The 115343-nt window shown below is 46.2% G+C and carries 107 protein-coding genes, 3 pseudogenes, 7 riboswitches and 1 other annotated feature (2 of these 118 cut by a window edge); of the genes and pseudogenes, 35 read left to right on the top strand and 75 right to left on the bottom strand.

From position 1 onward, the window contains the following. Positions 1 to 1084: pseudogene (locus ACW5MY_RS07690) on the top strand (aminotransferase A); it begins 130 nt to the left of the window's first position. On the opposite strand, the gene ACW5MY_RS07685 reads toward ACW5MY_RS07690, so the two are convergent. Together ACW5MY_RS07685 and ACW5MY_RS07680 are read right to left on the bottom strand one after the other, a co-directional pair. Further along, on the bottom strand, positions 1065 to 2885 hold the full coding sequence (locus ACW5MY_RS07685) for a PAS domain-containing protein (RefSeq protein WP_014470460.1): 1821 nt from the start codon (positions 2883 to 2885) through the stop codon (positions 1065 to 1067). The pseudogene ACW5MY_RS07690 and the gene ACW5MY_RS07685 overlap by 20 nt on opposite strands. Before the next feature lie 177 nt (positions 2886 to 3062). Further along, positions 3063 to 5195 (bottom strand): peptidoglycan D,D-transpeptidase FtsI family protein, encoded by a 2133-nt coding sequence (locus ACW5MY_RS07680; protein WP_462061812.1) that lies wholly within the window; start codon positions 5193 to 5195, stop codon positions 3063 to 3065. 337 nt (positions 5196 to 5532) lie between these two features. Here ACW5MY_RS07680 and ACW5MY_RS07675 point away from each other — a divergent pair, with 337 nt between their 5' ends. Together ACW5MY_RS07675 and ACW5MY_RS07670 are read left to right on the top strand one after the other, a co-directional pair. Further along, positions 5533 to 6309 (top strand): CAP domain-containing protein, encoded by a 777-nt coding sequence (locus tag ACW5MY_RS07675; protein WP_013352061.1) that lies wholly within the window; start codon positions 5533 to 5535, stop codon positions 6307 to 6309. Between the two features lie 268 nt (positions 6310 to 6577). Next, positions 6578 to 6967, top strand: coding sequence for a hypothetical protein (locus tag ACW5MY_RS07670; RefSeq protein WP_014470461.1), 390 nt, complete (start codon positions 6578 to 6580; stop codon positions 6965 to 6967). A gap of 569 nt (positions 6968 to 7536) precedes the next feature. Here ACW5MY_RS07670 and ACW5MY_RS07665 read toward each other — a convergent pair. The 9 genes from ACW5MY_RS07665 to ACW5MY_RS07625 form a co-directional block, all read right to left on the bottom strand. Then, a complete protein-coding gene (locus ACW5MY_RS07665) occupies positions 7537 to 8403 on the bottom strand; it encodes an NAD(P)-dependent oxidoreductase (protein ID WP_013352060.1) in 867 nt (288 codons plus the stop codon). Positions 8404 to 8490: 87 nt separating this feature from the next. Continuing rightward, complete coding sequence (locus tag ACW5MY_RS07660) at positions 8491 to 10458, bottom strand: methyl-accepting chemotaxis protein (RefSeq protein ID WP_014470462.1); 1968 nt, start codon at positions 10456 to 10458, stop codon at positions 8491 to 8493. A 126-nt stretch (positions 10459 to 10584) separates the two neighbouring features. Next, the gene (gene splB / locus ACW5MY_RS07655) at positions 10585 to 11613 is read right to left on the bottom strand and encodes a spore photoproduct lyase (protein ID WP_013352058.1); all 1029 of its coding nucleotides are present in this window, start codon (positions 11611 to 11613) and stop codon (positions 10585 to 10587) included. Positions 11614 to 11697: 84 nt separating this feature from the next. After that, on the bottom strand, positions 11698 to 11937 hold the full coding sequence (gene splA, locus ACW5MY_RS07650) for a splAB operon transcriptional regulator SplA (protein ID WP_013352057.1): 240 nt from the start codon (positions 11935 to 11937) through the stop codon (positions 11698 to 11700). An 87-nt stretch (positions 11938 to 12024) separates the two neighbouring features. Then, the gene (gene ptsP, locus ACW5MY_RS07645) at positions 12025 to 13740 is read right to left on the bottom strand and encodes a phosphoenolpyruvate--protein phosphotransferase (protein ID WP_013352056.1); all 1716 of its coding nucleotides are present in this window, start codon (positions 13738 to 13740) and stop codon (positions 12025 to 12027) included. After that, entirely contained in the window at positions 13740 to 14006 is a 267-nt protein-coding gene (locus tag ACW5MY_RS07640; RefSeq protein WP_003154654.1) for a phosphocarrier protein HPr, read from the bottom strand. Before ACW5MY_RS07640 ends, ptsP begins: the two co-directional genes overlap by 1 nt. Before the next feature lie 96 nt (positions 14007 to 14102). Next, on the bottom strand, positions 14103 to 16199 hold the full coding sequence (ptsG, locus tag ACW5MY_RS07635) for a glucose-specific PTS transporter subunit IIBC (RefSeq protein ID WP_013352055.1): 2097 nt from the start codon (positions 16197 to 16199) through the stop codon (positions 14103 to 14105). Positions 16200 to 16431: 232 nt separating this feature from the next. Beyond that, positions 16432 to 17298, bottom strand: coding sequence for a glucose PTS transporter transcription antiterminator GlcT (gene glcT, locus ACW5MY_RS07630; protein WP_088030502.1), 867 nt, complete (start codon positions 17296 to 17298; stop codon positions 16432 to 16434). Between the two features lie 50 nt (positions 17299 to 17348). Continuing rightward, positions 17349 to 18314: a LacI family DNA-binding transcriptional regulator gene (locus ACW5MY_RS07625; RefSeq protein ID WP_013352053.1), complete on the bottom strand. Its 966-nt coding sequence runs from the start codon at positions 18312 to 18314 to the stop codon at positions 17349 to 17351. A gap of 97 nt (positions 18315 to 18411) precedes the next feature. On the opposite strand from ACW5MY_RS07625, the gene ACW5MY_RS07620 reads away from it, so the two are divergent. Next, positions 18412 to 18537, top strand: coding sequence for a hypothetical protein (locus ACW5MY_RS07620; RefSeq protein ID WP_014470464.1), 126 nt, complete (start codon positions 18412 to 18414; stop codon positions 18535 to 18537). A gap of 57 nt (positions 18538 to 18594) precedes the next feature. Here the strand turns inward: ACW5MY_RS07620 and ACW5MY_RS07615 are convergent, their stop codons facing one another. The 6 genes from ACW5MY_RS07615 to ACW5MY_RS07590 all read right to left on the bottom strand — a co-directional run bounded on the left by ACW5MY_RS07615 (position 18595) and on the right by ACW5MY_RS07590 (position 25036). Continuing rightward, a complete protein-coding gene (locus ACW5MY_RS07615; RefSeq protein ID WP_013352052.1) occupies positions 18595 to 19689 on the bottom strand; it encodes a M24 family metallopeptidase in 1095 nt (364 codons plus the stop codon). Positions 19690 to 19801: 112 nt separating this feature from the next. Beyond that, positions 19802 to 21715 (bottom strand): heavy metal translocating P-type ATPase, encoded by a 1914-nt coding sequence (locus ACW5MY_RS07610; RefSeq protein ID WP_014470466.1) that lies wholly within the window; start codon positions 21713 to 21715, stop codon positions 19802 to 19804. A gap of 227 nt (positions 21716 to 21942) precedes the next feature. After that, positions 21943 to 22437: an endospore biogenesis thiol-disulfide oxidoreductase StoA gene (stoA, locus tag ACW5MY_RS07605; protein ID WP_013352050.1), complete on the bottom strand. Its 495-nt coding sequence runs from the start codon at positions 22435 to 22437 to the stop codon at positions 21943 to 21945. Between the two features lie 53 nt (positions 22438 to 22490). After that, positions 22491 to 23831, bottom strand: coding sequence for a polysaccharide biosynthesis protein (locus ACW5MY_RS07600; RefSeq protein WP_013352049.1), 1341 nt, complete (start codon positions 23829 to 23831; stop codon positions 22491 to 22493). Positions 23832 to 23944: 113 nt separating this feature from the next. Further along, positions 23945 to 24568 carry a cell wall hydrolase gene (locus ACW5MY_RS07595; protein ID WP_014470468.1) on the bottom strand — a complete coding sequence of 208 codons (624 nt, stop codon included), beginning with the start codon at positions 24566 to 24568 and terminating at the stop codon, positions 23945 to 23947. Between the two features lie 273 nt (positions 24569 to 24841). Next, the gene (locus tag ACW5MY_RS07590; protein ID WP_013352047.1) at positions 24842 to 25036 is read right to left on the bottom strand and encodes a hypothetical protein; all 195 of its coding nucleotides are present in this window, start codon (positions 25034 to 25036) and stop codon (positions 24842 to 24844) included. A 163-nt stretch (positions 25037 to 25199) separates the two neighbouring features. Between ACW5MY_RS07590 and ACW5MY_RS07585 the strand changes: the two genes are divergently transcribed. Continuing rightward, positions 25200 to 25385, top strand: coding sequence for a YkvS family protein (locus ACW5MY_RS07585; RefSeq protein WP_013352046.1), 186 nt, complete (start codon positions 25200 to 25202; stop codon positions 25383 to 25385). 73 nt (positions 25386 to 25458) lie between these two features. Here ACW5MY_RS07585 and ACW5MY_RS07580 read toward each other — a convergent pair whose 3' ends face one another. From ACW5MY_RS07580 to ACW5MY_RS07550, 7 genes and pseudogenes are all read right to left on the bottom strand, one after another. After that, a complete protein-coding gene (locus ACW5MY_RS07580; RefSeq protein ID WP_013352045.1) occupies positions 25459 to 25734 on the bottom strand; it encodes a DUF3219 family protein in 276 nt (91 codons plus the stop codon). Positions 25735 to 26041: 307 nt separating this feature from the next. Further along, positions 26042 to 26536, bottom strand: a complete 495-nt coding sequence (queF, locus tag ACW5MY_RS07575; RefSeq protein ID WP_003154673.1) for a preQ(1) synthase — start codon at positions 26534 to 26536, stop codon at positions 26042 to 26044. A gap of 18 nt (positions 26537 to 26554) precedes the next feature. After that, the gene (queE, locus tag ACW5MY_RS07570) at positions 26555 to 27286 is read right to left on the bottom strand and encodes a 7-carboxy-7-deazaguanine synthase QueE (protein ID WP_013352044.1); all 732 of its coding nucleotides are present in this window, start codon (positions 27284 to 27286) and stop codon (positions 26555 to 26557) included. Then, positions 27279 to 27719, bottom strand: a complete 441-nt coding sequence (gene queD, locus ACW5MY_RS07565; RefSeq protein WP_013352043.1) for a 6-carboxytetrahydropterin synthase QueD — start codon at positions 27717 to 27719, stop codon at positions 27279 to 27281. Before queD ends, queE begins: the two co-directional genes overlap by 8 nt. Continuing rightward, positions 27720 to 28379, bottom strand: a complete 660-nt coding sequence (gene queC / locus ACW5MY_RS07560; RefSeq protein ID WP_003154679.1) for a 7-cyano-7-deazaguanine synthase QueC — start codon at positions 28377 to 28379, stop codon at positions 27720 to 27722. A 97-nt stretch (positions 28380 to 28476) separates the two neighbouring features. After that, positions 28477 to 28521, bottom strand: a riboswitch (PreQ1 riboswitch). Between the two features lie 109 nt (positions 28522 to 28630). Next, a pseudogene (locus ACW5MY_RS07555) lies at positions 28631 to 29753 on the bottom strand (hypothetical protein). Positions 29754 to 29851: 98 nt separating this feature from the next. After that, entirely contained in the window at positions 29852 to 30889 is a 1038-nt protein-coding gene (locus ACW5MY_RS07550; protein ID WP_013352041.1) for a YkvI family membrane protein, read from the bottom strand. A gap of 397 nt (positions 30890 to 31286) precedes the next feature. Between ACW5MY_RS07550 and clpE the strand changes: the two genes are divergently transcribed. The 3 genes from clpE (at position 31287) to motB (ending at position 35146) form a co-directional block, all read left to right on the top strand. Beyond that, on the top strand, positions 31287 to 33383 hold the full coding sequence (gene clpE / locus ACW5MY_RS07545; RefSeq protein ID WP_013352040.1) for an ATP-dependent protease ATP-binding subunit ClpE: 2097 nt from the start codon (positions 31287 to 31289) through the stop codon (positions 33381 to 33383). A gap of 166 nt (positions 33384 to 33549) precedes the next feature. Continuing rightward, positions 33550 to 34365, top strand: coding sequence for a flagellar motor stator protein MotA (gene motA, locus ACW5MY_RS07540; protein ID WP_013352039.1), 816 nt, complete (start codon positions 33550 to 33552; stop codon positions 34363 to 34365). Next, the gene (motB, locus tag ACW5MY_RS07535) at positions 34337 to 35146 is read left to right on the top strand and encodes a flagellar motor protein MotB (protein ID WP_327861319.1); all 810 of its coding nucleotides are present in this window, start codon (positions 34337 to 34339) and stop codon (positions 35144 to 35146) included. Before motA ends, motB begins: the two co-directional genes overlap by 29 nt. Positions 35147 to 35181: 35 nt before the next feature. Here the strand turns inward: motB and ACW5MY_RS07530 are convergent, their stop codons facing one another. Then, entirely contained in the window at positions 35182 to 35628 is a 447-nt protein-coding gene (locus ACW5MY_RS07530; RefSeq protein ID WP_013352037.1) for a MarR family winged helix-turn-helix transcriptional regulator, read from the bottom strand. Between the two features lie 217 nt (positions 35629 to 35845). On the opposite strand from ACW5MY_RS07530, the gene ACW5MY_RS07525 reads away from it, so the two are divergent. Next, positions 35846 to 37345: an ATP-binding protein gene (locus tag ACW5MY_RS07525; protein WP_013352036.1), complete on the top strand. Its 1500-nt coding sequence runs from the start codon at positions 35846 to 35848 to the stop codon at positions 37343 to 37345. Between the two features lie 208 nt (positions 37346 to 37553). On the opposite strand, the gene ACW5MY_RS07520 is transcribed toward ACW5MY_RS07525, so the two are convergent. From ACW5MY_RS07520 to ACW5MY_RS07495, 6 genes are all read right to left on the bottom strand, one after another. After that, on the bottom strand, positions 37554 to 37814 hold the full coding sequence (locus ACW5MY_RS07520) for an aspartyl-phosphate phosphatase Spo0E family protein (protein ID WP_013352035.1): 261 nt from the start codon (positions 37812 to 37814) through the stop codon (positions 37554 to 37556). A 281-nt stretch (positions 37815 to 38095) separates the two neighbouring features. Then, a complete protein-coding gene (locus tag ACW5MY_RS07515) occupies positions 38096 to 38632 on the bottom strand; it encodes a 1,2-dihydroxy-3-keto-5-methylthiopentene dioxygenase (protein ID WP_013352034.1) in 537 nt (178 codons plus the stop codon). A 15-nt stretch (positions 38633 to 38647) separates the two neighbouring features. Further along, a complete protein-coding gene (locus ACW5MY_RS07510; RefSeq protein WP_013352033.1) occupies positions 38648 to 39277 on the bottom strand; it encodes a methylthioribulose 1-phosphate dehydratase in 630 nt (209 codons plus the stop codon). Further along, the gene (gene mtnX, locus ACW5MY_RS07505) at positions 39235 to 39939 is read right to left on the bottom strand and encodes a 2-hydroxy-3-keto-5-methylthiopentenyl-1-phosphate phosphatase (RefSeq protein WP_014470473.1); all 705 of its coding nucleotides are present in this window, start codon (positions 39937 to 39939) and stop codon (positions 39235 to 39237) included. Before mtnX ends, ACW5MY_RS07510 begins: the two co-directional genes overlap by 43 nt. After that, entirely contained in the window at positions 39936 to 41150 is a 1215-nt protein-coding gene (gene mtnW / locus ACW5MY_RS07500) for a 2,3-diketo-5-methylthiopentyl-1-phosphate enolase (protein WP_013352032.1), read from the bottom strand. The genes mtnX and mtnW overlap by 4 nt, the downstream gene beginning before the upstream one ends. Positions 41151 to 41231: 81 nt before the next feature. Continuing rightward, positions 41232 to 41331, bottom strand: a riboswitch (SAM riboswitch). Positions 41332 to 41367: 36 nt separating this feature from the next. After that, positions 41368 to 42564, bottom strand: a complete 1197-nt coding sequence (locus tag ACW5MY_RS07495) for a pyridoxal phosphate-dependent aminotransferase (protein WP_013352031.1) — start codon at positions 42562 to 42564, stop codon at positions 41368 to 41370. Positions 42565 to 42656: 92 nt separating this feature from the next. On the opposite strand from ACW5MY_RS07495, the gene ACW5MY_RS07490 reads away from it, so the two are divergent. The 3 genes from ACW5MY_RS07490 (at position 42657) to mtnA (ending at position 46045) form a co-directional block, all read left to right on the top strand. Further along, complete coding sequence (locus ACW5MY_RS07490; RefSeq protein ID WP_013352030.1) at positions 42657 to 43436, top strand: carbon-nitrogen family hydrolase; 780 nt, start codon at positions 42657 to 42659, stop codon at positions 43434 to 43436. Between the two features lie 92 nt (positions 43437 to 43528). Further along, positions 43529 to 43683, top strand: a riboswitch (SAM riboswitch). A gap of 109 nt (positions 43684 to 43792) precedes the next feature. Next, the gene (mtnK, locus tag ACW5MY_RS07485) at positions 43793 to 44977 is read left to right on the top strand and encodes an S-methyl-5-thioribose kinase (protein ID WP_013352029.1); all 1185 of its coding nucleotides are present in this window, start codon (positions 43793 to 43795) and stop codon (positions 44975 to 44977) included. Between the two features lie 6 nt (positions 44978 to 44983). After that, a complete protein-coding gene (gene mtnA / locus ACW5MY_RS07480; protein ID WP_013352028.1) occupies positions 44984 to 46045 on the top strand; it encodes an S-methyl-5-thioribose-1-phosphate isomerase in 1062 nt (353 codons plus the stop codon). Positions 46046 to 46286: 241 nt separating this feature from the next. On the opposite strand, the gene ACW5MY_RS07475 is transcribed toward mtnA, so the two are convergent. Both ACW5MY_RS07475 and ACW5MY_RS07470 read right to left on the bottom strand, forming a co-directional pair. Further along, positions 46287 to 46784: a methylated-DNA--[protein]-cysteine S-methyltransferase gene (locus ACW5MY_RS07475; protein ID WP_013352027.1), complete on the bottom strand. Its 498-nt coding sequence runs from the start codon at positions 46782 to 46784 to the stop codon at positions 46287 to 46289. Next, positions 46781 to 48994, bottom strand: a complete 2214-nt coding sequence (locus ACW5MY_RS07470; protein WP_462061807.1) for a PAS domain S-box protein — start codon at positions 48992 to 48994, stop codon at positions 46781 to 46783. The genes ACW5MY_RS07475 and ACW5MY_RS07470 overlap by 4 nt, the downstream gene beginning before the upstream one ends. 256 nt (positions 48995 to 49250) lie before the next feature. Between ACW5MY_RS07470 and ACW5MY_RS07465 the strand changes: the two genes are divergently transcribed. Beyond that, positions 49251 to 50273: an acyltransferase family protein gene (locus ACW5MY_RS07465; protein WP_013352025.1), complete on the top strand. Its 1023-nt coding sequence runs from the start codon at positions 49251 to 49253 to the stop codon at positions 50271 to 50273. A gap of 41 nt (positions 50274 to 50314) precedes the next feature. Here the strand turns inward: ACW5MY_RS07465 and ACW5MY_RS07460 are convergent, their stop codons facing one another. The 4 genes from ACW5MY_RS07460 to htpX form a co-directional block, all read right to left on the bottom strand. Further along, positions 50315 to 50485, bottom strand: coding sequence for a hypothetical protein (locus ACW5MY_RS07460; protein ID WP_013352024.1), 171 nt, complete (start codon positions 50483 to 50485; stop codon positions 50315 to 50317). Between the two features lies 1 nt (position 50486). Beyond that, positions 50487 to 51161: a DUF421 domain-containing protein gene (locus ACW5MY_RS07455; protein WP_013352023.1), complete on the bottom strand. Its 675-nt coding sequence runs from the start codon at positions 51159 to 51161 to the stop codon at positions 50487 to 50489. Between the two features lie 94 nt (positions 51162 to 51255). After that, on the bottom strand, positions 51256 to 52608 hold the full coding sequence (locus tag ACW5MY_RS07450; RefSeq protein WP_013352022.1) for a TrkH family potassium uptake protein: 1353 nt from the start codon (positions 52606 to 52608) through the stop codon (positions 51256 to 51258). A 157-nt stretch (positions 52609 to 52765) separates the two neighbouring features. Then, positions 52766 to 53659 (bottom strand): protease HtpX, encoded by an 894-nt coding sequence (gene htpX, locus ACW5MY_RS07445; protein ID WP_013352021.1) that lies wholly within the window; start codon positions 53657 to 53659, stop codon positions 52766 to 52768. 148 nt (positions 53660 to 53807) lie between these two features. Here htpX and ACW5MY_RS07440 point away from each other — a divergent pair, with 148 nt between their 5' ends. Both ACW5MY_RS07440 and ACW5MY_RS07435 read left to right on the top strand, forming a co-directional pair. Next, complete coding sequence (locus tag ACW5MY_RS07440; RefSeq protein WP_013352020.1) at positions 53808 to 54509, top strand: DUF1836 domain-containing protein; 702 nt, start codon at positions 53808 to 53810, stop codon at positions 54507 to 54509. 135 nt (positions 54510 to 54644) lie between these two features. Next, on the top strand, positions 54645 to 54839 hold the full coding sequence (locus ACW5MY_RS07435; protein WP_013352019.1) for an alpha/beta-type small acid-soluble spore protein: 195 nt from the start codon (positions 54645 to 54647) through the stop codon (positions 54837 to 54839). Between the two features lie 6 nt (positions 54840 to 54845). Here ACW5MY_RS07435 and ACW5MY_RS07430 read toward each other — a convergent pair whose 3' ends face one another. From ACW5MY_RS07430 to ACW5MY_RS07415, 4 genes are all read right to left on the bottom strand, one after another. Next, positions 54846 to 56024 (bottom strand): anti-sigma-I factor RsgI family protein, encoded by a 1179-nt coding sequence (locus ACW5MY_RS07430; RefSeq protein ID WP_013352018.1) that lies wholly within the window; start codon positions 56022 to 56024, stop codon positions 54846 to 54848. Beyond that, a complete protein-coding gene (sigI, locus tag ACW5MY_RS07425) occupies positions 56021 to 56776 on the bottom strand; it encodes an RNA polymerase sigma factor SigI (RefSeq protein ID WP_289394307.1) in 756 nt (251 codons plus the stop codon). The genes ACW5MY_RS07430 and sigI overlap by 4 nt, the downstream gene beginning before the upstream one ends. Before the next feature lie 276 nt (positions 56777 to 57052). Further along, positions 57053 to 57835, bottom strand: coding sequence for a TerC family protein (locus tag ACW5MY_RS07420; protein WP_013352017.1), 783 nt, complete (start codon positions 57833 to 57835; stop codon positions 57053 to 57055). 244 nt (positions 57836 to 58079) lie between these two features. Next, a complete protein-coding gene (locus tag ACW5MY_RS07415; RefSeq protein WP_373419139.1) occupies positions 58080 to 58715 on the bottom strand; it encodes a DedA family protein in 636 nt (211 codons plus the stop codon). Between the two features lie 133 nt (positions 58716 to 58848). Between ACW5MY_RS07415 and ACW5MY_RS07410 the strand changes: the two are divergent. The 3 genes and pseudogenes from ACW5MY_RS07410 (at position 58849) to ACW5MY_RS07400 (ending at position 64033) form a co-directional block, all read left to right on the top strand. Further along, positions 58849 to 61253: pseudogene (locus tag ACW5MY_RS07410) on the top strand (bifunctional diguanylate cyclase/phosphodiesterase). 60 nt (positions 61254 to 61313) lie between these two features. Beyond that, positions 61314 to 62195: a non-homologous end joining protein Ku gene (gene ku, locus ACW5MY_RS07405; protein WP_013352014.1), complete on the top strand. Its 882-nt coding sequence runs from the start codon at positions 61314 to 61316 to the stop codon at positions 62193 to 62195. A 2-nt stretch (positions 62196 to 62197) separates the two neighbouring features. Further along, positions 62198 to 64033 carry a DNA ligase D gene (locus tag ACW5MY_RS07400; protein WP_013352013.1) on the top strand — a complete coding sequence of 612 codons (1836 nt, stop codon included), beginning with the start codon at positions 62198 to 62200 and terminating at the stop codon, positions 64031 to 64033. Between the two features lie 9 nt (positions 64034 to 64042). Here ACW5MY_RS07400 and ACW5MY_RS07395 read toward each other — a convergent pair whose 3' ends face one another. The 4 genes from ACW5MY_RS07395 to ACW5MY_RS07380 all read right to left on the bottom strand — a co-directional run bounded on the left by ACW5MY_RS07395 (position 64043) and on the right by ACW5MY_RS07380 (position 65808). Next, on the bottom strand, positions 64043 to 64597 hold the full coding sequence (locus ACW5MY_RS07395; RefSeq protein ID WP_013352012.1) for a YkoP family protein: 555 nt from the start codon (positions 64595 to 64597) through the stop codon (positions 64043 to 64045). A 176-nt stretch (positions 64598 to 64773) separates the two neighbouring features. Then, positions 64774 to 65238, bottom strand: coding sequence for a MarR family winged helix-turn-helix transcriptional regulator (locus tag ACW5MY_RS07390; protein WP_013352011.1), 465 nt, complete (start codon positions 65236 to 65238; stop codon positions 64774 to 64776). 142 nt (positions 65239 to 65380) lie between these two features. Then, positions 65381 to 65563 carry a Fur-regulated basic protein FbpA gene (gene fbpA / locus ACW5MY_RS07385; RefSeq protein WP_013352010.1) on the bottom strand — a complete coding sequence of 61 codons (183 nt, stop codon included), beginning with the start codon at positions 65561 to 65563 and terminating at the stop codon, positions 65381 to 65383. Between the two features lie 89 nt (positions 65564 to 65652). Continuing rightward, the gene (locus tag ACW5MY_RS07380; protein ID WP_013352009.1) at positions 65653 to 65808 is read right to left on the bottom strand and encodes a hypothetical protein; all 156 of its coding nucleotides are present in this window, start codon (positions 65806 to 65808) and stop codon (positions 65653 to 65655) included. A 191-nt stretch (positions 65809 to 65999) separates the two neighbouring features. Here ACW5MY_RS07380 and ACW5MY_RS07375 point away from each other — a divergent pair, with 191 nt between their 5' ends. Continuing rightward, on the top strand, positions 66000 to 66332 hold the full coding sequence (locus ACW5MY_RS07375) for a MerR family transcriptional regulator (protein ID WP_013352008.1): 333 nt from the start codon (positions 66000 to 66002) through the stop codon (positions 66330 to 66332). 36 nt (positions 66333 to 66368) lie between these two features. Here ACW5MY_RS07375 and mgtE read toward each other — a convergent pair whose 3' ends face one another. The 3 genes from mgtE to ACW5MY_RS07360 all read right to left on the bottom strand — a co-directional run bounded on the left by mgtE (position 66369) and on the right by ACW5MY_RS07360 (position 69721). Next, complete coding sequence (gene mgtE / locus ACW5MY_RS07370) at positions 66369 to 67724, bottom strand: magnesium transporter (RefSeq protein WP_013352007.1); 1356 nt, start codon at positions 67722 to 67724, stop codon at positions 66369 to 66371. 234 nt (positions 67725 to 67958) lie between these two features. Further along, a riboswitch (M-box (ykoK) riboswitch) is annotated at positions 67959 to 68124 on the bottom strand. A gap of 106 nt (positions 68125 to 68230) precedes the next feature. Then, entirely contained in the window at positions 68231 to 68368 is a 138-nt protein-coding gene (locus ACW5MY_RS07365) for a transcriptional regulator SplA domain-containing protein (protein WP_003154740.1), read from the bottom strand. 90 nt (positions 68369 to 68458) lie between these two features. Next, positions 68459 to 69721 carry a glycosyl hydrolase family 18 protein gene (locus tag ACW5MY_RS07360; RefSeq protein ID WP_289394305.1) on the bottom strand — a complete coding sequence of 421 codons (1263 nt, stop codon included), beginning with the start codon at positions 69719 to 69721 and terminating at the stop codon, positions 68459 to 68461. Between the two features lie 160 nt (positions 69722 to 69881). Next, a riboswitch (TPP riboswitch) is annotated at positions 69882 to 69995 on the top strand. 181 nt (positions 69996 to 70176) lie between these two features. On the opposite strand from ACW5MY_RS07360, the gene ACW5MY_RS07355 reads away from it, so the two are divergent. The 3 genes from ACW5MY_RS07355 to ACW5MY_RS07345 are packed head-to-tail and all read left to right on the top strand — an operon-like array spanning position 70177 to position 73136. Then, on the top strand, positions 70177 to 70776 hold the full coding sequence (locus tag ACW5MY_RS07355; RefSeq protein ID WP_013352005.1) for an ECF transporter S component: 600 nt from the start codon (positions 70177 to 70179) through the stop codon (positions 70774 to 70776). After that, the gene (locus ACW5MY_RS07350) at positions 70763 to 72400 is read left to right on the top strand and encodes an ABC transporter ATP-binding protein (RefSeq protein ID WP_289394304.1); all 1638 of its coding nucleotides are present in this window, start codon (positions 70763 to 70765) and stop codon (positions 72398 to 72400) included. Before ACW5MY_RS07355 ends, ACW5MY_RS07350 begins: the two co-directional genes overlap by 14 nt. Continuing rightward, positions 72375 to 73136, top strand: coding sequence for an energy-coupling factor transporter transmembrane component T family protein (locus tag ACW5MY_RS07345; RefSeq protein WP_013352003.1), 762 nt, complete (start codon positions 72375 to 72377; stop codon positions 73134 to 73136). Before ACW5MY_RS07350 ends, ACW5MY_RS07345 begins: the two co-directional genes overlap by 26 nt. A gap of 45 nt (positions 73137 to 73181) precedes the next feature. Here the strand turns inward: ACW5MY_RS07345 and ACW5MY_RS07340 are convergent, their stop codons facing one another. Further along, complete coding sequence (locus ACW5MY_RS07340) at positions 73182 to 74015, bottom strand: STAS domain-containing protein (protein ID WP_013352002.1); 834 nt, start codon at positions 74013 to 74015, stop codon at positions 73182 to 73184. Positions 74016 to 74235: 220 nt separating this feature from the next. On the opposite strand from ACW5MY_RS07340, the gene ACW5MY_RS07335 reads away from it, so the two are divergent. Both ACW5MY_RS07335 and metE read left to right on the top strand, forming a co-directional pair. Further along, on the top strand, positions 74236 to 75195 hold the full coding sequence (locus tag ACW5MY_RS07335) for a S8 family peptidase (protein ID WP_289394303.1): 960 nt from the start codon (positions 74236 to 74238) through the stop codon (positions 75193 to 75195). 140 nt (positions 75196 to 75335) lie between these two features. After that, a riboswitch (SAM riboswitch) is annotated at positions 75336 to 75490 on the top strand. An 83-nt stretch (positions 75491 to 75573) separates the two neighbouring features. Next, positions 75574 to 77862, top strand: a complete 2289-nt coding sequence (gene metE / locus ACW5MY_RS07330) for a 5-methyltetrahydropteroyltriglutamate--homocysteine S-methyltransferase (protein WP_014470481.1) — start codon at positions 75574 to 75576, stop codon at positions 77860 to 77862. Positions 77863 to 77910: 48 nt separating this feature from the next. Here metE and yeiL read toward each other — a convergent pair whose 3' ends face one another. Then, complete coding sequence (gene yeiL, locus ACW5MY_RS07325) at positions 77911 to 78582, bottom strand: transcriptional regulator YeiL (RefSeq protein ID WP_013351999.1); 672 nt, start codon at positions 78580 to 78582, stop codon at positions 77911 to 77913. A gap of 81 nt (positions 78583 to 78663) precedes the next feature. On the opposite strand from yeiL, the gene ACW5MY_RS07320 reads away from it, so the two are divergent. Continuing rightward, a complete protein-coding gene (locus tag ACW5MY_RS07320) occupies positions 78664 to 79848 on the top strand; it encodes an MFS transporter (RefSeq protein ID WP_289394302.1) in 1185 nt (394 codons plus the stop codon). 403 nt (positions 79849 to 80251) lie between these two features. Further along, the gene (locus ACW5MY_RS07315; RefSeq protein ID WP_013351997.1) at positions 80252 to 82120 is read left to right on the top strand and encodes a BclA C-terminal domain-containing protein; all 1869 of its coding nucleotides are present in this window, start codon (positions 80252 to 80254) and stop codon (positions 82118 to 82120) included. Positions 82121 to 82140: 20 nt separating this feature from the next. Here ACW5MY_RS07315 and ACW5MY_RS07310 read toward each other — a convergent pair whose 3' ends face one another. The 4 genes from ACW5MY_RS07310 to ACW5MY_RS07295 all read right to left on the bottom strand — a co-directional run bounded on the left by ACW5MY_RS07310 (position 82141) and on the right by ACW5MY_RS07295 (position 84863). Then, the gene (locus ACW5MY_RS07310) at positions 82141 to 83268 is read right to left on the bottom strand and encodes a glycosyltransferase (RefSeq protein ID WP_013351996.1); all 1128 of its coding nucleotides are present in this window, start codon (positions 83266 to 83268) and stop codon (positions 82141 to 82143) included. A 4-nt stretch (positions 83269 to 83272) separates the two neighbouring features. Next, a complete protein-coding gene (locus ACW5MY_RS07305) occupies positions 83273 to 83746 on the bottom strand; it encodes a hypothetical protein (protein ID WP_013351995.1) in 474 nt (157 codons plus the stop codon). A gap of 21 nt (positions 83747 to 83767) precedes the next feature. Next, positions 83768 to 84313: a hypothetical protein gene (locus ACW5MY_RS07300; RefSeq protein ID WP_013351994.1), complete on the bottom strand. Its 546-nt coding sequence runs from the start codon at positions 84311 to 84313 to the stop codon at positions 83768 to 83770. Between the two features lie 139 nt (positions 84314 to 84452). Next, the gene (locus tag ACW5MY_RS07295; protein WP_013351993.1) at positions 84453 to 84863 is read right to left on the bottom strand and encodes an organic hydroperoxide resistance protein; all 411 of its coding nucleotides are present in this window, start codon (positions 84861 to 84863) and stop codon (positions 84453 to 84455) included. A 75-nt stretch (positions 84864 to 84938) separates the two neighbouring features. Between ACW5MY_RS07295 and ACW5MY_RS07290 the strand changes: the two genes are divergently transcribed. Then, a complete protein-coding gene (locus ACW5MY_RS07290; RefSeq protein WP_013351992.1) occupies positions 84939 to 85448 on the top strand; it encodes a MarR family winged helix-turn-helix transcriptional regulator in 510 nt (169 codons plus the stop codon). Positions 85449 to 85475: 27 nt separating this feature from the next. Here the strand turns inward: ACW5MY_RS07290 and ACW5MY_RS07285 are convergent, their stop codons facing one another. The 8 genes from ACW5MY_RS07285 to ACW5MY_RS07250 all read right to left on the bottom strand — a co-directional run bounded on the left by ACW5MY_RS07285 (position 85476) and on the right by ACW5MY_RS07250 (position 91721). Further along, positions 85476 to 85901 carry an organic hydroperoxide resistance protein gene (locus ACW5MY_RS07285; protein WP_013351991.1) on the bottom strand — a complete coding sequence of 142 codons (426 nt, stop codon included), beginning with the start codon at positions 85899 to 85901 and terminating at the stop codon, positions 85476 to 85478. A gap of 114 nt (positions 85902 to 86015) precedes the next feature. Next, the gene (gene proA / locus ACW5MY_RS07280; RefSeq protein ID WP_013351990.1) at positions 86016 to 87263 is read right to left on the bottom strand and encodes a glutamate-5-semialdehyde dehydrogenase; all 1248 of its coding nucleotides are present in this window, start codon (positions 87261 to 87263) and stop codon (positions 86016 to 86018) included. Beyond that, a complete protein-coding gene (proB, locus tag ACW5MY_RS07275) occupies positions 87260 to 88372 on the bottom strand; it encodes a glutamate 5-kinase (protein WP_462061802.1) in 1113 nt (370 codons plus the stop codon). The genes proA and proB overlap by 4 nt, the downstream gene beginning before the upstream one ends. Before the next feature lie 67 nt (positions 88373 to 88439). Next, positions 88440 to 88653 (bottom strand) — a binding site (T-box leader). Positions 88654 to 88739: 86 nt separating this feature from the next. Further along, a complete protein-coding gene (purU, locus tag ACW5MY_RS07270; RefSeq protein WP_289394301.1) occupies positions 88740 to 89642 on the bottom strand; it encodes a formyltetrahydrofolate deformylase in 903 nt (300 codons plus the stop codon). A 73-nt stretch (positions 89643 to 89715) separates the two neighbouring features. Next, positions 89716 to 90030 carry a DMT family transporter gene (locus tag ACW5MY_RS07265; protein ID WP_003154765.1) on the bottom strand — a complete coding sequence of 105 codons (315 nt, stop codon included), beginning with the start codon at positions 90028 to 90030 and terminating at the stop codon, positions 89716 to 89718. Beyond that, on the bottom strand, positions 90030 to 90368 hold the full coding sequence (locus ACW5MY_RS07260; RefSeq protein WP_014472577.1) for a DMT family transporter: 339 nt from the start codon (positions 90366 to 90368) through the stop codon (positions 90030 to 90032). Before ACW5MY_RS07260 ends, ACW5MY_RS07265 begins: the two co-directional genes overlap by 1 nt. Before the next feature lie 66 nt (positions 90369 to 90434). Continuing rightward, positions 90435 to 90544, bottom strand: a riboswitch (guanidine-I (ykkC/yxkD leader). A 12-nt stretch (positions 90545 to 90556) separates the two neighbouring features. Beyond that, positions 90557 to 91102 (bottom strand): GNAT family N-acetyltransferase, encoded by a 546-nt coding sequence (locus ACW5MY_RS07255; RefSeq protein ID WP_013351986.1) that lies wholly within the window; start codon positions 91100 to 91102, stop codon positions 90557 to 90559. 100 nt (positions 91103 to 91202) lie between these two features. Then, complete coding sequence (locus tag ACW5MY_RS07250; RefSeq protein WP_003154772.1) at positions 91203 to 91721, bottom strand: acyl-CoA thioesterase; 519 nt, start codon at positions 91719 to 91721, stop codon at positions 91203 to 91205. Positions 91722 to 91911: 190 nt separating this feature from the next. Here ACW5MY_RS07250 and ACW5MY_RS07245 point away from each other — a divergent pair, with 190 nt between their 5' ends. Together ACW5MY_RS07245 and ACW5MY_RS07240 are read left to right on the top strand one after the other, a co-directional pair. Further along, the gene (locus ACW5MY_RS07245; RefSeq protein ID WP_013351985.1) at positions 91912 to 92772 is read left to right on the top strand and encodes a dimethylarginine dimethylaminohydrolase family protein; all 861 of its coding nucleotides are present in this window, start codon (positions 91912 to 91914) and stop codon (positions 92770 to 92772) included. A 69-nt stretch (positions 92773 to 92841) separates the two neighbouring features. Further along, a complete protein-coding gene (locus ACW5MY_RS07240; protein WP_013351984.1) occupies positions 92842 to 93891 on the top strand; it encodes a lactonase family protein in 1050 nt (349 codons plus the stop codon). 26 nt (positions 93892 to 93917) lie between these two features. On the opposite strand, the gene ACW5MY_RS07235 is transcribed toward ACW5MY_RS07240, so the two are convergent. The 10 genes from ACW5MY_RS07235 to ACW5MY_RS07190 all read right to left on the bottom strand — a co-directional run bounded on the left by ACW5MY_RS07235 (position 93918) and on the right by ACW5MY_RS07190 (position 104999). Further along, positions 93918 to 94889 carry an ABC transporter ATP-binding protein gene (locus ACW5MY_RS07235; RefSeq protein WP_013351983.1) on the bottom strand — a complete coding sequence of 324 codons (972 nt, stop codon included), beginning with the start codon at positions 94887 to 94889 and terminating at the stop codon, positions 93918 to 93920. 2 nt (positions 94890 to 94891) lie between these two features. Further along, on the bottom strand, positions 94892 to 95791 hold the full coding sequence (locus ACW5MY_RS07230) for a C40 family peptidase (RefSeq protein ID WP_013351982.1): 900 nt from the start codon (positions 95789 to 95791) through the stop codon (positions 94892 to 94894). Next, complete coding sequence (locus ACW5MY_RS07225) at positions 95788 to 96885, bottom strand: mandelate racemase/muconate lactonizing enzyme family protein (protein WP_013351981.1); 1098 nt, start codon at positions 96883 to 96885, stop codon at positions 95788 to 95790. The genes ACW5MY_RS07230 and ACW5MY_RS07225 overlap by 4 nt, the downstream gene beginning before the upstream one ends. A gap of 6 nt (positions 96886 to 96891) precedes the next feature. Next, positions 96892 to 97851, bottom strand: a complete 960-nt coding sequence (locus tag ACW5MY_RS07220) for a S66 peptidase family protein (RefSeq protein ID WP_462061797.1) — start codon at positions 97849 to 97851, stop codon at positions 96892 to 96894. A 67-nt stretch (positions 97852 to 97918) separates the two neighbouring features. Next, positions 97919 to 99538 carry a peptide ABC transporter substrate-binding protein gene (locus ACW5MY_RS07215; RefSeq protein ID WP_013351979.1) on the bottom strand — a complete coding sequence of 540 codons (1620 nt, stop codon included), beginning with the start codon at positions 99536 to 99538 and terminating at the stop codon, positions 97919 to 97921. Beyond that, positions 99535 to 100566, bottom strand: a complete 1032-nt coding sequence (locus ACW5MY_RS07210) for an ABC transporter ATP-binding protein (RefSeq protein WP_013351978.1) — start codon at positions 100564 to 100566, stop codon at positions 99535 to 99537. The genes ACW5MY_RS07215 and ACW5MY_RS07210 overlap by 4 nt, the downstream gene beginning before the upstream one ends. 5 nt (positions 100567 to 100571) lie before the next feature. Then, positions 100572 to 101519, bottom strand: a complete 948-nt coding sequence (locus ACW5MY_RS07205; RefSeq protein WP_013351977.1) for an ABC transporter permease — start codon at positions 101517 to 101519, stop codon at positions 100572 to 100574. A gap of 5 nt (positions 101520 to 101524) precedes the next feature. Next, a complete protein-coding gene (locus ACW5MY_RS07200) occupies positions 101525 to 102451 on the bottom strand; it encodes an ABC transporter permease (RefSeq protein ID WP_013351976.1) in 927 nt (308 codons plus the stop codon). A gap of 14 nt (positions 102452 to 102465) precedes the next feature. Further along, positions 102466 to 103290, bottom strand: coding sequence for a M55 family metallopeptidase (locus tag ACW5MY_RS07195; RefSeq protein ID WP_013351975.1), 825 nt, complete (start codon positions 103288 to 103290; stop codon positions 102466 to 102468). 155 nt (positions 103291 to 103445) lie between these two features. Further along, positions 103446 to 104999 (bottom strand): MFS transporter, encoded by a 1554-nt coding sequence (locus ACW5MY_RS07190; protein WP_013351974.1) that lies wholly within the window; start codon positions 104997 to 104999, stop codon positions 103446 to 103448. A gap of 284 nt (positions 105000 to 105283) precedes the next feature. Here ACW5MY_RS07190 and htrA point away from each other — a divergent pair, with 284 nt between their 5' ends. Both htrA and ACW5MY_RS07180 read left to right on the top strand, forming a co-directional pair. After that, positions 105284 to 106627 (top strand): serine protease HtrA, encoded by a 1344-nt coding sequence (htrA, locus tag ACW5MY_RS07185; protein WP_462061793.1) that lies wholly within the window; start codon positions 105284 to 105286, stop codon positions 106625 to 106627. Positions 106628 to 106722: 95 nt separating this feature from the next. Continuing rightward, on the top strand, positions 106723 to 106899 hold the full coding sequence (locus tag ACW5MY_RS07180) for a hypothetical protein (RefSeq protein ID WP_014470490.1): 177 nt from the start codon (positions 106723 to 106725) through the stop codon (positions 106897 to 106899). Between the two features lie 90 nt (positions 106900 to 106989). On the opposite strand, the gene ACW5MY_RS07175 is transcribed toward ACW5MY_RS07180, so the two are convergent. The 3 genes from ACW5MY_RS07175 to ACW5MY_RS07165 form a co-directional block, all read right to left on the bottom strand. Beyond that, positions 106990 to 107961, bottom strand: coding sequence for a glycosyltransferase family 2 protein (locus ACW5MY_RS07175; RefSeq protein ID WP_013351972.1), 972 nt, complete (start codon positions 107959 to 107961; stop codon positions 106990 to 106992). Positions 107962 to 107973: 12 nt separating this feature from the next. Beyond that, on the bottom strand, positions 107974 to 110121 hold the full coding sequence (locus ACW5MY_RS07170; RefSeq protein ID WP_013351971.1) for a glycosyltransferase family 39 protein: 2148 nt from the start codon (positions 110119 to 110121) through the stop codon (positions 107974 to 107976). A 184-nt stretch (positions 110122 to 110305) separates the two neighbouring features. After that, positions 110306 to 111256: a ring-cleaving dioxygenase gene (locus ACW5MY_RS07165; protein WP_013351970.1), complete on the bottom strand. Its 951-nt coding sequence runs from the start codon at positions 111254 to 111256 to the stop codon at positions 110306 to 110308. A gap of 323 nt (positions 111257 to 111579) precedes the next feature. Here ACW5MY_RS07165 and ACW5MY_RS07160 point away from each other — a divergent pair, with 323 nt between their 5' ends. The 4 genes from ACW5MY_RS07160 to ACW5MY_RS07145 form a co-directional block, all read left to right on the top strand. Then, positions 111580 to 112896: an APC family permease gene (locus ACW5MY_RS07160; RefSeq protein ID WP_013351969.1), complete on the top strand. Its 1317-nt coding sequence runs from the start codon at positions 111580 to 111582 to the stop codon at positions 112894 to 112896. Between the two features lie 284 nt (positions 112897 to 113180). Continuing rightward, positions 113181 to 113798 (top strand): DUF47 domain-containing protein, encoded by a 618-nt coding sequence (locus tag ACW5MY_RS07155; RefSeq protein WP_003154804.1) that lies wholly within the window; start codon positions 113181 to 113183, stop codon positions 113796 to 113798. A gap of 12 nt (positions 113799 to 113810) precedes the next feature. After that, positions 113811 to 114809, top strand: a complete 999-nt coding sequence (locus ACW5MY_RS07150; RefSeq protein ID WP_013351968.1) for an inorganic phosphate transporter — start codon at positions 113811 to 113813, stop codon at positions 114807 to 114809. Between the two features lie 107 nt (positions 114810 to 114916). Beyond that, positions 114917 to 115343, top strand: the 5' portion of a protein-coding gene (locus ACW5MY_RS07145; protein ID WP_013351967.1) for a type II toxin-antitoxin system SpoIISA family toxin. Its footprint extends 320 nt past the window's final position; only the first 427 of its 747 coding nucleotides appear in the window; the start codon lies at positions 114917 to 114919; its stop codon lies beyond the right edge, outside the window.

Raw genomic sequence — 115343 nt, 5'->3', positions numbered from 1 at the left:
ACCATGTCAAAGCGGCCGCAAAAAAAGCAATCGACGAGAACGCAACGGCATATACTCCGAATGCGGGCGGCCTTGAGCTGAGACAGGCCGTACAGCTTTATATGAAGAAAAAAGCTGATTTAAATTATGAAGCCGAAACTGAAATCATCGTTACGACCGGAGCAAGCCAGGCGATTGACGCGTCTTTGCGGACGATTTTATCTCCAGGCGATGAAGTCATTCTCCCCGGACCGATTTATCCCGGCTATGAACCGATCATCCGCATGTCGGGCGCCGTTCCCGTCCATGTTGATACGACGACACACGGATTTAAGCTGACGGCGCGGCTCATAGAAGAAGCACTGACGCCGAAAACAAAATGCGTCATTCTTCCTTATCCGTCAAATCCGACCGGAGTGACCTTGTCAGAGGAAGAGCTGAAAAACATTGCAGCCGTACTGAAGGGCAGAAATGTTTTTGTGCTGTCTGATGAGATTTACAGCGAATTAACCTATGACAGACCGCATTATTCGATCGCGTCTTTTTTGAAGGACCAGACAATCGTAATCAACGGCCTGTCAAAATCACACAGCATGACGGGCTGGAGAATCGGTTTCATTTTCGCACCGAAAGAAATTGCCAAGCACATCTTAAAAGTTCACCAATACAGTGTGACATGCGCGTCCTCTATCTCCCAGAAAGCGGCGCTTGAAGCTGTGACAAACGGCGTTGATGATGCGCTTATTATGAGAGAACAGTATAAAAAGCGGCTTGACTATGTATATGACCGTCTTGTTTCAATGGGGCTTGACGTTGTAAAGCCGTCAGGCGCATTTTATATCTTCCCTTCCATTAAGTCATTCGGAATGTCATCGTTTGATTTTAGTATGGCTCTTTTAGAGGATGCAGGTGTGGCTCTTGTGCCCGGCAGCTCGTTTTCAAAATTGGGTGAAGGGTATGTGAGGCTGTCATTCGCATATTCACTGGATACATTGAGAGAAGGCTTGGACCGGCTGGAAGCATTTATTTTAAAAACGAGAGAATCCATGCAGACTATTTAAACAACGGCATAACGCCGTTGTTTTTTATTGTTTCGGGAATGTAATGTGAAAAGCCGTGCCTTTATCCGGTTTGCTGTCTACTTGAATGGCTCCCTGATGGTTTTTAATGAGATTGAATGTGACCATCAGCCCCAGGCCGGTTCCTTTTTCTTTCGTTGTCAGAAACGGTTCGCCTATCCGTTTCAGCACGTTTTCCGGTATCCCGTCACCCTCGTCTTTCACCGTCACATTAACGGAATACTCATCTTCTGTCATGAGAATATGGACTGTTCCCCCATCCGGCATCGACTCAACGGCATTTTTAATCAGATTGATAAACACCTGCTTCAGCTGATTTTGATCACCGTTAATAAACATGCTGTCCCGTTCGTAATCTGTTTTGATAAATATTCCTTTAAGATTTGCCTGCGTCTCTAACAGAGCGGTTACTTCACTTATAATTTTCTTTAAGTTGACACGCTCTTTCACGGCATTGTGCTGAGGTTTGGCAAGCATTAAAAGCTCACTTAAAATTAATTCGATTCTGCTCAGTTCAGAAAACACAATTTCAAAATAATGTTCGTTTTCCTCCATCGTCGGCTTCATGAGCTGTAAAAATCCTTTGATCGCCGTCAGCGGATTACGGATTTCGTGAGCGATTCCCGCCGCCAGCTGACCTGCGATAGACAGCTTTTCCGACTTCAGCATTAATTCCTCCGTCTGCTTCCGCTCAGAAATGTCACGCAGAATGACCTGCACGGCCATTTCTCCGAAAAACGTCGTCGGAATGCAGACCATTTCCGTGTAGATCAGCCGGTTTTTAAAGGTAAACCATGATTGCTTAATGATTTCTGACTCGGTCTTTCGGTCGATAATATTTCGGATCCGCTGTTTCACGCCATCATGATCGCAGGGATGAAGCTGATCATAGACGTTTTTCCCGATTAAATCTTCATAGGTTTCGGCCTCAAACAGAGAAATACCCGACTCATTCATGAATACCCATTTGTCATTGTGAATCACGGCGATCGTATCAATTGAGTTCTGAATGAGGAGCTGATACCGCTCTCTGCTTTTTTGCAAAATCGTTTGGAATTTTTTCCGTGAAGAAATATCAATCAGCAGCAGCAATTCCGCCCGCTGGTTTTTATATGTCGTCGGTGCCGCCTTCACTTCTAAATGAACGGGCGTGCCGTCAAGCCTTCTCCACGTCTGTTCAATCATTCCGACTTCCATCCCTTTTTGCATCCGCACAATTCGGTTTTTCACAATGTCGTGATACTCTTCTTCGATAAACTCATAAGATTGCCTGCCGATTACCGCGTCTTTGCTATCGGCTCCCAGCATGGCAAGCATCGCGTTATTGGCGTACGCGATTGTACCGTTGATGCTGACATATAAAGGATTCGGCAGCATTTCGACAAGACGCTCAAATTCGCCGTTTCCAGCCGCCTCTGCGGACTGTTGTTCTGCCTTTCGCTTCTTTTCTTCATGCATATAAGGCCTCGGGGGTGTCTTCTCCTTAAGCACCTTGATTTTAAGGATGATTTCCCGATCTGTCCCCTCCATTTGCGGTGTGACAATTTCCACACCCGCTTCAAGCCATACGATGGTATGATCTTTTTTAATAAGACGAAAGGTGCAAGGCATTAAATGATGCTCATTGTAGAAGTAACTTTCAACCAAAAATTGATCTTCTTCATGCAGGAACGTTTTGAGAAACGATCCGATCATCTCTTCCTGGGAATAGCTGAAATATGATTTGCAGTTTGCAGAAATATACATAATACGCCCGTTAGACGTCAATACGGCATGAAGATCGTTTTTCGATTGAAGCTGTTTTACATGCTGAGTATCCTGTTCCACAGAATCCCTCCTTTGCAATATACTCGCACTGCAGGCTGGTCACGGACTGATATAAAAAGAATTTCCACTAGATTGATTCGCTAAAAAATGAGCATTCTCCTTCTATTCTTATTGTGAACGTCAATTTTCCTGAATGAAAGAAAGGGCGCACGATATATTCGGCGGCCCTTTCATTTGTTATTTTTTATTGTATTTCTTTTCAAGTTCTTTGTAAGCGTCAATTGCTCCCTTGGCAATGTTCTTGCTGACATGGTCTTTATCATCTCGAACAGACGGAACGACGACGCTGAATGCCACTCTTGGATGTTCTGACGGATAATAGCCGACAAAGGTCAGGTTATACGTATCTTTTCCCCACCAGTTTCTGTTCGTTCCGTAATAGAACGTCTGTGCCGTTCCCGTTTTACCGGAAACATCAGCGCCGGAACCTTGGAACGTTGAATAAGCCGTTCCTTGAGGTGAGCTTGTAACCAATTTCATCCCTTTATGAACTTGGTCAAAATCGCTCGGGCTGTTATTTACTTTGTTCAAAACTTTAATATCGCGCTGTTCAATCGCTTTTCCGATCTTATTTTTGCTGTCCGGTTCATGAATGCTTGTGACAATTCGCGGCTGGACGCGATACCCGCCATTTGCGATGGCTGAAATATATTGGGCCATTTGAAGCGGCGTATATGTATCAAATTGTCCGATCGCAAAATCCAGCAGCAATCCCCCGACCAATTGCGGATTTGACTGCATTCCCGCTGATTCCTGAGGAAGGTCAATCCCGGTTTTCACACCCAAGCCGAATTGGGCGTAGTAGTTGCGCATTTTTTTAATATCGTCTAATCCGGCCGGCAGCGTGCCGCCCGGGGTGTAGGTAATACCCGCGATATGCATGGCTACATGAAACATATATACGTTTGAACTTCTTTGCAGCGCGGTCAGCTCAGTAATGGGTCCCATTTGTGTCCACGATTGTTTTGTCGTTTTGTCTTTAAAACTAAGCGGTGCATCGACAAACGTTTTATAATGCGGGAGGCCGCTTTGGTAACCCGCGAGAACAGTCGCTCCTTTAACAGAAGAGCCCATCTCATATTGGGTCGTAAATGCTCCGATCGCAAAATCCTGAATTTTATTTGTTTCGAGATCGATGCGTTTCCCCGCCATTGAGAGAATATCCCCATTGTTCGGGTCCATCATGACGGCAAATCCTCTGTCAACCATATAGTTGCCTGCGGCGCGGCTTCTTCTCAGCTCTTTTTCAATGACCTTTTCGACTTTCGACTGCAGTTCCATATCGAGCGAGAGCTGCAGGTCGTAGCCTCTGCTGCCTTCATCGACGGGCTTTTGGCTGACAACTTCACCTTTGCTGTTTTCCACATACTCTACTTTTTCTTTATGTGCGTTTAAATAGTCTTCATATTGATATTCAATGTAGCTTTTACCCACTCGGTCATTCAGTGAGTAGCCTCTTGTGACATAGTAATCTTTCCGTTCGCCCAACAATCCCTGTTCCGGTGTCGTCACGCCGCCGAACAGAGAGTACAGCGTTTTGTCGTACGGATATTTCCGCGTCCAGTCATTGATTACGTCAATGCCGGGGAGCTCTTTCAGGTGCTCGGATACGACGGAAACTTCTTCATATGTCAGGTCGCTTTTCGGTTTTTGCTTATTATTTTCATGCTCGTCAAGCAGTGAACCGCTGTTTCCGTTGCCGTTCAGCTTATTCGGGTTCATTGATTTAACGACTTGCGGCTGATAGGCGTTGCCGCTTGAAAAACGCGTATAAATCGCCGCGATTTGCAGCTCTTTTTTATCTTTTTTGATCGCATCAATCTCCTGCTTAGGGACTCGTTCAATCTGGCGTTTGTATACTTCTTGCGATTTCAGGTTGTTTTCTGAATCCTTCATAAGCTTTTCTGCCTTCTTCGGATGTGCCGCAAGCCAGTAATCAATGATATTTCGATCCTTCATAAATTCAGTATCAATATGGATCAGTGCGGCGAGATTTTTTGCCGTTTTCAATTTGTCCTTTGCCGAGGTTTTTGAGGTGGATACGTATACAATTTCAGGCACGGCCTGGTTATCTACCGCCACCCTGTTCTGCCTGTCATACATCTTTCCCCTCGGTGTCGGATAATAGGCGGTTTTTGCGTTTGCCTTCTCCGCATCCTGACGGTGTTTATCACCTTCGACAATCTGGACGACGCCGAGTTTAAAAATCAGTGCCGTAAAGAGAAGGAAAACAATCAAAAAATAGAGATTCATTCTCAGCGCTCTGTAACGTTTCGTTTTTTTCTTTGGGTCGCGCGCGACTTCAGCCACTTTCTATTACACCTCTCACATCATACAATATATTTACATAAACAGATTTTAATTGTAACATTTTTGTAAAAGTTGTTACAGCGAAAACGGGTAAAAAAAACTGTCAAGATCAAATTATCTTAAAATATATCTAACACTTCAAATAACTTGAAGTGATGTAACGGATTTTAAAAAATAAATACAGATCGTTTATCCTGATATAAAGCCATTTTTCTGTGCTCAATTACAATTATGACAAAAGTTTGTTGTCAAAGGAAATGGCTGGCTGCATTATGACAAAAAAGCTGTGATAAGATTTTTCATGTAGAAAAAAACTTCTCTGGGAGGCTATGAACTTATGAAGAAAGCATTTATCTTATCTGCCGCAGCGGCAGTCAGTTTGATTACATTCGGAGGCATCCAGCAGGCATCTGCCAAAGAGCTGTCATGCCAGCACGTCGTTACTGTGAAAAAAGGAAACACGGTACAGCATCTGACTCTTCAAGAGGCTGTTGAAAAACTACATATGAAAACAAGCGTAAAAAAGCTGAACGTTAAAAATGAGAAAGAACTGACACAGCTTCTGCAAAAACACGCAAAGCATTCTGATATGACAGTTAAAGACGTTCAAAAAGAAACACCGGTAAAAACGGCTCCGGCAGCTGCTGAAAAACCGAAAGCCGGTCAAAACCAGACTGCTGACAATGCAAAGCAGACAGATAACACAAACAACAGCAGCGAGAAAACTCCTTCATCTGTCAGTGCGTACGAAAAGAAAGTCGTTGAATTGACAAATGCAGAGAGACAAAAGCAAGGCTTAAAACCTTTACAGATTGATGAAAAACTAAGCAAATCAGCTCACGCAAAATCACAGGATATGAAAGACAAAAACTATTTCGATCACCAAAGCCCTACTTACGGCTCACCTTTTGATATGATGAAATCTTTCGGCATCACTTATAAAACTGCCGGTGAAAATATCGCCAAAGGGCAGCCGACTCCGGAAGCCGTCGTCAAAGCTTGGATGAACAGTGAAGGCCACAGAAAGAACATCCTGAACCCCGAGTTCACTCAAATCGGTGTCGGTTATGTAGAATCAGGTAACATCTGGACACAGCAATTCATCGGAAAATAAATAAAAAAAGATTGCCCCGACGGGCAATCTTTTTCCTGCACTTTATAAATTTATAAACTTTTGAAGCTCCCGGCAGAGAGGTGTCGGGAGCTTTTTTGTAAAATCTCAAACGTGATGATTATATTGATTTTGCTCAGCCTTTCACTTCTTTAGTAATACTTTTTTATAATAAAAAGTAGAATTTACCTATTTTTCCGTTGAATACTTTTCCAAAATTTATTAGTATAGGTAAATGGGTTTCTAAATAAATGGAGAAAGGAAGTTTCAATTGAAAAAAATTGTAATGACACTATTCGCAGCTGCTCTTTTGACATTCGGGATTTTCTCAAACAGTTCAGAAGCGTTTGCCATGACTTCAAAAGGAGCAATTAAATTCCAAACAGATGCTAATACTTACTCAAAACACGCTACTTCTATTGTCGTAACAGGTACTATGTCTAATCATGAGCTAAACGAGGGTGTTGTAGTTGATCTTTTAAATAAAAAAGGAGATTCAGTCAAATATACAATTGTTAATGGCCGTAATATTCGCAGTTTTAAAGTAAGCTTTTCAACAAAAAATATTCCAGCAGGCAAGTATGATGTAATGGTGGCAACGACTTGGGGAAATCAAACCCATAGAGGAGTACTGAAACACTATATTACTGTACAACATTAAAATTCATATTATTAACAAATGGGTTTAACGTTGATTTCATCTGGAATTCTCAAAAAACAGTGTAATGATGAAATCTCTGAATCGAGGATGTTTTCGTAAATCTCTTGGATTTATCTCTTGGATTTATTACGATACATCCTTTTTTATTTTTCAGTTTTGCTAGAAGGCTAATCTGTAGAGTTTCAATTTCGGATGCAAATTATTAGGTTTTAATTGTGGGAACACAAACTCGATTTATCGCTATGTACATTTGGGTTACTCGAATTCATAGTTTGAATCAAACATGATACATCCTACTGTTGGAAAGTTGTATTAATCCTTATAATTATTCGGAAATCCCCCTTTTGATTTATAATAGACAGTCTGCATCAAACAAACGAGGGGGATTTTCCAAACTATTCACAGTAGAACATTATAAATGGATACACGTTAATACATTCCCCTGCCAAGTTCCTGTCTTCATTAAAGGCTCTAAGAATACAAGGTTTGCAGATCGTTGTTTACAAAACACCATCGTAAGCCTTCGCTTCCTCGGCATCCATAAAATATCGCATTCGGGCAATCTTTTTTTATTTCACCCAAAGCTTATAAATGCTTTGAGTCCCGCTATTTTCTTCACCTTGCGCGGAAAGCTTGTCGTATAATGATTTGGCAAGCGCCAATCCGGGCATCTCTTCTCCCATGAGCTCCGCTTCTTCAAGAGCGATTCCCATGTCTTTTATAAAGTGTTTCACGTAAAATCCGGGTGCAAAATCGCCTTTCAGCATGCGGGGAGCGAGATTGGACAAAGACCAGCTTCCGGCCGCTCCGGTTGTAATGCTTTTCAGCACTTGTTCCGGGTTCAGACCGGATTTTTCAGCGTAAGCCATCGCTTCAGCCACTCCGACCATTCCTGCTGCAATCGCGATCTGATTGCACATTTTCGTATGCTGGCCGCTCCCTGCCGGCCCTTGATACTGAATGTTCTCCCCCATAACGGAGAAAAGCGGCAGACATGCTTCAAATGCTTCTTTTTCTCCGCCGGCCATAATGGCAAGCGTTCCGTTCCGGGCGCCGATGTCACCGCCGGAAACGGGTGCGTCCAAGGCGTGAATTGACTTCTCTTTGGCCTTCTCCGCTATCTTTTTCGCCAAAGACGGTTTTGATGTCGTCATGTCAATGACAAACGCCCCTTCTTTCGCATGCCGGAGAATACCGTTTTCGCCGAGATAGATTTCCTCGACATCGCTCGGATAGCCGACCATAGTAATAATGATGTCTGCTTTCTCTGAAAGGTCTTTGACTGTCTCCTGCCAGACCGCTCCCTTATTCAGGATCTCCTCCGCTTTTTGTTTCGTCCGCGTGTAGACTAAAACAGGATAACCCGCTTCTAAAATGTGCGCTGCCATACTGTTTCCCATGACGCCTAAACCGATAAATCCGACCGTTTTGTTCACTGCGCTTTCCTCCCCTGATGCGATTCATATATCACTCTTTCATGTCTAGATTACCATATTACAGACTAGAGTGAAAAAGAGTCCGCGCTACAAGGTGAATTTAGAAATGGCGCTGATCAGATCTTCACTCGCGCTCTTTAACATGTCAGTTGATTGCTTCACTTTTTCAAGCGTAACGAGCTGTTCATCAGTTGAAGCATTCACTTCTTCCGCCGCTGCCGCAGATTCTTGAGAAATAGCGGAAATGCTTTGAATCGCTTCTTGTATCGCCGCTTGTTCTTCACTCATTTTTTGAATGTCATTGTAAATATGATCTATGCCTTGAACGAGAGACTGCATTTCTGTCGTAATCAGATTGAGCACTTCACCCGTTTCATGAATGGCGCTGTTTTGTTCATCATTCATTCTGCTTGCCTCGATCATTGCGTGTGACGCATCTTTTGTCTCTGATTGAATCAGTCGGACCGTCTCACTGATATGGCCGGAAGAAAGAGCTGATTGTTCAGCAAGCTTGCGGACTTCTTCAGCGACGACGGCAAAGCCCCGGCCGCTTTCTCCCGCTCTTGCGGCCTCAATACTCGCATTCAGCGCCAAGAGATTCGTCTGGTCTGAAATCGCTGATATTGCCGTCACGACTTCTTCTATGTTTTTCGTTTGTTTTTCCAGATCAGTCAGCATTGCCTCTACTTTTTTCGTTTCTGAATTGGCTTCATTTGACTTCATAAGCAGCTGGCCGAGCGCATCCAGTCCTTTGTAGCTGGCATCCTCTGAAGATTTTGAGAGTTGTTTTATGCTGCCCGCGCGATCCGCGATTCCTTTTATTTTAACTGAGAGATTTTCTGATCTTTCATTGATTGTCTCAACCTCTGACGCTTGTTCTGTCGCTCCGGCGGCAACTTCCTCTATCGCTTTTGCGATTTGTCCGCTCGTTTCATTTGTTTCCTGTGAGATGACGGTTAATTGGTCAGACGTGTCGGACACTTTTTCTGAAGAGGTCTTGACCTGTTCGACCATCTCTTTCATATTTTCAACCATTTGGTTAAAGTCTTTTGTTAACACGCCTACTTCATCTTTTGATTTTGTCTGGGCGCGGACGGTTAAATCTCCCGCTGAGACCGAATTTGTTTTGGCGATCAGCTGCTGAATCGGACCGGTTATCGATTTCGCGAGGAAATAGCTGAGTCCGATCGTAATCACAAGGGCGATCAGTGACATGAAAATGCTCACAGTATTCATTTTGTCAGCTACTCCCATCAGCTGATCTTTTTCAAACTGCGTTCCGACTTTCCACCCTGTTTCTTTTATCGTTTGATAGACAACCATGTTGCCCTCGCGCTCTTTGACGCCTTCTTTGTCTGAGCTGATTTCTTTTAACGTTTGATCTTCCGAAATGTTTTTCCCCTGTTTTGACGGATGCGCCAGAAGAGAACCGTTTTCATCCGTTAAAAATGCAAACCCCTTATATGGAACCTTTTGATCATTGACCATGCTCTGAATGGAGGACAGCTTCAGGTCTAAGCTCGCCACTCCGATGACGGTTCCATTGTTTTGTATGGCTTTTGCCGCTGTCACGATCATGTCTCCCGTCACAACATCTTTATAAGGCTCAGTCCAGACCACCTTATCCGGTTTTTCGACCGCCATCTTATACCACGTTCTATTTGTCGGATCGTAGTCTTTGGCAAAATCAGCCTTTGGATATGTAAACATTTGTTTGTTCGCGGTTCCGACGTATGCAAGCGCGACATATTTGTCATTCTGTCCGATCTGCTTTAACTCATCATTAAAGAGCTGTGCGGTTTCTTTCTTCCCATCTGTTAAAAACGTCCGGGACAATTCACCGCCTGCTAATCTCAATAATACAGTCTCATCATTTTTCAGCTGAAGCTCAATGTTCTGACCGAGTGAATTGGTGACATTCTCTGTCGTACGTTTTGCTTCCTCCGTCATCATGGGCTTTAATGTCAAATATGAAGAAACCGTTAAAAAAACAACCGTTACGAAAAGCATTGCTGAGACAAATACAGCAATTTTGATATGCATTTTTTTAAACATAACCATCCCCTCCTGAATGTTATATCGGTCTTTCGGCCAAGAAAATGAATAAACCTTGAAATAAATATCAAAAATTTCCGCCATTTGGCGCAGCAAAAAAAGAGCCGTCATGCCGACAGCTCCGCCTTACGTAAAATATTCGATTTTCGCTTTCGGAAAATAAGTTTCGATATAAGTCTCGAGCGTTTCCCTTAAGGCATGTTCTTCGTCCTTTTGATATATATACTTGCCGATTCCGTAGCGTCCCCATTTGTACCTTCGCTTTTCTTCATCCAGCTCAAGCTTTGTTTTCGGATAGTTCTTCTCGATCACCCGTTTGGCCGGTTTTGTGAATCGGTGCTGAATCAGTTCGAATGTAATGTCATGCCGAACATCTTCAGCAAGTGCCGCGTCAAGCTTCTCAAACAGTTCCTTATAGCCCTCTTCCCAGCCATCATGAATATAAATCGGCGCCACGATGAAACCGAGCGGATAGCCCGCTTTAGCGACTTTGACGGCGGCTTCAATCCGTTTGTCGAGCGGAGATGTTCCCGGTTCAAAATTTTTAATGACATAATCCGCATTGATGCTGAATCTGAACCTTGTCTTTCCGTTATGCTTCGCATCAAGCAAATGATCGACATGGTGAAATTTGGTCACAAATCTAAGCTTTCCCAATTCACTTTGTCCGAAGTGTTCAATGGCCCTTTTTAATGTGTGTGTCAGATGATCGATTCCTACGATGTCAGACGTACAAGAGGCTTCAAATCTTGTAAATTCCGGAGCCCGTTCTTTCATATACTCATCAGCCTGATCCAGAATCTCTTCCACATTGACATACGTACGGATGTAAGGCTTTGATCCCATCGTTGTCTGCAGGTAGCAATAGTGGCAATGCCCCATACAGCCCGTCGCAAATGGAATGGCGTATTCAGCGGACGGCTTTGAAGAATCGAATTTCAATGTTTTCCGGACGCCGATCACCAATGTTGATTTTGCGTTCCGATATTGCTGCAAATGGTTTTTTCCCGGAATATTCCGGACTTGATTATGCGATGTCGTTTCTCTGATTTCAAGTCCCATGTTTTCAAACTTACTTTTCAGCTCTTGCCCTAACGGGTATTCGAGCGCTCGCGGTTCTATATAAACAAGCTGGGGGACAAACGGTTTCAGCATGGACTGACACTCCCTTTACATATTCTCATGTTGTTACTTTCCGTCCAAAAGAGAGTGAATATGCGTTGTAAACATTTCCTTTGATCAGTGATACCGGTCTTCGTCAAAAAGTTCGCTGTAAAGCGCTTCTGCTTCCTCATATGTCGAAAAGACCGCATCATCTTCGGCCAGCGGATGATAGGTTTCGTATAAAAACAGAGACAGTTCTCCCTCATGATACGGATGATGAACGATCTCTGCTTCTTTAATATGGGCAACATTGGCGGCATGCGGATTGCGGTAAATCACATAGACCGTATCCCCCGCCCCAAACGGTTTTGTCATGATAATCCCTCCTGTTGAAAGTTATTGTTCCCCGCTTTTTTCCGAATATGAAAAAAACCAGACGGCTTACACCGTCTGGCTGTTGTATTACTTATTGAATGTTTCTTTAACGAATGCGACAACCTCTTCTGTCGTGCTCATAGACAAGATTGTTTCTTTGAATGATTCAGCTTCTTTTTTAGAAAGCTTGCTGATCTGCGTTCTTGCCGGAAGGATGGATGTAGCGCTCATTGAGAACTCATCTAAGCCTAAGCCGAGAAGAATCGGAATCGCAATTTCGTCTCCTGCCATTTCTCCGCACATGCCGACCCATTTGCCCTCTTTGTGAGCGGCTTCAATGACAAGGGTGATAAGACGGAGAATCGCCGGGTTGTATGGCTGATACAGATAAGCCACACGCTCGTTCATACGGTCAGCAGCCATCGTGTATTGGATCAAGTCATTTGTTCCGATACTGAAGAAGTCAACTTCTGTGGCAAACTGATCTGCGATAACGGCTGTAGACGGAATCTCTACCATCATACCGACTTCAATATCGTCAGAAACCGTTACGCCGGCTTTGACGAGTTTTTCTTTTTCTTCAAGAAGAATCGCTTTCGCCTGTTTAAACTCGTTTACTGTCGCAATCATCGGGAACATGATTTTTAAGTTTCCGTATGTACTTGCACGAAGCAGCGCACGCAGCTGAGTTCTGAAGATTTCTTGCTCTTCAAGGCAAAGGCGGATGGCTCTGTAGCCCAAGAACGGGTTCATTTCTTTAGGAAGCTGAAGGTAAGGAAGCTCTTTGTCGCCGCCGATATCCAATGTCCGGACGACAACTGATTTTCCTTCCATACGCTCAAGAACCGTTTTATAAGCGTCAAATTGCTCGTCTTCTGTCGGAAGCTGGTCGCGTCCCATGTATAGGAATTCCGTACGGTAAAGCCCTACAGCTTCTCCACCGTTTTCAAGAACGCCTTTTACATCATCAGGGGTGCCGATGTTTGCGGCAAGCTCTACATGATGGCCGTCTTTTGAAACAGTCGGTTCATTGACAAGCTTTGCCCACTCAGCTTTTTGCGCCAGATAAGCACTGTGTTTTTCTTCATATTTCTTTAACGTTTCACTGGAAGGATCGATGATAACATCACCATCGATGCCGTCTACGATTACCGTAACACCGTTTTCAATTGTGCCTGTAGCCGCTTTTGTGCCGACAACAGCCGGAATTTCAAGCGAACGGGCCATGATTGCGGAGTGTGAAGTACGTCCGCCGATATCGGTTGTGAAACCTTTTACAAATTGACGGTTTAATTGCGCCGTATCAGACGGTGTCAAATCTTCAGCCACGATGACAACCTCTTCTGAGATCATGCTCGGGTTCGGGATTTCCACGCCCAGCAGGTGCCCCGTCACACGTTTTGTTACGTCACGGATATCCGCCGCACGCTCTTTCATGTATTCGTTATCCATTGATTCAAACATGGTAACGAACATGGAAGCTGTTTCCTTCAAAGCGAATTCAGCATTGACTGAATCTGTGCTGATTTTCTCCTTTACCGGATTTAGCAGCTCAGGATCACTCAGAACTAAAAGGTGCGCGGAGAAAATGTCAGCTTTGTCTTGTCCCAGTTCTTTTAAAGCATGCTCTTTAATTTTCTCAAGCTCTTCTTTAGAACGTACAATCGCTTCATCAAAACGGCTTACTTCAGCCGCAGCATCAGCAATGTTTTTCTTTTCAACCGTTAAGTCCGGCTCTTCAAGCCGATATGCTTTTGCAATCGCAATTCCGGCTGAAGCGCCTATTCCTTTTAATTCTTGCATTACTCGCCGAGTCCTTCGCTTTTCATTGTTTCTTCTAAAGCGTTAAGAGCATCGTTTTCGTCAGCGCCTGAAGCGGAAATTGTGATTTCAGCGCCTTTAGCGATACCTAGAGACATAACGCCCATGATAGACTTAAGGTTTACTGTTTTACCGTTATATTCTAAGTTTACGTCAGCATCATATTTGCTTGCAGTCTGTACAAGAACTGTCGCAGGACGAGCGTGGATTCCGGAATCTGCTGTTACTTTAAATGTTTTTTGTGCCATGATTATCATTCTCCTTTAAATTAAAGCTATATTACTACACAATATTATATCATACAGCCGTACTTGTCATCTGACAAGCACGGCGTATTTATATGCTTATTTTCCGATTTTCACAATATCTTTTTGTTCCCGTTTTACAGTACCTTCGGCTGAAAGGGAAATCGTTTCGCCCTCGGCAAGGTTTGTAAAGACAATCGGTGTCATTAATGAAGGAACATGAGGTTTAACCGCTTCAAGATCAACTTCAAGCAGCTTTTGACCCGGTTCAACCCGGTCACCTTCAGAAACAAATGAAGTGAATCCTTCACCTTTCAGGCTGACTGTGTCGATACCGAAATGAATCAGGATCTCTCTTCCGCCGTCAGACTGAAGGCCGATCGCATGTTTTGTCGGGAAAACATTCAACACTTTTCCGCGGACTGGCGATACGACAATTCCTTCTTCAGGAAGAATCGCAAAACCGTCACCCATCATTTTTCCTGAGAACACTTGGTCAGGCACATCCGTAATCGGATGGATTTCGCCGGTGATCGGAGAAGCGAACACTTCTTCACCCTGCTCATTTCGGAGCGGCTCCGCGATAACCTCTTCAACCTGCTGGCTGACTTCTTCTTGTGCGGATACTTTCGGTTCCGGGCGCGGCGTGCGTCCCGCGATAATATCCTGCATCTGAGTTTTTAAACCGTCAGAGCGCGGGCCGAAAATGGCTTGAATATTGTTTCCGACTTCAAGAACGCCTGATGCGCCAAGCTGTTTCAGTCGGGCCTTATCCACTTTCTTCTGGTCGTTGACCGTGACGCGAAGTCTCGTGATACAAGCGTCAAGGTGCTTAATATTTTCCTGATCACCCATTGCCTGCAGGATTTCATAAGGAAGGTCGCCGGCTTCGCCTGATACGCCTGCCCCTTCATCCTCAGCCTCTTCTTCACGGCCCGGCGTTTTCAGATTGAACTTTCTGATCGCAAACCTGAAACCGAAGTAGTAAATGAGGGCAAATCCTAAGCCGACTGGAATGACCAGCCACCAAGCCGTACGGTTAGGCAGAATTCCGAACAGGAAGTAGTCAATCAAACCGCCTGAGAAAGTCATACCGATTTTTACATGCAATAGCTGCATAACCATAAAGGAAAGTCCAGCAAATACGCAGTGAATCGCAAACAGGATAGGAGCCACAAACAAGAATGAGAATTCAAGCGGCTCGGTAATCCCCGTTAAGAAACTTGTCAGAGCGGCAGAACCCATGATTCCGGCTACAAGTTTTTTCTTTTCAGGCTTCGCTTCATGATAGATTGCAAGCGCTGCCGCCGGAAGGCCGAACATCATAAACGGATATTTCCCCGTCATAAATGTACCTGCCGTCAGCTGTACGCCGTCTTTGATCTGAGCCATGAAAATCCGCTGATCTCCGCGGATGATGTCTCCAGCCGCATCTTTATAGCTGAAAAATTCATACCAGAACGGCGAGTAGAAAATGTGATGAAGGCCGAACGGAATTAATGACCGTTCAATCATTCCGAAAATAAAGGCTGCCAAGGTTGGATTCGCTTCCACAAGTCCCGTTGAGAAGGAATTCAGACCGTGCTGGATTGGAGGCCAGATCACTAACATAATAAGACCGAGAATTAATGCGGAAATTGATGTGATAATCGGGACAAACCGCTTACCCGCAAAAAACCCGAGATACTGCGGAAGTTCAATTTTATAAAACTTGTTGAACAATAACGCGGCCAGAACCCCGACGATAATACCGCCGAACACGCCCGTCGCCAAAGTCGGTATCCCCAGCATGTTAATATAGGCCGGATGATTTTCCGCAAAAAACTTTGCCCGTTCAATTTTGTCAGACGGAATACTGCCGTTTGCCATCAGCACGGCGCTCATGGATACGTTCATGACCAAGTATCCGATAATAGCCGCGATTCCGGCAACGCCGTCTCCATTCGCAAGACCGATCGCTACCCCTACTGCAAATAGAAGCGGCAGGTTGTCAAATACGATTTGGCCGGCGCTTTCCATGACGTTCGCCACAAGCTGCACGTTATCATTGCTCAAGAAATGCATCACTTGAATCATATCTTTGTTCTGCATGGCATTTCCTAACGCAAGCAAGATCCCCGCTGCCGGTAAAATCGCAACCGGAAGCATAAGAGCACGGCCGATTTTCTGGAGAACGCCGAATAATGCTTTAAACATAAAAGATGTACCTCCTCTGTTAGCTAGTGTGACCTTACAGCGAAAATTCATGACAACGAATTCATAGGCGCAAGTCTTCAGTTTAACCGTTTACATTTGCCCTTTTACACAACAAAAAAGGCATGAGTAAAAAAGGGTGTGCAAAATAACGGGACCGTTCTTCCCGTTTTTTACCCTCAATCACTCATGCCTGATCGAATCAGTGACACGTTTTTAAAGGTTTCAACTGAAATTATGAAATTTTATTGGTTAATCGGTACAGATGAAGCGTGAGATAAACCGCTTCCGCCTCATGAACTGGTTTTTTCAGCATTTGCTGCAAGATTTTTATCAGTTTCCAAGCAGTATTGTAGCATAGCGGGTATTCATTTTTCAATAATAACATTAACTTTTCTGGTTCTTTTGTCTGCTCTTCCCGCTTAATCCTGTCTATGGTAAATCTGATATGCCGGATCAGCCGCAAATAGTGGACGCTTTCTTTATTCACTTCCATTTGGAAAGATTCCTCTATCACCTGAACGAGCCGGGACATCAGCTGTGAATGCTGGTTGACCTCTGAAAGGGGCCGATTCGTAAGAGCGGAATGGATATGAAGAGCAATAAAGCCGATCTCTCCTTCCGGAAAGCAGATTCCCGTCTTTTCATTAATCATGCCGACGACTTCACGGGCAATTTGAAATTCTTCCGGATAAAGTGTTTCGGTTTCCATAAGAAACGGGTTTTTAATGTCAAAGCCCTGCTGCAGCCGCTTTACCGCGAAGGCGATATGATCCGTCAGCGCAATATGGATATGTTCATTCAACGGCTGGCTTGTCCGCTTCTTGATATGATAAATGACGTCATTGGAGATGTCGACAAGTGTCTCGTCCACATAACCGAGGAGCTTTTTAAATTGTTTTTGTTCTTTTTCATCCTTTAAGATGAACATCTTGTCATATCCTTTATCTTCAATGACATCCGCTTGTTTTTTTCCAAAGCCGATCCCTTTCCCGATTAAGACGACCTCACTGTATCTATCATGTGTTGCGATGAGCACATTGTTATTTAATACCTTCTCAACTGTAAAGGACCCCTTCATGATCCTCAGCTCCTTTGTCATTCAATACCTCATATCGTACAAAACGAACGGAAAGCGCGTCAATTCTTTTTTTAGACGGATGATCGTTCAATAAGCCGGTAATCAAGAACCTTCCTTGACGGGGGCTCTCCGCTGATCCGATTCTCAAGCATGTGAAAAGCCTGCTTTCCCATTTCTTTCGTTTGTATATCTATTGTGGAAATACCCAGCATCCTGCTGATATCATGATTGTCGATGCTCAAAATCGCAAGCTCTTCCGGAATTCTTGTCCCGTTTGCTTTGGCTTCAAGGTAAAGACCGGCGGACACTTGATCATTCGCCGCAAACAGCGCAGTCGGTTTGTCATCCCAGCTCTGCCATCTATGAAAAAGAGCTTTTCCGTCAAGCAGCGTCAGCGCCTTTTCCACAACCAGCTCTTCCCTGTAAGGCTGCCCGATCTTCTTCAGCGCCTCTTTATATGCGGCAATGCGGACTTGACTGTTTTTCCCCTTTTTTCTCGCCAGGCTGATCGCTATTTTCCGGTGTCCCTTTTCTATCAGATAATCCAGACCGTGCCGAAATGCTTCCCGGTGCGGATTACTGATTGAGGAAAGCCCCGCCGTATCAGTATGCTGGCAGAGGATGAGCGGTTCTTGCACGGAAAGCAGATGCTCATCAGGAATTGCTTTGGAGCAGATAATCAGGCCGTCCACTTGGCGCTCCTGTAATTGTGATAAGGCAAAGCGTTCTTTTTGCTGCTGATAATCTGTCTGGTATAAAGAAAGATGCACGCCTGACGCTTCGGCAGCCTCAGCAATACCTGCGACAAGGTCTGCAAAATACGGAAGATTCACCGACGGAAGCACAACGCCGATCATATCGGAAAAACCTTTGGATAAATGCACAGCATGAATGTTGCGCCTGTATCCGAGCGATTGCATCGCTTTTTTCACTCTTTCTCTTTTGTCTTCACTTACATACGGATGATTGTTTAATACTCTTGATACGGTTGTAACGGAGACCCCGGCAGCGCCGGCAATGTCTCTGATCGTGGCCATGGCGTCCCCCCTTCTTTTTTCCCTTGATCTGGAATGCGTTTCATACAGTAAGCTAAAAACAGATACAGCCTATTCGTTTGAAAGGAGAATAACAGTGATGGGGATTCTTTGCTTAATCGGTTTGTGTCTGGCCATACTCGGCGGCAGTTATCTTGCTGTGCGGCCGCTGCGGGAAAAGCATGATATCAAACCATTTCAGCATTTTGATGATTTTTTCATTTAAAAGGTGATAAAAAAGGACGCTGCCTTCCAGAACCGTCCTTTTTTATCACAAAGCTTTCTATTTCAGGATCGTTAATTCTTTCGGATACTGCGTTAATGTTTCGGCGCCGTCTTTTGTGACAAACACGTCGTCTTCAATGCGCACGCCGCCTACATCAGGCACGTAAATCCCGGGTTCTATTGTGTATACCATTCCTTCTTGAAGGAGTGTGTCGTTCGCACTGCTCATTGATGGATATTCGTGCACTGAAATTCCGAGTCCGTGGCCGAGACGGTGCGGGAAATAGTCCCCGTATCCGGCTTTTTCAATAATGCCGCGGGCTTTTAAATCAAGATCGCCGATTCTGACGCCGGGTTTGCTTAATTGAAGCGCCGCCTGTTCAGCTTTAAGCACCGTTTCGTAAATCTCTTCCTGCTTCGGGCTGATTGATTGGTATGCGAATGTTCTCGTTATGTCTGAGCAGTAGCCGTCAAGAATAACGCCCAGATCAAACAGAACGAAATCACCTTTTTTCAACCGGTCTGTACCCGGATTTCCATGAGGCTGGCCTGATTTTTCTCCGAACAGCACCATTGTTGAAAATGACATGCCCTGCACGCCTTTTTTCTTCAGCTCAAACTCAATCTGCGCCAGTACTTCTGTTTCACTCACACCCTCTTTAAGCGCCGCGACACCGACTTCAACTCCGTAATCCGCGAGTTTTGCCGCTTCCCTCAGAATGCTGATTTCTTTCTCATCTTTGACGAGACGGAATTGGTTGAGTGTTTCTTCTGCCGATGCAAATGCGGCGCCACCTGAAGCGTGCTTAAGTTGTTCTGAGCGGGAAAGTGAGATCGAATCCTTTTCAACCGCGATGGAATCAAGCCGCATATTTCGTCTTGCAAGCTCGGCTTTTATCAGCTCCCACGGATCTTCGTGATCACCGTATCCGATAATATCATGCTCCCACCCGGCGCTGCGGGCTTGTCCGGCTTCCATTCCGGGGCAAACGAAAAACGGCTCCTGTTCCTGGAACAGGAATAATCCCATTAACCGCTCATGCGGGTCTGTATAAAAATCAGTCAAATAAAATACGTTTTCCTTTGTATGTATAAACGCCGCGTCATGCCCTTCTTTTTTCAGCCAAGATGAAACACGTTCTAATCTGTTCATTTTTGTTTTTCCTCCTTACCAATGTGACTCTTTTTTCATTCTATCAGTTTTCCGGCGTTTATGCTGTGAACGAACATTAAAAAAACAGCCGCCCGGTGTGCGGCTGTTCTGCTTATTTTAATAATCTCAGTCCGTTCAGTATGACCAGAATCGTGCTTCCTTCATGACCGATCACACCAAACGGCAGTTCCATCACCTGCAGAAAGTTGGCGCAGATCAGCAGGCAGATGACCGAAAGCGAGAAAACAATATTCTGCTTAATAATCCGGTTCATTTTCCGTGAGAGTCTGCACATTTTCACAAGCTTATAAAGGTCATTTTTCATGAGGACCAAGTCAGCGGTTTCTAAAGCCACGTCCGTCCCTCCGCCCATCGCAATACCGACGTCAGCGGTTTTCAGAGCGGGCGCGTCATTAATGCCGTCCCCCACCATGGCGATTGTACCGTACGTTTCTTTCAGCTTCTTCACTTCTTCCGCCTTTTGGTCGGGCAGACAATCTGCAACAACCGTCGTCATGCCCGCTTCTTTTGCAATGGCAGCCGCTGTTTCAGGCTGATCGCCTGTGAGCATGGCGGTTTTAATGCCCAGTGATTTAAGTTCAGCCATCACCGCTTTGGCTTCAGGGCGGATTTGATCCTTTAAAGCAAAGCAGCCTGCTATCCGGTCATCTTTCTTAACGAAAACAAGCGTAAAGCCTTTCCCTTTTAACTCTTTTCCCGATGTTTTCAAAAAAGCGTCTGCCGCCTCTTCGCCTGCAAATCCCGCTTTTCCGATCATCCATTTAACTCCTTCTATATCAGCCTGAACACCGAATCCGGACGTCTCGTCAATTAAAGTATGGCCTGCGGGCGCGGCGCCTCGGCTTTCGGCAAATTCAGCTATCGCTTTTGCAAGCGGGTGGCTTGATTGCTTTTCAATCGCATACACCGCTTGCATGATCTCATCTTCATTCACATGTTCTGCCGCTTGGAAAACCGCGACTGCCGGCTGTCCTTTCGTTACCGTGCCGGTTTTGTCAAACGCAATCATCCGAACGCTTCCCAGCTGCTCTAAAAATACACTTCCTTTGACCAATAATCCGTTGCGGGCCCCATTTGAAATAAGGGAAAGCGCAGCGGGCATGATGGAAGCGACAAGTGCGCACGGCGAGGCGACCACCATAAACACCATCGCCCGGTAAAAGGTTTCACTCCAGCTCCATCCTAATGCAAAATGAGGAACAAATAAAAGCAAAGCCACGGCTAAAAGCACGCCTTTGACATAGACACTTTCGAATCGCTCAATAAACGCCTGGGCCGGTGACACACTGTTTTGAGCCGATTCCACCAGTCTGATAATTTTTCTGAATAAGGACTGTTCATTTGTTTTCGTAACACGGACTGTTAAGGAGCCGTTTCCGTTTACCGTTCCTGTAAACACAGAATCTCCGGGTGTTTTTTCCGCCGGCATCGCTTCACCCGTCAGCGCCGATTCATCAAGGCTCGTCACGCCTGACTCAATAATCCCGTCGGCCGCTACCCGTTCGCCCGGCTTAATGACGATCATGTCTCCGATCTTCAGTTCAGCGGCCGGCACCCGCTTTTCCTGTCCATCCGCAATCAAGGTCGCTTCCTCCGGCTCCAGTTTCATCAGGGAGGTTAAATCACGGCTGCTCTTATTCATCGTATATGTTTCGAGCGCGCCGCTTAACGAAAAAATAAAAATAAGGACGGCGCCCTCCGCCCAATAACCGATAAGGGCAGAACCGACAGCGGCAAAAATCATCAGCAGTTCAACATTTAACGTCTTCGTTTCCAGTGTATCCTCGATGCCCTCTTTCGCTTTTGCAAATCCGCCGATCAGGAAGGCAAGGATATACAAAGTGACGGACAGGCCTTTTGTTTCGGTGAAAAACCAGGCCGCAAGAATGAGGGCGCCGGATACGAGAGCCGCGATGAGCTCCGCATGCTGGAGCCACTTTTTTCCGGACCGTTCTTCTTGTATCTGCTGTTGTGAATGGGCTTGAGACATCACTTGTTCATTCATTATGAATTCTCCTCTCTAATTGAGAACGCAAATCATCTTCAATTCCCCGATAAAAGACAGGCAGCATTTTCACAGTAATATCGCGGTGTTTTCTTTATTATAGCATGCCGGCGGAAGATTTCAATTATAATTGTTTTAATTTCTTTTTGATAATAATTATCATTAGCACTCCTTCAGCTGTTCATTATATGCAAAAAAAGGCCGGGAGGAAATCCTCCCGCGCCTTTTTATTTCTCAGACCATTCTTTTAATTGTGATGCGGTCATCGGACCGACGATCTTTTTTTCGATTTCCCCTTTTTCATTCAACAGAAATGACGTGGGAATCGTCATCACATTGTATTCCTTCATGAGCTCGCCTTTAGAGTCAAGAACAATCGGGAATGTGAGATGGTGCTGATTGACAAAGTTTTGAACGGTATCTTTGTTTCGCTCGGCATTCATCAGATTTACCGTTACAAGTCTTACATCATCGGACTGACTCTGTTCATAGTACGTTTGGAACTGAGGCAGTTCTTTTTTGCAAGACGGACACCACGATGTCCAAAAATGCAAAATTGTTTTCTGCCCTTTATCCGGGATCGATATCTCGTCTCCTTCAATCGTCTTCATCAAAAACACAGCGGGAATTGCCCGTTTTTCTGATGAGGCTTTCGCTTCAGGCATCCAGACGGCTGCAGCTATCAAAAGGACTGCACATACAATAAGGCGGGTTTTATGCATACGATCTTCCTTTCATGCGTTTCGGATAGCTTGCCCTTCCTTATCGAAATGTATCAGCCTTCAATCCGGGGCGCTGTTCTTCCGCCTCCCGTCAGAAACACGGAGACACCGAGGTCTTTGCAGATTGTCGCGTAATGTAAACTTGTCAGAAGAATCATGCCGGTATTCATGCCGAGTATAATGCCGAGCATTTGCAATTCCGGCATAGAACCGAGCACATACATCATCGAAAGCGCCACGATATGGCTCCATACATTATGATAAAACGCCGTCTTTACATGGCCGATGCCGATCAGACAGGCCTGAAGCGGCATCACGAACAGATGAAAAAGAAAATACGGCCACAAAAGCTGCAAATAATACTGCGCTTCCGGAGACTGAAAAAACAAATGGGTCAGCGGGGCCGCGAACTGAAACATAATCCAGACAGCCGGAATGCCGTAGCCGAATGTAATAAAAATCGATTGTCTCAGGCGTTTCAGTACAATATCATATTGAGACAGCGCGTACGCTTCTGAAATGCTCGGAATCATAACAACCATCAGCGAATGAGCGATAAATGCGGGAAACGAACCGATCGTCACCGCTACACCGGCAAGCATGCCGTATTGATCAATCGCAGCGGTCCCGGCTGCCCCCGACGCCAGCAGCGCTCCTTTTACTAAGAAGGGTTCAATGGCGTTTGTCACCGCGTGAAAAATACGAAGTCCCGTTGTCGGAATGGATACGGCCAGAAGGCGTTTCCTCACATCCTTGCCGCGCAGGTGAATATGCTGATGGCCGGAAAGCGTCCTCCGCGCTAAAATAAACTGCGTATACAAGTAAACGAACACCACGACATCGCTTGCGACCAGCACAAATAATGAAATGAGCACGGCCATATCAATTTCAAACGAGTACCATTGAAAAAAGATAAACAGACAAAGCACTTGAATGATTTTTTTCAATACATTCGCAACCGCGATTTTCCCCATTTGCTGCACACCCATAAAATAGCCTCTGGCGATGGATGTAAAAGCGACGACGGGGATCAGTCCGATGACAATCCCTTTGATAAAAGGGTGATACGTATCGAATACAGGAATGAACGGCAGCGCGATGCTTGCGGCCGCGGTTGAAAACGCGGTAAATACGGCGGTCATTCTGAAGGCATGCCGCAGCATGCTTTCATGCAGCTTCTGATTGGATTCCGCGATGAATTTTGAAATGGAGATCGGAAGCTCCAGACTGGCGATCACGATAATTAAAAAAATGGTGGGCAGAATGCTCATGTAAAGCCCCATCCCATGCTCGCCAAGCTCCCGCGCCAGTATCATATTCACGACAAATTCCAGACATTCAGCGAAAAAGGCGGCAATGGATAAAAGAATGATCCCTTTCACAAATCGATTCATGGTGTCTCTCCTTGTCTCTCGTTCTTCCATCATCATATGAGACAAGTTCTGAAAATATTTTCGATTTCTTAAAATTGAAAAAAGCATAGCCGGGATATTTGATCCCGCTATGCTTACATAGCAAATACGTGTCTGCCGATCCGTTCGATAATTTTTCGGGAACGGATCCAGTTGTCAGACGCCGTTTTCGGATTGTAGAAAAACAATGCGCTCGTTTCTCTGCCCGGATGGTCAAGCGCCTCATTTGCGGCGGCAATGGAATCCTTATCCGGCTTTTGATTAATGCTTCCGTTTGCTACCGGCTCAAATGCATTCCTTTGATAGATCACACCCCGAATGGTATCCGGGAAGCCGTTCTTTTCAGTCCGGTTCAGCACTACGCTGGCTACCGCAACCTTCCCTTTATAAGACTCACCTTTCGCTTCCGCGTGAACGAGACGTGACAGAAGTTCTCTGTCAGCACGGGAATACGTCTTTTTCGGGGGCTGATAAGCCGTCTCCTCCGGTTTGGCTTTCTTCTCCAGATGAGATGACAGCTTTATCGGATGGATAGAATGCTTCTGATCAGTTTTTGAAAGCTTCGGAACCGAACCTTTTCTATTTAAATCAGCAACCAGTGTGCTGGATTCTTGCTTTGGCTTCTTCGCTAAAGTAAACAGAGCTTCTGTATGTTCAATTTTTGTTGCAGGCATAAAACAAAGAAAAAAGACAGCCAAGGCAGCAAATTTTGTCGTCATACGATTTCCTCCTTAAATACTTCACTACCTTAACAAGAGCTGTACGCAAATTCACGGTTAAAGATTTTCCAGCGCTCCCAATCAGCTTTTATGATGGAAGAAGTTCGTTAACATCCTTGTTATTGGAAGGAAAACGGCCGTCATTCTCACAACATTAACCAAATAGCAGTAAAAGTATCCATCGGAGGGATTTTACATTTTGTTTACATCTGTTACAGCAGGATGAAATGAAACACCGAAATCAAAAAAAGACTCCTCATGTGCGAGGAGCCGTCAGCTTCTTGGCTGTTCTAAATACTGGAAAACAACATCTCCGCCCTGCTGGGCAATACCGCGGAAATGCTTAAAATCTTCCTGCTTCGACAAAACCGCTCGAAATGCAAGAAAATGTTCTTTCTGCACCCTGAATTCTTTGACTTCACCGGTGCGTATTTGGTTGATACGTTCTGATATTTCCTCAGGCAGCAACAAACACACCCCCCTTTTCTCGGCTTTTTCCCGAAAATCAATATACCATCTTTCCCCCGCCGGGACAATGATTGAGCGGGCTGATACCCATATCGCTTTACTTCTTAAAGAAAATACTGCAAAATATTTTCAAACAGGATTTATGATAAAGGAGAGGAAGCTCGTGAAAATTGCTAAGGTTGGAAACGTCATTGAATTTAAAAACGGATTAACCGGTATCGTTGAAAAGGTAAATGAAAACTCCGTCATCGTTGATGTAACCATCATGGATAATTATCGTGATCTTGAATTAGATTCCCTCACTGTCGTCAACCATAAGAATTACAAAATCATCAAAGACTCCTATTAAGCCCCACCAAACCATCCGAACCATTTACATATCCCGTACAAAAGCTGCCGCCCGGCAGCTTTTTCAAATGAATTCAGATCTCAGTCATTTCAACAAAAAAATCTCCGGTCTCGTCTTTATTGTAAAGATTTGTGACGGATGTATAGTAGTTGGTTATTTTGCCGCGGAAATCAAGCCCCCGCTTTGGCACCTTGATTTCAAAAGTTTTTTCATACAAAAGGACGGCAATATCATGATACGTTTCAGAGGTCACCTTCAATATAAATGAGATAACGCGGCCGTTTTTGCCCGCACTTTCTTTACAGTCATACATCTTAAGCCTTACACCGTTCAACTCTAACAGCTCCATGAAAAACACTCCTTCTTTTTACAGGACATGCTATCATTCTGATCATTTATTCACAATTGATCCGCTCCGCATGGAAAAAAACGGCGCAGGCCTTTACAAACGTATGTTCCCTATTTTATGATAAAACAGACGAGCTGCCATCCAGCACCCGTCACGTAATGAAGCGGCGAGTACACTCCCCCCGGGTTTACTCGTCTTTTTTCTTCCCTTCAGACTTTTCCCGTAACGTTTTGCAGACAAAAAAATACCCCCGCCCTAAAAGGCGGGGGTTTTAGGTTACGCCCCGAGTCCGTATCCGTCTCGTAAATTAACGGTTATCAATCGTCTCCGGGTACATATCATGATTCATCATCCGATGTTCGGCCATTTTTTCATATTTTGTTCCCGGTCTGCCGTAGTTTGTATACGGATCAATGGAGATTCCGCCTCTTGGCGTGAATTTGCCCCACACTTCAATGTAACGGGGGTCCATTAATTCGATCAAGTCATTCATGATGATGTTCATGCAGTCCTCGTGGAAATCTCCGTGGTTGCGGAAGCTGAAAAGATACAGCTTTAACGATTTGCTTTCCACCATTTTTTCGTCAGGAATATAGCTGATATAGATGGTTGCAAAGTCCGGCTGTCCCGTTTTCGGGCAAAGCGACGTAAATTCCGGACAGTTGAATTTAACGAAATAATCACGGTTCACATGTTTATTCGGAAATGATTCCAAAACCTCCGGCGCATATTCAAATAAATAGTTTGTCCCTTGATTCCCCAGGAGCGTAACTCCTTCTAATTCTGATTCTTTTCTGGTCATGTAAATTCTCCCTTTCTATTAAACTCCCCGTTTATTGCCCCAGAGCAGTGTGTGCAGCTGAGGCAGGACTCTGACGAGATTCAGATCGGCATCGGCAGAAACCTTATCAACGAGTTTTTCATACTTTCCGAGCAGATGCGCAATTAATGCCTGATCGTCCGTCGTATGGACGTTATCGTTACCGACCTGAAGATAAAACGGGATATTCGGATACCGCTTATGCACGGTTTTCGCGAATTGCAGATCTTCATCATTAAAAATAACGACTTTTAAGCTGACCGCGCTGAGCCTTTCTGCCGCATCAAGCGAAGACACAATATGATCAAGCTTTGCAAAATCGGTTGTCATTCCCGAGCTTGGCGGCTTCGGTGAAATGGTCAGATCGTTAATCATGGTAAACCAATCCTGATAGACCGTTCCCTGCGTTTCTAAAGCGGCGCGCACACCGTGGTCTTTCAACAGCAGAATCAGCGCGTCAAGCTGCTTTAACAGCGCCGGGTTTCCTCCTGAGATGGTGACATGGGAAAAGGCGTCTCCGCCGATTTCTCTCAGCTCGCGGTAAATGTCTTCCGCCGTCATCCAGCGGATATCTTTTTTGGCTGAGCCGTCCCATGTAAAAGCAGAGTCGCACCAGCTGCAGGAGTAGTCGCAGCCAGCCGTGCGGACGAACATGGTTTTCTGGCCGATGACCATGCCCTCCCCCTGTATCGTCGGTCCGAAAATTTCTAATACCGGGATTCCTTTAGCCATTCATATCACCTTTTTTCGGGCGGTATACGCAATAGCTCGTCGGGGTTTCCCTGACAAAAATCTGGACGCAGACCGGCTGATTCTCCAGTGTTTCAAGGTAGGACTGAACCTTATCGTAAATCGTTTTGGCCACGACTTCAGTTGTCGGAAGCGAGTATCTGTCATCATCAGAAAATTCATCATGGTCATTCATCAATGTGTGGTCATAAGCGCCGTGCACCAATTTCTTCAGCACGCTGAAATTCACGAGAAAGCCTGAATCATCCAGTTCATCACCTGCGACGGTAATATTTACGGTATATGTGTGCCCGTGGACTCTGCTGCACGCTCCGGCGCTTTCACGGGGAATAAAGTGCGCGGCTGAAATGTGCATGTCCTTATTCAACTCAAACGAATAAGGATGCTGAACCTGCGGGTAAATTTGAGAAAGCAATTAATTCCGCTCTCCTTTCATTTTCATATATTCATCATATCCTTTATTGCGGAGCAGACATGCCGGGCATTCGCCGCATCCGTCCGCAATGATGCCGTTATAGCAAGTCAGTGTGTTATTCTTTACAAAATCAAGCGCGCCGAGCTCATCAGCAAGCTTCCAAGTTTCCGCTTTGTTCAGCCACATAAGCGGCGTATGAATGACAAACGGCTTTTCCATCGCCAAGTTGACGGTGACATTGCAGGACTTGACAAACTCGTCACGGCAGTCCGGGTAGCCGCTGAAATCAGTCTCGCAAACACCGGTAATGATGTGGCGCGCGCCGATTTGATACGCAAGAATGGAAGCAAACGATAAGAAAACGAGGTTGCGTCCCGGCACAAACGTTGTCGGCAATTCCCCGTCCTTCGCTTCAATTTCGATATCATCCCGTGTCAGCGCGTTTGGCGCAAGCTGATTTAAAAGAGACATATCAAGCAGATGATTTTTGACACCGAGTTTTTCGGCAATCGATTTTGCCACATCAATTTCTTCTTGATGACGCTGATTGTAATGGAATGTAACGGTTTCTACTTCTTCAAAGTTTTGCAAAGCCCATAATAAACAAGTCGTGCTGTCTTGGCCTCCGCTGAACACCACAACCGCTTTTTCTTTTTTCATTTCATTCTCTCCCTTATCTATCATTCCATAAAAAAAGCGCCTTTCTCGGAGAAGGCGCCCTAAAAAACATAAAAAAAACCGTATCCAAGGATACAGCTCGTCCTTAGTTTTTTATAGAGGGTGTAGCTAGAACCTCTCCCGCATAGATACGGATTTTCTTCTTTTTTCACTTTTGCTATCATACCATAATGTTGTTTCCCATGACAATAAAAAAACAGCCTGAAAACCTGTGTCAGGCTGCAAAAGCCGGTTTAAGCCCCGCGCTTCTTCTTCGGAAACGCCATCAGCGCAATACCGATCAGAACAAATAAAGCAGGCCAGAAAACAGAAACCGGAACGATCGGATGATACGTCATCATAAAGCAAAGTGCTGTCAAAGTCAGCACCGCAATCGGGATGAGCAGCGCCTTTTGTTTCCCGCCGAACAGCCACAGCTCAAATAAACCGAATGCCGCCGCCAGCAGGTAAACAGGCCACGTCACACCGGAATAGGACCAATTTGTTGCCGTTTCAAAGACAAACAGGAGCCCCGTAATCAATAAAATTCCGCCCGGTACGAGAAGCCCCGCGTTTTTTACCGGTTTCGGGCCGAAAATCGGAATATGAAAAGCGGCGGCAAGCAAAAGAATGAGAGCGGGCCAGCCGCGTTCGCTGATGACTTCATTTGCATTCGTGAATATGCCGAAAATCCCTATAGCACACAGAACCGCCGCAGAAGCCAAAAGCCCTCTTTGCTTTCTGCCGAACATCCAAGCCTCAAACAGGCCGAACGCTACGGCAAAGAGATAGACAGGCCAGCTCACATTTGCGTATGTCCAATCCGTCAGCGTTTCAAACCATAATAAACCGCCCGTCACAAGCATAATGCCGCCCGGAATGAGAAGGCCCGTTCTTTTTTTCGGCTGCATGAAGGCAGCGGCATGAAACACAAGCGCGGCAGCAATGATCAAAAGCGGCCACAGCCCTGTCATCAGCATACCGGCAAAACATAGAGCGCCCGCCGCTGTCAGGATCAAAGCGGGAATCAATGCCCCTGTCTTTCTCCCGCCGAAATACCACAGCTCAAACAGACCGAGAGCAGGCGCCCAAATATAAACAGGCCACGTCATGGCTGAATACGCCCATCCCGTTGCCGTCTCAAACCAAAATAAGCAGCCCAGCACCAGAAACATACCGCCGGGAACGAGCAGTCCCGCTTGTTCAGGCGCTTTTTTCACAAAAATAAATCCAGCGTGGAACCCTGCGGACATTATAATGAAAAGAAACGGCCACGCCGAACCACCGGATATATGTATAACTCCCGCCTTCTGTAAAAAAAAACGCAATGCCGATACAAATAAAAATAAATCCCAATAACACACGTCGATCTTTCATCTCTTACTCCTCCCCATCATTTCCCAATTCATTATACAGAAATGACAGGAAAAAAGAAGGGGAATTCCCAAAAAATACAGACATTTTCCTTATATCCGTTATTTTTCTCTCGGGATTTTTTTGCAAACCAATGCGCCGATAAAGGCCAGGCTCACATATCCAAACACCGGGTAAACAGTGGAAATCAGCTGTCCGTAGCCGATTTGGCTGACAATAAAAGCAAACACCAAAATGCCGCCGTAAATATATGTACTTTTTATATGAAGAAAACTGTTTAATTGTTTTTCCAATCCGTATAAATTGCCGATGACCGACGTAAACACTTCCCCGAAAATAATAATCAAATAAATGAGATGAAGCGATCGTGAATAGAAATAGACAACTTGAGCCATCGGAATGTCAAACTCCAGTACATCCGGCAGCACCGATAATGATAAGAAACTCGCGGCAAGCACCAGTGTCAAAAGAGCGCCGCCTAAGTAAGCTCCCCTTCTGATCACCTTCTCTGATGACATTTCGTTCGCAAGCGGCACAAGGACAGCTTGGGCGAGCGATAAATTTAACGCGCCGTAAGAGACGGCTGACAAAAGCCAATTCCACTTGTCAGGCCATACCCATTCTTCCGCATTTCTCGTGCTTGTAAATACAAAAGAATCAGCGGCAACGATAAAAGAGAAGGAAATTAAAAGCGGCACAACCAATACATTGACGCCGAACACACCTTTAACACCGCTTGTCATGACGGCAAAACTCAATACGATCGTCAAAAGTATTCCCGCTTGTGCGGGCCAGCCAAGCTGTTCATGAAACAGCGCTCCCGCTCCGGACAGCATGACAGAAGTCACTCCCAGCAATATAAACATCATAAACATGTTAACGGCGCGTCCGATAGACCGGCCGAATAAATACGTGTTCAATTCCTGGTAAGATGCTGCATGAATCCGTTTGGAAATGATCATGATTTTGGCGCCTAAATATATAAACATCAGACCGCTTACCATGATACCGAACAGACCGATCCAGCCAAACCTGAGGAAAAATTCAACGATTTCCCGTCCCGTGGCAAAACCGGCTCCTACAACCGTTCCTACGTATACGAATGCAAGCTGACTTGCAGAACCTTTTGTTTGTCCCATTTCACCCTCCGGCTAAGCGCAAATTTGTCCAGGCCTTTTTATATGCTTATGAGACAAGTCGCCTGAAAAGAAGAACAAATCGTCCTCCCCGGGAAAAAACAGATTCAGCTCTCTTCTAAGCAAAAATATTGAAAGAAAAAAAGCGCCGGCGTATACTCTTCATCAAGAAAGGTCAAAGCATTTCATTTCCTTTCTGATCATATTGGTCAATAATAATCAAACATCACAAATAACACTTAACACGCTGTAAACTTTGATTTTTCGGGGTTTAAAACAAAACACTTGAAAGTCAAAGAAGGTCAGAGTATACTATTAATCAAAGAAGGTCAAAGTTAAGACCTTATTTTCTAATCCATTTGGTCAAAGATGATCAAACATTTCAAGGAGGTTTTGGCAAATGCGTTGTCAACATTGTCAGAAAAACGAGGCGACGATTCGCCTGAACATGCAAGTCAATTCCATTCAAAAACAATTCGTTTTATGTGAAACATGTTATACAGAATTAACCCGAAAACCGTCTATGAGCATGGGACCGCAATCTTTCGGATTCCCGTTTGAGCAAGGTTTCGCTCCGGATCAACATAAACAGCAGGCCGGCCGTAAAAAAGGCCTGCTCGACGAGCTCGCCCAAAACGTCACAAACGGCGCAAAAGCAGGTCTGATTGATCCTGTGATCGGCCGCGATGAAGAAGTGGCGCGCGTCATTGAAATTTTGAACCGCCGGAATAAAAACAATCCGGTGCTTATCGGTGAACCGGGTGTCGGTAAAACGGCTATTGCAGAAGGCTTAGCGCTTAAAATCGCTGAAGGCGATGTGCCGAATAAATTGAAAAACAAAGAGCTTTATCTGCTTGATGTCGCTTCCCTCGTCGCCAATACAGGAATCAGAGGCCAGTTTGAAGAAAGAATGAAACAATTAATGAACGAATTAAAAGAGCGGAAAAACGTCATTTTGTTCATTGATGAGATTCACCTTCTTGTAGGCGCCGGCTCTGCCGAGGGATCAATGGATGCCGGGAACATCCTGAAACCTGCGCTTGCCAGAGGCGAACTGCAGGTCATCGGGGCGACGACATTGAAAGAGTACCGCCAGATTGAAAAAGATGCGGCGCTTGAAAGACGCTTCCAGCCTGTCATGGTTCACGAGCCTTCTATAGAACAAGCCATCAGCATTCTTGAAGGCATTAAAGATAAATATGAGAAATACCACAGCGTCACATTCAGCGATGAAGCGATCAAGGCGTGTGTTACGCTTTCTTCCCGCTACATTCAGGACCGCCACCTGCCGGATAAAGCGATCGACTTGTTAGATGAAGCCGGCTCCAAAGCAAATCTGGAGCTTGATACCGTAAATGAAGAAGAAGCGGCTGAGCGACTCAAAGCAATTGACGCGGAGAAAACAAAAGCGCTTCAGGAAGAAAATTATGAGCTTGCCGCGAAACTGCGTGATGAAGAAGTGGCATTGGAAAAGCAGCTGGCACAAGAATCACCGGTCTCTTCTTCAGAAATCGGGGCGGAGCATATTCAAGCCATCATTGAACAGAAAACAGGCATTCCGGTCGGAAAACTGCAGGCTGATGAACAAGTCAAAATGAAAGAACTTGAAGAACGCCTTCATCAGCGCGTCATCGGTCAGGAAAAAGCCGTGAAAAAAGTGGCGAAAGCGGTAAGACGAAGCCGCGCCGGCTTAAAATCCAAAAACAGACCTGTCGGCTCCTTCCTCTTTGTCGGACCGACCGGGGTCGGAAAAACCGAGTTATCAAAAACACTCGCGGATGAACTTTTCGGCACAAAAGATTCCATCATTCGGCTCGATATGAGTGAATACATGGAAAAACACGCCGTTTCAAAAATTATCGGTTCACCGCCGGGATATGTCGGACACGATGAAGCCGGTCAATTAACGGAAAAAGTACGGCGCAATCCGTACAGCATCGTGCTCCTTGATGAGATTGAAAAAGCGCACCCTGACGTCCAGCATATGTTCCTGCAGATTATGGAGGACGGACGTCTGACAGACAGCCAGGGCAGAACGGTCAGCTTTAAAGATACCGTTTTGATCATGACAAGCAATGCGGGAACCGGCGAAAAACAGACGAAAGTCGGGTTCCAATCTGAAGAAAGCGTTATGGAAGAACAAACGCTGATTGATTCACTGAGCTCGTTCTTTAAACCTGAATTTTTAAACCGGTTTGACAGCATCATTGAATTCCAATCTCTGAAAAAAGAACATCTCGTAAAAATCGTCAGTCTGCTTCTCGCAGAACTTGAAGACACATTAAAAGAGCGCGGCATCAGTCTCTGCGTCACAGACGATGCGAAAGAAAAAATCGCTGAAATCGGCTACCACCCTGCTTTCGGTGCACGCCCGCTCAGAAGAACGATCCAAGAATTGATCGAGGACGAAATGACAGACCTCTTATTGGATGACAATGAAATAAAAGCCTTCCATGTTGTAATGGAAGAGGATGACATCAAAGTCCGTGCACAATAAAAAAAAGCGGTTCCCTGTCGTGGAGCCGCTTTTTTGTTTCTTTTACTCTGCCAAAAGGGCAGAAACTGTGAAGAATTCGGGAACAATTTCTCAATCACTCTAAAGTTCCATGCACTGCCACCGATATTAACCATAGAAAGCTAGTATAAAGGATTTGGTGAAAACTATGGATAAAACATCGATTATCGGTATCATCCTCGCCTTGATTGCTTTAAGCGTGGGCATGGTGCTGAAAGGGGTCAGCTTAAGCGCACTCGCTAACCCGGCAGCTATTCTGATTATTTTGTTCGGTACGATTTCTGCGGTGATCATCGCATTCCCCGGAAAAGAAATCAAAAAAGTGCCTGCCCTTTTTAAAGTGCTGTTCAAAGAAAACAAACAGCTGACCATTGCGCAATTAATTCCTATGTTCTCTCAATGGGCGCAAATCGCAAGACGTGAAGGGCTGCTCGCATTGGAAGCAAGCATCGAAGACGTGGATGACGCGTTTTTGAAAAACGGCCTGAGCATGGCGGTTGACGGACAAAGCGCAGAATTTATCAGAGATATTATGACTGAGGAAGTTGAAGCGATGGAGGACAGACACCAGGCCGGTGCAGCTATCTTTACCCAAGCCGGCACATATGCGCCGACGCTCGGCGTTTTGGGTGCGGTTATCGGCCTCATTGCGGCCCTTTCCAACATGAACAATACCGAGGCGCTCGGACATGCCATCAGTGCGGCGTTTGTCGCCACCCTTCTCGGGATTTTTACCGGATATGTACTATGGCATCCCTTTGCCAACAAACTGAAACGCAAATCAAAACAGGAAGTCAAACTGCGTGAAATCATGATTGAAGGCGTTCTGTCAGTGCTTGAAGGACAGGCCCCGAAAGTGATCGAACAAAAACTTCTCATGTATCTTCCTGCGAATGAACGCGCAAAAGTCATTGAACAAGAAGGAGAGGCAAACAATGGCGAGAAAAAAGAAGAAGAAGCATGATGACGAGCATGTGGATGAGTCTTGGCTGATCCCGTACGCGGACCTTCTCACCCTTCTTTTGGCTCTGTTCATTGTATTGTTCGCCATGAGCTCGGTCGACGCGGCAAAATTCCAAATGCTGTCTAAATCATTTAACGCCGTTTTTACAGGAGGCACGGGTGTCCTTGAATATTCAAGCGTCACCCCTCCCGAAAACGAAAAAGACGGCATTGATCAGTTAAAAAAAGACAAGGACAAGGAAAAAGAAAAAGAAAAAGAAAAAGATAAAGAACAGAAAAAGAAAGAAAGAGAAGCAGCCGACCGCCAAGAGCTTGAAGGTGTGCAAAAGCAAGTCAATCAATTTATAAAAAACAAAAAGCTTGAACATCAGCTGGAAACAAAGCTGACAAAAGAAGGCCTCTTAATTACCATTAAAGACAGTATCTTTTTTGACTCGGGACAGGCAGTTATCCGCCAGGAAGATATCCCGCTTGCAAAGGAAATCTCGAATCTCCTTGTGCTGAATCCGCCAAGGAACATTATCATCAGCGGGCATACCGACAATGTGCCGATTAAAAACTCACAATTTCAATCAAACTGGCATTTAAGCGTCATGCGGGCCGTCAACTTCATGGCTATTCTCACGGAAAACCCTAAACTTGACGCAAAAGTATTCAGCGCCAAAGGGTTCGGCGAGTATAAACCAGCTGCGTCGAACAAAACCGCAGAAGGGCGCAGCAAAAACAGGCGCGTCGAAGTATTGATACAGCCGAGAAACGCCGCCACTGACGAAAATCAGTAATATAAAAAAGGAAGCCTTTCAAAAGGCTTCCTTTTTTATTTCTGATGAAAATGTTTAGCGTTTAATCCCACTCTTTTCAGCATTTCCGTACACAATTCTATCTCTTCATCACTCAGCACACTGATCATTTCTTTAATCTCGTCTGCATGATCAGGGAAAATATCGTCCAAAAGACGGATTCCCTTTTCAGAAATCTGTGCGAAAGTCACTCTTCTGTCAGTCGGTGAAGCTTTTCTGATGAGAAGTTCTTTTTTCTCTAATTTGTCAACAACGTATGTAATACTTCCGCTCGCTAATAAAATTTTGTCGCCGATCTGCTGCAGCGGCTGATTGCCTTTGTGATACAGCAGCTCCAGCACAGCAAATTCCGTCGGGTTCAGGCCGTGCTTATGAATATGTTTATTCATATGGTCGTTAATGGACCGGTACGCCCGCGACAGTACAATAAATAATTTCAATGAGTTTTCTGTTTTATCCGTCATACATTCAATCATCCTTTTGCAAAAGAAACCGTTACAGAGAAACATTAATAAACAAAATGAAAAATGTCAACAAAAATGTTTCCAAAATTTCTCTTCTTTTTGACAAACCTTAATAAAATAATTTGTTTTTATATCATTTTGGTTATTTTTTCTTATTAAAGAAGTATAAACAATGATATAATACCTCTATTCAAGTGTAATGTTGGAGCGATGCAGAGTGAATACATTCAAAGGTGCCCGGGGAAAGATCAAGCTTTATCTCATATTGGTGATCATCCCGGCACTTATTATCAGCTTTTTCATTTATGAAAAAGAAAAACAGAAAATAGCCGATAAACACATACAGGAAGCCAGTATGATGCTCAACCTTCACCGCAACAAGCTCAATTATTTAACCGGTGAAACAAAAGCCCGGATGACAACACTTGCGATCGCTGTCGATAAGCCTGTCAATGAAGAAAAGATAAATGAAATTCTCGATCAGGCTTTTGAGGATGAACCCAGATTCAGCGGACTGTATATGCTGAATGCCAAAGGTGACGTCATCGCAAGCACGACCGATCTGAAATCAAAGGTGAATTTGGCCGACAGACCGTATTTTACGAAGGCAAGAAAGACGAAGAAAACGGTCATCACAAATGACTACCCCAGCAGAATTACAGGCCAGCGCATCTTTACGATCTGCGTGCCCGTGTTAGATGCAAACCGGGAGGTCACCGATTATTTAGTGGCCGCCATACAAGTCGATTATTTGAGAAATATGATCAATATGCTGAGCCCTGACGTTTATGTCAAGGCAACCCATCAGGATAAAGTGATATTTGCCAGCGGACGCGCTGATCAATCAGAAGGCGTGCAGCCGGTCAGCGGCTATCTGGATGATATTAACTGGAATATCAATGTTTTTCCGAAACCGGTTGAGCTGAACGAGCTGACCAAAAGCGTGCTGCTGCCGATGTCCAGTATCGCCGTGCTGCTGAATATTCTGTTCATCCTCGTTCAATATTATCTGCTTAAGCGCAAGACCCAGCTGGAGCGCGCTCAAAACGAGGCGCAGAAATTGGAGCTGATCGGAACGCTTGCCGCAAGCACCGCCCATGAAATCCGCAACCCGCTTACAGGGATCAGCGGCTTCATTCAGCTTTTGCAGAAAAAATATAAAACAGAGGAAGATCAGCTGTATTTCTCAATTATTGAGCAGGAAATTAAACGGATTAATCAGATTGTCAGTGAGTTTTTAGTGCTCGGCAAACCGACCGCGGAACGACTGGAAGTGAACTCGCTGCAGGATATCCTTGATGAGATTATGCCGATTATTTATTCGGAAGGGAACCTTTATAATGTGGAAGTAAATGTGGAGATTCTCGTCAATCGGCCGCTCAAGGTCAATTGCACGAAAGACCATATTAAACAGGTCATCTTAAATGTCGCGAAAAACGCGCTTGAGTCAATGCAGGAAGGCGGCCGGCTGTCCATCTATTTAGAAGCCCGCGACCATAAAGCAGTCATTAAGGTTGCTGACAACGGAATGGGTATTTCTGAAGATATGCTTGAGCACATTTTTCTTCCGTTTGTAACGTCAAAGGAAAAAGGAACCGGTCTCGGCCTTGTCGTGTGTAAACGAATCGTGCTGATGTACGGCGGTTCGATTGACATTCAAAGCGAAGTCGATAAAGGCACAGAGGTCACCATTACCCTCCCTGCCGCTTCACGATGAAAAAACACCCTGTAACAGGGTGTTTTTTAGATAAAGAAGAATATGTGTAAGAGGATATACCGGGGAACGGCATCATAGCCGGCAGATAGATACGAGGCGCTTCGTGAGCTGTGCCGGCGGAAAAACCCGCTGACTGTACGCGGTCATCTTTCGGATGCGACGCTTGATCAGGAAGCGCATTCAGTCTTCGTTATCTGTTTATCATTAATCATTTGTTTGCTTCATATGCAGGCATGATATCACCGCGGGAGAACAAGCCTATTTTCTTCACAAGGCCCTGTATTCCTTGGTGATGTGTGCGTTCACGGTTTATCAGCTGCTGATATGCGTTCATCAGACAGTCCAGTTCCTGGCTGTGCCTGATCGTGTCATACCCTGTAAACCCCTGCCTGTTAGCCGCATCTATCATCATTTTTCTCTTTTCATCAATAGATACAAGCAATTTTTCTTGTTCAGAATAACTGCCCATTCACTTCACCCCTCACCGCTAAAAGAATAGGAAACAAGTTTGATTGGGTTATTGAGCATTATTACAGATTATACTTTATTTGTAAACATTTTTTTACTAAATAACTTAATTTTTCATTTCATATTGGAATCTTTAGCATGATTACGAGAATAATACCCATTCAGGTAATGATATAAACAGAATACGGCATATTTCAACGCACAAAAAACAGAGACAGCTGATTTTATATTATAATAAAAAACCTCTCATGCCGCTGGCTGCATGAGAGGTTCGCAAGTCTATCAGTTTTGCACACTTTCATTTTCGTAAATCGGCACCCAGCCTTCAGTCGTCACGAAGATTCGGATTGCGACGACCCTGCGGTCTTCCTGAAGCGTAAAGTAGTGGCGGATGTTCTCCGGAACCGAAATCAAATCCCCCGGATTTAAACGGACGTCAAAAAAAGTGCCGTCTTTGCCTTGAATGACGAAGATGCCATGCCCGCTGACAATAAAGCGGACTTCATCATCCGTGTGGTGATGTTCTCTTTGGAAATTTTTCAATAATTCATCTAGATTCGGCGTTGAGTCTGATAAAGAAATGACATCCTGAGACTGATAGCCGCGCCGGGCTGAAATATCCTGAATCTCCTTGTCAAATGCCGCGAGAATCCGATCTTTTTCAGCTTCGGTTACATCATATTTCTCCGAAAGCTCAGGCGGAAGTTTTTCAATGTCCCACTGCTCATAGATTACCTCTTGTTCGTCTAAAAAGCGCGCTACTTCTTCCTGATTTTCAATGATCGTATTCTTTTCATCATGAATTCTGATTGTCGCCATTTTGCATTCCTCCTTTTATTTTACGAGCTGCGGCCGAAGTGACAGAAGCTTGATGTGACAGCCGAATAAAAATTCATAGGCTTCCAGCACCCTTTTCGCCTCAAACGCGGTCCGCCCCCATGCCGTAATGCCGTGATTGCGGATTAATACCGCGCCTGATTCGGTGTCTGCATGGCGCACGAAACTTTCGGCCAATGCCGGGATGTGCGCCGGATTGTCAATGATCGGAACGGTCACCGACGCGTTTTCCTCCCACAATCCGAGCGCCTTAATAATCTCCTGCCCCTGAAAGGTGATTTGTTTTTCATCTCCGTAGAGCTCTGAAATGACATTATTATTAACGGTATGGACATGCAGACAGCAGCCCGCGTCTGTCTTTTTGTATAAGTAAGTATGGAGAAGCGTTTCTGCCGAGGGTTTTAAGGAATGGCCGGTCTCAGCGGGCCTCCCGTTCTCATCGACTAAGAGAAAATCTTCGTCTGTTTCTTTTCGTTTGTCTTTGCCGCTTGCCGTAACGAGAAAAGTCAGCGGCCCGTCGGATACTTTAATGGAAAGATTTCCGCTCGTTGCCGGAAACCAGTCTCTTTCAGCCAGCTCGCGCTTTACCTCGGCAAGTTCGCGCCAGCGTTCTTCTTTTGCAGCCATGCCTGCACCTCCCCGATGTTTTCGATGCCTGTTTTCACCTCATGAAAATCTTGAAAAGGCAGATGCCGAAGACCGAGTTCTTCGCATTCAGTCAAAAGATAATCCCTTGCAAAGCACATATCGGATAATTTTGCAGCCTCGAGGTCCGTGACCGAATCACCGATCATAATGAGAAAATTCTGCTGATCGGACAGCTTTCGGATCACTGACGGTTTGCAGCAGCCGCATTGATTCGTGCAGCCGCCGTCACAGGCGTGCGGCCAATTGATATGAATATATTCATTGTCAAAGGATGCATGATTACAGAAAATCCGCTCCTTTTCTACGATGCCTTCCAAAAGCGGATGCACAAAAAAGTCCATTCCCCCGCTTACGATATAAAACGGGAGATCGTTTGACCGGACAAACGAGACAAAATCCAAAAAGCCGTCCCTTAATTTCGCATCCTTCAGGATAAAATCAGTCAGCTCTTCTTTTAAGCTACTCGGCAGCAGCCCGAACATCCGGCCGACTCCTTCCTGAATTGATAGGCTTTTAGACAGAACACCGTCTTTTAATTCAAGCCACTCAGGAGGCGCGAATTCTTTCATCATACTGACAATGTTGTCGTTCATGGTAACCGTTCCGTCGAAATCACAAATAATCAGCGGTGTGCGGGTCATACGGCTTCCACCCTTCCCCATTTGTCTAATGCGAGCTGAAGATCTTTGCACGACGCGGCTTTTTCTTCAATCGGCTGGGCTTCAAGCACCGCATCAATGATAGCGCGGAACGCTTTGCCGCCGCCCTCTGCTCCGTTCGGATGGCCGTGAACGCCTCCGCCCGCATTTATGATGTGATCAATGCCGAAATCACGCATCAAAAACGGCACCATGCCGGGATGAATGCCTGCTGACGGGACGGCAAACGAGGGATGAAAGACATCGTCTTTTACACATTCATCGTGAATCGCAAGCGCCGACTCCTTCGGCAGTGCAACAGATCCGTAAGGTGACGGAAATAAACTGAAATCAGCGCCGCAATAGCGGTTCAGCTTGCCGAGCAAAAGCGCATGCGATAAACCGTAAACGGGAGATGATGTGAATGCGCCGCTGACTGCCGGATGCGCCATAATCGGAAGCGGGATTTCACCGTCTTCCGCAAGGCTTTGCATCACATCCAAACCGTAGGCGAACACATTCAGCAAGAGGGCGTCCGCCCCGAGCTCCGCCGCGCGTCTCGCTTTATCCCGCAATTCAGCAGTTCTCCCCGTCAGGTTCACGGCATACAGCGTTTTATGCCCCGTCTCCTCCCGGGTTTCCTTCAGGACTTGTTTTCCTTCAATAATGCGGGTTTCAAACGGAGCCAGCTCATTTTCAAAGAAAATTTCGTCGTCTTTAATAAGATCCACGCCGCCGAGCGCCTGCTGTCTGAGCTGTTCTTTAATGTCACGGAGATCCCGTCCGATCACCCCTTTAAATATGCTCATCAAAAGCGGTCTTTCAAATTCGCCCAGCAGTTTGCGGATGCCGTATATGCCGAACTTCGGCCCGGGAAGAGAGCGTTTAAACCCTTCGGAAAACTCAAGATCAGTCAATTTTATTTTTCCGTCCAGTGACAGCTTTCCGAATACAGTCGTCAGGACGGCGGGTATGTCTCTTGAGAAGTTCGCCTCAGGATAGGCGATGGTGATGACGGCCTGTTTTTCGTTTTCCGGGGTTCCTTCTTTCTCCTCAACTTTTACGACCCGGCCTTTATGCTTTCTGAGCTGTTCCTGCTTCACAAGGGGCAGATCTGTCCAGGAACCTACCGTCAGCCCCGCTGCAATCTGTTCCGCCCGCTTTTCACTATCTGTTGTGTCCGTCAGAAGATATGTTGCCAATACTTCGCTCATGCGTGAACGCCTCTCTTTCTTTCGAAAAACATAAAAAAACCTCTTCCGTATGAGCAGAAAGAGGCTTCGTGTTATGTCCGAATCTTATCTCTCAGCTCCTGCTGCAAGAATTAGCACCGTGCTTTAACAGTCGGTTGCCGGGCTTCATCGGGCTCGTCCCTCTGCCTGCTCTTGATAAGAATAATGATTTTATAAAGTATTTTGAATTATCGCATTGTTATTTTGATATGTCAATGCTTTTTCGGGTGAAAAGATTGAGTTTCCCGATCCGTTCCGCAGCCTCTTTAAGTCTTTCTTCACTTGTCAGAAGACCGACTCTGATATAGCCCTCCCCCCATTTTCCGAACCCGTTTCCGGCTGCGACCGCGACATTTGCTTTTTCCAGCAGCAGATCTGAAAACGACTGTGATGTATAACCGTCCGGCACCGGGAGCCATGCAAAAAAAGAGCCCGCGGGAGCCGTGACATCCCAGCCGATATCGCGGCATGCTGCAATCCATGCATTTCGTCTCGACTCATATCTGTCATTTTGCGCTGCGACGCACGCCTGATCAGCTAAAAGAGCTGCTGCCGCCGCCTGCTGCGCGGCGGGAAACAGGCTGACAAACATATGATCCTGATAAAGGTTGATCGCTTCGATAACAGACGCGTTTCCGGCGGCAAATCCGACACGCCAGCCCGCCATGTTATAAGTTTTTGACAAGGTATAGATTTCAATTCCTGTCTCTTTTGCACCTTCCGTCTGCAAAAAGCTCAGCGGTTTATGCCCGTCGTAGCCGACTGCTCCGTATGCGAAATCATGTACGACACAAATGCCGTTTTGTTTTGCAAAGCTGACCGTTTCCTCAAAAAACGCCTCTGTCGCCACAGCACCGGTCGGATTATTCGGATAATTGAGATACAGCAGCTTCGCCTCATTCTGCACCTTTTCAGGAATTGCGCTGTAATCAGGGAGAAACCCTCTATCTTCCGTCAGCGGCATCATTTCCATTTTCGCTTTCGCAAGGGCGACACCCGACCAGTAATCAGGATATCCGGGATCAGGCACAAGAATTGTATCTCCCGGGTTCAAAAGACATTGCGGAAGCTCTACAAGTCCCGCCTTGCCTCCGAACAGCACGGCCACTTCCGTTTCCGGATCAAGCGTAACCCCGTACTCCCTTTCATAAAATTCAGCGGCTGCTTTTTTGAAGCTGTAAGCGCCCCGGAAGGATGAGTATTTATGATTTTCCGGCCTTTCGACGGCGCGCTTCATTTCCTCAACGATATGCTGAGGCGTCGGTTGATCGGGGTTCCCCTGTCCCAAATTGATGACGTCTTTGCCTTCTTTCAGCTTTTGATTCACTTTTTGCACCAATGATGCGAAAAATTGTTCCGGCAGCTGTTTGAGTACATCAGAGATTTCAAAGTTCATATTTTCACCTTCTAAAAATTTCTTGAAATGATAGTCCATCATCATATATGGTTAAATAAAAAAAGTAAAGAGAAACTTGGGGTGTTGAAAAAATGAAATGGACCGTTTCTTGTTTGCAATTTGATATTTCATACGGAAATCCTTCAGAAAACTTCAAAAAAGCAGAATCTTTGATTGAGCAAGAAAGCCGCCGCGCTGATGTCATCGTGCTTCCTGAGTTATGGACGACCGGCTATGACCTCACACGGCTTGACCAGCTGGCGGATGAAAACGGCGAAACCTCGGTACAATGGCTTAAAAAAACGGCCAAAAGATACAATGTACACCTCGTTGCCGGATCTGTCGCGGTCAAAGAAGGAGAAAATGTCTATAACACCATGTACATCGCCGATAACAGCGGACAGATCGTGAAGCAGTATCAGAAAGCCCATCTGTTTCAGCTGATGGATGAACATCTATATCTGTCAGCAGGAAACAGCGACGGTTCCTTTGAGCTTGACGGTGTCAAGTGTGCCGGGCTGATCTGCTATGATATCCGTTTCCCCGAATGGATCAGAAAGCATACGTCCAAGGGAGCAAATGTACTCTTTATCTCTGCGGAATGGCCGTTGCCCCGCCTCGATCATTGGCGAAGCCTGCTTATCGCCAGAGCAATTGAAAACCAATGTTTTGTCGCCGCCTGCAACTGCACGGGATCCAATCCCGATAATGAATTTGCCGGCCATAGCCTGATAATTGACCCATGGGGCCGGATTTTGGCCGAAGGAGACCGGACGGAAGGCGCAGTCCCAGCGGAAATCGATGTTTCAGAAAGTGAGGCCGTGCGCGGCACCATACCGGTTTTCCAAGATTTGCGGCGTGATTTATATTAATTTTCAAAAAAACGTTGACAAGAATATTCCGCACCTGCTAATATTTTCATCAACTGATTAATCCGAATTGTGATACAAATCAATATATTTTTCTCTTATCGAGAGTTGGGCGAGGGAATCGGCCTTTTGACCCCAACAGCAACCGACCGTAATTCCATTGTGAAATGGGGCGCGTACATTTTGCGCCGAGACATTGTCTCATAAGGCACGGTGCTAATTCCATCAGATGTTATCTGAGAGATAAGAGGCGGACTGCACTGTTTCAGCCTCCTTCTCTTTCAGAGAAGGAGGCTTTTTTTCGGGCGTATTCTCCGTCACGATCTCTTACAGCCACTACATAATAGGAGGGTAAATCCATGTCTGCAACTAAAACAAGTCTTTATGAACAATTAACAGAAAGCTCCGCCGCCGCGCTAGCCGTGAAGCTCGGCTTGTTCCAAAGCAAAAGCACCCTGACATGCCGTGAAATCGGCGACGGCAATTTGAATTACGTCTTTCATGTGTACGATAAAGAAAACAAAAAGGGACTGATTATCAAGCAGGCGATTCCTTACGCCAAAGTCGTCGGTGAAAGCTGGCCGCTTACGATCGATCGGGCGAGAATCGAAAGCAGCGCCCTCATCCGCCAGGGCGAGCATGTGCCGCACCTCGTTCCGGCCGTTTACTATTCCGATACTGAAATGGCCGTCACGGTAATGGAAGACCTCTCGCATTTAAAGATCTCAAGAAAAGGGCTGCTGGAAGGAAAACATTATCCGAACTTATCGGCCCATATCGGTGAATTTTTAGGAAAAACGCTGTTTTACTCATCCGCTTATGCGCTTGATGCGAAAGTAAAGCAGCAGCTCGCAAAGCAGTTTACAAATCCTGAGCTTTGCAATATCACAGAAAGACTTGTGTTTACAGAACCGTTTCTCGATCATGAAACAAATGATTTCGAAGAGGAGCTGCGCCCATACGCAGAAAAAATTTGGAACAATTCCCGGCTGAAAGAAGGCGCCGATGAATTGAAAGCCATCTTTCTGAATTCAGCGGAAACATTGATTCACGGCGATCTGCACACGGGAAGCATCTTCGCTGATGAACATGAAACAAAAGTCATTGATCCCGAATTTGCTTTCTTCGGACCGATCGGCTTTGACATCGGCCAATTTATCGCCAACCTGCTGTTAAACGCCCTCAGCCGGGACGGTGACGACAGACAGCCGTTATATGACCATACTGCCGCCGTATGGGACACATTTGTGAAAACATTCAGTGAAGCTTGGGAGAAAGACAGCTTGCCTTCCTGCAGACATCTGCTGGAAGATACACTGAAAAACACGTTTGAGGAAGCGGTCGGTTTTGCGGGATGCGAATTGATTCGGCGCACGATCGGACTCGCCCATGTAGCTGACTTAGATGAACTCACTCCGTTTGACAAACGAATTGAACGGAAAAAGCTGGCGCTTGAAATCGGCGCCTGTTATATCGAAAACAGAAAAGAACTGAAGGATATCACTGAGGTTCTGGAACAATTTAAGCTCCGTGTAAAGGAATGATGCAGCATGACCAATGAATTTGCCATCCCCCGTTCTGTGGAATGGAAAGAAACATACATCCGCATTTTAAATCAGCAAAAGCTCCCTGACGTTACTGAATATGTGGATCTTGAAACAAAGGAAGATGTATTCGACGCGATTATCACACTGAAAGTAAGGGGCGCTCCGGCCATCGGTATAACGGCGGCGTTCGGACTCGCGCTCTCTGCCAAATCGTTTGAAGTCCGCGATCTTTCTGATTTCCGCCGTCAGCTCGCGGATGTCAAAGCGTATTTAAACAGCTCGAGACCGACTGCCGTCAACCTCGCGTGGGCGCTTGACAGACTGACGGACTCCATCAGAGATGCGACCTCAATCAATGAAGCGAAGACAACGCTCGTTCATGAAGCCATTCAGATTCAGATTGAGGATGAAGAAACATGCCGGATGATCGGCCAAAATGCTCTGCAACTTTTTAAAAAAGGCGATAAGATCATGACTATCTGCAATGCAGGTTCAATTGCCACAAGCAGGTACGGTACGGCGCTTGCCCCCTTTTACTTAGCGAAACAAAAAGACCTCGGTCTTCATATTTACGCTTGTGAAACAAGGCCCGTTCTCCAGGGGTCCCGGCTGACGGCGTGGGAGCTGATGCAGGGCGGGATTGATGTCACGCTCATTACTGACAGCATGGCCGCCCACACAATGAAGGAAAAGCACATTTCAGCGGTCATTGTCGGCGCTGACAGAATTGCTAAAAACGGGGATACGGCCAACAAGATCGGAACGTATGGCCTCGCTATTTTGGCAAACGCCTTTCAAATTCCGTTTTTTGTGGCCGCACCGCTTTCGTCTTTTGACTTACAGATTGAAAACGGCGATCAGATTCCTATTGAAGAAAGAGATCCGGATGAAGTCAGACAGATCTCCGGCATACGCACCGCTCCTGAAGATGTGCCGGTCTTCAATCCTGCCTTCGATATTACACCGAGCAGCCTGATTTCAGGCATTATAACCGAGAAAGGCATCGTGACTGATTCTTACACGGAAGAAATTGAACAATTATTTGCAGACTGCCAGCTGAGCTGAAAAACCGCTGATGATATTGCCTCAGGCAATGTCAGCGGTTTTTTTGTCTGCATAATGTAATCACTTCATCTTTTTGGGCGGCTGAAATCAGATGCATTTTAAAAAACAGCTCTGCATAGCCGGCTATCTTTTGCGGACGGCTCACTCTCATCAGGCTTCGTCCTCCTTTTTCGTAAGACCAACTTTTTTCACTTAATAAAATGATATGTCGGACGTGAAAAAACGGAACGTGCCATATGCTTTATTTTTCTTTATAGGATATTTGTTCGATGTTCAGCAGCACCGCTTTTACATCCGTCTGGGTGCCCGCGTAACCCGTTAAGGCGCTGTTTTTGCCGATTACCCGATGGCACGGAATCAAAATCGGCAGCCTGTTGCGTTTATTGGCTTGTCCGATGGCGCGCACCGCTTTCGGTTTGCCGATCATTTCGGCTATATCACCGTAGCTCCGGGATTCGCCGTATGGAATCACCGTCAGCGCGTTCCATACCTTTTCCTGAAAAGCTGTCCCTTTTTGTCTCAGAGGCAGAGAGAAATGCCTTCTTTCTCCGGAAAAATAAGAGGTCAGCTGCTGTTTCGCCTCAGATAGCAAAGCGGTTTCACACGATTTCACGCCGGGCGTATCTTTCCGCCATTTCTCAAAATCTTCCCCGTTGAGAAACAGGCCGGTAATAAAGCCCTCTTCCTCTGTTATGATGACGGTTCCAAAAGGTGCCTTCACACTTGTAAAACAGATCATTCGCCGCTCCTTCTTTCTTCAGTATTCTGCCGGATCGGAAGCGTCAAATGAAAGACGGTGCCCTTCCCTTCTTCACTCTCCACATGAATGCGGCCCTGGTGCTCTTCGATGATTTTATAGCTGACCATCAGACCGAGCCCCGTTCCCCTGTCTTTTGTCGTGTAAAATGGTTCGCCAAGACGTTTTAATTTGTCTTCGGACATGCCTGTTCCTTCATCTTGAAGAGAAATCAGAATATGGTCTTTATCAGAAGGCTGAATGGTCACGTAGATATTGCCGCCGCCCGGCATGACTTCAATGGCGTTTTTTAAAATATTGATAAACACCTGTTTTAATTGATTCGGCTCACAGTAAATCGGCGGGATGTTTCCGGTCAGGTTCAAATGGATCTGCACATTGACAAGATTGGCTTGGGCATTCAAGAGATCGGCCGTGTCTTTCATAATCTGCGTCACGTCTTTTTCTTCATATAATATCGCCTGAGGTTTCGCTAAAATTAAAAATTCAGTGATGATAGACTCGATGCGTTTTAATTCTGAGGTAATGACGTTAAAGTACAGGGAATGTTCTCCTTCAATGCTTCCTTGCAAAAGCTGAATGAACCCTTTCAGCGCCGTCATCGGATTTCTGATTTCGTGGGCGATGCCGGCCGCAAGCTCACCTACGACGTGAAGAGTGTCTGATTTCCGCAGCCGCTCCTCAAGCTCTTTGGCCTCGGTGACATCTTTAAAAATGGCCAGATTCATATTTTGAATGATATTCCTTTTGAAGGAGAATTCCAGTTTGCGGCTGTCACTGCTGCTTAACAGGAAGGGGATTTCATTATCCATTCCTTCTAAATCAATCTTTCTGGCGGGCACACCCGCGTTTTCAATATCAAATAATGAAAGAATATCCGGAACGGTGTACGCTCTCAGCTCCTCATCCGGCATGCCGAGGATACGGCTTGCGAGAGGGTTTGCGTCAATAATGCGGAATTGGTTGTCAAACAAGACTTTGCCGTCCATTGAGCCGTTGAATACTTTTCTGAATTTCAGCTCGCTTTCCCTCAATTCTTTTTCCATCCGCTTTCGATCGCTGACATTTCTTAAAATGGTTAAATGCTGACCTTCAAGTATGGTTCGTTTTGATGTGAATTCAAGCTCTTTATATTGGCCGTTTGCCATCTGAAACAGCATCTCTTCACGGATTTCCCCGTATTTTTCATATTTTTTCTTAATCTGTTTGTATTTTTTCTGCGGATCAACGATAAACGAACATAAATTCCGTTCCACCAGCTTATCCATCGGCAGTTCAAAAATACGGCACGCCGACTCGTTTGCTTTGGCAATCCTTCCGTCATCAGACCAAATGACAATCGCGTCCATAGCGTTTTCAAAGATTTCGCGGAAACGCTCTTCGCTTTTAAAGAGTTTCAATTCCATCGACCGTTTCTCCGTTATGTCCCTCATAATGGACATGTAAAACCCGCTGATCAAGTTGGACGTAATCGTAAATTCAAACAGCTTCTCCTCGCCGGACCGGAGCTTGACCGGCAGCTCTCCTTTAGCTTTTCCTTTTTTGCCGAGGGTGTCCCAGATTTCTTTCAGGTGCTTGTTGTTTTCTCCTTCTGTAAAATGGCGGAGCGACAGATGGGACAGTTCATTCTGACCGATCTCAAAGCTTTTGCAAAAAGAGAGGTTCGCATCAATAAACCCGCCGTCCTTGTCAAACAGGACGATGCCATCGACAGCTCTGTCAAACAGATCTTTAAACAGCTGCTCGTTCATGGAAAATTCACGCTCTAGTATTTTTTTAGAGGAGATATCCCTCATCACCACAAAAAAATAATCCTCCCCAATTCCGTCTTTGGCGAGGAATTCAATGTATTTCGTCGCGCCGCTGTCAAGCTTAATCGGCACCTCTTTCCACAGATGGCCCTTTTTCAAAAATTTTTTCACGGCCTTATTCAGTTCTTCCTGAGGCACAGAATATAAAAAGTCCAGGACGGAGCGGTTTATGAGGCTCTCTGCCTCAATCTGCATCATCCGGGCGGCAGCCTCGTTCGCCTGGACGATTTTCATTTCCTTATGGCATATGGCATCAAGCGTGTTATTCATAATCACATGATACCGATGCAAATCACTCTTCAGGCGGTCATTTTCCTCCTTCATCCGCTTCAGCTGCTCTTTCAGCGACTCCTTTGTTTGCAAATCCAGAGTTTCAGCCATTCAGTACACTCCTTCTTCAAAAACCTATCCTTCAATATTTCTACAAAATACCTCATCTTCCTTCATTCGCCCTATACATTTCAGAAAATTTCAATGATATGACAAGTTAAAGTCTTTTTCTACGATCCTTACCTCCCCATTACATCATCCTAACAATCCCTTTTGTCCTCCTTCAATTTTTTGTTTTTTATTTTAAAATGAACATCATCAGGAAATAATCATGCAGTGGATGATTTTTTGAAAAGAAGGTGATGCTATGACAAAATCGCGAGACAGTTACTTTGACAACGCCAAGTTTATCTTGATTTTTCTGGTGGTGTTCGGCCACATTCTCCGGTCTTTTATTAACGGAAATGAGTTTATGCTTCATCTCTACAAATTCATTTATACTTTTCATATGCCGGCCTTTATCCTGGTTTCCGGCTATTTCGCTAAAAACTTTAAGCGGAAAGGTTATGTGAAAAAGCTGGCTGTGAAGCTGATTATTCCGTACCTGATTTTTCAGGGCATCTACTCGGTTTTTTACTACTTGATTCAGGATGAAAGCATGACAAGCGTCAATCCGATTGATCCGCAGTGGTCTCTCTGGTTTTTAGTCAGCTTATTCTTTTGGAATCTGCTGCTGTACCCTTTTACGAAGCTGCCAAAAATGTGGGCGCTTGGAGCGAGCTGCGGGCTTGCCGTTATGATCGGGTATCTGGATTTCATCAGCAGCACGCTGAGTCTCTCACGAACGTTTGTCTTTCTTCCGATGTTTCTCGTCGGGTTCTATTTGAAAAAACAGCACTTTGATTTACTGCGTGCCAAAAGAGGCAGGCAGATTGCCGCCGGCGTACTCGGGATTGTTTTCCTCTTATGCTGGTGCATTGATTTTGATTACTCGTGGCTGTTCGGGTCGGAGCCTTATTCCACATTCGGCACAGTGACGCTGTTGAGCGGTCTGTCGCGCATCGGCTGGTATGTATTGGCCTTTGCCGCCACATTCAGCTTTTTGGCGCTCGTTCCGCAAAAGCGTTATTTCTTTACGAAGTGGGGTACGAGGACGTTTTACGTGTATCTGCTGCATGGATTCATCATAAAAACGCTGCGCCAGATCGGGCTTGAAGATCACCTGTCTGATTACCAGAATTTAGTCATGCTCTTGATTTTAACGGCCGCTCTTACTTCCATTCTCTCCAGCAATGCGGTGAAAACGGCCGCACAGCCGTTTATTGAACTGCGGATAACCGGCTGGCTTGAAGCGGTGAAAGGAACAAGAAACGGTGTTTATTCGAAATAATAAAAAATACCTCTTAAGCGATATCGCCTAAGAGGTATTTTTTATTTTTTGCTGTCTTCTTTCTTCTTGGGTTTCGTCTGTTCAAGCGTTTCAATCAGTTTTCCGGCGTTATAATCACCAAGCTCGCTTGAAAATTCTTCTTCAAGCAATTCAGGGTCCATCGGCTTTTTATGGTTTTGCATGTCTCTACTGTGGCGATTTTTTTTCGTCATGTTATTCGCCTCCTTGTTTGCCGTGTTTTGATTTGCGGTTTGCGCCTCTCAGTCCGGGATCACCGTCATATTGCGTTTTGTATGCATCTTTGTCCATGCTCTCAGTCGGTGTATTGTTATTGGTCAAAGCTTCATTCTTCGCTGCTTTGCGTTTCATTTGATTTCCTCCTTCTGTCAGCAAATCTGTTTTGAATTCATCAAGCATTTTTTTCAGGTCGCGCACTGTCACGTTTTTGGCATCATCAATAAGCTCATAGCCGATCTGTCCGTTCGGCTCAAGCAACACATATTTAAAATCTTGTATATCCCCGAGGCCTTCCTGCCTGATCCGCATTGACAGCTGCGCCTCGGTGAAACGCATCTTTTTTAAATTTTCCGGTATGATTTTTCCGTCTCTGACAACGGCGATGGTTTTTCCTGAAAATAAAACCTCAAAAAAGTTTGATTTGATTTCTAAATATTCCATCAGGATCAGTACTGCAATAAAAATCGCAGCCGCGAAAATGGTTTCCCATAAACTATGTTCAATAAACGGCTGAATAATAATTGAGCCGATGGAAATCATGATGACTGTCTGGGTCACCGACAGCTGGCTGATCGATTTCCGCCCGGCAATTCGCAATAAAAAGGTACCGACCGCTATCATAATCACAGATTTCCAGAATACGGCAAACAATGACGTCACCTCTTTACAAATAGAATCTCCAAAAAAACTGCTGCCACACATCCATTTTCCGGAAATAAAAAACACCGCTTTTAAAAAAGCGGTGTCAGCCGATTATAATTCTTTCCTTCGGATAGTGATAATTCGCTTCGATTTCCTTTCGGCCGATTAAATAAAGGAAAGTCAGAATGCCGATCCGGCCGATAAACATGACGATCATGATCACGCATTTTCCGATATCGCTTAAATGCGGGGTAATCCCAAGCGAAAGCCCGGTCGTTCCGAAAGCGGAGCAAACTTCAAAAAGCAGTCCGAGCAGCGTCTGATTCTTCTCCGTCACAGCCAGAATCAGCGTCGATCCGAACACAAGCAGAATCGCCATCATCGTAACGACCAGCGATTTCATGACATCAGCCTGATGAAGCTCGCGTTTAAAGACCTTGACCGCTTTATTCCCCCGGGCAAAATGAAACAGAGCAAGAAGGTTAAGCGCAAATGTCGTGGTGCGGATTCCGCCGCCGACTGAGCTCGGCGATGCGCCGATGAACATAAGGGCGCACATGAAAAATAGTGTCGGCGCCGACAGCTGACTGATATCAATTGTCGCAAGCCCGCCGCTTCTTGTAGCGGTTGATTGAAAGAGACATAAAAACAAAACATCATGCCAGCTTTTTCCCTTCATGGCATGGCTTGCTTCAAGCGCGTAAATTCCGACGGCCCCGAACAAAACGAGCATTCCGAACGTAACGGTCGTAATTTTCGTAAACAGCGTAAATGAGTATCTGCGCTGTTTTGAAAACAAAAAGTCCTTAACTTCTACGAGCACCGGAAACCCGATCGCACCGAAAATAATCAGAAGCATCGTAATAAACTGCACGAAATAGTCATGCCTGAACGGAACGAGTGAATTTCCCGTAATATCAAAACCGCCGTTTGTCGTGGCGCTGACACTCGCAAAGAATCCGTGCAAGTAAGCTTGTTCAAACGAATGGTAATACGTTAAAAAATATGTTCCTAAAATGATGCCGCCCAAAAACTCGATTAATAAAATCAAAAACAGGACTTGCTTCATCAAGTTGACGATTCCGGAAAACTGCGATTGATTCTGATCCACCATAATGAGCTTCCGTTCCCGCAGACCGATCCGTTTGCGCATAATCAGCCAGACGAATGTTCCGAGCGTCATGATGCCGATTCCGCCGAATTGCAGCACGAATGCCAAAATGACAATCCCGGTCGTGCTGAATGTATCAGCCGTGTTGACCACCGTTAAACCCGTTACACTGACTGAGCTGACAGCTGTAAACAGCGCGTCTATAAACGACCAGCTGGCCCCTTGTTTGTGGGCTGCCGGCAGACTTAACAATATAACTGCCACCGTCACAGCAAGAAAATAATATAATGCAATCAGCTGTGCAGGCGACAAGATCTGTATGAATTTCTTCAGCATTAATTTCATAAGATAATTCCTTTTGCCTCTCATTGTAGTACGTAATTATTCTAATGATATTGGGAGAATTTTTAAAGGTCTTTTTAGAAAGATTTTTTATTTACCTTATGTAATTTGCCGATCTTTAATCAAAAAACCTCTGAACCAATGTCAGAGGTTTTGTTGATTATTTGGCTTCAAGCCTGCGGATGCGCTCATCCAGATCAGGGTGTGTAGAGAACAGTGACGAATGCTTTTTGCCATTGATTTTTAACGTCTGCACCGCCGTCTGATCCTCTTCATTCACGTGTCCTGTGTAAGACTTCAGCGTACGCAGGGCGTGAATCATTTTATCCTTGCCGGCAAGGTCGGCACCGCCGCGGTCAGCGTGGAACTCTCTGTGACGCGAGTATGCGAAGACGACAAGACTGCCGAGAATGGAAAAAATAATCTGAAACACGATCATCGCGATAAAATGCACGACCGGCGCGAGGTCTTCTTTGACAAAGCGGCTTGCAATCCATGCCGCGATACGGGAAAGGAAGACGACGAACGTATTGACGATTCCCTGCAGCAGCGTCATCGTGACCATGTCACCGTTTGTAATGTGTGCGACTTCATGGGCAAGAACCCCTTCCACCGCAGCATCATCCATCTGCTGCAATAAACCTGAGGAAACCGCGACAAGTGAGCGGCGCTTAGAAGGCCCGGTCGCAAAGGCATTGACCTCAGGGGAATGATAAATACCGACTTCAGGCATTTTCGTCATCCCTGCAGTACGGGCCAGTCTGTGCACCCGGTCAACCAATTGCTGCTCTTCAAAGCTGAGTGACTGTTTCTTCGGATTTAACACCCGGACACCCATCATCGTTTTGGCCATCCATCTGGACATTCCGAGAGAAATAAAAGAACCGACAAAACCGACGACAAGACTGAACACGAGCAATGCCGTCAGATCGACGCGGCCATTTTGTATATACGAGCCGACACCGGTGACGCTTGTAATAATCGTAAGCACAATTCCGATTGTCGTAATGACCAAAAGGTTTGTTAAAATAAACAGAAATATTCTTTTCGCCATAATTACCTCCGTCTTTTTTAAGATCAAAAGAACTTATTTAATTAAATTATAAATGATCTGTTTGAAAATGCAACAATTTCGACGTATGATGTTAATGTAATTCTCAGTGATACAAGAAAGTGAACACGTAATCAATCAGAGGTGAACAATGAACACGTTTAAACTGACCCGAACTGATATGGTCCGGCTTCTTTACGCGTTAAAGGGCCAAGGAGACGCAACCCCTCTCCAAATCTTATTGCAATCTGCGGATATGACATTGGATGAAGCGGAAAACCGGCTGCATATCCCTGAATTTCTGACGAGATTCGAGCGAAAAAAAGAGAAAAAAGAATACGGACTTTCAACAAACGAGATTGTCGAACTGGGAAATCTGTGCGAGCTGACGTCTTTAAAATCAACCGCCGTCCAAAACTGGGTGAAACGCGATATTAAAGATTTGATCGGCCACCCCTTACTCGGAAAAAAATATACAATTGAACAAGCTGTCATCCTTCTCATTGTACGTGATTTAAAATCAATTTATGACTTCGAACATATACGCGGCATACTGAAGATCGCATTTAACACGATCACCGACAGAACAGATGACGTCATCAGCCCGATCAGCTACTATGAGAGCTGCGCTCAGGTGATTGATTATCTCCATCATAAGGGCAACCCGCCGATGAAGGAAACGAGCCTGCAGGAGCTCGTTGAACAGCAGACGGACAAGCTCAGAGGCTGCTTCAAAGAACTCGGAAACGGGCAATGGAACAATATCAGATCCATACTCGCCGTTACGGTGCTCTCCGTTTTGACTTTCCATATTCAAGCCTCCGCCTACAAAATGACCAGCCATTTATTATAATTCATAACGTTCTTAGCCCCGGTGTCTGCGCCGGGGTTTTTTTCAGCTGCACAACAATTGCCAGCATAATCAATACCGTTCCGTTTGAAACTAAAATGCGTAAAACATCTTGCCAGAGAAAAGGAGATGAAAAAGATGGCGAGCAGAAATAAACTCTTAGTTCCAGGGGCTGAGCAGGCACTTGACCAATTTAAATACGAAGTGGCTCAAGAATTCGGCGTGAACCTTAGCTCTGATACAGCAGCACGCGCAAACGGCTCTGTAGGCGGGGAAATGACAAAACGGCTTGTACAGCAGGCTCAATCACAATTAAACGGCAAAACTCAATAATGTAGCTTATTCGCCGGGATTTCTCGGCGAATTTTGATATTTATCGGCATTTTCCCTTCCGTGCCGGTAGCCGTTCGGGTTCCTGCGGTCTGACGAATCTTCATGGCGCCGATAGGATTCCCGCTGTTCATTGCGCTCATGATCCCGCTGATTCCAGTAATGATTGTTATACCTATGCTTGGGCTCTTTGTCGTTTCCGTTTTCCTGAGGATTTTGTGTTGGGGGCTGCTCTTTTTCCCCATCTTGTTCCTTCTGAGTGTTTTCCTCTGATCCGGAAGCTGCATTTTTTTCGGTTTGCTGATTGCCGTCCTGACTGTCCGGCTTCGCTTCTTCCGTGCCGGGCGTTGTTTCATTGTTTTCCGGCTGGTCCGCTGCCTTTTCTTCATCAGGAGATGTCTGCTCATCAGCCGCCGGCTTTTCTGTGTCCGGCTGCATGTTTTGATCAGTATCTGTTTCATTGTTTTTCTGATCGGTTTCTTGGCCGTCTGTTTTCTTTTCAGGCTGTTCTTCTTCTGTTTTCTTTTCGTTTCTTCTTATGTAGCTGCCTGTTGACATACCTTCCTGTTTCGCTTTTTCTCTTGTTTCCATATCTGATTCAAGCGATTGAAGCTGGTAGGTGCCCTTATATTTTTCAGTCATATCAGCCAGCTGTTTTTTGACGCCTTTTTTATATGTATTGTCATCTGTATTTTCATAAACCGTGGAAATTAAAATCTCTTTTGATTCCTTTACATATCCATGCTTGCTGCAATCGGTAATAATATCACTGATGACTTCCTTAAAATCGCTGCTTTTCCAGTCTCCGATGTCATTAATGACCTGTTTGGCGTCATGGTTCAGCGGCGTAAGTTCAATGACTTCATATTTGCTGTTTAAAGCCATCTCAATGCTTGGATTAATGTCCAGCGTCATATACGCGTAAGCTTTGTTATCAGAAAAAACCGGGAGCATGATTAAAATAAATAAGATAATAGCAGTCATCGTAAACACTCCCAATTTAAAAGGGCGCAGTTTCAGAAAATCAAAAAAGCTGGCCCTTCTTCCCATACGCGTTTCGCCTTCAAACGTAATTTCCTCTCCGATTTCACAAGTGCGGTGATCATTTTTTGTTTTTAAAAATTGTCCGTCAGGGGTTAGCAACGTGACGAATTTTTTATTTTTCTCTACTATGATCCCTCTTCTCATGAGTGCAACACCCCTTTAAGATAATCTTTTAAATAAATATAATCACCGGTAATAATAATACTCATGGCGATGATATATTTTCGGTTCCGTTCGATCGTTTTTCTGCTGACCGACACGAGCTGCTCCAGCTGTTTGACAGGAAGCTGTTTCTTCTGGTGCAAAATGGACGCCAGCTCTTCATTTTCAACAAGCGTGTAAGCTACCTTAATCGCATTCTGCCTCGCATCTGTATGCTTCGGCGATTGTTCCAGCAACTCTTTAAAAGACAGCCCGTATTCTTTCAGCTGCTTTTGAAAAAAAAGAATTTCTTCCCGGCGCTGCTCCTGTTCTATCTGTTTGCGGTATTCATCAATGGAAAGCTCTGCTTCGATAAGACTCTGCGAAGACTCCTGGTCGTCGCCTTCCTGCACATCCATATTAATGTGCTGAGCGGTTCTTGCTTCTTTTCTGATATAATCTATTACTTTTCTTTTTATGATAAGCTCTGCAAATGCAAGCAGCGAATTACCTTTTTCAGCCGAATATTTTTCAATGGCTTCGTTAAACGCGATCAGTCCGATGCTGAATTCGTCGTCTTTTTCATCTATATATCGTTTACAAACGGATGAAACCGTCTTTGCGATAAAAGGCTTATATTGCTGTATTAAATCGTTCTGCAGATCTTTGTCGCCTTTTTGTATTTTTTTAACAGATGTTTCAAGCGTTTGCTTCTTTTTTCCCAATTTAAACAAAAGGCTAAGCACTGGTTTCACCTCAGTTCCTCCCTATAACTACTCATAATCATAGCTAATTTAGTAGGGATTCGCAAAGGAAGAAAAAGAGAAATCGATTTCATTTGTCTCAATTATGACAAGCCAATAAGACGTACTATACATGATTTCGTGCCTTCAAGCAGAATTAAGGGGGTTTTCTGTGTGTTTTTTGTAACAATGCTGTTATAAAATTGTTATCATATGTCTTAAATGTAAGCGTTTCAAACAAAAAAAGGAACCTGTTTTTTAAAAAAACAGATCCCTCTATGACCCTTTTTATGCGTGTTCTCTTTCTGCGGATGCCGCATCCGTCTCTATTTGTTTTGCTCCTGACATAAACCATCCGCATACCGCAATGGCTGCCAGAACCGCCCAGAAAATCATTTTCCAGGCCGCCGAATGGATCACATCTGCTGGAACTATGCCGAGTTCCTCATGGGCCAGAGTATAAAGAGCGAGTTTCACGCCTACCCACCCGACAATAACAAATGCCGCCGTTTCAAGGCCCGGCCTCGTTTTTAATAAAGAAACGAACATTGATGCCGCGAAGCGCATAATGATTAAACCAATAACGCCGCCGGCTAAAATGACGAGAAACTGACCGCCGTCCAAGCCGCCGATGGCAGGAAGCGGTGTTCCCGGAAGCGTTACTGCAAGCGCGACCGCCGCTAAAATGGAATCAACGGCAAAAGCAATGTCCGCCAGCTCCACTTTCAATACAGTCTGCCAAAAACCGCTTTCTTTCTGTTTCTTCTGCCCTGTGTTATGTTTGAATACATACCGCTTCAGCAAATGGCTGACTGCGATGTAAAACAAATATAGGGCGCCGACGGCCTGAACCTGCCAAACATTCACCAAGAAAGAAATAGCGAACAGCGACCCGAAACGTAAAATAAAAGCCCCCGCCAAACCGTAAAATAAAGCCTTCTTCCTTTGTTTTTCCGGGAGATGCTTCACCATCACAGCCATCACCAGCGCGTTATCCGCCGCTAAAATCCCTTCCAGCCCGATTAAAACGAGAAGAACCCATCCATACTCCAATAATAATGATAAGTCCAATCCAATCCCTCCGTCTCTTTTCTGTCATCCGAGCTTATACCGGCGGTTTTTTTACGCAAAAAAGACCTTTGCCGATATAAGGCAAAGGTCTTGCTAGACATGAATCATTGGCATGCCAACAAAGCCGATGGATATGATCCATGAATTGACGACTTTGTTTCCGGAAGATCCGGACGCTACTCCCCTTTGGGATTTCAAGAAATATTTGTTTATACGCTCATGATAAAGCCTGTTTCTTCATTTGTCAACGCTTAACTTTTTTAACAAATTGAGAAATATTTTCTGTTTTGACCCGCTGCTTTCTTCTCTTTAAAACGATATAAGAGACGAGAAGCACCGCAATGAATATACCCAGCGGGAGCATATATTGATCAAGAATGGACCCGACGTTTTTCCAATTTTCCCCGAGTTTCATTCCGAGGTATACGTAAGCAAACGTAATCGGAAGCATCGCTGCATATGTATAAAGGGAGAACACCCAGACATTCATCTTCGCAATGCCGCACGGCAAAGAAATCAGCGTCCTGATCCCCGGTATAAAACGGCCGCTGAACGCTACCAAACCTCCGTGCTTCTGAAAGAAATCGTCTGATTTCTGCAGGGTTTCGGGTTTGATCCATATATACTTTCCGTACTTCAGCAAAAACGGCCGACCGCCCAGCCTGCCGATTCCATATAAAACAAGCGGGCCTGAAACACCGCCGAGCGAGCCGGCAAACACGGCTCCGGCAAGCGTCATATCCCCTTTTGACACCCAGTAGCCCGCAAGCGGAAGAACAATTTCCGCGGGAATGAATTCTATACTGAGCGCCAAAAAAATTCCTGTGTAGGATAAGCTTTTAAACGCCTCTATTATTGATATGATAAAACCTTCGATGATGTATCACTCCCGACATAAGTCTATATTCCGAAACTTAAGAATGATTTTAACACAAAATCTTGAAGCTGAAATATTTTTTAGACATGCCGATATAAATGTAAGTTGTTTCACGGTTTAGTAGGAGGAATCATCTTTGGAATTACATGTATATTACAATCTTCCGCTTGTCGGGTTATCCATTCTGATTGCTTGTCTGGCGGCGTTTACTTCACTTGAAATCTCCAGAAAAGTAACGCTGAAAACGGGGATTCGCAGTAAACTGTGGCTGATCGCCGGTTCAGTTATCATGGGTTTCGGCATATGGTCAACGCATTTTGTCGGGATGCTCGCCGTTTATGTGAACATGCATATGAATTATGAAGCCGTACCGATGGTCTCTTCTTTAGGCGCCGCGATTTCCGGGTCTTTCGCGGCTTTATATATCGTCAGCCGAAGAATCTTAACACTCAACCGGCTGATTACCGGATCTGTTTTTATGGGAGCGGGAATTTCACTTATGCATTACATGGGAATGTCGGCCATTTCCCGGGTAATGATTATGTATAATCCTTTTTTATTCTGTTTCTCTATTTTGATTGCCATTGCCGCTTCTTTCGTTTCGCTGAAAGTATTTTTCGGTTTAGCAGTGAAGAAACCGACAGAACATTTGACTTTTCAAAAAATCATCAGTTCTGTTTTCATGGGCGCGGCCGTCTCGGGGATGCATTATACAGGTATGATGGCAGCGTCATTTTATGCAGACACGCGAAGGCCTAGCAGCGATATGGAAATTCATTCGTTTCATTTGTCTGTTTTTATACGCTGATTATCTTTTGTTTTCAGATGTTATTGTTTTTCAGCTCACATTTCGATCGTCAGTTTTTCCGCCACGATGAACGTATGAAGGATCATGAACAGCGGTTTCAATCATTAATTAAACATAACATTGACCCCATTTTCATCCTTTCTCCTAGTGGTAAAATTCTTTACTCTAATGAAGCAGGGGCCGAGATGATACACAGTTTCGGACTGGACAGCCAAAATTGGCGCAGACATATCAGCAGTCCGCTGAAGACCTATTTCAAACAGGTAAAAAAAGAACAGCAGGCACTGCATTTTGATGCTGATCTGAAGACAGATATCGGTTTATTTTATATTAATGTTACCTTTATTCCTGTTTTGGTCGATAACGGACTGGACAGTGTATATGTCATCTGTAAAGACATGACCAAACAGCGGCAAGCCGAGAAGGAAATTCACCGCATGGCGCATTATGATTCTTTGACCGACCTTCCGAACCGCCGCCATGCCGTTCAGCGATTGACGGAAGTTCTGGAAAAGAAACATTCGCATGGGCATTTGACCGTTGTGTTCTTTCTCGATTTAAATCGGTTTAAAGTTATTAATGATGCTCTCGGGCACAATGTCGGAGACAGACTTCTTCAATCAGCGGCTGAAAGACTTTCTTCCATCATCCCGGATAATGGTTTTATCGCCCGTCTTGGCGGCGATGAATTTATTATTATTTTAACGGATGCCCGGTCTGAGGACGATGACATTGATGATTTAGCAAAACAGATCATCATGCAGTTCGAAAAACCGTTTATCGTTCAGGAGCATGAGCTGATCACCTCCGTCAGCATCGGCATCGCCGTCTCTCCAAAAGACGGGTCGGACGGGATGGAACTGATGAAAAAAGCCGATATGGCGATGTACGCCAGCAAAGACCGAAACAAAAGCAAATACAAATATTACTCTGCCCAAATCGGAGAAAAAGAAGCGAAAAAGCTCCGGATTGAGATGGAATTGAGAGAAGCAATTGAGAAAAAAAGGTTTGTCCTTCATTATCAGCCTCAATACAGCTCCGCCGATCAGCTCATAACAGGAGTTGAAGCGCTTCTGAGAGTTGCCGGCGCAGATGGAAAACTGCAGAACCCCGGAGACTTTATACAGGCCGCCGAAGAAACCGGCCTGATTATCGACCTCGGCAAATGGATCATTACCGAGGCGTGCCGGCAGGCGAAGGAATGGCACGAAAAAGGTTACCATCTTCCTGTCGCCATTAATATTTCGGCTAAACAATTTCAGTCGGAAGAACTTGTCCCGTTTATTCAGAAAACACTTACCCATTACAAGCTTCCTCCCGCACTGCTTGAAGCAGAAGTGACCGAAAGCATGACGATGGAAGACCGCGAGCACAGCAAAAAAGTGCTAACGGCGCTAACTGAGCTGGGAATCAGTGTAAGTATTGATGATTTCGGGACGGGCCATAGTTCTCTCAGTTACCTAAAGGACTTTCCGATTCATAGATTGAAAATCGATAAATCATTTATAGATGATCTCCAGCTGCATCCTAAATCCGCGCAGATCACAGGCGCAATAATTGCCATGGGACATCAGCTTTCTCTTTTAGTCGTTGCTGAAGGGGTTGAAACGGCGATGCAAAAAAAGCTTTTAGATGAAAAAGGGTGCGATTTTCTTCAAGGATTCTATTTCAGCAGGCCATTGCCGCCTGAGGAGATTGAAGAGCTGCTCCATGAAGCGCCGCGCCACCCATAAGTTGCTACACATGGAACGGACCCGTTTATCCACAATAAAGACAAAAAGGAGTTTTTATTCATGCACACGATGTGGAAGGGTTCGATCAGCTTCGGCCTCGTCAATATCCCGGTCAAGCTCTTTGCGGCCACTGAAGATAAAGATATAAAATTCCGCAGTCTTCATAAAGAAGACCATGCGCCGATTAAATACGAAAAAATCTGTACCGGATGTGAAAAGAGTCTGGAGCCTGGTGAAATCGTTAAAGGCTATGAGTATGTAAAGGGAAAATACGTCATTTTGACAGACGAGGACCTGAAAGACGTAAAACAGGAACATGAAGAGAAAGCGGTTGAAATTGTTGACTTTGTCCAGCTGCAAGAAATTGATCCGATTTATTTTAACCGGTCTTATTATGTCGGGCCGGGAGATAACGGCACAAAAGCCTATACACTTTTGCGGGAAGCGCTGAGGACGACAGGTAAAATCGGGATTGCCTCTATTACGATCCGTTCTAAGCAGCAGCTTGCGATTCTTCGCGTGTATGACAACTGTATCGTGATGGAGTCCATTCATTATCCGGATGAAGTCAGAAACGCCGGACATGTGCCGGGAGTTCCCGAGCAGACGGCCGTGAATGAAAAAGAATTGCAGACGGCGATTACGTTAATAAACGAGCTGACAACCGAGTTTGACCCAGAGCAATACGAAGACACATACCGGAAAGCCCTCCTCGCCAAAATTAATGATAAGCTCGAACATGAAGAAGCAGGCGTGACACCGGCTGCTCCCGGTCCGCGCGAAGATGTCATTGACCTTGTCAGCGCCCTGCAGGCGAGCATTGACCGGACGAAGCGGCCGAATCGCGAGCAGGCTGCACCGGTGCGGACAAAAGACACTGCGTCCGCAGGCGGCGAAGGGAAAAAACGGAAAACGACCAGACAAAAAGCCGGAACGTCTTAATTATGGTGCTGACGATGCAGCCGATTCTGACCTCTGCACCGCCCACAGGCAGTGAGTGGCGCTATGAGGTAAAGTATGACGGATTCCGCTGTCTTCTCCGCATAGACGAAAGCGGTGTCACATTAACCAGCAGAAACGGCCAGACGCTGACGAATCAATTTCCGGAAATCACAGCCTTTGCCGTCCTGTGTTTTCAGCACATGAAAGACAGGTTCCCCATTACGCTTGACGGTGAGCTTGTTTATTTAGTGAATCCGTACAGAGCGGACTTTGAGCACATTCAAATCCGCGGACGTTTAAAACGGGCGGAAGCCATTGAAAATATCGCCAATAAACGGCCGTGCCGCTTTCTGGCATTTGATCTCTTGGTTCTGAAAGGCGCCGCGACAGTCTCATTGCCCTATGTGAAACGGAAGCACGCCCTTTTCAAACTGTTTGAAGAAGCAAATCTTCCTTTAAGCCCCCGTCACTTAGCGGAAGAAGCGATTCAATACATTCCGGAGCACACTGACTTTGAAGCGCTCTGGGACAAGGTCGTCCGGTATGACGGAGAAGGCATAGTAGCAAAAAGGGTATCGAGCGGCTGGGCGGAAAATAAACGGTCTCCCGACTGGCAGAAGTACAAACATATGAAAACGGCACATGTGCTGTTAACCGGATTCAATCCGAAAAACGGGTATGTGACGGCCTCGGTTTTAAAAGACGGCACCGCCGTTCCTGTCGCATCCGTTTCCCACGGCATGCAGGCTGAGGAAAAAAACGCCGTCAGAACCATTATGGAGACCCACGGAAAAAAACTGAAAAACGGCGAGTATTCACTAGAGCCCTCCATCTGCATGACCGTGCAATATTTAACCATATTGCAGGACACCCTGCGCGAAGTATCTTTTGTTTCCTTTCAGTTTGGGATGGATTGGACTGAATGCACTTATCAGCAGCTAATCCTCCGATCTAAAACGCTGCCACCAGAGCTGCAGTTCACAAGCCTGGATAAGGTCGTTTTTAAGAAGCGTGAAAAAACGAAAGAAGATTTCCTTTGTTATATGGTGAAGATGAGCGATGTTCTTTTGCCCTTTCTTAAAGACCGGGCTGTCACAGTAATCCGATATCCACACGGGGCGCCGGGCGAGTCTTTTTTTCAAAAAAACAAGCCGGACTACACGCCGGACTTTGTCTCAAGCGTGTTTGACGGAAGCCATGAGCACATCGTGTGCAACAGCATACCGTCTCTTTTATGGCTGGCCAATCAGCTGGCGCTGGAATTTCACGTTCCTTTTCAGACAGTCCATTCTAAAAGGCCCGCAGAAATCGTCATTGACCTTGATCCGCCGTCAAGGAATGATTTCCCTATGGCTGTGGAGGCGGCGCATGTGCTGAAAGAGCTGTTTGACTCATTCAGCATTACATCATTTCCGAAGCTTTCCGGAAATAAAGGCATTCAGCTCTACATCCCGCTTTCACCGGAAGCATTCACCTACGAAGAGACCCGCGCGTTCACAATGCTCATTGCTGATTATTGCGTCCGGACGCGCCCGGATCTATTTACGACAGAGCGGTTTATCAAAAACCGAAACGGCAGGCTCTACCTTGATTATTTGCAGCATGCTGAAGGAAAAACGATTATCGCCCCCTATTCGACCCGGGGCAACGAATTGGGAACGGTTGCCGCCCCCCTTTATTGGAACGAAGTCAATTCCTCTTTAACACCTGATGATTATACGATTGATACAGTCGTGAATCGCGTCAGAACAGAGGGAGATCCGTTTTATGAGTTTTACCGCAATCCGCAGGACGGCCCGCTTTCAATCGTGCTTGAGCAAATCAAGAGAAAGAGCTGACGCTTTTCGTCAGCTCTTTTCCGTCTGATACGTGCACATCAGTTTTTCTTTGGAAATGAATAAATAACAGGAATAAGGAATGTTTTTGAGGGTGAGCTGCTTCGCAGTAAAATATAAAATCGGGATATGGGCAGCTTTCTTAAACAGCCTGTAGCAGCCGCTGGACGGCGTTATCACATCAAACCCGAGTCTTGCCGCCCCTTTATGAAGCATTGTAATGCCGACGACGCCTTTTATCTCGTCTTTCCGTTTATGCTGGTTAATATAATCCGCTAAATGAGGCATGGATTGATAAACTTTCTGATATAGCATAATCCCCCTTCTGACCGCGCTTTCAATAGGCTGCAGCTCTTTCAGGAGTTTGACATTATGGAGATGAATCTTCACTAACACGTCATTTTTTTTAATTCTCGTTCCGTCGCTCAGGACGACTTCTTTTCCTTTATATCTTGTCAAACGGACGCGGAATACATTTGATTGCCGTTTATCAATCAGCGTCAGCCGGGTAAAGAAAAAATAAAGCGGATCAAGTAAGTACCATATAGTCAGCAGACAGCTTCTCACACGTTCACCTTCTTTATATTCAAAGCACCTTCATATTTTGGCATGGGGCATATCACATTATGATTGGTAAATAATGATGCCGCCCTGTATCAGCATATGCAAAAACGGCTTCAGGCTCTACCGTCGGGACAGAAAAAAACACTCTCCCTGAAGAAGAGTGTTGTATCCGCTTTCTTTTAACGGAAAAGCAAATGCTGGCTGTGAATTCCCGCTTTTTTCAGTAAGGCTATCAGCTGTTCCTGTTCATCAGGCATAAGTCCTGAAAACGCTCTCGCAATTCTCAATGAATGAATCGGATAAATTTTGTCCAAATACTCGTTTCCTTTATCAGTTAAATGGGCGTAAACAGAACGTTTGTCCTTCGGGTCTTGTTCTCTGACCAAAAACCCGTTTCTTTCGAGCTTGTCGATGACATAGGTGACATTTCCGCTGACAAGCAAAAGACGCGAGCCGATTTGCTGAAGCTTTTGCGGACCTCTCGTATACAGCAGCTCCAAAACGGCAAATTCAGTCGGATTAAAACCGTGTTCTTTACTGTCGCGGATGCTGTGTTCAGACACACTCTTGAAAGCCCTTGCAAAAACTTTGTACAAATTCATCGCACGCATCACTTCTTCTTCATTAAATGATAATCTCATCATATCTACCCCGTATTTAAGATTTTTATAAAAAAATAATGTAAACCCTTACAATTCATAATAGTCGTTCTCTGTTTTATATTCTATTCGTGCCGTTTTTCAGAATTCCTTCTTTTTTATATAAAAAAATACCCTTATACATCATTTAATTTGTATAAGGGTTACGTTCTTTATAGGGAATGTTCCGGAAAAAATACGCATATTCCTTTCTCAGCTCTGTGATTGTCATGGAATTCAGTATTTCTTTCGTATAGACTCCGATCTGAAGAAGCTTTTCGGAATAATGGTTTCTCTCTCTGTCCAGTGCATTTTGAAGCAAATGACTCATGACGGCCTCCTTTGTTTTCCGTTATTCTATGATCAGAATAACGCTTTTATTTCAATGACGTATGAAGCCATTGTAAAACTTGTGTGGAATTATGATGTTTTTCGGTAAAGTCCGTTCTGGACGGCTCTGAGCAGCGGAAAAGCGTGTTCCCCGGCAAGCTGCATAAACGTCTCCAGCATTTCATCGCGTTTCCTATCTAATTCAATGATTTCTTTTGCCAGCGAAACCGCTTTTTCTTTCTCCATTCATATCCTTCCTCTCATTGTATCTGTAAAGTAAGCATAAAACGGGATACAGAGCCATGCATTAACCTTGTTAATTTTTCTGACGCTTTTTTCTAAAATCTTCTATTTCACGTCAGAAAACCTGACAAGCGTCAGGTTTTTTCTCTTTTTTTCTTATATAATATGAGTAAAAGACATCCAGGGGTGGAAAAATGACGACAGACGAACAATCTTACAAAGATAAAAAAGTAATCTCGATCGGCATTGTAAGCGAATTAACCGGATTGTCAGTCAGGCAGATCAGATACTATGAAGAACGGAAATTGATCTACCCGCAGCGCTCATCGCGGGGAACGAGAAAGTATTCCTTTTCGGACGTTGAGCGGCTGATGGATATTGCAAACAAGCGGGAAGACGGCGTACAGACGGCTGAGATTTTAAAAGACATGCGAAAAAAAGAGCAGGCCCTCAAAAACGACCCGCAGCTCCGCAAAAAAATGCTGGAAGGACAGCTTAATGCCCATTTTAAATATAAAAACCGCTGACAAAAAAAGTCCGCCTCTTGTGAGACGGACCTTTTTTTATAAAGCATGAAGAAATGCAGTGGCAATGCCGAAATAAATTAATAAGGACAAAATATCGTTCAGCGTCGTAATCAGCGGCCCGGATGCAATCGCCGGGTCAATGTTCAGTTTATGAAGAATAATAGGGACGATCGTTCCGGCCATCGTACCGATAATCAATGTGGCAAGCAGCGATGAACCGACGACAAAACCGAGAGTTAAGTCTTTCTGCCAGACGGATGCGACAATCGTGATCGCGATCGAACAGACGATGCCGATATAGATACCGGCCCTTAATTCACGGAAAATCAATTTAAAGATGGTTTTTTTATTCATTTCTTCTTTAGCCAATCCCCTGATGACGACGGCGAGTGACTGCGTACCTGTATTCCCCGTCGTTCCCGCGATCATCGGCATGAAAAATGCGAGGGCGACTACTTTTTGCAATGTATCTTCAAAGTAATTCAGGATGCTTCCGGAAATCAATCCGATAAACAAAAGCAGAATGAGCCACGGCAAGCGGCGGTACGCCGCAACATACGCTTTCGTATCAAATGTAATCGCCTTACCGGAGGCGGCGAATTTTTCGTAATCTTCATCGGCTTCTTTAATAACGACGTCAATAATATCATCGACAGTGACAATACCAACAAGCACATTATTTTCTTCAACGATGGGTATGGCTAAGAAGTCATACCGCTGGATCAGCCGGGCGACTTCTTCCTGATCCTGAAGCACTCCGGCTGAGATGACACGCGTAAACATGAGATCCTGCACCTTATCTTCAGGATCGCCGAGAATTAAATCTCTGTAAGAAAGCACCCCGACAAGCTGCTTGCTGTCATTAATCACGTACAAATAGTTTATTGATTCTGCGATTTCTGCAAAGCTTTTCAGCTTCACGACCGCATCTTTTACTGTATAATGCTGCGGAATCCAGACGAAGCGGTTCGTCATCATCCGGCCCGCCGATTCTTGCGGATAGTTCATCAAAAGCTGTACGGCCTTTGATTCCTCAGCTTCCATGCTGGATAAAAGCTGCTCTTTCAGTTCTTCATCCATCTCTTCCAGCAAAGCGGCGAGATCGTCGTTATCCATTTTATTCATTGCGAGAGTGGCTTTTGTTTTACCGACTTTATGCAAAACGGCAAGCTGAAATTCCCGTTCAAGCTCTCCGATCATGTCGGTGATATCGTCAACCGTCATATATGACAGATAGCGGGCCCGGTGCTTTTCCGGCATTTCTTTAAATAAAAACGCCATATCATAGGGCTGAAGCTCATCTATCATGCTCCGGAATTCTTTAATTTTCCCGTCCCGCAATAAAATGATAATGCGTAATATGAGTTCGTCATAGGTCATGTTTTGGACCATCGGGACTCGTACCTCCTTTACGGAGACGCGCCGTCCGTCAAGGGAAGTGCGGCGGTTTGTCTCCTCATCATGTCGTCATTGGTTATCTGGCTGTATATGGGTACTTCTTCTGACATACTCGAATGGGGAGAATCCATACTCCGCACCTCCTTATCATGCTCAGTCATGTACGTTTTGAGGCATAAAAAAAACCTTCCGATATGAAGGCGAAAACAAGCACGGCAAATAAACGTGCGGGGCCTTCAATCGTAGAGCTTTAGCACTGTATGGCATAGGACGGCCATCCAGCTGCGTTAAGAATCACCTTATGTCGATGATTCCTGTTGACCCATTGGCGTCTTTGGACATTTTTGGGCAGCAGCGTATCTCCATACAGGAGCCTCACCTAACGAAGTTCTTATTTGAATTGACACACTGAGATTACAGAAAAAAAAGGAATGTGTCAACCTTAAATTTGTTATTTCAGCATATGCCTATAAAATAAATGGAATAAAGGCATAAAGCCCTTATTCCGGCAGATCGCTTTCATCTTCTTCTGAAAGGAAATGATATGATTCATGCAGCATGAGCGCGTATTCCCCTTCTTTTGTCGGGTGCGGTACATACTCAGCCTCGTTGATATACTGCTCTTCCCTTTTCTTCATGGGACAGACCTCCTTTTCAACTTTAGATTGTCCAAAAGAAGATCCGTTATCATAGAAAAGAAAAAATCACCAGGTGAAGCGGACATACAGCTATATTTTTCGGATCGTGAAAAAGTTCCGCAGCAGCCACGGTCCCGGTTTGAAGCCGAGCGTTAACTGCCACGCACCGATCGCCTGCAGTCCGTACTGCCGCACGAGAACCATTTTTTCACTCATGCTCCGCACATCCTCAAACCATACTTCATGCGTTCTCCCATTTTCATCAGTATACCGAAAATAAGGGGAACGATCCTGCTGGGAATAACGGATCACTGATTGATGCTTCATGGATGTTTCCATGGCGCGCTGATTGGAGATGGCGGATCCGACTGTTCCGGGGCGGTACGGAATCACCCAATCATACCCGTACAGCGGAACACCGAGAATCACTTTTCTTCTCGGTACCCTGCTGATGGCAAAATTGATGGTGTCTCTGACCTCTGTCAAAGGCGCCACGGCTCCCGGCTCACTGCCGGCGTGGTGCCAATCGTATGCCATAATAAACATATAATCGACGACAGCTCCGATTCCGCCGTAATCATATCCCCTCAGCCACGGCACTGCTTCACTTGTTTTCGCCGGAACCGATATCGTTAACGCGAGCTGGTGCTCCGAGAGCCTGGTTTTTAACTGCCGGAGAAATCCGGTAAAAAGATCCCGGTCGGCTTCTCTGACCCGTTCAAAATCAATATTTACACCGCCGTATCCCTTTCTTACAGTCAAATAGACGATATTGTTGACGAGGTTCGTTCTCGCCGTCGGGTTTTGCAGGACTTGATGAGCTAATTCCGGGCTGAATCCTCCTTCTGTCAGATTCGTGATGACGGCAAGCGGCCGCACTCTGTTTTGCCATGTGGTTTCTATCGCGGTTCTGTCGTTTAAATCATTAATGATATCTCCGTTCGGGCCAAAATGATATTCAAACAAAGAAATCGCTGATGAATAGGGCGCAAAATCATTGATTAACTCTCTGTCCGCTTCAGGTGTCCGAATGACATAAAATTGCAGGGTTCCTGCCAGATAGTTAGATATATCAGGAATCTTCACTTTCATACCCGGCCGCAGCCGGTTCGGCTGAATATCCGGGTTTTCCTGCATCAGCTGCATCTGCGACACATAGGCCTTACTTGCGATAACGGCATACGTATCATTCGGCTGAACCGTATATTCATTAAGAGGGATCAAAAGCGCCTGCCCCGGAACGATATTCGTTTCCTCAAGCCCGTTGACGCTTCTGATGCTGTCAACAGGATATCCGTACTTTCTGCTGATGGAAAATAGCGAGTCGCCAGACTGCACTGTATGAACAAACATAGATGTCCTCCGTTTCCTTTTGATCAAAAGGGCGTGATATACACTCTTCTTATCTTTATGAATGATCATCCGTTCCGATTCCAAACTCTCTTTTCGAGAAAGGCTGTTTACAAATCAGACATGATCAACTATGATGATGTCATCATAAAAAACTGTATAGGAAACGCACTAGGGGTGCTGTTATCGGCTGAGATAAAACATGCGGCAAGCGTGTTTTGATCCCTTATAACCCGATCTGGATAATACCAGCGTGGGGAAGTGCAGATTGACCGGAGCGCGGGTTCTTTTCCATGCGTTTTCGTTCTGCTGCTGCATATTCCCTCGGATATGCAGTTTTTTATTTTTCATTAAAAAACGGGGGAGGACACCGCATTATGAAACGGAATATGAACCGCCTGTAACAAAATCAACTCTTTCATACATAGGACTATCCGATAAGAAAGCAGGAGATCAGAATGAAAAATTGGAAAATGAGAGAAATTGTCGTCATGTCCGTCATCAGTGTTGTATTCGCTGTCATTTATTTATTATCAACTCATGCAAGCAATATAGCGGCAGGGTTTTTCGGCCGGATGAGCTACGAACCGATTTACGGCATTTGGTTTATCGTCTCGGTGATTGCCGCGTACATTATTCAAAAACCGGGTGCGGCGCTCGTTTCTGAAATCATCGCCGCGTTTGTGGAATGCTTACTCGGAAATCCGTCAGGACCGATGGTGATTCTGATCGGCATCGCACAGGGAATCGGGGCGGAAGCGGTCTTTTTAGCGACACGCTGGCGGATTTATACCCTGCCTGTGCTTCTTTTATCCGGTATGGGATCTTCTGTAACGAGCTTCATTTATGATTTGTTCGTTTCCGGATACTCTGTTTTGAACCCGGGTTTATTAACCGTCATGCTTCTCATCCGTTTGGTCTCAGGCGCGCTTCTTGCCGGCCTTCTCGGCAAAGCAATCAGTGATGCGCTGGCTTACACGGGAGTGCTGAACGGCATGGCGCTCGGAAAAGAATTGAAGAAGAAAAAGAAACAGGTGAACCAAGATGCAGGCATTTGAACCCCTTCTATCAGCCCGCCGTCTCACCTTTTCTTATGATGAGGATGAGAAGCCGATTTTTCAAAACGTGTCATTTCAGCTCCGCAAAGGAGAGCGGGCTTTATTGCTCGGACCGAGCGGATGCGGCAAAAGCTCGCTCGCCCTTTGTTTAAACGGCCTGTACCCGGAAGCCTGTGATGCGGTTCAAACGGGAACCGTTTCCTTAAACGGAACACCGCTTTCAAACTTGGCAGGACCCGCCGTTGCATCCATCGGCGTAGTGTTTCAAGATCCCGATCAGCAGTTTTGCATGCTGACGGTTGAAGATGAAATAGCCTTCGGTCTGGAAAATTTGCAATATACAAAAGAAGATATGGATACCATCATTGATGACGTTTTGGAAAAATTAGAAATCACTCATCTGAAAACACGAACGATCGCCTCGCTGTCAGGCGGTTCAAAACAAAAAGTGGCGCTCGCCTGTATCATTGCGATGGATCCGGAACTCATTATTTTGGACGAACCGACGGCACAGCTTGATCCATATTCCGTCCGTGAATTTGTGCGGCTGATCAAAGAACTTCAAGCCAAAAGAAACTTCGGCCTTCTCGTAATCGAGCATCAGCTTGATCATTGGGTTCCGTGGATGGACAGGACGATTGTCCTTGACGAAACCGGTCAGATAGTGATGGAAGGAGAGACGGACGCTGTCTTTGAAACAAAGCTTGAAGAGCTGACGCGGCTCGGCATTCCGATTCCGCGGGTAATCCCATTGCAGAAATACGTCAACATTCCTTTTACATTGTGCAAAGAAAGCCTGTTTCATAAACCTGTACCGGCTCTTCCCTGCCCCCGGGCCGCCGCGCTTTCGGCAGAGGATGCACTGAGTGTTCACGGGCTGTCATGCAAAAGAGGAACGGATGTCATTTTTCAGGATGTGAGCTTTTCCGTAAAAAAAGGGTCAATTACTGCGATTGCCGGCCCTAACGGAACAGGAAAGTCCACGCTCCTGTCCGCCGCGGCCAAGCTCATCCGTCCTGTGAGCGGAGACATCAAAATAGACGGCAGACCGATAGATTCCTATTCAGAAAAAGAGCTGCGGCGCCTGATGGGATATGTTTTCCAAAACCCTGAACACCAGTTTGTCACAGATTCTGTTATTAACGAGCTGCTGTTCGGCTTTGAAGACGGCAATGCCGCAAAGGAGAAAGCTCTTCAGCTGTTAACCCGGTTCGGCCTGAGACGCCATGCCTCACAGCATCCGTTTTCTTTAAGCCAAGGACAAAAACGCAGGCTCAGCGTCGCGACGATGCTTATGCACAATGTGAAAGTTTTGCTGCTTGATGAACCGACTTTCGGGCAGGACGCAAAAACGGCGCGTGAGTGTATGCTGATGCTGCGGGAGATTCAAAAGGAAGGAACGGCTGTTTTGATGGTGACACATGATATGGAGCTCGTCTCAGATTATGCGGACACGATCCTTGTGCTCTGCGGCACGAAGCTGGTATACCGCGGAACTCCCGATTCTTTGTTTACTGATCATATCGGAACCGCGGAGCGGGCGCATTTAGCTTTGCCGCTGCGGTATGAATGGATGAAACAGGACAGGAGGCGGAGAAATGAACGTGCGGCTGGAAGCTGTTAACCCGTCCATTAAGGCGGCGGCTGTTTTGTTATGCGTGGTTATGCTGTCGTTTATTTATAATCCGTACACCCCAGCTGTGTTTTATATCATCATTGCGGGAGGCGTCCTCTTGGCGGGAAGCGTGCCGCTGAAAAAATGGCTGCTGTTTACGATTCCGTTTGTCATTCTTGCCTTTGGTTCTTTATGGACCGCCGCCGTATTCGGAAACGTCCCGACAACCGGAAGCAATCTGCTGTTTAAGCTCGGGCCGATTGCCGTCAACAGTGCCAACGCGGCGCTCGGGATTTCTATCGCGTTTCGTATTTTATGTTTTTCCGCTTTGTCGATGATGTTTCTTTTCACAACCGATCCGATTCTGTTTATGCTCAGTCTGATTCAGCAGTGTAAGCTCCCGCCGAAGCTTGCCTACGGCGTTATCGCCGGGTTCCGGTTTCTCCCTCTTCTGAAAGATGAAATCCTGATCATCCGGCAGGCGCACAGAATCAGAGGCGCGGCGTCTGATTCCGGGCTGAAAGGAAAGATCTCCGCCTTCAGACGCTTCACCATTCCGCTTTTGGCAGGCGCAATCAGAAAGGCGGAACGAACAGCGATCGCGATGGAGTCTAAAGGCTTTACGGGCAGCCGAAACCGCACATTTTACAGAACGGTTACTGTGCGCCGCGCCGATTGGTTCTTTTTCCTGCTCGTGCTTCTGTTATTCGGCGCGAGCTGTCTCGTTTCACTGTTGTTTTTATAAAAACAGGCCGCCGGAGTGATTCGGCAGCCTGTTTTGTTATGTATGTTACTGATGGTAATTAAGAGCCTGAGCGAGGTTGGATTTGATCGTAATATCTGAGAAATTAATACCGAGCTGTACGGCGGTTTGGGCAATTTCCGGCCTGATTCCGGATAAAGTGGACGTAACGCCGATCAGATTCAGCGCCTCAATTAATTTAAAAATCTGGTGCGCCACCATCGTATCGACAACGACTACGCCTGACAAGTCAATTAACAGATGCTCAATCAGCCGATCCGCACATGTGCTCAGCGTATTTTCCAGAATGAATTTGGCGCGCTCCGTGTCAATATCTCCGACAAGCGGCAGAAGCGCCGTCCGTTTGCTCAGTGTAATAACCGGCGAGCTTAACTCTAAAATCATTTCTCTTTGCGCATTCAGCTGCATTTTTGAATTATGCTCGGCATGATCGACAAACTTGTATATTGTAAAATCAAATACTTGGACAATTAAATCCTCCCATCTCTTCCTTTCTCCCTCAGCAAACGCGGATTCATGTTCATCGGCAAACGCGTCATAATAACTGATATACAGCCTCCGGTTTCTCATGAATTCACGGACAACGTACTGGACGGGAGTATCCAGATGCTTCTGGTCTTTCGCAAGCTCAATCACCCACTGCTCGAACTCTTCTAAAAATTCTTTTTCCGGCATGATATACATGTTATTAATATGCCGATAAAATTCTTTATCCTGCTCCTTCAGTTCTTCTCTGATGACGGGATTTGTCAAAGAATAAATTGAATTCGGATCCGAATCTTCCATCGTTTCGATCCAATCTTCCGCAATTTGATCAACCTGTCCTGAAAAATAGTCGTATAATGCTTCACTTATCTTCATACCTCTTCTCCTTTCCCATTTTCCAATTATAGCGTTACCGGGTGATGAATCAAAATGAAAGCTGTTAAACTATCCATTTATTTGAAATTTTTTAGTGCGATAGATTGCGCCTTTTTTATGAAAATGCTTCAAATGACTCTTTCCGCGCGGCAGGCTCTGCCATAAAATAGTAGCAACACCCTTGAATCCACTCGCAAGCATAAAAAAGGAGGGCTTTTTTATGAATGGTGAAATGCGGTTGATTCCTTATGTCACGGATGAGCAAATCATGGATGTGAACGAGCTTCCTGAGGGTATTAAAGTGATTAAGGCGCCAGAATTGTGGGCAAAAGGGTTTAAAGGCAAGGATATTAAAATCGCAGTGCTTGACACAGGCTGTGACGTTAATCATCCTGATTTGAAAGACCGGATTATCGGCGGGAAAAACTTCACCGATGATGACGGAGGCAAAGAAGACGCGTTTTCCGATTACAACGGACACGGGACACATGTTTCCGGAACGATTGCCGCCAATGATTCAAACGGCGGAATTTCGGGAGTTGCGCCGGAAGCGAGCCTTTTAATCGTGAAAGTTCTCGGCGGTCAAAACGGCAGCGGAAAATACGAATGGATCATTAACGGCATCAACTACGCTGTTGAACAAAAGGCTGATATCATTTCTATGTCACTCGGCGGGCCGAGCGATGTGCCTGAACTGAAAGAAGCCGTCACAAATGCGGTAAAAAGCGGTGTACTGGTCGTTTGCGCAGCAGGAAACGAAGGCGACGGAGACGAGCGGACAGAGGAACTGTCGTATCCGGCCGCTTACAACGAAGTAATTGCCGTCGGATCAGTCTCAGTCGCGCGAAAATCGTCAGAATTTTCAAACGTAAATAAAGAGATTGACCTGGTGGCTCCCGGCGAAAACATTCTCTCCACCCTTCCCAACCATAAATACGGGAAGCTGACGGGCACTTCGATGGCCGCCCCGCATGTGAGCGGAGCGCTTGCCTTAATAAAAGGGCTTGAACAGGCCTCGTTTCAGCGGACGCTTTCTGAGGCAGAAGTTTACGCCCAACTTGTGCGGCGGACCCTTCCCTTGGATATCGCCAAAACATTGGCCGGGAACGGATTTCTGTATTTAGACGCGCCTGATGTGCTGATGGAAAAAGCCGAACAGGCACAGCTGCTGTCTTTCTGATATGTTTCTCATATAATGATTGATCAGCTTGTCACATCATCAATTTTTTAAAATGTGAGATTTTCTATTGACAGTGATCTGAATAAGCTGATAAGATAACCAACAAATGATGTAACTTTTCAAAAAAATTGAAATATTTTCTCTTATCGAGAGTTGGGCGAGGGATTGGCCTTTTGACCCCAACAGCAACCGACCGTAATTCCATTGTGAAATGGGGCGCGTGATTTTTGCGCCGAGACGATTGTCTCTTAAGGCACGGTGCTAATTCCATCAGACGTGATCTGAGAGATAAGAGAGGCTTACATTTTGATGTTAAAGCCTCTTTCTCTCATGAGAAAGAGGCTTTTTTGTTACATCTCACTTAAAGGAGGAGACTTAATGACAACTATTAAAACTTCGAATCTTGGTTTTCCGAGAATCGGCTTGAACAGAGAATGGAAAAAAGCGCTTGAAGCTTATTGGAAAGGAAAAACTGATAAAGAAACGTTTCTTAAAGAGCTTGACGGTTTATTCTTATCAGCTGTCAAAACACAGCTTGACCAAAATATTGATATTGTGCCGGTCTCTGATTTCACCCATTATGACCATGTGCTCGATACAGCCGTCAGCTTTAACTGGATTCCGAAAAGATTCCGCAGCATTACGGACCCCATTGATACATATTTCGCGATTGCCCGCGGTGTAAAAGACGCCGTTTCCAGTGAAATGACGAAATGGTTTAATACCAACTACCATTACATCGTTCCTGAATATGACGAAAGCATTGAATTCCGTCTGACGAGAAACAAACAGCTTGACGACTACCGCCGGATCAAAGAAGAATTCGGAGTGGAAACGAAACCCGTCATTGTCGGTCCGTACACATTTGTCACGCTTGCGAAAGGTTACGAAGAATCAGAAGCAAAAGCGATTCAAAAGCGCCTTGTCCCTCTTTATGTTCAGCTGCTGAAAGAGCTTGAAGCAGAAGGCGTCAAATGGGTTCAGATTGATGAGCCAGCCCTTGTGACAGCTTCTTCTGAAGATGTCCGCGCCGCAAAAGAACTCTATGAATCGATCACAAAAGAGCTTTCAGGGCTGAACGTCCTTTTACAGACATACTTTGATTCGGTCGATGCGTATGAAGAACTTGTTTCTTATCCTGTACAGGGAATCGGGCTTGATTTCGTGCATGATAAAGGCAGAAACCTGGAGCAATTGAAAAAACACGGCTTCCCGAAAGATAAAGTGCTGGCAGCGGGTGTGATTGACGGCCGCAATATTTGGAAAATCGATGCTGAAGAACGCCTTGATGCGACTCTTGATATCCTCAGCCACGCTGACATAGAGGAATTATGGATTCAGCCTTCAAGCAGCCTTCTGCACGTCCCGGTGGCAAAACACCCTGACGAACATCTTGAAAAAGATCTGCTGAACGGCCTGTCATACGCTAAAGAAAAGTTGGCGGAACTCGGTGTCTTAAAAGAAGGCCTCCTGTCCGGCAAAGCGGCCGTCAGTGCGCAGATCGAAGAGTCCAAAGCGGCACTGAAAGCACTGAAAGCTTTCGCAACAGGGGCGAACTCAGCTCAAAAAGAAGAACTGAATCAGCTGACGGAAAAAGATTTCTCCCGTCCTGCAAGCTTTGAGGAACGATTGGCGCTGCAAAATGAATCACTCGGTCTTCCCCTTCTGCCGACGACGACAATCGGAAGCTTCCCTCAATCTGCTGAAGTGCGGAGCGCACGCCAAAAATGGCGAAAAAAAGAGTGGACGGACGAACAATACCAAGCCTTTATTAATGCGGAAACGAAGCGCTGGGTTGACATTCAGGAAGAAATCGGGTTAGATGTGCTCGTTCACGGAGAATTTGAACGGACGGACATGGTAGAATACTTCGGTGAAAAACTGGCCGGATTCGCCTTTACGAAATATGCATGGGTGCAGTCTTACGGTTCACGCTGCGTACGTCCGCCTGTCATTTTCGGAGATGTCGAATTTATCGAACCGATGACGGTAAAAGATACGCTCTACGCCCAATCGCTGACGGAAAAGCATATGAAAGGCATGCTGACTGGACCTGTCACCATTTTAAACTGGTCATTCCCGCGCGTGGATATTTCAAGAAAAGAAATCGCCTTCCAGATCGGGCTTGCCCTCAGAAAAGAAGTTAAAGCGCTTGAAGATGCAGGTATTCAGATTATCCAAGTCGATGAACCTGCGCTCCGCGAAGGGCTGCCGTTAAAAACGCAGGATTGGGATGAATATTTAACTTGGGCCGCAGAAGCATTCCGATTAACGACGTCTTCTGTGAAAAATGAGACGCAGATTCATACGCATATGTGTTACAGCAACTTTGAAGATATCGTAGATACGATCAATGATCTTGACGCGGATGTCATTACAATCGAACACAGCAGAAGCCACGGAGGATTTTTAGAGTACCTGAAAGAACATCCATACGTAAAAGGCCTCGGACTCGGTGTATACGACATTCACAGCCCGCGTGTGCCGGCTACTGAAGAAATCTATCAAATTATCGATGACGCGCTTGAAGTGTGTCCTACAGACCGCTTCTGGGTAAACCCGGACTGCGGACTGAAAACAAGACAGCAGGAAGAAACCGTTGCGGCATTGAAAAATATGGTCGACGCTGCGAAACAGGCACGAAAAAAACAAGCTCAGCTTGTATAATAAAAAACAGCCATCCCTGATTTGCGGATGGCTGTTTTTTTTGCCTCGTTACTTATTTTTCAGCGCCTCTGCAAGTTCATACAGCGAATCATGCCGCTTAATTTGATAGCCCCGCCCTTCTTTCTGCAAATACCCTTTTTGGCAGAATTGCGTCAGTACATGTAAAAGATGACGGTAAGATACACCTAAATAATCACAAACCGTTATGTGCTTCTCTTTATAAAATCCTTCATAAGCCGTTTGCAAAATAAAATCGGCAAGCCGGTTTTCAAGCGGGAACGCCAGACTTTGTGAATACTTTGAAGCCATAAGTGTCGCCTTTATACTTAAAAACTTAGCCAATTCACGCAGGAATTTCGCATCCTGAAGCAATTGCGTGCGGCAGCGGTCAATCGGCAGAGCAAAACAAACAGTCTTCGCTGAGGCCTGAATTCCTTTTGTGTAATACACTTCATGTAATAGTTCCATTTCTCCGATATAATCATTTTTGTTGATAAAATTAATTAACGATACTTTCCCGTTTTGATGGGTTACATATATTTTCGCTTTTCCTTCAATCACGTAAAACAGGAAATCCGGCCTCATGCCCTCTTGAATCATCCATTCATCCCGCTGATATTCGCGCACTTCCATATACTCTTCCGCCGGAAAAGAAAATAAATGCGCGATTGAGTGTTTTTCTAAGTGGTGCCGCTTTTTCTCACCTTTATAAATTTCCATCTTCCACCCCAAAAATATGAGATATCTCATATTGTCTTTACGTCTTTACATGATAACATGCCAATTAAAGGAGGAACGGGAATGAACGCATATCGCTGGATGAGTCTGCATTTTTTTAGTTTTTTTATGACATGGGGAGTTTTCCTTCCCTATTGGACGGGATGGATGGTGCATATAAAAGGGATTTCCGTATCCGAAGCCAGTTTCATTATGAGCTTAGGCCTGACAGCAAGAGGAATTTCCACATTACTTTTCTTTCCTTATTTATCAGGGAAATTCAGCAGCAAAGCCTTACTGAATGGCGCCAGAATCGGTACGTTTCTTGCACTTTTATGTTATATTCCGGCTGATTCTTTCCCAAGCCTGCTTCTTGTCACATTAGGACTGCATGTGTTTTACCCGGCTTTGATGCCTGCTTTAGACAGCGCTTGCGGCGTCCTTGTACAGCATAACGAGTTAAAGGATTACGGGACCAGCCGCCAGTGGGGGTCCGCCGGATTCGTGTCAGCCGGCATTATCCTGTCCGTCTTTACAGGCATGTTTGGGGATCAAGTGATTTTATGGGCACTGCTTTTAGGCACTCTGATATTCGTATGCCTCGGCTTTATGCATGCCCCTGCTGTTCTTTCAAAACGGCCGGAAACAGACCGCGCAAAAAAAGAGGGCATGCTTTCCTTATTTCGCGTCAAACATTTCGGTCTGGTGCTCGCAATCGTCATCTTATTGCAGGCGGCACATGCATCTTACTACAATTACGGTTATCTCTTTTTGCAAGAAATCCATGCACCCGCATATGCAATAGGGATCATCATCAACATCGCCGTTATCGCGGAGATCATCTTCTTTGCAATCGCTGACCGATGCTTTCATCAATTTTCGGCAGGCTCTTTGCTCGCCATGGCGGCGCTTGGTGCAACCGTACGCTGGATACTGGTATTTGCCTTCTCGCATGTCATCATTTTCTGTATTGCGCAGACGCTGCATGCATGTTCATTCGCGATGGGACACTATGCATTTATGAAATACTTAATTAAGAATATTTCACCTGCGCAAATCCCGAAAGCCCAAGGCATGTATTCCGCGCTGGCGCTCAGCTGGAGCACAGCGGTATTTACCATTTTCGGAGGTTTTCTATACGAAATCGAACCTAGGTATGCCTTTATCGGAATGATTGTTTGTACGATCCCTTCTATGCTTCTTGCACTTTTATACAGGAAACTGGAAATGAAAAAGAAAGTTTTTATCGGAAACGCACAAGATATATAGCCAAAGCTTTCTGTATATATTTGATCTAATTTCCTGCATTCGATCAACTCGGAGGAACATGGGATGAATCAGCATACTTCATTTTTAAAACGGGCGGTCACACTTGGAGTTGAGAGCGTGAACAATTGGACATCAAGCAGCGATCCGGGATGCGTGCCGGACGCTTCAAACAGATCAGCTTGACGATTGTGTGATTTACACAAGCTGTGAACCGTGCCCTTAGAAAAACCTGCTCAAAGCGCGCAGGTTTATTTTTTTGTTTGCAATTGTCTAATTAAAGTAATCGGCTCAGAAACTTGGACAGAACAAGTGAATATATTGATACCGTACTGCTTTACGCTTTTTTTCGGGAAACTTTGTACGTAATGAAGAAATTTTCAACCAACTCATAAGGAGGGACGTTGTGTCACAGCCTAATTTACCGAATATCACCCCTGTCGTTACACTTTCCAGAGACGATACCATTAATCTTCTTCTGTCGGCAATTGCTATGGAAGAACTGGGAATGGCACATATTCTGAATGCGGAAGGGGAAAAAATCCAATACGCGCTCGGAACGATTCCCGGCTTAACTGGGCCGCCGTCAAGTCTTGCGGATATTCTGAACTTGAACGAGAGCGTCCGTGATACGCTTGACAGCTTAATGAAACAGGAGCTTCTTCTCGGTTCAAAATTGGACAGTATCTCAAATATTCCTACACTGGCGGGGCCGACAGGGGCTACGGGACCGACGGGACCAGCCGGCGGACCCACTGGCCCGACTGGAGCAATCGGGCCGGCCGGAGCTACGGGGCCAACCGGGCCGACCGGGCCGACAGGGGTCACCGGTGCGGGTCTTCAAGGGATTATCGCTTTTAATCCGTTAATTGCCCCTACTTATACACCCGGGCAGGTTGTCCTGTATAACGGCAGCTCCTATGTCGTGAACACAGCTTCGCCTGCCGGGGTTCCGGATACGTCTGCCGATTATACGCTTTTAGCTGCCGCAGGGCCGACCGGGCCGACTGGACCAACGGGCGCTACAGGAGCCGGATTGACAGGACTGACAGCTTTTGACCCTGCGGCTGCACCTTTTTATACGGCGGGGCAGGTTGTATTGTATGAGGGTGCTTCTTATGTCGTAAATATCGATAACCCCTCAGGCATCCCCGGGATATCGCCGGACTATACACTGCTTGCCGCCGCAGGGCCGACCGGGCCAACTGGTGTTACCGGCGCCGGACTGCAGGGCATCGTGCCGTTTGATCCCCTCGCCGCTCCTTCGTATACTGCCGGACAGACCGTTACGTTCAACGGCAGCTCTTACGTCGCAAACGTAAACAGCCCGGCGGGAACCCCTGGAGCTTCAGCTGACTATACACTTTTAGCCGCGACAGGAACAGCTGGTGCTACCGGAGGCTCCGGGCCGACCGGGATTACTGGTGTTACAGGAACCACCGGACCGACTGGAGTCACCGGCGTTACCGGAGCCACTGGACCGACCGGAGGCACTGGCGTTACCGGAACCACTGGGCCGACCGGAATCACTGGTGCTGCTGGAGCCACCGGACCGACTGGAGTCACCGGCGTTACTGGTGACACTGGGTCGACCGGAGCCACTGGTGCTACGGGTGTCACCGGGCCGACTGGAATCACCGGTGCTACCGGAGCCACCGGGCCAACTGGAATCACCGGCGTTACTGGTGACACTGGACCGACCGGGATTACTGGCGTTACTGGTGACACTGGGCCGACTGGAATCACTGGTGCTACCGGAGCCACCGGGCCGACTGGAGGCACTGGCGTTACCGGAGCCACTGGACCGACTGGATTTACTGGCGCTACCGGAGGCTCCGGGCCGACCGGGATCACCGGCGTTACCGGAGCCACTGGACCGACCGGGATTACTGGCGTTACGGGCGGCGGTATTGTCGCAGTTGTTGTCGGCGGCACAACCATTTCCTTGCCGAATGATCAAAACCTTTCCGCAGATATTACGGCTAATGCTGCAAATACTGTGTTTACCGTTGCTCCGGCAGGACGATACTATATCTCCTACCATATTAATTTAACGGCCGGCCTGCTTGTCAGTTCACGGGTCTTGATTAACGGCACTCCATTTACAAGTTCAATTATTGCACCGGTCGCGTCATTGGCAAACTTCAATAACTCCTTCATTGTGACTTTGGCAGCAGACAGCACCATCCAGCTCCAGCTGTTCGGATTATTGGGTGCGGCGACATTGCTTGGAGGGAGTGTCGGTGCAGCATTAAACATCATTCGATTATCTTAATGGAACATGCAAAAAAAGGATCAGGCGTTTGTCCGCTGATCCTTTTTTAATTGAGACAGAAGTTCTTGTGCGGGTTTATATTGAGGATTAGATTTCACAGATTTTTTGGCGTAAGCGATGGCCGTCATATCATGGTTTAATTCAGCATGACATTTCGCCATATAATAAAAAGCTCTGAAATCGGCGGCTCCTTTTAAAATTAAGTGATCAGGGTTTTCCTCTTCAATCCGTGTCCCGTTTTCAAATGCTTTGATTGCCGCTCTGTACTTCTCCAGATGATATAATACAAGACCTTTATAATAATGAAGATTACTGTAATCAGGATAAAGCCTGAGCACCTTTTCAATCCCCTGCTCGGCTTCTTCATACCGTTTGAGCTCAAGCAATATTGTATATTTTAAATTATACAAGAGAGACGGAGGCATTCGGTTTTCACTTAAAAATTGAAAAATTGAGCCGTTTACAAGATGTAATGCTTTTTCATAGTCTTTTATTCTGTAACATTCACTTGCCAAATGATAAATAAGCCACGGATCAGGAGTTTCCTCTGAAAGCTCTTCATTTAAAATGCTGATATTCCGTTTATGTTTTTGTTTGATCTTTTCTTCCTGCTCCAAATAGCCGTAGTGATGAATCACACAAGGAAGCGTAAAAAAAGTATTGTTTTCTTCCTCATTGGAAGACATGATATTTTCGTGAATTCTGCCTTGATACAAAAGGCCTTCATGATTGCGGAACAGTCTCGGCTGCATGCTTTCAAAGGCTTCATTTTCATCCAGCTGTTTTCCCGTATAATTGATAATCTTCAAAAGGCCCCGGCTCGGTAATTCGTCATGAAGCAGCGAAGTTAAAAAGCGGCCCGTCTCCTGATCGAGCTCTTCATCCGCGTCAAGCATTAAAATCCAATCCCCTTCGGCATGCTGCAGACCGTAATTTCTCGCCTTTGCGAAATCATTCTCCCATTCTAAATCAAACACTCTGGCTTGAAAGCTTTTGCAGATATCTTTTGTATTATCTTGTGATCCGGTGTCTACGATAACAATCTCATCAGCAATATCTTGTACACTTGATAAACAGCGGGAGATATATCTCTCCTCGTTTTTTACAATCATGCAAAGCGTCAGTTTACATTCAGCATTTCCGCTCATTTTCTCACCTTTCCCGCTTTTGGAGTTGTCGATTGAACCAAGGCCGTTCAGGAGTGCCGTTCATCGTTACGATGACAGGTCTCACCCATCTGACGGCAGGTTCGGCAGATGAAGCTGTATTCCATTCCTGCCATTCCTGAAGCTGCCTGACCGCCCGCTTCGTAATGGGATGCGCCCGGAATTCGCGCGGGCTTTCAGAAATGAATTTTTTTGTTCGTTCTGTCACTGTTTTCATTTCATGAAAGTGCCGCTCATACATCCGCTCCTGCTCTCTTTCCAGGCTGATCATTAAAAACAGCCGCCCGCCTGTTTCCATCTGCCAGCGGCACAATGCGGAGAACAGCCTGATTTCTTCCTTGTAATTTGAACCCCTTCTTTTATCAACGGTCACAGATAATATATTTAACAGCGCAATCGTGAGACAATGCATGGCTTCAAAAGATGTCTGTTTCGCTTTTGCGATGCTTGGATACGGCATATGCTTCACCCGTCTCTTTCTTTATGAACGCTCCCCGCCTTTCCTCTTCCATCCGCATTCCTCACAATCCTCGCACTCACAGCAGCCAATGCGGCCGTAGAACAGGCCGTCACACGGATCTTCAGGTGAAGGATTCGGAAAACACGGATCACATGGGCCGCTTGAATCGTCGCACGGATCATCCGGTTCGCAGGGATCATCCGGATCCCACGGGTCATCTGGGTCGTCCGGATCGCCCGGGTCACTCGGATGACTTGGGTCGCTCGGATCCATACAGGCCTCAGAATCCTGTAAGTAGATAATGTCCTCGAGTTTCGTCTGCAAAAGGAGCTGGGATTTCATGACGGTGCGCAGAAGCCGTTCGGTGCTTCTATTGATTGCTGACAATTCCCCTAAAGAGGGATCGCCGGAAGCGCCGAGAAAGGTTTGAATTCTTTCTGCTTCCGCCTGCAGAATATGGGATAATCCGATTTCTTCCAGAGCCACGGATGAAAGAAGGAGGTTCAAAGTCTCACATCTGGAGAGTGTAATGTCGGGGGTGATGTTCGGTATGTTTGGAAGAGACATCGATTTCTCCCTCGTTTCTCTTGGTGTCATTATGCTAAAGTGCTATATCGTATTCTTATTCCGGGAGAGAAGAGATCATTACTGATGTTTTCGTTAATAAAATATCCCGGATATAAGATCCGGGATATTCGTTCGTGCATTATTTGAGTTCAAGTTTGACGTCAACATTTCCTCTTGTTGCTTTTGAATACGGACAGAACTCGTGAGCGGCGTGTACAAGCTTCTCCGCCGTTTCTTTATCAAGGTCTTTTGTATCGATGACGAGCGTTACGCCGATTTTGTATCCGCCGTCGCTCTCATCTTTTAAAAGACTGACCTGTCCTTCAATTTCAGAGGTCATGTCGATGTTCTGTTTTTTGGCGGCGAGCTCAAGCGCTCCCCCGAAGCAGGCGGCATATCCTGCCGCAAACAGCTGTTCAGGGTTTGTGCCGGTTTCACCGTCTTTTTTTGCATTCGGCATGATGATGTCAAAATCCAACACTCCGTCTTCGGATTTAATATGTCCTGACCGTCCGCCGACTGCGGTCGCTTTTGAAGTAAATAATGCCATAATTATCAGCCTCCTCATTGTGCTTATTGTATATATTGCCCCTGCTCATATTTTTAAACATGATTGGAATAGGAAATGTGCCTTTTTTCGGCTACAATAGGGGTAACGTTAACAAACAAAGAGTTGGTGAAAGAAATTATGGCAGAAAAAGAATTTGAACATATGAAACTGGAGAATCAGCTTTGTTTTTTGTTGTATGCAAGCTCCAGAGAAATGACGAAACGGTACAAACCGCTGCTTGATAAGCTCAATGTGACCTATCCGCAATACTTGGCGCTTCTCTTATTATGGGAGCACGAAGAACTGAATGTAAAACGGATGGGTGAACTTTTGCACTTGGACTCCGGAACGCTGACACCGATGCTGAAACGGATGGAGCAGCGCGGAATCATTATGAGAAAGCGGTCGCCTGAAGACGAGCGCTCTGTGACGATCAGATTGACAGATGAAGGATGCGCCTTGCAGAAAACGGCGGCGGATATTCCCATTGCGATGCTGGAACAGACGGGACTGTCAAAAGAGGAATTAAAGCAGGTAAAGCAGGCGCTTTATGAGGTTTTGAAAACATTGCACGACGTAAAATAAGGATGCCCCGAATGGGCATCCTTGTTTTTATTCTGCTGCTAGAAGATTTACTTCAATATTTCCCGCTGTCGCTTTTGAATACGGGCAGACACCGTGCGCTTTTTGAATAAGTGCTTCAAGCTCCTCTTTATTAATGCCGGATGCTTTGACCTCGAGGGTAACGCCGAGTTTATATCCTTGGTCTGCTTCATCTTTCAGCAGACTGACATGCGCTGTGACCTCTGTTTCAATACTCAGGCGCTCTTTTCTCGCTACGAGCTGAAGGGCGCTGTCAAAGCAGGCAGAGTATCCTGCAGCAAACAGCTGTTCAGGGTTTGTGGCATGTTCGAGCCGTTTTGCTCTTGGCGTTCCCGGCATGGCAACATCAAGGTTCAGCACACCGTCAGAAGACGAGACTTTTCCCTCCCGTCCGCCGGCGGCTGATACTGTAGCTGTAAATAATGGTTTTGTCATGTGAATTCACCTCTATCATATTGTTTACAATTTAATTGTACACAATATAATGTGAATCGTCAATCTCCCCGCACAAAAAAAGCCTACCCTTTTTCAAGGATAAGCTTAAAAAGACTATACGCGGATTTGTCCGTTTCCTTTGATAATGATTTTTGTAGATGTTAACGCCGGAAGCCCCATCGGTCCTCTCGCGTGAAGCTTTTGCGTGCTGATGCCGATTTCGGCTCCGTACCCGAATTCAAAGCCGTCTGTAAACCGTGTGGAAGCATTATGATACACGGCGGCGGCGTCAACGGCTGTCTGGAAGTAAGCGGCATTCTCACCGTTTTCCGTCAGAATGGCTTCTGAATGGTTTGTGCCGTACTGCTGAATGTGACGGACCGCCTCCTGTACGTCATGCACCGTTTTTACACTGAGAATCGGCGCCAGGTATTCAGCTCCCCAATCGGCCTCTTCGGCTTGTTTCGCATTAGGCTCCAGCTCGCAAATCATCTGATCTCCGCGAAGCTCCACCCCTTTTTCTGTCAGCTGATTCAGCAGCTTTCGTCCGTGTTCTTCCGCCCATTTTTCATGGATCAAAAGAGATTCAATCGCATTGCAGACGGAAGGCCGCTGTGTTTTGGCGTTGATGACGACATCTCTGGCCATATCAGGATCTGCTGACTCATCTATGTACACGTGGCAATTGCCCGCTCCGGTTTCTAACACGGGTACGGTTGATTCCCTGACCACCAGATCAATCAAATTTTTGCCGCCGCGCGGGATCAATACATCCAGCCCGTCATTTAATGTGAAGAGCTGTTTCGCGGTTTCTTTGCTTGTATCTTCTATGAGCTGAACGGCATCAATCGGAAGCTTTGACAGTCCCAGTGCGCGTTTCATCACACTGACAAGTGCTTTGTTGCTGTGGATAGCTGACGAACTTCCTCTGAGCACAACCGCGTTTCCGGTTTTCAGGCAAAGTGTGGCAGCATCTACTGTAACATTCGGTCTGGCTTCATAGATCATGCCCACTACTCCGAGGGGCACGCGGATTTTTTCAATGGATAATCCATTCTCTTTTTGAATGGTCTCCAAAGATTCGCCGACGGGATCTTTCAGACCGATTAATAGTTCTACAGCATCCGCGATATCGAGCAGGCGTTTTTCGTCAAGAGTCAGCCTGTCAATAATGTCAGGCGTCAGTCCTCTTTTCTGTCCCGCTTCAATATCTTTCTGATTCTCTGTTAAAATCAGCTGGCGTTCATTTCTGAGCCCGTCTGCAATACATTGGAGCGCTTCGTTTTTTTCAGCGGTCGTTTTCATGACCATTTCGGCAGCCGCTTCTTTTGCCAAGGCAGCTTTTTGCAATACTTCACTCATTTGTTTTCCCCCTCGTCAAATAAATTCACCCAATCATTTCTGTGAATCACTTCCACCTGCTTCGCGCCCGGAAGCTGATCGCTCCGCTTCCCTTTGGCTTCCAAAATCTCATCGGATGAGTAATGCGTCTGCCCTTTGCCGATGATGCCGACGGGACCTCTGACTTCCACTACGGCCCCTTTCGGAAAACTGCCGCAGACATCGGCGACACCGGCCGGAAGGAGACTTGAGCCGTTATGGATCATCGCCTGCTCCGCTCCCCCATCAATGATGATTTCCCCTGATATCGGAGAATGAAACATGATCCATTGCCGTGTATTATTAACGGAGGACAGCTCTTTATCACCGATATATGTACCGTCGCCTTTACCATCTAAAATCAGCTTCAGTTTTTCCCGTCCGGCACCGGTCCCGATAAACACCTTAACTCCGAGCGACAACGCGGTCTGGGCAGCGAGAAGTTTTGACTTCATGCCTCCGGTGCCGACTTTCGAGCCTGCTGAACCGGCATACCCGAGCAATTCAGGTGTAATGTCAGTCAAATAATCAAACCGCTTTGCGTCAGGATTTTCATTCGGATTGGCATCGTACAGGCCGTTAATGTCTGTGAGAATCATTAATTGGTCTGCATGAATCAGGCCGCTCACAAGCGCCGACAGCATGTCATTATCTCCGAACGTCAGCTCTTCGACTGATGTGGAATCATTCTCATTAATAATCGGCACGACTCCCCGCTCCAGCAATTCCATTACCGTGGCATACGCATTTCTGTACCGCTCTCTTTTTGAGAAATCATTTCTTGTTAATAAAATTTGCGCCGGCGTCAGACCGTATCTTTTTAAATGGTCCATATATTGCTGCATTAAAAGCGTCTGGCCGACCGCGGCGGCTGCCTGCTTTCCTTTTATTGTAACGGGGCGCGACGGATAGCCGAGAGCGGAAAAACCCGCTGCCACCGCGCCTGAGGTAATAAGGATTACTTCATGCCCGTTTTCTTTTAATAATGAAATGGCTTCCGTATGCTCCTTGATTTTGGCTTCATCAATACTTCCGTTACTGTTTGTGAGCGAGCTGCTCCCGATTTTCACAACAATTCTCTGCTTTTTCATAGTTTCTCCTCCGTGGCAATCAATCCAAACCGGCTCATCAAATAAAAAAGCCCATTCCATCCTGAAAAATAAGGACGAAATGGGCTTTCCGTGGTACCACCTTGTTTGAACGCGTTTTGCACGCGTCCCGCTTTCCTGTAACGCCAGGTTATCGCGCCTGAGTTTTCCCCTCAGGACTCCAAGGCAGGTTCGGCAGGTTTCATGCGGCAAAATGTTTCAGCGGGCCATTTTGCTCTCTGTCACAGAAAGTTCTGCGTACTGATCCTCTTCAACGCTCAATGATTTTTTTATATTATGCAAAGAAAACGAGTTCTTGTCAAGACATTTTCATCCATAAAAAACGGCCCGCCTCCCCGGCGGACCGCTATTAATTAAATACGATCGTTTTGTTTTCGTGAACGATGACGCGATCTTCCAAGTGCCATTTTACGGCTCTTGCCAATACGCTGCGCTCAATGGTTCTGCCGATATTCTTCAGATCCTCTGCGTGATCTCTGTGATCGACGCGTTCAATATCCTGTTCAATAATCGGGCCTTCGTCAAGGTCGTCCGTCACATAGTGAGATGTCGCGCCGATTAATTTTACTCCGCGCTCATAAGCCCGTTTATACGGAATAGCTCCGATAAAGGCCGGCAGGAATGAATGGTGGATGTTAATAATCCGATTCGGGTGTGCGGATACAAAGTCAGACGTCAAAATCTGCATGTAGCGGGCAAGAACGATCACATCAATCTCATACTGCTCCAGAAGCTCAAGCTGGCGCCGCTCAACTTCCGCGCGGATGTCTTTGTTAGCCTTCATGTAATGGAACGGAATATTCAGCGGTTCAACCACTTCTTTCGCCTCTTCATGGTTGCTGATGACAACCGCAATTTCGGCCATCATATTGCCGCTTTGCCATTCCCAAATGAGTTCATGAAGACAGTGCAGCTCCTTCGATACAAAGATCGCCACGCGCTTCAGCTCACTTGCCAGAGACAGGCTCCATGTCATGCCGAATGTTTGGGCGATTAAAGCGAACGCCTGCTTTAAGTCCTCTTTTTTCTCCCGAATGCCTTTGCAGTCGAATTCAATTCTAAGAAAAAACCGGCCGCCTTCAGGATCAGTCGTATATTGATTTGATTCAATAATATTTGCGCCATGTTCAAACAAAAACGCGGACACAGCCGATACAATTCCCGGCTGGTCGGGGCAGCTGACGAGCAGGCGCCCTTTTTCCTCATTCCCTTCGCGGTAGTCATTCAGCCGCTGTGTCATATATGAATTCATATGTTTTAATCCCTCGTATCTTCATAATTCGTAACTTATTATAGATTATACTGAAGATTTGTTAAAAATCAATTTACGAAAGAATTTTCAATCCTACGGCAGCGCATAAAATAAGCGCAATGAAAAAGATGCGCTTCGCATCCTTCTGCTCTCCGTAGAAAAGAATACCGGCTAACGCGCCGCCCGCCGTGCCGATACCCGTCCAGATTGCATAGGCCGTTCCCATCGCGATCGTTTCCATCGCATAAGAAAGCAGCGAAAATGAAGCCGCAAAACCGACGATAATGAAGAGAATCCATTTGACTTTCTTTTCTTTTTGAAATTGATTCATCAAAATGACCCCGAGCATTTCACAAAGACCCGCGGCTATCAGACTGATCCAATGCATTACGACTTCTCCTCCTTCGTCTCAGGCGTATCCTGTGTGACCAGCTTTAATCCGATGACACCGATCAGCAAAACGCCGATCAGCACGATTTTCACCGGATCGGCCTGCTCTTTGAAAAGCAAGATTTCACTCAGCACGGTGCCCGCTGTCCCGAGACCGGTAAAGACCGCATATACCGTTCCTACGGGCAGGCTGTTAGTCGCCTTGATTAATAGATAAAAACTGATGATGATGCCCACAATTGTGGAGCTCCACGTCAGCGCCGAATCTGCATGTTTCAGGCCGATGACCCATACAACCTCAAATACGGCCGCTAAGACCACTAAACCCCATTTCATGTTCTTCACCCTTTCTGTTTTCGGACAATACAAAAAAGCCCGGATAGTCGTCTCACATGAGATTGACTCTCCCGGGCTTTTTTCCCTCCGTGTGCATATGCGGGAATATGTCCGCATATGTGTTTTCTCTCGGACCAGGCCATGTGTGAACATGCGGAACCCTAGAAAACATGTCTGTTCGTATCATACTACATTTCGCTGAAACGTTCAATGTCAGATGTGATGTCAAAAACCGTCAGCTGCCTCTCCCATTTGTTAACGGTCTCGCCGGCTGCCATGCCGATTTTTTCCGCGACGCGGACGGAAGCAAGGTTTTCCGGATCGATCAGCGCCGCTATGCGTCCGTATTGCTTTGTTTGAAAACCGTATGTCAGACAGGCTTTCGCAGCCTCTGTCGCATAGCCGCAGCCCCAATGGCGGCGGGCAAACATATAACCGATTTCCATCATCGCGGTTCCGTTTACCGTCTGCGGAACGATTCCGCATTGACCGAGAAATGCACCCGTCTCTTTATCTTCTGCGATCCAAAGACTCACGCCGTATCCTTTGGCCAATCGTTTGTTCCAGGCAATCCATTCCTTCGTTTCCCGTCTGCTTTTAAGAGAAGGATAATATTTCATGACCTCTCTATCGGTAAACAGCCCGTACAAATTCTCTTCATCGTCATCCCGCATGGTGCGCAGGCGGATACGCCTGGTTGTCAGGATGGTGCCGGAAGACTTATGCTTCATCATACACGCCACGTCTCCTTTCCCTGTATTAGATTATGGATCCGGCAGGAAAAGTCCTTTTTCAGCGTAAAAAAACCGCTTTTTTAAAAAAGCGGTTTGACGATTACCAAGGCTTATCTGTCCCGAGCGCCTCGGCCAGGGCCTTGCTGTGTTTTAAACGGTTTTTTCGTTCTCCGGCGCGCTGAACGGCCGTATTGTGAAGCATGATTTCTTCCTCGGTTTCCGGCACGATCCGCGGAACGGGCACCGATTTCCCGTTTGAATCGAGCGCGACGAAGGTCAGAAATGACGTTGCCGCAAGCTCGCGTTCCCCAGTCATCAGATGCTCTTTAATGACTTTGACAAACACCTCCATAGACGATGTTCCGACCCATGTGACGTAGGATTCAAGGCATACGGAATCCTGCTGGCCGATCGGGCGCAAAAAATCTACAGAGTCCATTGAGGCCGTGACGGTTTCACACCGGCAGTGGCGGGCCGCGGAAATTGAAGCGATATCATCAATGTAGCTCATCAGCTTTCCGCCAAACAGCGTATTGTGGTTATTGGTATCAAGCGGAAAAACCCTGCTTGTTTTGACTACCCTTGTTTCTTTGCAAAATCTTGATTCTGGCAACTTCATTATTCAAACTCCCCTTTGGTGTCTGGTCGTTTCGACTCATTCATCTGCTACCACCTATTAAACAATACTTTTACCGTTTTGTCTAAAATTTTAAATGTTAAGTTGGTTAGATATTCTGTCAGAAATGTTTCATTATTCATCACATCCGGGAATAATAAACGCACATTGAATATCGATAGGAGGCTATCACATGCACGTATCCATTCCCAAATCCACGCCAAAACCGGCATGCCGCAGTGAATATGATGCTTTGAAGACAGTCATTTTATGCCGGCCGGAACACATGGCCATCAAAGATATTATTAACGGAACACAAAAACATTTTAAACAAGAAAATATTGACATCTCCACCGCCCTCAAACAGCATAATGAGTTTATTGACATTTTAAAATCCCATCAGATTGAAGTCGTCCTGCTGCCTGCCGATCCCGAATTGCCTGAGCAGGTATTCACCCGGGATATCGGATTTGTCTTAGGAGAAACAGCGTTTATTTCAAGCATGGCGGCTTCAGTCCGGCAGGGAGAAGAAAAGGTGTTTCAACACCTGCTTGATGATGAGAAAATCCCTTATACGCGAATCAGCAAAGCGAACATTGAAGGCGGCGACGTCATGATCGCAGACGGCACCGTTTATGCCGGGCTGAGCGAGCGCACGGATAAAGCGGCTGTCCGGGAGCTGCAGGAGGCGCTGCCGGAAATGACCGTCGTGCCGATCCCTCTTAAGGAGGATTTCTTACATTTGGACTGTGTGTTTAATATGATCTCGGAAACGGAGGCGCTATACTGCAAAAATGGCTTACGGCAGAAAGAAATTGATCTTCTTGCCGAACGTTTTGAGATGATAGAAGTGCCTGAAGAAGAACAATTTACGCTCGGACCGAATATCCTGTCCATCGGCAATCAGACAATTATCAGCCTGCCGCAGCACCGTCATACGAACCGAGAGCTCAGAAAAAGGGGATATAAAGTCATTGAAACCGAGTTTTCCGAAATTATCAAATCGGGCGGTTCCTTCCGCTGCTGCACCCTCCCGCTTGTCAGAACATCTTAAACATTTACAAGGCAGTTTCCTTCAAGATACGTTAATATAGAGAAGACAAGACTTAAAGGGGGAAACCGAATGGCTAAGTACATAGGATACGCGGGAACATATACAAAAGGCGGCAGCGAAGGCATTTATTGTTTTGAACTTGATACAGAAGCGAAACAGCTCAGCCAGCCGAAGCTTGCTGCAAAGCTCGGCAACCCGACATACGTCACACCGAACTCTGATAACAGCATGCTGTATTCCATTGAAAAAGCAGACGGAAAAGGCGGCGTCGCAGCCTATCAAATCAATCAGAACACCGGCGAATTAACTTTTGTGAACCACCAGCTGATTGAAGGCCCGTCTCCATGCCACGTCAGCATTGATAGTAAACATGAATATGTTTTAACCGCTAATTACCACAGCGGAAAAGTGCACGCCTTCCCTGTCAATCAGGACGGCAGCCTGCAGGAGCCTGCAGCTGAAGCAGCTCATACGGGGACCGGTCCTCATGAAAGACAGGAGAAACCGCATACTCATTTCGCAGGCTTTACACCTGAGCATAATTACATTGCAGCCGTCGATTTAGGGACGGATACGCTGTATACTTACCAAATGCAAAACGGCGCGCTCACAGAGGTAAAAACCCATTCTTTCGCACCCGGTTCAGGGCCGCGCCATATCGTTTTCCATCCGGCGGAAAAATACGCCTATGTCATGACGGAGATCAGCAATGAAGTCATCGCGCTTGAATACAATCCGACCTTAGGTGAATTCAGAGAGCTTCAGGTCATTTCCGCTTTGCCTGAAGGCTTTACTGACAAATCTCAGGGCAGCGCGATCCGCATATCTAAAGACGGCAGATTTCTTTATGCCGCCAACCGCGGGCATGACAGCATCGCCATCTTTAAGATCAATCAATATTCCGGGGAATTGTCTCTTGTTGAATGGGTGCCGACAGAAGGAAACTGGCCGCGTGATTTCGCGTTTGATCCATCCGAAACATTCCTTATCGCGTCAAATGAAGAAACGGGAAATCTGGTTTTGTTTGAACGCGATCCGGAAACGGGCAGACTGACTCTGCTTCAATCTGACGTACCGGTTCCGTATCCGGTCTGCGTGTCATTTCTGCATCAGGTTTAATCACAAAGAAAGCTGACGATTTAAAGTCAGCTTTCTTTTTTGTATAAGTGACAGGCGACAAAACGTCCCGTCTTCACTTCCTCAAGCTCAGGCGTAACTTTACCGCAGAGCTCCATCGCTTCAGGGCACCGCGTCCTGAAAACACAGCCGCTCGGCGGGTTAACTGGGCTCGGCAGCTCCCCTTTCAGAATAATCCGTTCACGCTTGTCCTCAAGAAGCGGATCAGGGATCGGAATTGAAGATAAAAGCGCCTTCGTATAAGGGTGAAGCGGTTCCTTGTAAAGCGCAGCGCTTTCTGTGATTTCCATCATGCGCCCCAAATACATCACGCCGATCCTATCGCTGATATGCTTGACCATTGATAAATCGTGAGCGATAAATAAAAATGTCAGCCCTTTCTCCTTCTGAAGCCTTTTTAAAAGGTTGACGACCTGTGCCTGTACGGACACGTCAAGCGCAGAAATCGGCTCATCCGCCACGATAAACTCGGGGTGCAGAGAAAGTGCTCTGGCAATCCCGATTCTCTGTCTCTGTCCGCCACTGAATTCGTGGGGGTACCGGCTGCCGAAATCCGGATGGAGTCCGACAGCTTCAAGCAGTTCATCCGCCATCATCAGACGGGCTTTACGGGTATTGTAAAGATTGTGGATTTCCATCGGCTCCATAATAATTTCCCGTACGGTCAGGCGCGGATTTAACGAGGCGTAAGGGTCTTGAAAAATCATCTGCAGCTTGCGGAATAAGACCGACCGCTGATCTGGCGCGGCACGGTGTATGTCCGTCCCTTCATATGATACCGAACCGGCCGTCGGGTCGTACAGACGAAGAATAACCCTTCCGAGCGTCGATTTACCGCACCCCGATTCTCCGACGAGTCCGAATGTTTCCCCTCTTTGAATGTGAAAACTGACACCGTCGACTGCTTTTACGGCTTTCTTTCTTCCTGCGTCAAAATGCATTTTCAGCCCGCTGACTTCAAGGAGCGGAGACGCTGTCATATTCATTCCCCCTTTTCGCTGATACAGCGGCGTACGATGCATAATTCCTTTTCATAGACGGTTCCTTCCAAAGGCAGCACTTCGATTGTTTTTCCCGTTTTCGGGGAGTGCAGCATCCGGCCGTCTCCCAGCGCCAAACCGACATGGTGGATCGCGCCTTGTCCTTCATCATAGGCGAAAAACAAAAGATCAGCCGGCCGGATATCGTTTACCGCAGCGCCGAATCCAGCTTTTGCTTGGTCCTGCGCATCACGGGGAAGGGCATAACCGTTTGCTTTAAATACCGAATACATAAATCCGGAGCAGTCAAACCCGAAACCGCTCAGTCCACCCCATAAATAAGGAAGCCCGAGAAACATCATGCCTGTTTCGATGATATCTATTGCCCGCCCTTTCCTATGCCGGAATTCGTCTGCGTCAGCTTCCTTTACGAATCGTTCTCCGAGCGGCGTCGCCACCCGGAAAAAGCCATTTTCACGTCCGGCTGCCGGAAGACGCGTTAAGAAACTCACTTCAAGATCCGGTTCGCCGTTTGAGTGATATAAAAAAGATGTCGGTTTGGTAATCCATACGGCAGGAGAAGATGTGGGAAAGCTGTTTTTTGAAAGCTGGCTTTTTTTCACCCAGCCAGGATATCCGCGCGCGTCCTTTTTTGAAGGCTGGCCGGGAACGGCAACAAAAGCCCATTCACCCTCCTCTTTGAGAATGATCACTTCTTCCCCGAAAAGCACTTGCGTTTGGACAAGGTTGTCTGTGCATAGTTGAAGCCGCTCTTCATATCCCATAGACGCCAGCCATTTTCTGATTTGCGGCGGGTTTTCGAGCACCGGTGCATCATACGGGCGGGGAGATGACGGCAGCGTCCATACATTGGCTGCCGCCGCTGTAACGGCTGCTCTCATTGTTTCGCCTCCTCTTGTATCGACACGCCGGTAATGCCCAGACCCGGTTCATCCGGGATCGTAATCTGACTGCCGCTGTATGTGATGCCGCCTTTTATGAAGTCATTTTTCAGCATAAGCGGCGCATCAAAATCAAACCTTGTAACATTCCGTTTGCCCGCTGCAAAATGGGCTGCGGCGGTAATGCCGAGCTTCGTCTCAATCATGCTGCCGACCATGCATTCCACGCCGCACGTTTCCGCCATCGCATTGATGGTTTCCGCCTGCTTTATGCCGCCCGCTTTCATCAGCTTAATATTGATTAAATCGGCGCTTCTCGTTTGCAGTACGTGAAAGGCCTGACGGGGCGTAAAGACGCTCTCGTCCGCCATAATCGGTGTGTCTACGGCATCTGTGACCCGTTTCAGCCCGGCGATATCGTCTTTATGAACAGGCTGTTCGACCAGCTCAATGCCAAGTCCGGCGTCTTCCATCTTTCGGATCGCGGTCACGGCTTCTTTCGGCGTCCAGCCTTGGTTCGCGTCCAGTCTCAGTTTGACGGTTGCGCCGACACGTGATCTGACCGCCTGAATCCGCGCGATATCGTCTGATATGTCACCTATGCCGACTTTTATTTTTAAAATATGAAATCCTTTGTTCACATAACGGTCTGCATCCCCTGCCATCTCCTCAGGAGAATTGACGCTGACGGTAAAATCTGTTTCCATCGTATTCCGATAACCTCCGAGAAGCTGATAAAGCGGCTGCCCGTGCATTTGCGCCCATCCGTCATATACAGCCATATCTACCGCGGCCTTTGCGCTTTGATTTCTTACCAAAAGCCGGCTGATGTCATACAAAACTGCTTCCCTGTCAGAAATGTTCCGGCCTAAAAGAGCGGGCTTCAGTACATCGCAAACGGCGCTTTCGATACTTGCTGCGCTGTCGCCTGTTATAACAACCGTCGGCGGCGCCTCGCCCCAGCCGGTCAGACCGTTGTCAAATGTAATCTTCACAATGACCGATTCAGCATTGTAAACCGTGCGCAAAGCGGTCTTAAACGGTTTTTTCAGCGGCACGGATATCCGTCCTGTTTGAATATCTGTTATCCTCACGTCCGGTCACTCCCTTCCCGAAATCCCCGATTCAATTGTTACCGCTTTGGCCGCCGTATCCATAACCGCGCGGACTCCGATCGGAACGGCGAAGCTCGGCGAACAATGGCCGATTTTAAAGCCTTTGAGCGCGGGCTTCCATGATTTGACAATGTAATCGTTCAGCACTTGCTCTAATGTGAGGGACTTTTCTTTATTCTTCGGTTCGCATTTGTGAAAATCACAGACTAGAATTCCTGCTGCGTCTGATAGTTTGCCGGCCATTTTCAATTGATTCAGCATTCTGTCGATTTGATACGGCTCCTCATCAATATCCTCGATAAACAGCAGTTTGTCTTTCGTATCAATTTCAAACGGCGTACCGAGTGTGGATGTAATAAGCGACAGATTGCCGCCCGCAAGCTCTCCCTCGGCTCTTCCGTCTGTCAGCACCTCCAGCGGAGAAATATCCTCCGTATAGGTGAATTCCGTTTCTTCGAAAAGCTGATGATACGATGCCTTTGTCAGCGGATCAGCATCTTCAAGTCCCACATCCGTGCTCAGCATCGGGCCGTGAAATGTGACGAGTCCCGTATTTTGATGAATGGCGGTATGTAAAAATGTAATATCGCTGTATCCCCAGAAAATTTTCGGATTGCTGCGGATTAAGCCGAAATCAATGTCAGCGGCAATGCGGCCCGTGCCGAATCCTCCGCACGCGCATATCACTGCTTTGACATTCTGATCACTGAACATGTCATGGAGATCATCGAGACGCGCCCTGTCTTCTCCCGCCAAATAGCCGTGGCGGGTCTTCAGCGACCGGCCGAGTTTCACTTGAAGGCCAAGCTCATTCTCTAAAAAAAGCAGCGCGTTTTGTAAAGTCCCGCTCTCAGGGGGGCTTGCGGGCGCAATCACACCGACCGTGTCGCCTTTTTGCAGTGCTTTTGGTTTATGGTTCATGGCTTTTTCAATCTCCTCTCCCATGGATTGAAAAGTGAAACATACCGCTCCTTTAACGGCAAAAGAGCGGTATGTCGTTTCCGAGGTGATATCAGGACTTTTCCGCCCACTTCAGATCAACGTAACCGACGGGGTGCCGGACAATGCCCTTCACGCCGCTGTTTTGCAGATGCACCTGATTGTAAAAATAAATCGGAATGATCGGAGCCTCGTTCATGAGCAGCTTCTCCGCTTTATGCATGAGCGCAAAACGTTTTTTTGCATCGGCTTCCTGTTTTGCCTGCTTGATATAGCTGTCGTATGTCTCGCTGCCCCAGCCGGTGCGGTTCATGGAATTGCCCGTCTGGAAAGCCTCAAGAAAACTGATCGGATCTGCGTAATCCGGTAAAAATGAACTTTGAGAGAACTGAAACTTCAGCCCTTTTTGCTCCTCTAAAAAGACATTCCATTCCATATTGGCGAGCTTAACGTCTATACCGAGCACACTTTTGAGCTTCTGCTGTACCGCTTCCGCTATTTTTTTATGCTCCGGCTTTGTGCTGTATGTCAGTGTGACGGCAGGCAGTTTGTCATAATGCTCTTCTGCCATGCCTTTTTCCAGCAGTTTTTTGGCTTCTGATTCATCCGGAGTTAATAAACTGCCGCCTGCTTCGCGGAAATCTTTCCCGTCAGGCTGCGGAAACCCCGGGGATACAAAGGCATGTGCCGGCTTTTCACTGTTTTTGGTCACATAATCCGTGATTTCTTTCTGATCAATAGCCGCAGCAAACGCTTTTCTGATCTTTTCATTTTGGAACGGCTCCATTTTAACGTTAAAGCGATAGAAATAAAGTCCGGCCTGATCCCACGTGCGGACATTTTTTCCGCCCATCAGCTGCTCGCTCAGCTCTGCCGGCACAAAAGCGGTATCCAAATCTCCCGACTGGAACATCTGGTAGTCGGTATTTCGGTCACTGACCATCGCCCATGTGACTTTATCAAGTTTCACCGTCTTTTTATCCCAATACGTCTCGTTTTTGACCATCGTCATGCTGTCGTCATGCTTCCATTCCGTCAGCTTGAACGGCCCGTTGCCGACAAAGGTTTTCGCTTCAGTGAACCATTTCGGATCAGCCTTAGCGACCTTTTCATTAATCGGGAAATACGCCGGATTGGACACGACGCTCAGAAAATAATCCTGCGGTGCCGCCAATGTGACGACCAATGTTTTTTTATCTTTTGCCGTAACTTTCACGTCTTCTTTTTTGCCTTTTCCGCTGTTAAATTCTTCCCCGCCTTTGATCATATAGCCGAGAAATGCGGAAGACGCTCCCGTTTTCGGATCGAGCATCCGTTTCCAGGCGTACACGAAGTCTTCCGCCGTGACGGGATCGCCATTGGTCCATTTGGCGTCATCACGGAGACTGAAGGTATATGTCAGCTTATCAGCGGACACCTTCCAGCTTTTTGCCATGGCCGGTTCGGGCTTATTATCTTTTCCGAGCCTTGTTAAACCTTCCATTATGTTATTCAGCGGCTGCCAGGAAACATTATTAAACCCGATCGGCGGATCAAGTGAGGTCGGCTCATTTTCGTTATTGAGCCGGAGCACTGTTTCATCCCCCTGTTCTTTTGCTTTGCCGGTTTCTGTTCCCGCCTGCTCATTGGCCGTACAGCCCATCAAAGCAAACGACACAACAGCAATCACTCCGATTGCCCATTTCTTTTTCATTTGAATCCCCCTTTTTCCTCTGCTGCCTTCAGCTGTTTGTGCTTTTGCCTCTCTGCACGGTCATCCTGAAGCCAACAATTGACGAAATGGCTTTTGGATTTCACGGTTGTTTCCGGATATACCTTTTCACAGACGATCATCCTGTCCGGGCAGCGGGCGGCAAACGGGCAGCCCGGCGGCGGATCGAATAAATCAGGCGGCGTCCCGTCAATCGGCGAAAGCTCACTATCCTCCATATCCAGCCGCGGCACTGAGAAGAGCAGCCCCTTTGTGTAGGGATGAGCGGGCCGGTAAAAAATATCATGCCTCGTGCCGATTTCGGCGATTTTTCCCGCGTACATGACGGCGACCCTGTCAGCGGTCTGAGCGACAACGCCGAGATCATGCGTAATCAGAACAATAGATACGCCTGTTTTTCTTTGAATCTTTTTAAATAATTCAAGGATCTGTGCTTGAATTGTTACATCAAGAGCAGTCGTCGGTTCATCGGCAATCATGATTTCCGGCTCGCAGATCAGAGCCATCGCGATCACGATCCGCTGTCGCATGCCCCCGCTTAATTGGTGGGGATACTGCTTCAGGCGGGATTTCGAGTCAGGGATGCCGACAAGGTCCAGCATGGCGAGAACCTCGGATTCAGCTTGTTTTCTGGTCATGTCTCGGTGTTCCAAAAGCGCTTCTGAAAGCTGATCTCCTACAGTCAAAGTCGGATTGAGCGCCGTCATCGGGTCCTGAAAGATCATAGAAATGTCACGTCCCCGTATTCCCCGCATTTCCCGTTCCGTCATTTGACAAAGGTCTTTCTGTTTAAATTGTATGCTTCCGGATTCAATCTTTGCCGAATGTTTCGGAAGAAGGCCCATCACGGCTTGTAACGTCACGCTTTTTCCGCAGCCCGATTCACCGACGATCGCAAACGTTTCACCTTTATATAAATCGAAGCTGACGCCTCTGACGGCTTTTACGGTGCCTCCGTATGTTGAAAAAGTAACATGCAGATTTTGAACTGAAAGAACTTGCTGCGCCATTTTTCCTACCTCCTCAATTTCGGATCTAACGCGTCCTGCAAGCCGTCTCCAAGCACGTTAAACGCGTACATCGTTAAGGAAATGAAAAAGGCGGGAAAAAACAGCCGCCACCAATGGCCTGATAAAATCGCCGGGAGCCCGTCGTTTGCCATGACTCCCCAGCTTGCAAACGGCGCTTGAATGCCGAGTCCTAAAAAACTTAGAAATGATTCCGCAAAAATCGCCGCCGGCACCGTAAGCGTCATTTGGACAATAATGGCCCCCATCGTATTCGGCAGCAGATTTTTCTTAATGATCCGAAATGTTTTCGCCCCAAACGTTTTCGAAGCAAGCACGTGTTCATCATGCTTCATCCTCAATACCTGTCCTCTGACAATCCGCGCCATGCCGACCCACCCCGTCACGGTCAGAGCGACGATAATAGAACCGAGCCCCGGTCCCATCAGCACCATTAACAAAATGACAACGAGCAGATACGGCAATCCGTAGAGAACCTCGATGATTCTCATCATGGCGCTGTCTGTCCGTCCCCCTTTGTAGCCGGCGATGCCTCCGTAAATGACGCCGATCAAAAAGTCGATCAAGGCCGCCATCACACCGACAAATAAAGATATCCTCGCTCCGTACCACGTTCTTGTAAATACGTCCCGTCCAAGCTCATCGGTTCCGAACCAATGTGAAGAAGACGGCGGAAGATTCTGCTCGGCGAGCGTCTGCCTTGTCACACTGTGCGGTGATATCACCGGACCGAACACAGCTAATAGAAACAGGCAAAATAAAATCACAAGGCCGGCCATCGCCAATTTGTTCTTTTTAAGCCGCCGCCACGCATCCTGAGTGTAAGACAGGCTCGGACGCTTGACCGACTCGGCTTCACCCTTTCTTTCCATGCCCGGCTGAAACCATTCATCAGGCACTTCTGTGTGTTTTACCGTTTCCTGCGGGAGATTCATCGGGATCACCCTTTCTTATGAAGTTTTATGCGCGGGTCTAACAGGCCGTATGCCAAATCAACCAGAAACAGCATGACGATCAGAATCACACTGTAAAATACGGTCGTCCCCATAATCACCGGGTAGTCACGCTGATTGATGCTTTCCACGAAATATTTGCCCATTCCCGGAATGGCAAAGATTTTCTCGATGACGAAACTGCCCGTCAGGATACTTGCGGCAAGCGTGCCAAGTACTGTCACAACAGGCATAAGAGCGTTTTTCAAGGCGTGTTTGATGATAATTTTGACAGGAGAAAGGCCTTTTGCTTTTGCCGTGCGGATATAATCCTGAGTGAGCACTTCAGCCATGCTTGATCTTGTCAGCCTCGCGATGATGGCCATAGGTCCGACGGCAAGCGCTGCAGTCGGCAGGACCATGTGAACTGGACTCGTCCACGTAGCAGCCGGAAACCATTTCAGATGAACCGCAAATTGCTGAATCAGCAGTGTCGCCATAATAAAATTCGGAATGGAAATCCCCAGCACCGCAAGGCTCATGGCCGCATAATCGAGAAATCCGCCGCGCCTCAGAGCGGCCGTTATGCCGAGCGCGAGTCCTGAAATAACAGCGATGATAATCGCCGTTATGCCAAGCTCAAATGAAACGGGAAACCCCCGTTCAAGCATGGCGTTTACACTGTCTGACGGTTTTTTAATTGAAGGACCGAAATCAAAGGTTAGAATGGATTTTAGATAGATGGCGTATTGAGTGATAAGAGGTTCGTTCAGATGGTAGTAGGATTCGAGATTTCGCTGAACCGCTTCGTTTGTGCCCCGCTCTTCGTTAAAAGGCGAGCCGGGTATCACTTTCATCATGACAAATGTCAGAGTGGTGATGACGAGGACGGTCATAATCATTGCGATAAAACGTTTGATAAAATACCGAAGCAATGCCGTTCACCCCTTTAACAGAATGTTGTTCTCATGGCGAGTTCTGTCATGACGAGCATGGCCTGATAGGCTTCCGGCATGTCTTTTGCCTGAAATTGAACGATTGTCGTTCCCGGTATGATTTCTGTGCCCGGCATTAAATGGGCCCATTCAGCCTGTCCGTAGTTGGCAAATTCAATGCCTAAGACCGGTCTTTCAGGCGGAGTGAGCGGCTTGACCTTATCTTTATTTTTGAGCGCATAAGCTGTTTTTTCCGTCAGGAGCTGCCCGGCTTTCAGAGGAGACAGGCATTTAACCGCGGTTCTTGAAATGGTTTGCTTGACGGCGGCTGTCGTCACATTCGGTATCAGCTCCTCCGCTTCTTTTGCGGCGCAATCATCCCCGGCAGCCATAATCACCGGGACATCGTAAAATCCGGCGAGATAGGCATTTAACCCCAGTTCACCGACCGGCTTATCATTTATGTAAAAGTGACGCACGCCGAATATCATGCTGTGCGACATGACTCCCGGCATTGAGGCTCTCGCATGGTAGCCGATAAACATTGCGCCAGAATAGGATTCATCAAGCCCCTGCATCATAGAAAACGGCTTGACGTCCCCTGTGATCAGCTCTGCCTCAGGATGAAGTTTTTCTGCGAGCAGATTATTCATCTTTGAATGGCTGTCATTTACGGTCACTTCCGTGCACCCGTTATTAAACGCTTCTGCGATGCACCAGTTTGCTTCCTCGGTCATCAGAACCCTGCCGCGCTCATAATTGTGCATGCGGGAATTGACAAATGTTTCATCCGGCAGTCCAGATATCCCTTCCATATCTACAGATAGATACAGTTTCATGTAATACCTCCTTTTTTATTTAAAATTTCGATATTAAATTATGAATATTCTAACAAATTATATTAAAAAAGGATGAAACATGCAATATACCATTCTGCCATTATAGGAAAAAACAAACCCTTTTCACCGGGAAAAGGGTTTGCTGATAGAAAAAGTTACATACTGTTTTCGGGGTGACGCTGAAACTGTCTGACCGCACTTCTGTATTCACTATCGGGAATGACCTGATGCCTGATCGGTTCAGTAGTTTTCCGCGGAGGCTGTTCAGCCTCCTGGTTACGGACGGCGTGCGGTTTATGCGCCAGCTTATGTCCCATGCCGGTCGCATTCATGACAAATGATAAACACACTAAAAGCAGGCTTAAGATGAAAGCAATAAGGAACAGATCGCTGTATGTCCCCATCAGCAACTCATGCGGCGATTGTGTGCCGTGCGCGCCCCAAAGCATGCCGGAAGCATCTCTTTTGGTAAAATACCCTATTAATACAGGGGCGCCCATATAAATGAACAGCCGCAAAAACTGAACTGCCGTCATGCGTTTCACCAGTTCCGGAAGCGGTCCTCCTAACGCGGCTCCCATCAGTCCGGCTGCCACGATAAGCCCTGTTCCGGCCGCCAGCATTACGAAAAGCCCCGCAAATAGAATAATAGGCATATGATGATCCGTCGTCATCCATTGAAAATTCACGAACACAAGTATAATAGAGCCTGTTATCCCGAGCATGCCCGGGCCGACTTTATCATATGCTAATGCACTGATGACAGCGGCAATGGCCACGCCTGCCAAAAGGCTCGCATATAAAAATATCAAATGAGTTTGTGACATATGATACGCCGCCTGAAGCTCCCCGCGAAATGCAGAAAGGCTGACCGCTATTGAGATACTGCCTGCAGCGATCATAAAAACTCCCAGAATCGGCTTTGGAATCAGCATAAGTTTAATCGAAATCAGCGCATGTTCGTTTCTGTACTGCATAATCAGCAAGATCAGCAGAATGACGAAGCTTCCTCCAAATCCCGCCAACGTATGCCATGACGAGAAACCCCATTTCGGCAGATGAATAAATGTAAAGGCAGCCAGCACGGCTGATACACCCGCTAACAGAAAACCGAAGCCGTCAAATGGAGATCTTTCTGCGCCTTTATGAGCATCATCCCGCAGCCACATATAGCTGAAAATGAAGCCGCAAAAAGACAGCAGACCAAAAATGCCGAACAGCCAATGCCAATGGCCGGCGCTTGCCGCGGCCGTGCCTAATACGGTCCCCATAATGACGGACCCGTAAAAGCCGCCGATTAACACAAATAAGGCGTAATTGCGGCGCTCAATCGGAAACGAAAGCACCAGCATCGGAATCATAATCATCAGCATAGTGCCCGCAGCGGCTCCCTGTAAAAAACGGCCCGCAGCGAGCGGGTAAATATCATTCGTACAAAAAGCTAGCAGCGCTCCGATGACAGCCGCTGCCATAGAAATCATATAGACAGGCCGGGAGCCGAACCTTTTTCTTAAATACGGCCCAGCCGGCACGAATAAGGCAAATGCCATATTACCGATAATAATCGGATGAAAAGAATCATAGTTTCCTCCGCCGACCGTCTGCCGGACAAGGCTTTGGACAGCCGAAAGAGCGGTGTTCGACATCAGTCCCGGCCCGACCGCCAACACAGCAAGCAGAGAAATAATCCAGTGATGTTTTTCTTTCATTTGACAGCTCCTTTCTTAAATTTGACAACGTAAAAAAGCTAACAGATTTCCCCCATTAGCTTGACAGAATTTTCATATCTTTTCATGTGAAGGATTGAGCATAATCTATCATTTATTATTTCAAATCCGATCGAAATTGTCAATATAAAGCGCCCCGTCCAATTACGTCTTTTTCACAATTTCCCACAATCTTTTCATTATTATCCCACACTTTTTGTGTAAGATGGAGTCAGTAATAATAGGCAAATCATGCTATGATGAAATAGAGAAACGGAGTGAACATGATGGATAACTATCGTGATGAAAATCGGACAGACCAAAAAGAACAGGAAGTCCTTTTAGCAAAAGAAAATCCGCAGCCGGCCAGATATTCAGCGACGGACGAGGACAAGAAAAAACGAAGCTTCGGCTGGTTCAGACCGCTCCTCGGCGGGGTGATCGGCGGAGGGCTCGCCCTTGGCATCTATACATTTACGCCGCTTGGAGACCATCAGACGCAAGATACGTCCAATCCGGCTCCCGCTCAGGAAACGTCATCTGTAACCGCTAAACAGACATCTTCTGATTCCGGCAGCAGCAAATCGTCAAGCAGCTCATCAGCAAATTCAAGCAGCATTTCAAATATGGTGGAAGACATTTCACCGGCGATCGTCGGAATCACCAATCTGCAAAAGCAGCAAAGCAGTTCAGATTTATTCGGATCCGGTTCCGGTTCGAACTCAAATTCATCGGGTGAAGATGCCGAAACGGGGTCGGGTTCAGGCGTTATTTTTAAGAAAGCAAACGGCAAAGCGTATATTATTACGAATAACCACGTGGTCGAAGGCGCCTCTTCCCTTAAAGTGTCATTATATGACGGTACTGATGTAACAGCTAAACTCGTCGGCAGAGACTCTCTGACGGACTTGGCCGTTTTAGAAATCAGTGATAAACACGTGACAAAAACGGCAAGCTTCGGCAGCTCATCCGCTCTCAGAACGGGTGAATCCGTCATCGCCATCGGTGATCCGCTCGGAAAAGACCTTTCCCGCACCGTCACTCAGGGTATCGTGAGCGGCTTAAACAGAACCGTCTCGATTTCTACATCAGCCGGTGAGTCAAGCATCAATGTCATCCAGACTGATGCCGCCATCAATCCCGGAAACAGCGGCGGGCCGCTCTTAAATACAGACGGCAAAATCATCGGCATCAACAGCATGAAAATCAGTGAAAGTGATGTAGAAGGCATCGGCTTTGCAATCCCGAGCAACGATGTAAAACCGATCGCTGAAGCGCTTCTCACTAAAGGACATGTGGAGCGCCCTTATATCGGGGTAAGCATGATCGACTTGGAGCAAGTGCCGCAAAACTATCAGGAAGGCACACTCGGCCTCTTCGGCAAACAGCTGAATAAAGGGGTTTATATTCGCGAAGTGGCGCAGGGATCGCCTGCCGCCAAAGCCGGATTAAAAGCAGAAGACATCATTATCGGCTTAAAAGGGAAAGAAACCGACACGGGCAGCGAACTTCGCAATATTCTCTATAAGAATACGAAGGTCGGCAGCACCGTGGACGTGAAGATTATCAGAAACGGCAAGGAAATGACGAAAAAAATGAAATTGACTCAAAAAGAAGAAACACCTTCTTAACAAAAATCCAGGGCAGCGGCCTTGGATTTTTTTATATCAATGAAACTTTCAGCGCAAACCGTCCGTATGAATAGTGTACAAAGGAGGATACATACATGAAACATTCCGGACTTTTGCTGGTCGTTACCGGCCTGATCTTGCTGCAGCTGAGCTTTCAGCTTCCTCATCAAAACATTGCTTGGGGCATGACGCTGGGTGCAAGCATTTTATTGAATCTGACGGGAACCGGACTGATTATGCGCTCTTTGCACATGCAAGCCAGCCGCAGATGATTGAAAAAGCCGCGGGACACTCAGTGATCCGGCGGCTTTTTATTTCAGACATAAAAGCACCCTGTCCGCTAGAAGGACAGGGTGTTTCGGTTAAGACATATGCTGATCCCGATAAACCTTTTCGTTTTTAATGCCGTACGCTTTTTGCACGATATAGAGCGGACGGTCTTTTGCTTCGTCATAAATCCTTCCGATGTATTCGCCGATCATACCGAGAATTAAGAGAACGATGCCGCTGAATAAAAGCTGTATCACAATCAGTGAGGACCAGCCTGTAATGGTGCTGTCTGTAAAAAGTTTCATATATAAAACGACAAACATATAAAGAAAACCCGCTCCGGACATAATCATTCCCGCATAGCTTGCCGCCTTGAGCGGTTTATGGGAGAACGTTGTTATACCGTCCATGGAAAGCTTCAGCATTTTTTTAAGCGGGTATTTCGTTTCTCCCGCAAGCCTTTCATCGCGTTCATATTCAACAGCAGTCTGCTTAAACCCGACCCAGCTGACGAGTCCCCTGACAAATGGATTTTTCTCTTTTAATCTTTTCATTTCGTCACAGACTTTTCTGTCCAGCAGGCGGAAATCTCCGGTATCGAGCGGAATATCAATATCGGTCACGCTCCGCAGCAGCCGATAAAACATAGAAGCCGTCTGTTTCTTGAAAAAGGTTTCTCCTTTCCGTTTCGTTCTGACGGCGTACACCACATCGTAGCCTTCTTTCCACTGTTCAATCATATCAAGGATTAATTCAGGAGGGTCCTGCAAATCGGCGTCAATGACGATGACGGCATTCCCCTCTGCGTAATCCATGCCTGCGGTGATTGCGATCTGGTGACCGAAGTTTCTGGAAAAATCAATAATTTTCACTCTCGGATCAATCAGACTGTGCTCTCTTAATATCTCAATACTGCGGTCTTTGCTTCCGTCATTGACAAAGATCAATTCATAATGATCTTTTGTTTGATCCATGACTTCTTTCAAACGTTGATAGGTTGTCTGAATGACGAGTTCCTCATTATAAACGGGGACGACAATTGAATATTGAATATGTCTGCTCATGTTTTTTTCCTCCTATTCATCAGATTGCAGTTCGTATAATGAGGCTGACTGATTCATTCCGCCTGGGCCGCCGCCCATCCGGTTGTTTTCACTTGAATCCTTACTGGTTTCAGTATCAGCTGCATCATTATTTTTCGTTTTCTGATCATTGCTTGATTGCCATTTATCTGAAGATACTTTCTTGCCGTTTTTCTCAACCCATTGCACAATATCATTGTTTCCGCCTTTGCCCATTCCGGATGTTAAGAAGTATTTTACTTTCCCTTCTTTTACGAGCTTTTTAAATTGAGTCAGCGTGATGGCCGGGTCAGATCCGCTGAATCCGCCGATCGCCATGACGGCTTTTTTCGTTTTTATAATGTAAGGCGCCGCTGTGTTGGAATCGGTTGTTGCAAACAGATAGTCCGCTCCGGCGTTATGTTTCTCTAAATAGTTGATCAGTTTTTCATTTACAGATGCGTTATTCATCCCCATGCCTTTTTTGCTTGTTGAGGCGAGCTGAGGGCCTGTTTCAGGCAATGAGCTGTTGCCTCCGTACAGAAGCGGTGTGCTCGCCCAATAAATCGGCATTACCAGCAAGACGAGAAGGGCTGCAAGTGAAATATAAGAACTGAGCGGTTTTTGGCGCTGTTTGAACACGAACAGAGCGATTGCAGCCGCAGCGCCGATCACGCCTATACCGATGCTCCAGCCTGCACCGATTTGATCAATGTAGTTTCTGAGTATAAACAGCTCAAATCCGGTTGTCGCAAGAATGGCTGCCGGCAGAAGCCAAGTTTTCCATCCCGCCTGCTTGCGGTACAGATGAACAAGGGCGACCCACCCCGCGCCGGTAAGTGCCGCAATCGGAGGCGCCAGCATAATGAGATAATAATGGTGGAAAAATTCCGCCACACTGAAGAATCCGGCAATCGGCACAAGCCATGCTGCCCAAAAAATCGTTTCCTTCTGTTCTTCTGACAATCTTCTTCTTTCTCTCGCCCCGGCGATCAATAAACCGGCCATTCCAAAAATCGCAAACGGCAAGAGCCAGCTGATCTGATCAGATAATTCCGTTTGGAAAAGCCGCAGCGGACCAGGGGTTCCTGTCCCGAACATTCCTGAACCTGATTGCATTTTCGAGCCGGTGCCTGTACCGCCTTTTCCTCCGCTGCTAGGAGGACCTCCTTGACCGCTGCCTGGCATTTCGCCTCCGCTTGGCATTTGTCCGTTAGACGGAGGCGCCGTCATGCTGCCGTTTTGTGATTTGCCTTCACTTGATGAACTGCTGCTTGAAGACTGACCGGGCGGTGCTTGCATTCGTGAAGAACCGGCGGAAGAAGATATCCCTTTTGAAGCGTTTCCGTCCGGCCCGCCCTGGCCGCCGCCTGAATTTTGGCCTGTCAGCCGCTGAATCCCGTTATATCCGAAAGCCAATTCCAATACGGAGTTGGTCTGGCTGCTTCCGACATATGGCCTTTTGCCGGCCGGGATATTGTCAACAATGAGAGGCCACGACAATGAAACGGCTGCTAATACGGCCAGCGCGCTTACCAATGAAATGATTTTTTTCTTAATGGTCGTGTTTGCCGCAATCATATAGAACAGCAAGAAGGCCGGTAAAATCATATAAGCCTGAAGCATTTTTGTATTAAAGCCTACTCCGACGACAAAAAACGCCGCCAGAAGCCAAATCAGTCTGCCTTTTCGAATCGCTTTAAAGAGAAGCCATGTGGCGAACAACAGGAAAAATACCAGTAAAGCATCAACATTGTTCGTCCGTGCGACTGCTACAGCGATCGGCGTACATGCCATGACAAATGAGGCGATGCGCGCCGCCGTTTTTCCGAACGTCGGCTTTATTAATAAATACATAAAGAGAACTGAGCCTACACCCGCCAATGCCTGAGGCAGGATGACACTCCACCCGTGCATACCGAATATCAGCGCGCTGATCGTTTGAATCTGGTATGTAACAGGCGGTTTATCCACCGTGATAAACCCGGCTGCGTCAAATGAAGCGTAAAAGAAATTATGAAAGCTTTGAAGCATACTCGTTACCGCCGCGGTGTAATATGGATTCACCGTATCGTCATTCCAGATGTTATACATATTCAAGAATGCGGAAACGAGTAAAATGAGAATGAAGACTGCGTCTATCTCGCGTTTTTTCATGTTCACCTGTGTTTTCACTCCTTTTGTTTTAACTTTGAACAAGTGTAACAACCAAATATGAAAAATTTATTAATAAACAAAGACAATTATTTTGCCGTTTACAAATAGGTAAAAAGAATGACAAAACGGGTAAAAAAGCAAAAAAAAGATGCCCCCGTCAAGCCGGGAGGCATCTGTCTTTATTTCTGATTTACTGAATCGGTTTCAGCCGCGCTTCTATTTCAGAACGGCGGTGTTCGAGATAAGGCGGGAGCGCAACTGTTTTGCCGAGCTCCTCAGGTTTTTCATCGACCATAAATCCCGGACCGTCCGTTGACAATTCAAACAGAATTCCGTTCGGTTCCCGGAAGTACAGCGCTTTGAAATAATAACGCTCTACAATGCCCGAGTTGGTGAAGCCTTCTTTCGTGATTATGCGGTGCCATAAAGCAAGCTCCTCCTCATTCTGAACGCGGAAGGCCACATGATGCACGCTGCCTTTTCCCGGACGCTCGCGCGGAAGGTCGTTTCTTTCAATCAGATGAACTTCTGTACGCGCACCTCCGTTTCCGGATTCCAGCACCGTAACAGTGCCCCGGTCTTCATGCGTTTCTTTTCCGATTTCAGTAAAGCCCAGCACATCGGTTAACACACGCAGCGTCGCCTCTGCATACGGGACGGTTAATTCAACGGGACCAAGACCGCGGAAAGAATATTCTTCCGGAATGCCGCTTTGCTTCACCGCTTCACCGATATCTTTTCCTTTTTCGTCAGCCGTCAGCACAAGCCGCTGTCCTTCATGATCCTGAAAAGCGAGTGTGTCTCTGCCCGCTGTCTTCCGGATGTCACCATGAGCGACCTGATGCTCTTCAAATCGTTTTTTCCAATATTGCAGTGCTTGCGTATCCGGGACACGCAGGCCGATCGAAGAAATACTGTTTGTCCCCGCATGAAACGGCGCAATCCGCGGGATTTCAAAAAACGTCAGTTCAGATCCCGGATTGGCTGTTTCATCACCGTAAAACAAGTGGTACATTGTCGGTTCATCCTGATTTACGGATTTTTTCACAAGCTTCAGCCCTAGAATATTCCGATAGAAATCTAAATTTTTCTGTGCATCAGCTGTCAATGCTGATACATGGTGTATTCCGTTAACTTTCATTATGTTATCCTCCAGTCAATTATCTCGATTTCGAGATATTTTCTATATACAATTTATGTTATCCGGATCATAAAGTCAATACATCTGCTTCTCAGACGGTCAGCAGATTGCCCCCCTCAAAATAACGAACTATAGTTGTTACAAATCCGTTAATGTTCGCTTTTAAAACGGGATATTTTCCTTCTCAAAAGCAGAAACCTTGCTTTTTCAGGTAAAAACACTAAAATTAGAAAATTTATTTTATTCGTGTTTCAGCAATTAGGGTTTACAATATGTAAAATAGTTTTTTCAGCATGACGATTTTACATCTGGAGGGAAAGGATATGCAGATTGAAGAAAACGGACTAAAAAAAGAGATCGGCCTTACCATCGCCCTCTCACTTGTTATCGGCACCATCATCGGTTCCGGCGTATTTATGAAACCCGGCGCCGTGCTTGCCTACTCCGGTGATGCGAAAACCGCGCTTATCGCGTGGCTGTTAGGAGGCATTTTGACGCTTGCCGGCGGCTTGACCGTTGCGGAAATCGGCACTCAGATTCCGAAAACGGGCGGACTTTATACATATCTTGAAGAAGTGTACGGTGAATTTTGGGGCTTTTTGTGCGGCTGGGTTCAAATTATTATTTACGGCCCCGCCATTATCGGAGCAATCGGTTTGTATTTCGGCTCCTTGATGGCCCATCTGTTCAATTGGGATTCCGGCTGGTCTAAACTGATCGGGATTTCAGCCGTTTTGTTTTTAAGCATCATTAATATTATCGGAACGAAATACGGCGGCATCGTTCAGGGAATTACGACTGTCGGCAAATTAATTCCGATTATCTGCATGATTGTGTTCGGCCTTTGGAAAGGCGATCAGCATATTTTTACAACCGTCACAAGCAGCATGTCGGAAATGAATTTCGGCGCTGCCATACTGGCTACTTTGTTTGCCTATGACGGCTGGATTCTTCTTGCGGCTCTCGGCGGGGAAATGAAAAATCCGGAAAAGCTGCTCCCGAAAGCGATGACAGGCGGACTGTTGGTCGTCACCGCTATTTATCTTTTCATTAACTTTGCCCTGCTGCACATTCTTCCCGCGACCGATATTGTGAAACTCGGTGAAAATGCGACCGGCACCGCTGCCGGAATGCTGTTTGGCGACATCGGTGGGAAATTGATCAGCGTCGGGATTATCGTCAGCATCTTCGGCTGTTTAAACGGAAAGATTCTCGCTTTTCCGCGTGTCTCATTTGCAATGGCGGAACGGAAACAGCTTCCGTTTGCCGGACAGATTTCACGAGTGCATCCGACATTTCGCACTCCGTGGATTGCCGTGTCATTTCAGATCGCGCTGGCCATCATTTTTATGATCGCCAGCAATCCCGATAAGCTGTCTGAAATCTCTATTTTCATGATTTATATTTTTTACGTCATGGCCTTTTTCGCCGTGTTTATCCTCAGAAAAAAAAGCGGCGGAAAACCGCGCGCCTACAGCGTGCCCCTGTATCCGATCATTCCGGTTTTGGCCATTGCGGGTTCACTGTTTGTACTGATCAGCACGATCATTACAGATACACTGAGCTGCGGGCTGTCGATCTTGATCGGCCTCGCCGGGTTACCGCTTTATTTTTGGCTGAAAAACAATAGAAAAAACTGACAAAAACGGTTCCTTTTACGGGAACCGTTTTTTTTCGGCAAAATCACGTGTAAAAGTTGACAGCAAATTCACATCTTTTGTTATACTTTTTAGGCAAGATGTCTGAATTCGAAGTATGTTACGTTTTTTTGGCGAAGTGGGTAACATAAGAAAAACAGGATGAGACACGTTTTTACGAAAAAATCAAGAGGCGTTTTTTTCGACTTTATCTGTTTTTTTTCGACAAAAGGCTATATAATAATTTGATGTGTGCATTGTCTCATTCAAACAATGGAGGGTTTTTAATGATAAAAAGAAAAAAAGATAAGTTCTCACTCCTTTTAACAGAAATTGCAAAAAACATAGACGAAACCGCAGAATATTTTGTCAACTTTAAAGTGACGAACCAGACGACTTTAAAGGAATTTGCCGATACGTTAAAAGAGTTTGAAACAAAAGGAGATAATCATGTTCATGTCATGATCAAAGAGCTGAACAAAGCTTTTATCACTCCCATTGAACGTGAAGACATCCTTGAGCTGACAAACAGCCTCGATGACGTGCTTGACGGAATCGAACATTTTTCAGCGATGATGGAAATTTTCTCGATCACCTCTTCTGACGAACATATCGATAAGTTCAGCGGATACATCAGAGAGTGCGCGAAAGAAATTTTAATCACGATTGAACTGCTTGCAGAAAACCGATTAAAGGACATTCACCCTCACGCCATTAAAATTAAGGAATACGAGCACAGCTGTGATAACCTGCACCGTAAATCATTAAAAAATCTGTTCGGCACAGAAACCGATCCGATTAAAGTGATTCAGTACCGTGAGATTTACGAAACGCTTGAGGAAATTGCCGACTCTTGCCAAAGTGTTGCCAATAACCTTGAAACCATCATTATGAAAAACGCGTAACGAGGGGTTATAATGGATACTCTATTACTTTTAACGATATTAATTGTCATATGCGCTTTGGTATTTGACTTCATCAACGGATTTCACGATACTGCAAACGCAATTGCCACCTCAGTTTCGACAAAAGCGCTGAAGCCGCGGCACGCGATTATCATGGCGGCCATCATGAACTTTCTCGGAGCGATGACATTTACCGGTGTTGCGAAAACCATTACGAAAGATATTGTGAATCCCTATACATTAGACAACGGGTCGGTTGTCATTCTGGCGGCTTTGATCGCCGCAATCGCCTGGAACTTGATCACATGGTACTTCGGTATTCCGAGCAGCTCTTCACATGCGATTATCGGAGCGATCGCCGGCGCGGCCATTGCAGCGTCAGGTTTTGCATCGCTGAATTATAAAGGGTTTATTAAAATTATCGAAGCGCTTATTTTTTCACCGATCATCGCCTTTGTTCTCGGCTTTATCGTATATTCGATCGTGAAGCTGATTTTCAAAGACAGCAATTTGGCGAAAACAAATAAACGCTTCCGCAGAGTGCAGATTTTGACTGCTGCCATTCAGTCCTATACACACGGAACAAACGACGCGCAAAAAGCGATGGGTATCATTACGATGGCGCTTATGACGGCCAATTTACATAAAAGTGATGCGATTCCTTTTTGGGTGCAGCTCTCCTGTGCTCTGGCAATGGGTCTCGGTACATCCATCGGCGGCTGGAAAATCATTAAAACCGTCGGCGGAAAAATTATGAAAATCCGTCCGGTAAACGGCGTATCTGCCGACTTAACCGGCGCAGCCATTATTTTCGGGGCCACGTTTATCCATCTCCCTGTCAGCACGACACACGTCATCTCGTCTTCCATTCTCGGTGTGGGCGCTTCCCACCGCGTAAAAGGCGTAAACTGGGGCACGGCTAAACGGATGCTCATTACATGGGTCATCACCCTGCCGATTTCAGGTACACTCGGCGCCATCGCCTTTTTTATCTTAGATCTCTTTTTCTGATTACAGCATCCGCTTCTTTACAGGAGCGGTTTTTTTTGTGACAGGAAAATGATGCCACAGCATAGAATGAACATAGCAGACCATTTTTCGAATTGTGAGGGATGCTCATGCTTTTGTTTTATCAAATCATGGTGTGGACGATGGCGGCCGCACTCATTTTATATGTGTATGCATCCTGGCGGTATGAGGCAAAGGTAAAAGAAAAAATGTTTGCCATCCGTAAAACGTGGTATTTACTATTTGTAGTAGGCGCCATGGTCTATTGGACATATGATCCCGAATCGCTCTTTGCCGCATGGAGGCAATACTTGATTGTTGCCGTCTGCTTTGCCCTTATTGATGCGTTTATCTTTTTGAGCGCGTATATCAAAAAGCTCGCCGGCAATGAATTAGAGACGGATACGAGGGAAATATTGGAAGAAAATAACGAAATGCTTCACTCCTATCTTGAAAAACTGAAAACCTATCAATATCTGTTGAAAAATGAACCGATCCATGTATATTATGGAAGTACAGAAGCTTATGCAGAAGGCA

The sequence above is a fragment of the Bacillus sp. Bwzl_19 genome (genome assembly GCF_054900515.1).
Note: the sequence above shows the minus strand (reverse complement) of the source record. Positions and strands in the feature narration are given on the sequence as shown.

Coding starts and splice junctions, on each gene's coding strand:
- ACW5MY_RS07365 (WP_003154740.1), bottom strand. CDS start 68,368: ATGAAGAAAAGGGAAGAGCAGTATATCAACGAGGCTGAGTATGTACCG.
- motB (WP_327861319.1), top strand. CDS start 34,337: ATGGCGAGAAAAAAGAAGAAGAAGCATGATGACGAGCATGTGGATGAG.
- ACW5MY_RS07470 (WP_462061807.1), bottom strand. CDS start 48,994: ATGGCTGAAACTCTGGATTTGCAAACAAAGGAGTCGCTGAAAGAGCAG.
- ptsP (WP_013352056.1), bottom strand. CDS start 13,740: ATGCAAGAATTAAAAGGAATAGGCGCTTCAGCCGGAATTGCGATTGCA.
- ACW5MY_RS07595 (WP_014470468.1), bottom strand. CDS start 24,568: ATGACGACAAAATTTGCTGCCTTGGCTGTCTTTTTTCTTTGTTTTATG.
- splA (WP_013352057.1), bottom strand. CDS start 11,937: ATGACAAAACCGTTTGGGGCGGGGGATACGGTCTATGTGATTTACCGC.
- htrA (WP_462061793.1), top strand. CDS start 105,284: ATGGATAACTATCGTGATGAAAATCGGACAGACCAAAAAGAACAGGAA.
- ACW5MY_RS07340 (WP_013352002.1), bottom strand. CDS start 74,015: ATGAAGATAAGTGAAGCATTATACGACTATTTTTCAGGACAGGTTGAT.
- ACW5MY_RS07190 (WP_013351974.1), bottom strand. CDS start 104,999: ATGAAAGAAAAACATCACTGGATTATTTCTCTGCTTGCTGTGTTGGCG.
- ACW5MY_RS07195 (WP_013351975.1), bottom strand. CDS start 103,290: ATGAAACTGTATCTATCTGTAGATATGGAAGGGATATCTGGACTGCCG.
- ACW5MY_RS07235 (WP_013351983.1), bottom strand. CDS start 94,889: ATGACAGCGTCTCCGCTCCTTGAAGTCAGCGGGCTGAAAATGCATTTT.
- ACW5MY_RS07320 (WP_289394302.1), top strand. CDS start 78,664: ATGAACGCATATCGCTGGATGAGTCTGCATTTTTTTAGTTTTTTTATG.
- ACW5MY_RS07515 (WP_013352034.1), bottom strand. CDS start 38,632: ATGGCGACAATCAGAATTCATGATGAAAAGAATACGATCATTGAAAAT.
- ACW5MY_RS07475 (WP_013352027.1), bottom strand. CDS start 46,784: ATGATCTGTTTTACAAGTGTGAAGGCACCTTTTGGAACCGTCATCATA.
- ACW5MY_RS07250 (WP_003154772.1), bottom strand. CDS start 91,721: ATGAAGTTGCCAGAATCAAGATTTTGCAAAGAAACAAGGGTAGTCAAA.
- ptsG (WP_013352055.1), bottom strand. CDS start 16,199: ATGTTTAAAGCATTATTCGGCGTTCTCCAGAAAATCGGCCGTGCTCTT.
- splB (WP_013352058.1), bottom strand. CDS start 11,613: ATGCTGAAACCGTTTGTCCCCCAGCTTGTTTATATAGAACCGCGAGCG.
- stoA (WP_013352050.1), bottom strand. CDS start 22,437: ATGCATAAAACCCGCCTTATTGTATGTGCAGTCCTTTTGATAGCTGCA.
- ACW5MY_RS07295 (WP_013351993.1), bottom strand. CDS start 84,863: ATGGCATTATTTACTTCAAAAGCGACCGCAGTCGGCGGACGGTCAGGA.
- ACW5MY_RS07550 (WP_013352041.1), bottom strand. CDS start 30,889: ATGGGACAAACAAAAGGTTCTGCAAGTCAGCTTGCATTCGTATACGTA.
- ACW5MY_RS07345 (WP_013352003.1), top strand. CDS start 72,375: ATGAACGTGCGGCTGGAAGCTGTTAACCCGTCCATTAAGGCGGCGGCT.
- proB (WP_462061802.1), bottom strand. CDS start 88,372: ATGAAAAAGCAGAGAATTGTTGTGAAAATCGGGAGCAGCTCGCTCACA.
- mtnA (WP_013352028.1), top strand. CDS start 44,984: ATGACCAATGAATTTGCCATCCCCCGTTCTGTGGAATGGAAAGAAACA.
- ACW5MY_RS07240 (WP_013351984.1), top strand. CDS start 92,842: ATGGCTAAGTACATAGGATACGCGGGAACATATACAAAAGGCGGCAGC.
- ACW5MY_RS07165 (WP_013351970.1), bottom strand. CDS start 111,256: ATGAAAGTTAACGGAATACACCATGTATCAGCATTGACAGCTGATGCA.
- ACW5MY_RS07580 (WP_013352045.1), bottom strand. CDS start 25,734: ATGGAGCTGTTAGAGTTGAACGGTGTAAGGCTTAAGATGTATGACTGT.
- mtnW (WP_013352032.1), bottom strand. CDS start 41,150: ATGAGCGAAGTATTGGCAACATATCTTCTGACGGACACAACAGATAGT.
- ACW5MY_RS07460 (WP_013352024.1), bottom strand. CDS start 50,485: ATGACGAAAAAAAATCGCCACAGTAGAGACATGCAAAACCATAAAAAG.
- ku (WP_013352014.1), top strand. CDS start 61,314: ATGCACACGATGTGGAAGGGTTCGATCAGCTTCGGCCTCGTCAATATC.
- glcT (WP_088030502.1), bottom strand. CDS start 17,298: ATGACAAAGGAGCTGAGGATCATGAAGGGGTCCTTTACAGTTGAGAAG.
- motA (WP_013352039.1), top strand. CDS start 33,550: ATGGATAAAACATCGATTATCGGTATCATCCTCGCCTTGATTGCTTTA.
- ACW5MY_RS07205 (WP_013351977.1), bottom strand. CDS start 101,519: ATGAATCTCCCGCAGGAAACGGTAAAACACACAGAAGTGCCTGATGAA.
- proA (WP_013351990.1), bottom strand. CDS start 87,263: ATGAGTGAAGTATTGCAAAAAGCTGCCTTGGCAAAAGAAGCGGCTGCC.
- ACW5MY_RS07615 (WP_013352052.1), bottom strand. CDS start 19,689: ATGAACAGATTAGAACGTGTTTCATCTTGGCTGAAAAAAGAAGGGCAT.
- ACW5MY_RS07625 (WP_013352053.1), bottom strand. CDS start 18,314: ATGGCCACGATCAGAGACATTGCCGGCGCTGCCGGGGTCTCCGTTACA.
- clpE (WP_013352040.1), top strand. CDS start 31,287: ATGCGTTGTCAACATTGTCAGAAAAACGAGGCGACGATTCGCCTGAAC.
- ACW5MY_RS07440 (WP_013352020.1), top strand. CDS start 53,808: ATGAACACGTTTAAACTGACCCGAACTGATATGGTCCGGCTTCTTTAC.
- ACW5MY_RS07430 (WP_013352018.1), bottom strand. CDS start 56,024: ATGAGAAGAGGGATCATAGTAGAGAAAAATAAAAAATTCGTCACGTTG.
- ACW5MY_RS07150 (WP_013351968.1), top strand. CDS start 113,811: ATGGATACTCTATTACTTTTAACGATATTAATTGTCATATGCGCTTTG.
- yeiL (WP_013351999.1), bottom strand. CDS start 78,582: ATGGAAATTTATAAAGGTGAGAAAAAGCGGCACCACTTAGAAAAACAC.
- queC (WP_003154679.1), bottom strand. CDS start 28,379: ATGAAAAAAGAAAAAGCGGTTGTGGTGTTCAGCGGAGGCCAAGACAGC.
- ACW5MY_RS07510 (WP_013352033.1), bottom strand. CDS start 39,277: ATGGCTGCAAAAGAAGAACGCTGGCGCGAACTTGCCGAGGTAAAGCGC.
- ACW5MY_RS07495 (WP_013352031.1), bottom strand. CDS start 42,564: ATGAACTTTGAAATCTCTGATGTACTCAAACAGCTGCCGGAACAATTT.
- ACW5MY_RS07450 (WP_013352022.1), bottom strand. CDS start 52,608: ATGAAATTAATGCTGAAGAAATTCATACAGATCTTGTCGCCTGCACAG.
- queE (WP_013352044.1), bottom strand. CDS start 27,286: ATGGCTAAAGGAATCCCGGTATTAGAAATTTTCGGACCGACGATACAG.
- ACW5MY_RS07230 (WP_013351982.1), bottom strand. CDS start 95,791: ATGAGAGCAGCCGTTACAGCGGCGGCAGCCAATGTATGGACGCTGCCG.
- ACW5MY_RS07360 (WP_289394305.1), bottom strand. CDS start 69,721: ATGTTTGTTCATACAGTGCAGTCTGGCGACTCGCTATTTTCCATCAGC.
- ACW5MY_RS07265 (WP_003154765.1), bottom strand. CDS start 90,030: ATGCATTGGATCAGTCTGATAGCCGCGGGTCTTTGTGAAATGCTCGGG.
- purU (WP_289394301.1), bottom strand. CDS start 89,642: ATGAATTCATATATGACACAGCGGCTGAATGACTACCGCGAAGGGAAT.
- fbpA (WP_013352010.1), bottom strand. CDS start 65,563: ATGAGTCATTTGCTTCAAAATGCACTGGACAGAGAGAGAAACCATTAT.
- ACW5MY_RS07305 (WP_013351995.1), bottom strand. CDS start 83,746: ATGCCGTATCCAAGCATCGCAAAAGCGAAACAGACATCTTTTGAAGCC.
- ACW5MY_RS07400 (WP_013352013.1), top strand. CDS start 62,198: ATGGTGCTGACGATGCAGCCGATTCTGACCTCTGCACCGCCCACAGGC.
- ACW5MY_RS07335 (WP_289394303.1), top strand. CDS start 74,236: ATGAATGGTGAAATGCGGTTGATTCCTTATGTCACGGATGAGCAAATC.
- ACW5MY_RS07520 (WP_013352035.1), bottom strand. CDS start 37,814: ATGGGCAGTTATTCTGAACAAGAAAAATTGCTTGTATCTATTGATGAA.
- ACW5MY_RS07175 (WP_013351972.1), bottom strand. CDS start 107,961: ATGAGCAGACATATTCAATATTCAATTGTCGTCCCCGTTTATAATGAG.
- mgtE (WP_013352007.1), bottom strand. CDS start 67,724: ATGGTCCAAAACATGACCTATGACGAACTCATATTACGCATTATCATT.
- ACW5MY_RS07465 (WP_013352025.1), top strand. CDS start 49,251: ATGACAAAATCGCGAGACAGTTACTTTGACAACGCCAAGTTTATCTTG.
- ACW5MY_RS07380 (WP_013352009.1), bottom strand. CDS start 65,808: ATGGAGAAAGAAAAAGCGGTTTCGCTGGCAAAAGAAATCATTGAATTA.
- ACW5MY_RS07285 (WP_013351991.1), bottom strand. CDS start 85,901: ATGACAAAACCATTATTTACAGCTACAGTATCAGCCGCCGGCGGACGG.
- mtnX (WP_014470473.1), bottom strand. CDS start 39,939: ATGACCCGCACACCGCTGATTATTTGTGATTTCGACGGAACGGTTACC.
- ACW5MY_RS07675 (WP_013352061.1), top strand. CDS start 5,533: ATGAAGAAAGCATTTATCTTATCTGCCGCAGCGGCAGTCAGTTTGATT.
- ACW5MY_RS07610 (WP_014470466.1), bottom strand. CDS start 21,715: ATGAATGAACAAGTGATGTCTCAAGCCCATTCACAACAGCAGATACAA.
- ACW5MY_RS07390 (WP_013352011.1), bottom strand. CDS start 65,238: ATGATGAGATTATCATTTAATGAAGAAGAAGTGATGCGTGCGATGAAT.
- ACW5MY_RS07245 (WP_013351985.1), top strand. CDS start 91,912: ATGCACGTATCCATTCCCAAATCCACGCCAAAACCGGCATGCCGCAGT.
- ACW5MY_RS07260 (WP_014472577.1), bottom strand. CDS start 90,368: ATGAAATGGGGTTTAGTGGTCTTAGCGGCCGTATTTGAGGTTGTATGG.
- ACW5MY_RS07155 (WP_003154804.1), top strand. CDS start 113,181: ATGATAAAAAGAAAAAAAGATAAGTTCTCACTCCTTTTAACAGAAATT.
- ACW5MY_RS07290 (WP_013351992.1), top strand. CDS start 84,939: ATGTGCCTTTTTTCGGCTACAATAGGGGTAACGTTAACAAACAAAGAG.
- ACW5MY_RS07375 (WP_013352008.1), top strand. CDS start 66,000: ATGACGACAGACGAACAATCTTACAAAGATAAAAAAGTAATCTCGATC.
- metE (WP_014470481.1), top strand. CDS start 75,574: ATGACAACTATTAAAACTTCGAATCTTGGTTTTCCGAGAATCGGCTTG.
- ACW5MY_RS07220 (WP_462061797.1), bottom strand. CDS start 97,851: ATGGGAGAGGAGATTGAAAAAGCCATGAACCATAAACCAAAAGCACTG.
- ACW5MY_RS07180 (WP_014470490.1), top strand. CDS start 106,723: ATGAAACATTCCGGACTTTTGCTGGTCGTTACCGGCCTGATCTTGCTG.
- ACW5MY_RS07660 (WP_014470462.1), bottom strand. CDS start 10,458: ATGTTTAAAAAAATGCATATCAAAATTGCTGTATTTGTCTCAGCAATG.
- ACW5MY_RS07355 (WP_013352005.1), top strand. CDS start 70,177: ATGAAAAATTGGAAAATGAGAGAAATTGTCGTCATGTCCGTCATCAGT.
- ACW5MY_RS07600 (WP_013352049.1), bottom strand. CDS start 23,831: ATGAATCGATTTGTGAAAGGGATCATTCTTTTATCCATTGCCGCCTTT.
- ACW5MY_RS07640 (WP_003154654.1), bottom strand. CDS start 14,006: ATGGCACAAAAAACATTTAAAGTAACAGCAGATTCCGGAATCCACGCT.
- ACW5MY_RS07310 (WP_013351996.1), bottom strand. CDS start 83,268: ATGAGCGGAAATGCTGAATGTAAACTGACGCTTTGCATGATTGTAAAA.
- ACW5MY_RS07300 (WP_013351994.1), bottom strand. CDS start 84,313: ATGTCTCTTCCAAACATACCGAACATCACCCCCGACATTACACTCTCC.
- ACW5MY_RS07435 (WP_013352019.1), top strand. CDS start 54,645: ATGGCGAGCAGAAATAAACTCTTAGTTCCAGGGGCTGAGCAGGCACTT.
- ACW5MY_RS07620 (WP_014470464.1), top strand. CDS start 18,412: ATGGGGATTCTTTGCTTAATCGGTTTGTGTCTGGCCATACTCGGCGGC.
- ACW5MY_RS07215 (WP_013351979.1), bottom strand. CDS start 99,538: ATGAAAAAGAAATGGGCAATCGGAGTGATTGCTGTTGTGTCGTTTGCT.
- ACW5MY_RS07210 (WP_013351978.1), bottom strand. CDS start 100,566: ATGGCGCAGCAAGTTCTTTCAGTTCAAAATCTGCATGTTACTTTTTCA.
- mtnK (WP_013352029.1), top strand. CDS start 43,793: ATGTCTGCAACTAAAACAAGTCTTTATGAACAATTAACAGAAAGCTCC.
- ACW5MY_RS07255 (WP_013351986.1), bottom strand. CDS start 91,102: ATGATGAAGCATAAGTCTTCCGGCACCATCCTGACAACCAGGCGTATC.
- queF (WP_003154673.1), bottom strand. CDS start 26,536: ATGACCAGAAAAGAATCAGAATTAGAAGGAGTTACGCTCCTGGGGAAT.
- ACW5MY_RS07490 (WP_013352030.1), top strand. CDS start 42,657: ATGAAATGGACCGTTTCTTGTTTGCAATTTGATATTTCATACGGAAAT.
- ACW5MY_RS07530 (WP_013352037.1), bottom strand. CDS start 35,628: ATGACGGATAAAACAGAAAACTCATTGAAATTATTTATTGTACTGTCG.
- ACW5MY_RS07160 (WP_013351969.1), top strand. CDS start 111,580: ATGCAGATTGAAGAAAACGGACTAAAAAAAGAGATCGGCCTTACCATC.
- ACW5MY_RS07350 (WP_289394304.1), top strand. CDS start 70,763: ATGCAGGCATTTGAACCCCTTCTATCAGCCCGCCGTCTCACCTTTTCT.
- htpX (WP_013352021.1), bottom strand. CDS start 53,659: ATGGCGAAAAGAATATTTCTGTTTATTTTAACAAACCTTTTGGTCATT.